Origin of the sequence: Streptomyces sp. NPDC092045, from assembly GCF_044756005.1 — a bacterium.
Lineage (GTDB): Bacteria > Actinomycetota > Actinomycetes > Streptomycetales > Streptomycetaceae > Streptomyces.
On sequence record NZ_JBIVSC010000007.1, the window covers coordinates 108802 to 222865 of the forward strand.

General features: G+C 74.6%; 96 protein-coding genes and 1 riboswitch (2 of these 97 running past the window's edge). Of the genes, 65 read left to right on the top strand and 31 right to left on the bottom strand.

Annotation, left to right across the window (positions count from 1 at the left end):
• From ACIQKA_RS19760 to ACIQKA_RS19790, 7 genes are all read left to right on the top strand, one after another.
• On the top strand, window positions 1-271 hold the 3' end of the coding sequence (locus ACIQKA_RS19760; RefSeq protein ID WP_402541727.1) for a nitroreductase family protein. The gene continues 1370 nt to the left of window position 1, outside the view; only the last 271 of its 1641 coding nucleotides appear in the window; the start codon falls outside the window, past its left edge; its stop codon occupies window positions 269-271.
• Window positions 272-289: 18 nt separating this feature from the next.
• A complete protein-coding gene (locus tag ACIQKA_RS19765) occupies window positions 290-3124 on the top strand; it encodes a lantibiotic dehydratase (protein WP_402541729.1) in 2835 nt (944 codons plus the stop codon).
• A complete protein-coding gene (locus ACIQKA_RS19770) occupies window positions 3112-4245 on the top strand; it encodes a lantibiotic dehydratase C-terminal domain-containing protein (protein WP_383158043.1) in 1134 nt (377 codons plus the stop codon). Before ACIQKA_RS19765 ends, ACIQKA_RS19770 begins: the two co-directional genes overlap by 13 nt.
• Window positions 4242-5366 carry a metalloprotease gene (locus ACIQKA_RS19775; RefSeq protein WP_383158044.1) on the top strand — a complete coding sequence of 375 codons (1125 nt, stop codon included), beginning with the start codon at window positions 4242-4244 and terminating at the stop codon, window positions 5364-5366. The genes ACIQKA_RS19770 and ACIQKA_RS19775 overlap by 4 nt, the downstream gene beginning before the upstream one ends.
• Before the next feature lie 129 nt (window positions 5367-5495).
• The gene (locus ACIQKA_RS19780; RefSeq protein ID WP_383158047.1) at window positions 5496-6461 is read left to right on the top strand and encodes an ATP-binding cassette domain-containing protein; all 966 of its coding nucleotides are present in this window, start codon (window positions 5496-5498) and stop codon (window positions 6459-6461) included.
• Window positions 6458-7213 (top strand): ABC transporter permease, encoded by a 756-nt coding sequence (locus ACIQKA_RS19785; protein ID WP_383158049.1) that lies wholly within the window; start codon window positions 6458-6460, stop codon window positions 7211-7213. Before ACIQKA_RS19780 ends, ACIQKA_RS19785 begins: the two co-directional genes overlap by 4 nt.
• Window positions 7210-9144, top strand: a complete 1935-nt coding sequence (locus ACIQKA_RS19790) for a TOMM precursor leader peptide-binding protein (RefSeq protein WP_402541733.1) — start codon at window positions 7210-7212, stop codon at window positions 9142-9144. Before ACIQKA_RS19785 ends, ACIQKA_RS19790 begins: the two co-directional genes overlap by 4 nt.
• An 85-nt stretch (window positions 9145-9229) precedes the next feature.
• On the opposite strand, the gene ACIQKA_RS19795 is transcribed toward ACIQKA_RS19790, so the two are convergent.
• Window positions 9230-10183 (bottom strand): endonuclease/exonuclease/phosphatase family protein, encoded by a 954-nt coding sequence (locus ACIQKA_RS19795; protein WP_402541735.1) that lies wholly within the window; start codon window positions 10181-10183, stop codon window positions 9230-9232.
• A 190-nt stretch (window positions 10184-10373) separates the two neighbouring features.
• Between ACIQKA_RS19795 and ACIQKA_RS19800 the strand changes: the two genes are divergently transcribed.
• The 5 genes from ACIQKA_RS19800 to crcB (ACIQKA_RS19820) all read left to right on the top strand — a co-directional run bounded on the left by ACIQKA_RS19800 (window position 10374) and on the right by crcB (ACIQKA_RS19820) (window position 14925).
• The gene (locus ACIQKA_RS19800) at window positions 10374-11315 is read left to right on the top strand and encodes a CBS domain-containing protein (protein ID WP_402541737.1); all 942 of its coding nucleotides are present in this window, start codon (window positions 10374-10376) and stop codon (window positions 11313-11315) included.
• A gap of 165 nt (window positions 11316-11480) precedes the next feature.
• Window positions 11481-12230, top strand: coding sequence for an SDR family oxidoreductase (locus ACIQKA_RS19805; RefSeq protein WP_402541738.1), 750 nt, complete (start codon window positions 11481-11483; stop codon window positions 12228-12230).
• Between the two features lie 326 nt (window positions 12231-12556).
• Window positions 12557-13708 carry a S1 family peptidase gene (locus ACIQKA_RS19810; protein WP_383437755.1) on the top strand — a complete coding sequence of 384 codons (1152 nt, stop codon included), beginning with the start codon at window positions 12557-12559 and terminating at the stop codon, window positions 13706-13708.
• 271 nt (window positions 13709-13979) lie between these two features.
• Window positions 13980-14483: a fluoride efflux transporter CrcB gene (gene crcB / locus ACIQKA_RS19815; protein ID WP_383443691.1), complete on the top strand. Its 504-nt coding sequence runs from the start codon at window positions 13980-13982 to the stop codon at window positions 14481-14483.
• Window positions 14484-14547: 64 nt separating this feature from the next.
• Window positions 14548-14925, top strand: a complete 378-nt coding sequence (gene crcB, locus ACIQKA_RS19820; protein WP_383437758.1) for a fluoride efflux transporter CrcB — start codon at window positions 14548-14550, stop codon at window positions 14923-14925.
• 103 nt (window positions 14926-15028) lie between these two features.
• Here crcB (ACIQKA_RS19820) and ACIQKA_RS19825 read toward each other — a convergent pair whose 3' ends face one another.
• A complete protein-coding gene (locus tag ACIQKA_RS19825; RefSeq protein ID WP_383156097.1) occupies window positions 15029-16135 on the bottom strand; it encodes a chitinase in 1107 nt (368 codons plus the stop codon).
• Window positions 16136-16448: 313 nt separating this feature from the next.
• On the opposite strand from ACIQKA_RS19825, the gene ACIQKA_RS19830 reads away from it, so the two are divergent.
• The 14 genes from ACIQKA_RS19830 (at window position 16449) to ACIQKA_RS19895 (ending at window position 34368) form a co-directional block, all read left to right on the top strand.
• Window positions 16449-18686, top strand: coding sequence for an alpha-N-acetylglucosaminidase (locus tag ACIQKA_RS19830; RefSeq protein WP_402541741.1), 2238 nt, complete (start codon window positions 16449-16451; stop codon window positions 18684-18686).
• Between the two features lie 79 nt (window positions 18687-18765).
• Window positions 18766-20847, top strand: a complete 2082-nt coding sequence (locus tag ACIQKA_RS19835) for a DUF4139 domain-containing protein (RefSeq protein WP_402541743.1) — start codon at window positions 18766-18768, stop codon at window positions 20845-20847.
• Between the two features lie 7 nt (window positions 20848-20854).
• Window positions 20855-22417 (top strand): mucoidy inhibitor MuiA family protein, encoded by a 1563-nt coding sequence (locus ACIQKA_RS19840; RefSeq protein ID WP_402541745.1) that lies wholly within the window; start codon window positions 20855-20857, stop codon window positions 22415-22417.
• A 166-nt stretch (window positions 22418-22583) separates the two neighbouring features.
• On the top strand, window positions 22584-24428 hold the full coding sequence (locus tag ACIQKA_RS19845) for a SpoIIE family protein phosphatase (protein ID WP_383156103.1): 1845 nt from the start codon (window positions 22584-22586) through the stop codon (window positions 24426-24428).
• A 106-nt stretch (window positions 24429-24534) separates the two neighbouring features.
• Window positions 24535-25731 carry a nitric oxide synthase oxygenase gene (locus ACIQKA_RS19850; protein ID WP_402541747.1) on the top strand — a complete coding sequence of 399 codons (1197 nt, stop codon included), beginning with the start codon at window positions 24535-24537 and terminating at the stop codon, window positions 25729-25731.
• Window positions 25732-25811: 80 nt separating this feature from the next.
• On the top strand, window positions 25812-26477 hold the full coding sequence (locus ACIQKA_RS19855) for a hypothetical protein (RefSeq protein ID WP_402541749.1): 666 nt from the start codon (window positions 25812-25814) through the stop codon (window positions 26475-26477).
• A gap of 217 nt (window positions 26478-26694) precedes the next feature.
• A complete protein-coding gene (locus tag ACIQKA_RS19860; RefSeq protein ID WP_383156110.1) occupies window positions 26695-28344 on the top strand; it encodes a sensor histidine kinase in 1650 nt (549 codons plus the stop codon).
• The gene (locus tag ACIQKA_RS19865; RefSeq protein WP_030690508.1) at window positions 28345-28746 is read left to right on the top strand and encodes a roadblock/LC7 domain-containing protein; all 402 of its coding nucleotides are present in this window, start codon (window positions 28345-28347) and stop codon (window positions 28744-28746) included.
• Complete coding sequence (locus ACIQKA_RS19870) at window positions 28743-29096, top strand: DUF742 domain-containing protein (RefSeq protein WP_383156113.1); 354 nt, start codon at window positions 28743-28745, stop codon at window positions 29094-29096. The genes ACIQKA_RS19865 and ACIQKA_RS19870 overlap by 4 nt, the downstream gene beginning before the upstream one ends.
• A complete protein-coding gene (locus ACIQKA_RS19875) occupies window positions 29077-29700 on the top strand; it encodes an ATP/GTP-binding protein (RefSeq protein WP_053647516.1) in 624 nt (207 codons plus the stop codon). Before ACIQKA_RS19870 ends, ACIQKA_RS19875 begins: the two co-directional genes overlap by 20 nt.
• On the top strand, window positions 29697-30938 hold the full coding sequence (locus tag ACIQKA_RS19880; RefSeq protein WP_383156115.1) for a cytochrome P450: 1242 nt from the start codon (window positions 29697-29699) through the stop codon (window positions 30936-30938). Before ACIQKA_RS19875 ends, ACIQKA_RS19880 begins: the two co-directional genes overlap by 4 nt.
• A complete protein-coding gene (locus ACIQKA_RS19885; protein WP_383434074.1) occupies window positions 30935-32179 on the top strand; it encodes a cytochrome P450 in 1245 nt (414 codons plus the stop codon). Before ACIQKA_RS19880 ends, ACIQKA_RS19885 begins: the two co-directional genes overlap by 4 nt.
• A 217-nt stretch (window positions 32180-32396) precedes the next feature.
• A complete protein-coding gene (gene trpS, locus ACIQKA_RS19890; protein WP_383443718.1) occupies window positions 32397-33476 on the top strand; it encodes a tryptophan--tRNA ligase in 1080 nt (359 codons plus the stop codon).
• 121 nt (window positions 33477-33597) lie between these two features.
• Window positions 33598-34368, top strand: a complete 771-nt coding sequence (locus tag ACIQKA_RS19895; protein WP_402541752.1) for a hypothetical protein — start codon at window positions 33598-33600, stop codon at window positions 34366-34368.
• A gap of 110 nt (window positions 34369-34478) precedes the next feature.
• Here the strand turns inward: ACIQKA_RS19895 and ACIQKA_RS19900 are convergent, their stop codons facing one another.
• Window positions 34479-36146 (bottom strand): BCCT family transporter, encoded by a 1668-nt coding sequence (locus ACIQKA_RS19900; protein ID WP_402541830.1) that lies wholly within the window; start codon window positions 36144-36146, stop codon window positions 34479-34481.
• Between the two features lie 213 nt (window positions 36147-36359).
• A complete protein-coding gene (locus ACIQKA_RS19905; protein ID WP_383443720.1) occupies window positions 36360-37382 on the bottom strand; it encodes an aminoglycoside phosphotransferase family protein in 1023 nt (340 codons plus the stop codon).
• Between the two features lie 141 nt (window positions 37383-37523).
• Here ACIQKA_RS19905 and ACIQKA_RS19910 point away from each other — a divergent pair, with 141 nt between their 5' ends.
• Together ACIQKA_RS19910 and ACIQKA_RS19915 are read left to right on the top strand one after the other, a co-directional pair.
• Entirely contained in the window at window positions 37524-38237 is a 714-nt protein-coding gene (locus tag ACIQKA_RS19910; RefSeq protein WP_402541755.1) for a GntR family transcriptional regulator, read from the top strand.
• Between the two features lie 157 nt (window positions 38238-38394).
• A complete protein-coding gene (locus tag ACIQKA_RS19915) occupies window positions 38395-39741 on the top strand; it encodes an amidohydrolase (RefSeq protein WP_402541757.1) in 1347 nt (448 codons plus the stop codon).
• Here the strand turns inward: ACIQKA_RS19915 and ACIQKA_RS19920 are convergent.
• Window positions 39722-40096: a VOC family protein gene (locus ACIQKA_RS19920; protein ID WP_383156132.1), complete on the bottom strand. Its 375-nt coding sequence runs from the start codon at window positions 40094-40096 to the stop codon at window positions 39722-39724. The genes ACIQKA_RS19915 and ACIQKA_RS19920 overlap by 20 nt on opposite strands.
• Window positions 40097-40689: 593 nt before the next feature.
• On the opposite strand from ACIQKA_RS19920, the gene ACIQKA_RS19925 reads away from it, so the two are divergent.
• Window positions 40690-40986: a hypothetical protein gene (locus ACIQKA_RS19925; RefSeq protein WP_390108725.1), complete on the top strand. Its 297-nt coding sequence runs from the start codon at window positions 40690-40692 to the stop codon at window positions 40984-40986.
• 56 nt (window positions 40987-41042) lie between these two features.
• Here ACIQKA_RS19925 and ACIQKA_RS19930 read toward each other — a convergent pair whose 3' ends face one another.
• The gene (locus ACIQKA_RS19930; protein WP_402541759.1) at window positions 41043-42083 is read right to left on the bottom strand and encodes an NAD(P)-dependent alcohol dehydrogenase; all 1041 of its coding nucleotides are present in this window, start codon (window positions 42081-42083) and stop codon (window positions 41043-41045) included.
• Window positions 42084-42564: 481 nt separating this feature from the next.
• On the opposite strand from ACIQKA_RS19930, the gene ACIQKA_RS19935 reads away from it, so the two are divergent.
• Together ACIQKA_RS19935 and ACIQKA_RS19940 are read left to right on the top strand one after the other, a co-directional pair.
• A complete protein-coding gene (locus tag ACIQKA_RS19935; RefSeq protein WP_383156160.1) occupies window positions 42565-43236 on the top strand; it encodes a beta-glucanase in 672 nt (223 codons plus the stop codon).
• 201 nt (window positions 43237-43437) lie between these two features.
• Complete coding sequence (locus tag ACIQKA_RS19940; RefSeq protein WP_383434092.1) at window positions 43438-44169, top strand: hypothetical protein; 732 nt, start codon at window positions 43438-43440, stop codon at window positions 44167-44169.
• A 287-nt stretch (window positions 44170-44456) separates the two neighbouring features.
• Here the strand turns inward: ACIQKA_RS19940 and ACIQKA_RS19945 are convergent, their stop codons facing one another.
• Window positions 44457-46454: a SpoIIE family protein phosphatase gene (locus ACIQKA_RS19945; protein ID WP_402541762.1), complete on the bottom strand. Its 1998-nt coding sequence runs from the start codon at window positions 46452-46454 to the stop codon at window positions 44457-44459.
• A 400-nt stretch (window positions 46455-46854) separates the two neighbouring features.
• Between ACIQKA_RS19945 and ACIQKA_RS19950 the strand changes: the two genes are divergently transcribed.
• The 3 genes from ACIQKA_RS19950 to ACIQKA_RS19960 are packed head-to-tail and all read left to right on the top strand — an operon-like array spanning window position 46855 to window position 50044.
• The gene (locus ACIQKA_RS19950) at window positions 46855-47907 is read left to right on the top strand and encodes an iron-siderophore ABC transporter substrate-binding protein (protein ID WP_383156144.1); all 1053 of its coding nucleotides are present in this window, start codon (window positions 46855-46857) and stop codon (window positions 47905-47907) included.
• A gap of 14 nt (window positions 47908-47921) precedes the next feature.
• Entirely contained in the window at window positions 47922-48956 is a 1035-nt protein-coding gene (locus tag ACIQKA_RS19955; RefSeq protein ID WP_383156147.1) for a FecCD family ABC transporter permease, read from the top strand.
• On the top strand, window positions 48953-50044 hold the full coding sequence (locus tag ACIQKA_RS19960; protein ID WP_383443736.1) for a FecCD family ABC transporter permease: 1092 nt from the start codon (window positions 48953-48955) through the stop codon (window positions 50042-50044). The genes ACIQKA_RS19955 and ACIQKA_RS19960 overlap by 4 nt, the downstream gene beginning before the upstream one ends.
• Before the next feature lie 68 nt (window positions 50045-50112).
• On the opposite strand, the gene ACIQKA_RS19965 is transcribed toward ACIQKA_RS19960, so the two are convergent.
• Window positions 50113-50682, bottom strand: a complete 570-nt coding sequence (locus ACIQKA_RS19965) for a histidine phosphatase family protein (protein ID WP_383156152.1) — start codon at window positions 50680-50682, stop codon at window positions 50113-50115.
• A 184-nt stretch (window positions 50683-50866) separates the two neighbouring features.
• Window positions 50867-50946: riboswitch (cobalamin riboswitch) on the top strand.
• 59 nt (window positions 50947-51005) lie between these two features.
• Here ACIQKA_RS19965 and ACIQKA_RS19970 point away from each other — a divergent pair.
• The 3 genes from ACIQKA_RS19970 (at window position 51006) to ACIQKA_RS19980 (ending at window position 53347) form a co-directional block, all read left to right on the top strand.
• Window positions 51006-51233 (top strand): CbtB-domain containing protein, encoded by a 228-nt coding sequence (locus ACIQKA_RS19970; RefSeq protein WP_053640609.1) that lies wholly within the window; start codon window positions 51006-51008, stop codon window positions 51231-51233.
• 14 nt (window positions 51234-51247) lie between these two features.
• Window positions 51248-52054 carry a CbtA family protein gene (locus ACIQKA_RS19975; RefSeq protein ID WP_402541765.1) on the top strand — a complete coding sequence of 269 codons (807 nt, stop codon included), beginning with the start codon at window positions 51248-51250 and terminating at the stop codon, window positions 52052-52054.
• A 267-nt stretch (window positions 52055-52321) separates the two neighbouring features.
• A complete protein-coding gene (locus ACIQKA_RS19980) occupies window positions 52322-53347 on the top strand; it encodes a substrate-binding domain-containing protein (RefSeq protein WP_391094993.1) in 1026 nt (341 codons plus the stop codon).
• A gap of 71 nt (window positions 53348-53418) precedes the next feature.
• On the opposite strand, the gene ACIQKA_RS19985 is transcribed toward ACIQKA_RS19980, so the two are convergent.
• Complete coding sequence (locus tag ACIQKA_RS19985) at window positions 53419-56196, bottom strand: glycosyl hydrolase (RefSeq protein ID WP_390108708.1); 2778 nt, start codon at window positions 56194-56196, stop codon at window positions 53419-53421.
• Window positions 56197-56600: 404 nt separating this feature from the next.
• Here ACIQKA_RS19985 and ACIQKA_RS19990 point away from each other — a divergent pair, with 404 nt between their 5' ends.
• The 4 genes from ACIQKA_RS19990 (at window position 56601) to ACIQKA_RS20005 (ending at window position 61344) form a co-directional block, all read left to right on the top strand.
• A complete protein-coding gene (locus tag ACIQKA_RS19990; RefSeq protein WP_402541768.1) occupies window positions 56601-57905 on the top strand; it encodes an ABC transporter substrate-binding protein in 1305 nt (434 codons plus the stop codon).
• An 86-nt stretch (window positions 57906-57991) separates the two neighbouring features.
• The gene (locus ACIQKA_RS19995; protein ID WP_402541770.1) at window positions 57992-58957 is read left to right on the top strand and encodes a carbohydrate ABC transporter permease; all 966 of its coding nucleotides are present in this window, start codon (window positions 57992-57994) and stop codon (window positions 58955-58957) included.
• Window positions 58954-59874, top strand: coding sequence for a carbohydrate ABC transporter permease (locus tag ACIQKA_RS20000; protein WP_383434112.1), 921 nt, complete (start codon window positions 58954-58956; stop codon window positions 59872-59874). The genes ACIQKA_RS19995 and ACIQKA_RS20000 overlap by 4 nt, the downstream gene beginning before the upstream one ends.
• 66 nt (window positions 59875-59940) lie before the next feature.
• Window positions 59941-61344, top strand: a complete 1404-nt coding sequence (locus ACIQKA_RS20005) for a GH1 family beta-glucosidase (protein ID WP_383156537.1) — start codon at window positions 59941-59943, stop codon at window positions 61342-61344.
• Window positions 61345-61429: 85 nt separating this feature from the next.
• Here ACIQKA_RS20005 and ACIQKA_RS20010 read toward each other — a convergent pair whose 3' ends face one another.
• Together ACIQKA_RS20010 and ACIQKA_RS20015 are read right to left on the bottom strand one after the other, a co-directional pair.
• Entirely contained in the window at window positions 61430-62797 is a 1368-nt protein-coding gene (locus ACIQKA_RS20010; protein ID WP_383156539.1) for a carbohydrate-binding protein, read from the bottom strand.
• A 198-nt stretch (window positions 62798-62995) separates the two neighbouring features.
• Window positions 62996-63943: a LysR family transcriptional regulator gene (locus ACIQKA_RS20015; RefSeq protein WP_383156542.1), complete on the bottom strand. Its 948-nt coding sequence runs from the start codon at window positions 63941-63943 to the stop codon at window positions 62996-62998.
• 153 nt (window positions 63944-64096) lie between these two features.
• On the opposite strand from ACIQKA_RS20015, the gene ACIQKA_RS20020 reads away from it, so the two are divergent.
• Window positions 64097-64762, top strand: coding sequence for a GPP34 family phosphoprotein (locus tag ACIQKA_RS20020; RefSeq protein WP_402541773.1), 666 nt, complete (start codon window positions 64097-64099; stop codon window positions 64760-64762).
• Between the two features lie 717 nt (window positions 64763-65479).
• On the opposite strand, the gene ACIQKA_RS20025 is transcribed toward ACIQKA_RS20020, so the two are convergent.
• On the bottom strand, window positions 65480-66445 hold the full coding sequence (locus ACIQKA_RS20025) for a DUF4232 domain-containing protein (RefSeq protein WP_391094998.1): 966 nt from the start codon (window positions 66443-66445) through the stop codon (window positions 65480-65482).
• 136 nt (window positions 66446-66581) lie between these two features.
• Complete coding sequence (locus ACIQKA_RS20030) at window positions 66582-67772, bottom strand: aromatic acid exporter family protein (protein ID WP_391095000.1); 1191 nt, start codon at window positions 67770-67772, stop codon at window positions 66582-66584.
• Window positions 67773-68037: 265 nt separating this feature from the next.
• Between ACIQKA_RS20030 and ACIQKA_RS20035 the strand changes: the two genes are divergently transcribed.
• Window positions 68038-69243 carry an amidohydrolase gene (locus ACIQKA_RS20035; protein ID WP_391095052.1) on the top strand — a complete coding sequence of 402 codons (1206 nt, stop codon included), beginning with the start codon at window positions 68038-68040 and terminating at the stop codon, window positions 69241-69243.
• Window positions 69244-69336: 93 nt separating this feature from the next.
• Here the strand turns inward: ACIQKA_RS20035 and ACIQKA_RS20040 are convergent, their stop codons facing one another.
• Window positions 69337-70803, bottom strand: a complete 1467-nt coding sequence (locus ACIQKA_RS20040; RefSeq protein ID WP_402541776.1) for an aminotransferase class I/II-fold pyridoxal phosphate-dependent enzyme — start codon at window positions 70801-70803, stop codon at window positions 69337-69339.
• 269 nt (window positions 70804-71072) lie between these two features.
• Between ACIQKA_RS20040 and ACIQKA_RS20045 the strand changes: the two genes are divergently transcribed.
• The 3 genes from ACIQKA_RS20045 (at window position 71073) to ACIQKA_RS20055 (ending at window position 76189) form a co-directional block, all read left to right on the top strand.
• Window positions 71073-72857 carry an N-acetylglutaminylglutamine amidotransferase gene (locus tag ACIQKA_RS20045; RefSeq protein WP_383156553.1) on the top strand — a complete coding sequence of 595 codons (1785 nt, stop codon included), beginning with the start codon at window positions 71073-71075 and terminating at the stop codon, window positions 72855-72857.
• The gene (locus tag ACIQKA_RS20050; RefSeq protein ID WP_391095006.1) at window positions 72830-74980 is read left to right on the top strand and encodes a prolyl oligopeptidase family serine peptidase; all 2151 of its coding nucleotides are present in this window, start codon (window positions 72830-72832) and stop codon (window positions 74978-74980) included. The genes ACIQKA_RS20045 and ACIQKA_RS20050 overlap by 28 nt, the downstream gene beginning before the upstream one ends.
• A gap of 114 nt (window positions 74981-75094) precedes the next feature.
• A complete protein-coding gene (locus ACIQKA_RS20055; RefSeq protein ID WP_383156557.1) occupies window positions 75095-76189 on the top strand; it encodes a glutamate--cysteine ligase in 1095 nt (364 codons plus the stop codon).
• 47 nt (window positions 76190-76236) lie between these two features.
• Here ACIQKA_RS20055 and ACIQKA_RS20060 read toward each other — a convergent pair whose 3' ends face one another.
• Entirely contained in the window at window positions 76237-76782 is a 546-nt protein-coding gene (locus ACIQKA_RS20060) for a hypothetical protein (protein WP_402541779.1), read from the bottom strand.
• A 125-nt stretch (window positions 76783-76907) separates the two neighbouring features.
• Between ACIQKA_RS20060 and ACIQKA_RS20065 the strand changes: the two genes are divergently transcribed.
• Window positions 76908-77387: a hypothetical protein gene (locus ACIQKA_RS20065; RefSeq protein ID WP_383434133.1), complete on the top strand. Its 480-nt coding sequence runs from the start codon at window positions 76908-76910 to the stop codon at window positions 77385-77387.
• Between the two features lie 13 nt (window positions 77388-77400).
• Here ACIQKA_RS20065 and ACIQKA_RS20070 read toward each other — a convergent pair whose 3' ends face one another.
• Entirely contained in the window at window positions 77401-78885 is a 1485-nt protein-coding gene (locus tag ACIQKA_RS20070; protein ID WP_402541782.1) for an alpha/beta hydrolase, read from the bottom strand.
• Window positions 78886-79058: 173 nt separating this feature from the next.
• Between ACIQKA_RS20070 and ACIQKA_RS20075 the strand changes: the two genes are divergently transcribed.
• The 8 genes from ACIQKA_RS20075 to ACIQKA_RS20110 all read left to right on the top strand — a co-directional run bounded on the left by ACIQKA_RS20075 (window position 79059) and on the right by ACIQKA_RS20110 (window position 88174).
• Window positions 79059-79988 (top strand): MerR family transcriptional regulator, encoded by a 930-nt coding sequence (locus ACIQKA_RS20075; RefSeq protein ID WP_402541784.1) that lies wholly within the window; start codon window positions 79059-79061, stop codon window positions 79986-79988.
• 316 nt (window positions 79989-80304) lie between these two features.
• Window positions 80305-81072, top strand: a complete 768-nt coding sequence (locus ACIQKA_RS20080) for a GntR family transcriptional regulator (RefSeq protein ID WP_383156568.1) — start codon at window positions 80305-80307, stop codon at window positions 81070-81072.
• A 37-nt stretch (window positions 81073-81109) separates the two neighbouring features.
• The gene (locus ACIQKA_RS20085) at window positions 81110-81337 is read left to right on the top strand and encodes a ferredoxin family protein (protein WP_383156570.1); all 228 of its coding nucleotides are present in this window, start codon (window positions 81110-81112) and stop codon (window positions 81335-81337) included.
• Between the two features lie 14 nt (window positions 81338-81351).
• Complete coding sequence (locus ACIQKA_RS20090; protein ID WP_391095014.1) at window positions 81352-82698, top strand: ABC transporter substrate-binding protein; 1347 nt, start codon at window positions 81352-81354, stop codon at window positions 82696-82698.
• Window positions 82699-82739: 41 nt separating this feature from the next.
• Complete coding sequence (locus ACIQKA_RS20095; protein ID WP_386370837.1) at window positions 82740-83606, top strand: ABC transporter permease; 867 nt, start codon at window positions 82740-82742, stop codon at window positions 83604-83606.
• Window positions 83603-84349 carry an ABC transporter ATP-binding protein gene (locus tag ACIQKA_RS20100; RefSeq protein WP_402541785.1) on the top strand — a complete coding sequence of 249 codons (747 nt, stop codon included), beginning with the start codon at window positions 83603-83605 and terminating at the stop codon, window positions 84347-84349. The genes ACIQKA_RS20095 and ACIQKA_RS20100 overlap by 4 nt, the downstream gene beginning before the upstream one ends.
• A gap of 75 nt (window positions 84350-84424) precedes the next feature.
• Complete coding sequence (locus tag ACIQKA_RS20105; protein WP_383156579.1) at window positions 84425-87184, top strand: fumarate reductase/succinate dehydrogenase flavoprotein subunit; 2760 nt, start codon at window positions 84425-84427, stop codon at window positions 87182-87184.
• Between the two features lie 177 nt (window positions 87185-87361).
• Window positions 87362-88174, top strand: coding sequence for a VOC family protein (locus tag ACIQKA_RS20110; RefSeq protein ID WP_383156582.1), 813 nt, complete (start codon window positions 87362-87364; stop codon window positions 88172-88174).
• Window positions 88175-88267: 93 nt separating this feature from the next.
• On the opposite strand, the gene ACIQKA_RS20115 is transcribed toward ACIQKA_RS20110, so the two are convergent.
• The gene (locus ACIQKA_RS20115; RefSeq protein ID WP_391095019.1) at window positions 88268-89728 is read right to left on the bottom strand and encodes an MFS transporter; all 1461 of its coding nucleotides are present in this window, start codon (window positions 89726-89728) and stop codon (window positions 88268-88270) included.
• Window positions 89729-89838: 110 nt separating this feature from the next.
• Here ACIQKA_RS20115 and ACIQKA_RS20120 point away from each other — a divergent pair, with 110 nt between their 5' ends.
• Both ACIQKA_RS20120 and ACIQKA_RS20125 read left to right on the top strand, forming a co-directional pair.
• Complete coding sequence (locus ACIQKA_RS20120) at window positions 89839-90306, top strand: MarR family winged helix-turn-helix transcriptional regulator (RefSeq protein WP_402541786.1); 468 nt, start codon at window positions 89839-89841, stop codon at window positions 90304-90306.
• Between the two features lie 290 nt (window positions 90307-90596).
• A complete protein-coding gene (locus tag ACIQKA_RS20125) occupies window positions 90597-93572 on the top strand; it encodes a carbohydrate binding domain-containing protein (RefSeq protein WP_402541788.1) in 2976 nt (991 codons plus the stop codon).
• 67 nt (window positions 93573-93639) lie between these two features.
• Here the strand turns inward: ACIQKA_RS20125 and ACIQKA_RS20130 are convergent, their stop codons facing one another.
• Together ACIQKA_RS20130 and ACIQKA_RS20135 are read right to left on the bottom strand one after the other, a co-directional pair.
• Window positions 93640-94206 (bottom strand): TetR/AcrR family transcriptional regulator, encoded by a 567-nt coding sequence (locus ACIQKA_RS20130; protein WP_383436002.1) that lies wholly within the window; start codon window positions 94204-94206, stop codon window positions 93640-93642.
• The gene (locus ACIQKA_RS20135; RefSeq protein WP_383436005.1) at window positions 94203-94565 is read right to left on the bottom strand and encodes a DUF1304 domain-containing protein; all 363 of its coding nucleotides are present in this window, start codon (window positions 94563-94565) and stop codon (window positions 94203-94205) included. Before ACIQKA_RS20135 ends, ACIQKA_RS20130 begins: the two co-directional genes overlap by 4 nt.
• Window positions 94566-94792: 227 nt before the next feature.
• Here ACIQKA_RS20135 and ACIQKA_RS20140 point away from each other — a divergent pair, with 227 nt between their 5' ends.
• From ACIQKA_RS20140 to ACIQKA_RS20150, 3 genes are all read left to right on the top strand, one after another.
• Complete coding sequence (locus ACIQKA_RS20140; RefSeq protein ID WP_402541789.1) at window positions 94793-96649, top strand: S8 family peptidase; 1857 nt, start codon at window positions 94793-94795, stop codon at window positions 96647-96649.
• 228 nt (window positions 96650-96877) lie between these two features.
• Complete coding sequence (locus ACIQKA_RS20145; RefSeq protein ID WP_383155694.1) at window positions 96878-97807, top strand: diiron oxygenase; 930 nt, start codon at window positions 96878-96880, stop codon at window positions 97805-97807.
• A gap of 60 nt (window positions 97808-97867) precedes the next feature.
• Window positions 97868-99526 (top strand): FAD-dependent oxidoreductase, encoded by a 1659-nt coding sequence (locus tag ACIQKA_RS20150; protein ID WP_383443776.1) that lies wholly within the window; start codon window positions 97868-97870, stop codon window positions 99524-99526.
• A gap of 135 nt (window positions 99527-99661) precedes the next feature.
• Here the strand turns inward: ACIQKA_RS20150 and ACIQKA_RS20155 are convergent, their stop codons facing one another.
• Together ACIQKA_RS20155 and ACIQKA_RS20160 are read right to left on the bottom strand one after the other, a co-directional pair.
• The gene (locus tag ACIQKA_RS20155) at window positions 99662-100240 is read right to left on the bottom strand and encodes a Type-2Aa cytolytic delta-endotoxin (protein WP_402541792.1); all 579 of its coding nucleotides are present in this window, start codon (window positions 100238-100240) and stop codon (window positions 99662-99664) included.
• A 109-nt stretch (window positions 100241-100349) separates the two neighbouring features.
• Window positions 100350-101192, bottom strand: a complete 843-nt coding sequence (locus ACIQKA_RS20160) for a LysR family transcriptional regulator substrate-binding protein (RefSeq protein ID WP_402541793.1) — start codon at window positions 101190-101192, stop codon at window positions 100350-100352.
• Window positions 101193-101255: 63 nt separating this feature from the next.
• On the opposite strand from ACIQKA_RS20160, the gene ACIQKA_RS20165 reads away from it, so the two are divergent.
• From ACIQKA_RS20165 to ACIQKA_RS20180, 4 genes are all read left to right on the top strand, one after another.
• Window positions 101256-101654: a DUF5997 family protein gene (locus tag ACIQKA_RS20165; protein WP_383155687.1), complete on the top strand. Its 399-nt coding sequence runs from the start codon at window positions 101256-101258 to the stop codon at window positions 101652-101654.
• Window positions 101655-101767: 113 nt separating this feature from the next.
• Window positions 101768-102727, top strand: a complete 960-nt coding sequence (locus ACIQKA_RS20170; protein ID WP_391095027.1) for a universal stress protein — start codon at window positions 101768-101770, stop codon at window positions 102725-102727.
• Between the two features lie 24 nt (window positions 102728-102751).
• A complete protein-coding gene (locus ACIQKA_RS20175; RefSeq protein WP_391095028.1) occupies window positions 102752-103258 on the top strand; it encodes an NUDIX domain-containing protein in 507 nt (168 codons plus the stop codon).
• Between the two features lie 100 nt (window positions 103259-103358).
• Entirely contained in the window at window positions 103359-104153 is a 795-nt protein-coding gene (locus ACIQKA_RS20180; protein ID WP_383155681.1) for a VOC family protein, read from the top strand.
• Window positions 104154-104172: 19 nt separating this feature from the next.
• Here ACIQKA_RS20180 and ACIQKA_RS20185 read toward each other — a convergent pair whose 3' ends face one another.
• The 10 genes from ACIQKA_RS20185 to ACIQKA_RS20230 all read right to left on the bottom strand — a co-directional run bounded on the left by ACIQKA_RS20185 (window position 104173) and on the right by ACIQKA_RS20230 (window position 113727).
• Window positions 104173-104367 (bottom strand): hypothetical protein, encoded by a 195-nt coding sequence (locus tag ACIQKA_RS20185; RefSeq protein ID WP_030212092.1) that lies wholly within the window; start codon window positions 104365-104367, stop codon window positions 104173-104175.
• Between the two features lie 133 nt (window positions 104368-104500).
• Complete coding sequence (locus ACIQKA_RS20190; RefSeq protein WP_383155678.1) at window positions 104501-105166, bottom strand: ABC transporter ATP-binding protein; 666 nt, start codon at window positions 105164-105166, stop codon at window positions 104501-104503.
• Window positions 105159-106154, bottom strand: a complete 996-nt coding sequence (locus ACIQKA_RS20195) for an ABC transporter ATP-binding protein (RefSeq protein WP_386368320.1) — start codon at window positions 106152-106154, stop codon at window positions 105159-105161. The genes ACIQKA_RS20190 and ACIQKA_RS20195 overlap by 8 nt, the downstream gene beginning before the upstream one ends.
• 56 nt (window positions 106155-106210) lie before the next feature.
• Complete coding sequence (locus ACIQKA_RS20200; RefSeq protein WP_383155676.1) at window positions 106211-107047, bottom strand: ABC transporter permease; 837 nt, start codon at window positions 107045-107047, stop codon at window positions 106211-106213.
• Window positions 107040-108032, bottom strand: a complete 993-nt coding sequence (locus tag ACIQKA_RS20205; protein ID WP_402541798.1) for an ABC transporter permease — start codon at window positions 108030-108032, stop codon at window positions 107040-107042. The genes ACIQKA_RS20200 and ACIQKA_RS20205 overlap by 8 nt, the downstream gene beginning before the upstream one ends.
• Complete coding sequence (locus ACIQKA_RS20210; RefSeq protein ID WP_383436032.1) at window positions 108029-109645, bottom strand: ABC transporter substrate-binding protein; 1617 nt, start codon at window positions 109643-109645, stop codon at window positions 108029-108031. The genes ACIQKA_RS20205 and ACIQKA_RS20210 overlap by 4 nt, the downstream gene beginning before the upstream one ends.
• A gap of 88 nt (window positions 109646-109733) precedes the next feature.
• Window positions 109734-110819: an acyl-CoA dehydrogenase family protein gene (locus tag ACIQKA_RS20215; protein WP_383443788.1), complete on the bottom strand. Its 1086-nt coding sequence runs from the start codon at window positions 110817-110819 to the stop codon at window positions 109734-109736.
• The gene (locus ACIQKA_RS20220; RefSeq protein WP_402541800.1) at window positions 110816-112018 is read right to left on the bottom strand and encodes an acyl-CoA dehydrogenase family protein; all 1203 of its coding nucleotides are present in this window, start codon (window positions 112016-112018) and stop codon (window positions 110816-110818) included. The genes ACIQKA_RS20215 and ACIQKA_RS20220 overlap by 4 nt, the downstream gene beginning before the upstream one ends.
• Window positions 112015-112983: an NADPH:quinone oxidoreductase family protein gene (locus ACIQKA_RS20225; protein WP_402541802.1), complete on the bottom strand. Its 969-nt coding sequence runs from the start codon at window positions 112981-112983 to the stop codon at window positions 112015-112017. The genes ACIQKA_RS20220 and ACIQKA_RS20225 overlap by 4 nt, the downstream gene beginning before the upstream one ends.
• A 156-nt stretch (window positions 112984-113139) precedes the next feature.
• Window positions 113140-113727, bottom strand: coding sequence for a helix-turn-helix domain-containing protein (locus tag ACIQKA_RS20230; RefSeq protein WP_402541804.1), 588 nt, complete (start codon window positions 113725-113727; stop codon window positions 113140-113142).
• A 68-nt stretch (window positions 113728-113795) separates the two neighbouring features.
• Between ACIQKA_RS20230 and ACIQKA_RS20235 the strand changes: the two genes are divergently transcribed.
• A protein-coding gene (locus tag ACIQKA_RS20235) for an NAD(P)/FAD-dependent oxidoreductase (RefSeq protein WP_383155660.1) crosses the window boundary here: on the top strand, window positions 113796-114064 show its 5' end (the start). 685 nt of this gene lie beyond the right edge of the window; the window shows 269 of its 954 coding nt (coding positions 1-269); the start codon lies at window positions 113796-113798; the stop codon falls past the right edge of the window.

Sequence of the window (114064 nt, forward strand, 5' to 3'; positions counted from 1 at the left end):
CCTGGTGCCCACCGTGCGGACCACGGCCGTCCTGGACGCCGTCGGCGACCGCGGCTACCGGCTCGCCGTCGCCACCGCCGGGGCCGTGGCCCAGGGCTTCTACCTGGCGGCCTCGGCCCTGGGTCTGGGCGCGGGCGTGGCGCTGGGCTTCGACAACGTCTCGTACGCCGAGCGGCTCGGACTCACGGGCGGCGACGAGGCCCCGCTGCTCGTCATGGCCCTCGGTCACGAACGGCCCGGGCCCGCCGACTTCCGCCACGAGATCGCCTGACGGCCCCGGAGGATTCCCATGACACGCACAGAGTCCGGCGCCACGGAGGCCCGGGACGGGACCGGGGCCCACTGGGAGCCGGGCAGGCGCTTCGTGCTCCGCGCGGCCGGCCTTCCGGTCGAGACGGTCCACGGGCTGCGCTGCCCCGGCACGCGCCGCTGGGCCGACGCCGTCCTGGACGAGGAGGAGCGCCTCGCCGCCGAGGGGGCGCGGCTCGGCGACCTCCTGCACGCCCTGGTCGGGTCGACCGCCGCGCCCGGGGACGGGGACGCCGGAGTGCGTCGCGCCCTGCTCGCCCTGCGGCGGCGGATCTTCAACAACCGGCTGCCGGCCGACCCGGACTCCGCCGCGCGCCTGGTGGCGGGGCTCGACCCGGAGGCCGGGGAGCGGACCGCGCGGTGGCTGCGGGACCGGACGCGGCTCGCGGAGCTGACGGCCGGCGGCGCGGAGCTGCTCGACGGCGAACTCCGGGAGAGCCGGGGCGCGTTGCGGCGCGCGCTGTCCGAGGAGCGGCTGCGCCGCGGTCTGCTGCTCGCCTCGCCCGCCCTCGACGCGCGCCTCGACGCCTATCTGCGCGACACGGACCCCGTGCCGGGCAACCGGCTGCGCAAGATCGAGCGTTCCGCGCTCGCCTACCTCTACCGCACGGCCTGCAAGACCAGCCCCTTCAGCACCTTCACCGGCGTCGGCCTCGCCTCCTTCTCGGGCGATCCGGCGGACGACCGGGCCGATCTGCGCGTGGACGGGGAGTGGACGGGCCGCGTGCGGCTCAACGTGGTCGTGCTGACCCGGCTGACCGAGCTGATCACCGGCGATCCGGAGCGCCGCCGGGACCTGCCGGTGGTCCTCTCGCAGGGCTGGGAGCGGGACGCCGACCGCATCCGGTACGTGCGCCACGTGACGACGGCGGGCGACGACGGGGCCGCCGTCACCTTCGACGCGGTCCGGGACCGGCTGTTCTTCCTGCGCGGCAGCGGCACCCTGGACCGGCTCCTGGAGTGGCTCGGCGGGCAGGACGGGAAGGTGCGCCACCGGGACCTGGTGGACTGGCTGGAGGCCGAGCACGGGGCCGGCCGCGAGGAGTGCGAGCGGTACGCGTCGGCCCTGCTGAACGTCGGCATGGTGCAGGTCCCGGTGCTCCGCACGGACGTGCACGGCGGCGATCCGCTGCGCTCCTACCAGGACGCCCTGCGCTCCCTCGGCGTGCCGTGGGCCGACCGGCTGGCGGATCTCCTGGACGGCCCGGCCGACTGCCTCGCCCGCTGTCCGGGGGCGGACGCCGACGAACGGCGCGCCCTGCTGGGCACGTTGCGGAGCCGCCTCCAGGAGGTGCAGGGGGAACTGGGGGCCGCCGAACCGTCCCTGCCGCAGACGCTGGTGTACGAGGACGTCGACACGGGCGGCGGTCCGGTCTGCGGGTCCGGCGTGCTGGGCGGGGAGACCGGCCGGGCACTGCGGGCCGTCGAGGGCGTGCTGCCGCTCTTCGACCTGACGCTCCCGCAGCGGATCACCCTGCTGGGCTTCTTCGTCGCCCGCCACGGGCGCGGCGGCCGCTGCACCGATCTGCTCGGCCTGGTCCACGACTTCCACGAGGACTTCTTCGACCAGTACGTGTCCTTCACCTCCCGGCGGGTCGCCTTCGACGGGGACGGCGCGTACCGGCCCGAGGAGAACTGGCTCGGGCAGGAGGAGATGCGGACCCTCGACCGGGCCCGCCGCCGCTTCCACGACGGCGTGTGCGCCCTGTGGGAGCGGGAGGTGGACCGGGACACCGAGGAGGTCGAGCTGCCGGGCGGACTGCTGGCGGAGACGGCCGGGGAACTCGCTCCGCTCACCGGGCACTTCGTCCCGCAGAGCCACCACCTCCAGCTCTCGCGGCCCGCCGGGGGCCGGCCCCTCGTCGTGCTCAACAAGTCGTACGGCGGCCTCTCCTTCCCCTTCAGCCGGTTCACCCACCTGTACGACGGGCCCGGGACGTCCGGCCCGGGGCTCTCCGACGCGCTGCGTGCGGAGACGGCGGAGCGGCGGCCGGAGGGGGCGGTGTTCGCTGAGGTCACCGGAGGGCCGGTCAGCAGCAACCTGAACCTGCACGGGCGGCTGACCGACCACCAGATCGTCTGTCCGGGCGAGACCAGCACCGTGCCCGAGGAGGCCCGGATCCACCTGGACGACCTGTACGTCGAGCACGACGAGGCGGCCGGGCGGCTGGTGCTCCGGTCCTGGCGCCTCGGCCGCGAGGTCGTGCCGGTCTACCTCGGCTACCTGGTGCCGATCGCGCTCCCCGACATCTCCCGCACCCTGCTCCTGCTCTCCCCCAGCACCATGGCCCCCTTCGACGTGTGGGCGGGGGTGCCGGAGGGCGCGGTCGTGGACGGGGTCACCCGCAGGCCCCGGATCCGGCACGGGGACGTGGTGGTGGGCCGGCGGAGCTGGACCGCGCTCGCGGAGGTCCTGCCGGTCCGGCGCCCGGGACCGGGCGAGGAGGAGCACTATCTGGACTGGCAGCGGTGGCGGCGGGCCCACGGGCTGCCCGACCGCTGCTTCGCCACGGTCTCCCGGGCGGACCGGGGGCCGGTCGGGGCCAAGCCCGCGTACGTGGACTTCGACAGCCCCCTCTCCCTGGCCGCGCTCGACGCCCTGGTGGAGCGGAAGCCCGGTGTCCGGGTGGTGTTCCAGGAGATGCTGCCCGCCGAGGACGGGCTCCACGTCACCTCGGAGCGCGGCCGGCACGTGGCCGAGCTCGCCGTGGAGACCTTCACCACCCGCCGGGCCCCCGAAGGCCGTTCCGCCCCCCGATCCCTTCCCGTTCCGTCCCCGTCCGGCCCGGAGGTCGCCCCGTCATGCCCGAACTGACCGAGCCCGCGGCCTTCCGTCCGGCCCCGGGGGACGGCGGCCCCTCCCCCTGGCTGGCGCTGCACGTCTTCTACGCCGCCAACCCCCGTCCCCTCCTCGTCGACTGCGTCCGCCCGCTGGTCGACGGGCTCACCGAGGACGGTCTGCTGGCCGGGCACTTCTTCATCACCTACTGGCTGGAGGGGCCGCACGTGCGGCTGCGGCTCCGCCCGAGCGGCCCCGGTGCCGAGGCGGAGGTGCGCCGGCGGGCCGAGGAGGCGATCCAGGCCTTCCTGACGTCCCGCCCCGCCCTCTACGAGGTCGACTCCGGCTTCCTCAGGGACTTCTACAACTCGCTCTTCGACATCGAGTTCCCGGGCGGGGACCGGGCCCGGTACATGGGCCCGGACGGGCGGATGAACCTGCGGCCGAACAACTCCTTCTCGTACGAGGCGTACGCCCCCGAGTACGCCAAGTACGGCGGCCCCGCCGGGGTGGAGCTCGCCGAGTGGCACTTCCGGCACTCCAGCGACCTGGTCCTGGAGGCGTACCGGAGCATGAACCTGCACCTGCGGACGGTGCTGCTGGGGACGTCCGCGCAGCTCATGATGGTGATGGCGAGCTGCTTCCTGCCCGAGGAGGAGCGGCTCGCGGACTACCTCGACTCGTACTACGCCTTCTGGCACCGGCTGTTCCCGGGCACCGGCTTCATCGGGTCCACCGAGTACGAGCGCACGTACGAGCGGATGGCGCCCTCCCTCGGGGCCCGGTTCGCGCGGATCAGGGAGGCCGTGGCGGGCGGCGACCCGTCCGGGCTCCCGGTGTTCCTGCGCCGCTGGGCCGAGCACTGCCTGGAGCTGCGCGAGCGGGTGGCGGACCTCACCGGGCGCGGCGAGCTCGCCTTCCCGGCGTGGGAGGGTCCGGTCCGCGAGGACACCGGACAGGAGCGCGCCGAGGACCCGGACGCGGCTCCCCTCGTGCCCGTCACGCACGTCCCGGCGGTGCTGCCCCGGCTCCTCTCGCCGTACATGCACATGACGAACAACCGGCTGCACGTGACGATCCGGGACGAGGCGTACCTGTCGTTCGTCCTGGGCAGGGTCCTGCGGGAGGCCGACCACGGGAAGCGGGGCGTCTCTTGAGCACCGTCGACCGGGCGAGCGGCGACCGCTCCGCCGCGCGCGCCCACCGGCCCGCGATGCGGCCGGGCGTACTGATCGGCCCGGCCGTGCTGCGCGGCCCGCGCACCGTCCACCTCGTCAAGCACCCGGTGAGCGGCGCCGCGTTCGAGGTCGGGCCCAGGGAGCACTTCGTCATCGGACTGCTGGACGGCACCCGGGACGTGGACGACGTCGTGGCCGCGTACGCCGAGCGGTTCCGCCGCCGGCTCCCCGAGGAGCAGTGGACGCGGCTGCTCGGGCTGCTCGGGGCCCGGGGGCTGCTGGCCGGGGCCCCGGACCCGGCCCCGCCGGAGCCGCCGCCCGCCCGCACCGGCACCTTCTGGAAGGGCAGCCGGCGGACCGTGGCCGATGCGCACGCGACCGCCGGGCGCCTGCACCGGCTGCTGTCGCCGCTGCTGCGGCCGTGGGTCCAGCTCCCCCTGGCGGCGGCGTCCCTGCTGATGACCTTCGCCGTGCTCGCGGATCCGGCGGCGCTCCTCGACGGCCTCGCGGCCCTGCTCGCCCGGCCCCCGGTCCTCGTCCCGTTCGCCGTCCTGCTCTGGTTCGGCCTCTGCCTGCACGAACTCGCGCACGGCGTCGCGGCCCGGCACTACGGCGGGGTGGTCACCGAGATCGGGCTGCGCTGGCGGTTCCCGGCGATGATGATGTACTGCACGGTCGACAACTACCCGTTCCTGCCCGGTCGCCGGGCGAAACTGGTGGTCGCGGCGGCCGGCGCCCACGTCAACCTGCTCCTCCTGCTGCCCCTCGCGCTCTGGTGGGCGCTCCTGGACGCGGCGGACCCGGCGCGGCCGGTGCTCACCGGGATGCTCTTCGTGGGGATCGTGCAGGCGCTGGGCAATCTGGTCCCGCTGCCGCCGCTCGACGGCTACCGGATCCTCAGCCACCTCCTGGGCACCACGCACCTCGCCCCGGAGACCCGCACCTACCTGGCGCTGCGCCGGCGGGGACGGGAGGCGGTCGCCGCCTATCCGCCGCGCGCCCGCCGCATCCACACCTCCTACGCGGTCGCGTCGGTCGTCCTGGTGCTGCTCGCCGCCGGCGGCGCCTGCGCGGTCGTCGTCCTGCTGCTGCTCCGATGACACGCCCGCCCCTCCCCGGCCCACCCGTCCCCTCCCCCGACACGCCCGCCCCTCCCCGGCCCACCCGTCCCCTCCCCCGACACGCCCGCCCCCGCGGAAGACCACGAGATCCACGAATGAGGTACTTGGATGAGCTCCTCCTCCCCCACTCCCGACCCCGCCGGGGCGCCCCCGGCCGTCGAGGTCACCGGCGTGACCAAGAGCTACGGCGGCCGGAAGGCCGTCGACGGGGTGTCCCTGAGCATCCGGCGCGGTGAGTTCTTCGGGCTGCTCGGGCCCAACGGGGCGGGCAAGTCCACCCTGGTGGAGATCATGGAAGGGCTGCGCAGGGCCGACTCCGGCACGGTCTCGGTGTTCGGCGAGCCGCCCTGGCCGCGCAACACCGCCCTGCTGCCGCGCATGGGCGTGCAGACCCAGTCCTCCGCGTTCTTCGTGCGGCAGACCGTCCACGAGCACCTGCGGACCGTCGCCGCGCTGTTCGGGGCGGACCGCGCGGCCGTCGACGCCACCCTGGAGGCCGTGGGGCTCGGCGGGCGGCACGGCGTCCGGGTGGACGACCTGTCCGGCGGGCAGCGGCAGCGGCTCGCCATCGCCTCGGCACTGGTCCACGGCCCCGAGCTGATCTTCCTGGACGAACCGACGGCGGCGCTCGACCCGGAGGGCCGGCGCGACCTGTGGGAGGTCCTGCGGGGCCTCAAGGCGGCGGGCCGGACCATCGTCTACACCACGCACCACCTGGACGAGGCGGAGGCGCTCTGCGACCGCGTCGGCATCCTGGTGGCCGGGCGGCTCGTGGTCACCGACGCGCCGCAGCACCTGATCGGCACCTCCGGCGCGAGCAGCCGGCTGCTCGTGCCGCTCGGCCGGATCGACGAGGAGCGGGCCAGGGCCCTGCCGGGCGTGGACGGCGTCGCCGTGCAGGGCGGGCACCTCGTCCTGGAGACCCGCTCGACCGGCAAGGTGCTCTCCGCCCTCGACGCCGTGACGGGCCTCGACGGGGTGCAGACCCGTACGCCCAGTCTCGAGGACGTCTACCTCGAACTCACCGCCCGGCGGGACACCCCCGCCCCGAACACCCAGGAGCAGCAGGCATGAGCGCCTACTCCGCGCTGACCGCGGCGGGCTACCGCGCCCAGGTCAGGGACAAGACGACGGTCTTCTTCACCTTCGCCTTCCCGCTGCTCTTCCTCGTCGTCTTCGGGCTCGTCTTCCGGGGGAGGGCCGTCGAGGAGAGCGGTTTCTCGTACCTGTCGTACACCGCTTCCGGGGTCCTCTCCTGGGGCGTCGCGAACGCCGCCGTGTTCGGCATCGCGTTCACCCTGATGCAGTGGCGCGCGGACGACATCCTGCGGATGATCCGGATGTCGCCCGCGCCGCTGTCCTCCGTCATCGGCTCCCGCTACGTCCTCGCGCTCGGCGTGGGGCTCGTGCAGTCGGTGCTGTTCGTCGGGGTGGCGATGCTGCCGGGGTTCGGGCTCGTGCCCGCCTCGCGGTGGCCGCTGCTGATTCCGGTCCTGGTCCTGGGCGTCACGACCTTCCTGCTGCTCGGGGTGATCATCGGCAGCGTCGCCGACACCCCGGAGTCGGTCGCGGGCATCGCCAACTTCCTGATCCTGCCGATGGCGTTCCTCTCCGGTTCGTTCTTCCCGCTCGACTCCATGCCGGAGTGGTTGCAGAACGTCTCGCGGGTGCTGCCGCTGCGCTACCTCAACGACGCGGTGTCGGCCGCCCTGACGGGCCGCGGCGACCTCTCCGACATCGGGGTGGGGTGCGCGGGGCTCGTGGTGTTCGGCGTGCTCTTCGGGGCCGTCGCGACGCGCTTCTTCCGCTGGACGAAGAGCTCGTGACCGCCGTCGCGCTCCCGCAGCCGCTGGCGGAGGCCCGCGACGCCCTCCAGACCTTCCTGGACGGGCACTTCGGCTCCGGCGCGCCCCGGGTCGTGCCGGTCGGGGCCGTCGGCGCCGGGGGCGGGCGGGCCCCGGACCCGTGGGCCGCCGAACGGCCGGCGGCGCTCGTCCACCTCAGCGCCTCGGCGGTGCTGCTCGGCCCCTGGGGCGGCGACGGGAGCGCGCCCGCCTGCGGCAGCTGCCTGGCCCTGCGGTGGCAGCGGCTGCGCAGCCGGAGCGAGCGGGACGCCCTGGAGACCGGCGGCCCGGACGGGCCCCGCCCGGCCGCCGCCTGGCCGCCGCTGACCGGGCACGCGCACGACACGGTGGCCGCGCTGTGCGAGGCGCTGCTGCGCGGGCCGCGCCCGGCGCCGCCCGCCGCGCTCGCGGCGGACCGCGCCCTGCCGCAGGTGACCCGGGTCGACCTCGCGAACCTGCTGGTCAGGACGTATCCGCTGCTCGCGGACCCGCTCTGCCCGCACTGCGGGCCGGGAGGAGGGGACGGCGTCCCTCCGCTCGACCTCGTACCGCGTCCCAAACCGGATCCGGACGGCTACCGGCTGCGGTCGGCCTTCTCGTACCCGCTCCCGGTCGACGCCCTGGCCAATCCGGTCTGCGGCGCTCTCGGGGCCGGGACCTGGGCGGACGTCACCTCGTCCACGACCGCGCCGGTGGCCGGGAGCGTGTTCGTCCGGGGCTACGCGGGGCTCCACGACGTGACCTGGAGCGGGCAGGAGAACTCCTTCGCCACCAGCCGCCGGCTCGCGTTCCTGGAGGGGTTGGAGCGGTACGCGGGCACCCGCAGGCGCACCGGCCGGGCGCCGGTCGTCGCCGCGTACGACGCGCTGGGGGACGAGGCGGTCGATCCGGCGGTGTGCGGTCTGTACGCCCCGGAGACGTACCGGGACGACCCCATGGTCAGGCCCTTCGACCCCGGCCGGCCCATCCCCTGGGAGCGGGGCCGGTCGCTGCGGGACGGGCGCCCGGTCCTGGTGCCGTCGCGGCTGGTGTACTACAGCATCCCGACGGCCGACGACGACTTCGTCTTCGAGTGCTCCAACGGCTGCGCCATCGGCGGCTGCCCGGAGGAGGCGGTCCTGGGCGGCCTGCTCGAACTCGTCGAGCGGGACTCGTTCCTGAACGGCTGGTACGGGGCGGCCCGGCTGCCCCGGATCGACCTGGCGACGGTCGGCGGCCCCACGGTCGCCGCCATGGTGGAGCGGGCCGCGCTCCAGGGCTACGACGTGCGCGCCTTCGACAACCGGATCGACCTCGCGGTCCCGGCGGTCACGGTGGTGGGCGTGCGCCGGGACGGCGGTCCGGGCACGCTGTCCTTCGCGGCGGCGGCCTCGCTGGACCCCCGGTCGGCCGTCGAGGGCGCCCTGTCGGAGGTGCTGAGCTACATCCCGCACCTGGCCCGGCAGACGGCCGAGCGCCGGTCGGAGCTGGAGGCGATGGCCGACGACTTCTCCCTCGTACGGCACCTCAAGGACCATCCGCAGCTCTACGGGCTGCCCCGGATGGCCGCGTACGCGCGCGCGTACCTGGAGCCGTCGGAGGCGCGTCCGTTCGACGAGGTGTACGGGGAGTGGGAGAGCGGCGGGCGGCCCCGCACCGGGGACCTGCGGGACGACGTGGCCGTGGTCGTGGACGAGCTGGTGGGGGCGGGCCACGACGTCGTGGTCGTCGACCAGACCACCCCCGAGCAGGAGCGGGCGGGGCTGCGGACGGTCGCCACGGTGGTGCCGGGGCTGCTGCCGATCGACTTCGGCTGGAACCGGCAGCGGGCCCTGCTGATGCCCCGGCTGCGCACGGCCCTCCACCGGGGCGGCCACCGGCCCCACGACCTCACGGACGCGGAGCTCCTGCGGGCTCCGCACCCGTTTCCCTGACCCGGCCGCCGCTCCGGCCCCGGTCCGGCTCCCACCGGGGGTCGGAGCGCTCCGCCCGGTCGTTTCGGGCCCGCGAGCCGTACGGCTACTTCACGGTGGCGGTGCCGACGAGGATGCGGTGGTCCGAGCAGCGTCCGTCCGGGGACGTCTTCGTGCGGGCGCAGTCGGTGGAGATCGCCAGCGAGTCGGCGCTGTAGCTGTTCGGGGCGGCGAGCGCGGCCTCGGGGACGAAGATCAGGTCGATCTTCCGCATGGTCCCGCACGGCGACGGGCCGACGGTCGCGTCGTCGGCCGTCCACTCTCCGTATCCGGGGCAGTGGGCGGAGTCGTTGTCGTCCAGTTCCCGGAACAGTCCCGTGTTGCCGCCGTTGACCGAGGTGTTCAGGGTGGCGGAGTAGAACGTGTTCAGCGAGGGGTAGTGGGGCTGGACGTTGAAGTCCCCCGCGATCATGACCGTCTGTCCGCTCCTGGCCCATGCGTCGATCCGCGTCTGGACGGCCGCCAGCTGCTTCAGCTTGTCGGCGTCCGACGCCACCGTGATGTGCGTCGTGCAGAACCGCGTGGCCGGGTCGGCGAGGAGCGGCGCGCAGAGCATGTTCCGCTTCTCGGCGGTGCCGTCGTCCGGGAGCTTGATCCGGTCGGCGGTGCCGAGCGGACGCTTGCTGAAGATCGCGTTGCCGAACTCCTCGCCGTTGCAGACGCCCGTGTCGGCCGCCCTGCTGGGTTCGAAGCGGCCGAAGTTGTCCGGGTCCTCGGGCCAGTTCGCCGCTCGCAGCTGCGTGACGAGTTCACGCCACTGGCTCGCGCAGAGTTCGTTGAAGGCCGCGAAGTCCGCGCCGCGGTTCACGATCGAGCCGACCGCCCCCCGCACCATGCCCGTGGTGGGCGAACCGGCGTTGAGCTTCTGTCCGGCCACGTTCCACTGCCAGACGGTGTACGTCGTCGTGCTCGTCGTCCCGGCCTGAGCCGCGGTCGCGGGCAGCAGCGCGGCGCACAGCGCGCCCGCGAAAGCCATGCGCATCCGACGGAACCGTCCCATGTCTTTTCCTCCCCTGAGGTTCCGGCCCTCGCCGGGCCGGCCCCGCACACCGCGGAAAAGGATCTTAAGGCCTTTCACCGGGGAAGCCGGCGGCGGGCATCGGGGCCCCGGCCGGGGCGGCGCCGGGGGCAGGCGCCTGCCTGTCAGGACTTCTGCCGGGACTTCCACGGAACGGACCGGGGCGATTCCCATGACCACGGCACGCGAGACGATGACACCGGACGCGACCTGCGTGAAGGCGAGCGAGACCGTGCGCGACGCCGCGCGGAGGATGGCCGAGCTCGGGGCCGGCGCGCTGCCGGTCTGCGGCGCCGACGAGAAGCCCAAGGGCATGCCGACGGACCGCGACATCGTGCTGGAGGTGGTGGCCGAGGGCCTCGACCCGGCGGAGTGCCGGGTGGGCGGCCTCGCCCGGGACGAGATCGTCCGCGTGCGGACGGACGCCGAGGCCGAGGAGGTCCTCGACGTCATGAAAGAGCACAAGGCCCGCCGCGTGCCCGTCATCGACGGCCACGTCCTCGTCGGCGTCATCGCCCAGGCCGACGTGGCCCGTGCCCTGCCGGACCGCGAGGTCGGCGACCTGGTCGGGGCCGTCTCGGCGGACCGACCCGCGCCCGGTCCGTGTCCGGCCTCCGCGGGGGCCCTGTGGCAGGCTGGCCGCGTGACGTCGGAGACCGCGCAGCCCCTCGCCCCGGACGACGGCGCCGCCGACGCCCCGGCCGCCGAGTTCACCGCCCACCGGCCCAGGATGTTCGGCCCGGCCCACCGGATGCTCGGCTCCGCCGAGGAGGCGGAGGACACCGTGCAGGACGCGTACCTCCGCTGGAGCGGGGCCGACCGCGCGTCCATCGCCCACCCCGCCGCCCGGCTCGCCACGGTCGTCACCCGCCTCGGCCCCAACCGGCTCGCCTCGGCCCGCGCGAAGCGCGAGGAGTACGCGGGACCGTGGCTGCCCGAACCCGTCTTCACCCGCGACGGCACGCTCGGCCCCCTGGAGTCCGCCGAGCGGCGCGACGCCGTCTCGACGGCCCTGCTCGTGCTCCTCGAACGGCTCACCCCGACGGAGCGGGCCGTCTACGTGCTACCGCCTTCGAGGTGCGCGACGGCGCCATCAGCCGTGTGGAGGTCGTGATGAACCCGGACAAGCTGGCCTTCGCGGGCCGGCAGCTCGCCCGGGGAGGCGTCCTGGGATGAGGCCGGACGGCGCCGGTTGTCACATTTCCGGGGGCTCGCCGGTTCTCGGCTGACGAAGCGCGTTCCACCGGGGAGCGCGCACCCTGCGGAGGGAAGAGACACGATGACCACGATCCTGGTGACCGGGGGTACGGGAACGCTCGGACGGCTCGTCGCCGAGCGTCTGCGCGAGGACGGCGCCGAGGTGCGGGTGCTGAGCCGCCACGCGCGGCCGTACGCGGTGGACCTGCGCGAGGGGGGCACGGGCCTGGACGCGGCCGTCGAGGGTGTGGACAGGGTGGTGCACTGCGCGACCACGCTGCGCGGCGGCGACGACCGGGCGGCGCGGCATCTGGTCGGGGCCTCGCGCCGGGCCGGGGTCCGGCACCTGGTCCACATCTCGATCGTCGGCGTCGACCGCGTGCCGCTCGGCTACTACCGGACGAAGCTGGCCGTCGAGAAGACGATCGAGGGGTCCGGGCTCGGGTGGACCGTGCTGCGGACCACGCAGTTCCACGACCTGGTGGTGGAGTTCCTGCGCAACGCGGCCAGGGTGCCGGTCGTGCCGCTCCCCGCCGGCGTCTCGGACCAGCCGATCGAGGTGGCGGAGGTCGCCGCCCGCCTCGCCGAACTCGCGGCCGGGGAGCCCGCGGGCCGGGTGCCGGACATGGGCGGCCCCGAGGTGCGTCCGCTGGCGGAGCTGGCCCGGGCGTACCTGGAGGCGATCGGCCAGCACCGCCGCCTGGTGAACGTGCCGCTGGCCGGAAAGGCCTACCGGGGGTTCCGGGCGGGCGGGCACCTGACGCCGGAGCGGGCCGTGGGCCGGGTGACGTTCGAGGAGTTCCTCGCGAAGCGCCTTCCCCGGCGCGGCTGAGGCACGCCGGGGGCGCGCTCGGCCCGCACGCACCAGGCCCCGCGCTCACCCGACCTCGCACACACCCGACCTCGTACGCCGGCCGGGCCCGGCCGGCCGGGCCCACCGGGCTCCGGTCGTACGCCCCCGGGGGAACGGGCCGCCGGACGACCGGCGGCCCGTTCGCGCGTCCGGATGCCCGAGGGGGCGGACGCGGACGTCCCGCGAGACCGACGACCGCTGTCGTGTTTTTGGTATGGACCTGCCAAGTCAATGCCGCTAGCGTAACGGCCGACGCTCCGTGAGAGCGCTCTCAAGCGTTCGACACCCCCACACCAGGAGGCTTCGTGAAACGCACCACCCCCCTGGGCTCCGCCATCGCGGCCCTGTTGCTGACGCTCGGTCTCGGCGCCACCGGCCTCGGAGCCGCGAACGCCGCCCCGCTCCCCGAGCCGCCCGCCGCCCCCTCCGCCTCGGCCGGACTGCTCGACGCCCTCCAGCAGGACCTCGGCCTGACCCGGACCCAGGCCGAGGAGCGGCTGCGCGCCGAGAAGACCGCGACGGAGGTCGAGAAGGCCGCCCGGCAGACGGCCGGAGGCGCGTACGGAGGCTCGTGGTTCGACTCCTCCTCGGGGCGGCTCGTCGTCGCCCTCACCGACCGGGCCGAGGAGGCCGGGGTGCGGGCGCTCGGCGCCGACACCCGGGTGGTCCGCCACAGCGCCGCCGCCCTCGACCGGGCCAAGGCCCGCCTCGACGGGCTCTCCGCGCCGAAGGGCGTGGCCGGCTGGCACGTCGACCCGAGGACGAACAGCGTCGCCGTCACGGTCGTCCGCGCCGAGCGGGACGCCCCCTCGGTGCGCGCCTTCGTCGAGAAGGCCCGGGCGAACGGGCCGGTCACCGTCACCGAGACGGCCGCCGCACCCCGCACCTACGCGGCGGGGACCGTCGGCGGCGACCCGTACTACACCGGCAACGTGCGCTGTTCGATCGGCTTCTCCGTGCACGGCGGGTTCGTGACGGCCGGTCACTGCGGCCGGGCCGGAGCGGCGGTGCGCGGCTGGGACGGCTCGGCCATGGGCACCTTCCAGGGCTCCTCGTTCCCCGGTGACGACTACGCGTACGTGAGCATCCACAGCGGCTGGTGGACCGTGCCCGTCGTCCTCGGCTGGGGCGTCACCTCGGACCGGCTGGTGCGCGGCTCCGCCGAGGCGCCCGTGGGCGCGTCGATCTGCCGTTCGGGCTCCACCACGAAGTGGCACTGCGGCACGGTCCTCGGCAAGAACCAGACGGTCAACTACAGCCAGGGCGCCGTGCACCAGATGACGAAGACCAGCGTCTGCGCGGAGGGCGGCGACTCCGGCGGCGCGTTCATCAGCGGCGACCAGGCCCAGGGCGTCACCTCCGGAGGCTGGGGCAACTGCTCCTCCGGCGGCGAGACATGGTTCCAGCCCGTGAACGAGATCCTCGGCCGCTACGGCCTCACCCTGCACACCGCCTGACGGGAGCCGGTGCGCGGCCGTTCCCGGCGGCCGCGCACCGGCGCTCCCGCGTGTCCCCCCACCCCTCCTCACCTGCCCCGCCCCGTCCCGTGCCGGGCGGCGGTGTCCCGGTGCCGCCCGTTATCCTGGAGACGCGACCGTCCCCGGGCCGTCGCGCGGCGGTGGGGCCCGCCGTACCCGAACCGCGGCACGCGCTGTCGCCGACGGTCCCTACTCGTGACCCGTCCCCGCCCGCATCCGCGCGAGCGGGGGACCACGCGTAGGGAGAGGCATGCGTTCCGAAGAACCCCCACCGACCACGGCCTCCGAGCCGGTCGACCCCGACGTCACTCCCGCGGACGTCCGCCGGCGCCGGGGGTCCCGGCGCGCGGGCCACGGCACCCCGGCGGTGGTCGCGGTCGTCGCGGCGGGCGGCTCGCTCGGCGCCCTGGCCCGTTTCGGGGCGTCGCTGCTGTGGCCCACGCCCGCGGCCGCCTTCCCCTGGACGACGCTGACGGTGAACGCCGCCGGGTGCCTGGCGATCGGCGTCCTCCTGGTCGCCGTCACCGAGGCCTTCACGGCCCACCCCCTCCTGCGCCCGTTCTTCGGGACCGGGTTCCTGGGCGGGTTCACCACCTTCTCCACGTACTGCGTGGACGTCGAACGCCTCGTCGACGCGGGCCGCGCCGGCACGGCGCTCACGTACCTCGTGGCGACCGTCGCCGCCGCGACGGCGGCGGTGGCCGCCGGCGCGTTCGGCACGCGCCGCCTCCTGTCCCACCGGAGCGCGTCGTGATCCGGCGTACGGATCCGGCGGTCCGTCCGACCGCCCTCGTCGACGGGGCCGGGGAGGGCCCGCGGTGAACGACTTCCTCCTGGTGGCCGCCGGTGGCGCCGTCGGCGCGCCCCTGCGCTATCTGACCGACCGCGCCGTCCAGGCCCGACACGACACCGTCTTCCCGTGGGGCACCTTCACCGTGAACGTCGTGGGCTCCCTGCTCCTCGGCCTGCTCACGGGGGCCGCGCTGTCCGGCGCGGCCGGGCACACCGCGCAGCTGCTCCTCGGGACCGGGCTGTGCGGCGCGCTGACGACGTACTCGACGTTCTCCTACGAGACGCTGCGGCTGGCCGAGTCCGGCGCGCGGTTCCTCGCCGTGGCGAACGTCGCCGCCTCCGTCGTCGCCGGGCTCGGCGCCGTCTTCGTCGGCCTCGCCCTGGCCCGGGTCCTCTTCCCCTGAGCCGCCGGACGGGCCCGGGCCCGTCCGGCGGTTCGGGTCCTGGGGCGTGTGTCGAAAGTAGCGCCGTCTACCCGGAGGGCAGGCGGGACTTTCGACACACGCCCTAGCGGCCCTGGAGCGCCTTGACGTTGTCGCCGAAGGTCCAGCCCTTCGCGCCGTCCCAGTTCGCCGACCAGGTCATCAGGCCCTTGAGGGCGCCCTTGTAGTGGTTCCACGCCTGGGCCACGGCCGACGGGGCCATGTGGCCGCCGCCCGCGCCGGGCTGGGCGGGCAGGCCGGGCACCTGCTTGTCGTACGGGACCTTGATCGTGGTGCCCTGGATCACCAGGCCCTTGTTCAGGCAGTCGGTCTGGGCGACGAACCCGGCGACGGTGCCGGCGGAGTAGGAGTCGCCCGAGCAGCCGTACATGCTGCCGTTGTAGTACTGCATGTTGAGCCACCACAGGCGCCCGTTGTCGGCGTACTTCTTGATGACCGGCAGGTAGGCGCCCCAGATCGAGCCGTAGACCACGCTGCCGCCGGTGACGTACGCGGTCTCCGGCGCCATCGTCAGGCCGAAGCCGGCGGGCATCCGGGCGAGGACGCCGTCGATGATGCGGATCAGGTTGGCCTGGGAGGCGGAGAGGGTGGTGATGGAGCCGCTGCCGACCAGGCCGGTCTCGATGTCGATGTCGATGCCGTCGAAGTTGTACTTCTTCAGGATGGGCACGATGGTGTCGACGAACCGGTCGGCGACGGCCGCGGAGTTCAGGTCGATGCCCGCCGTGGCCCCGCCGATCGACATCAGGACGGTCGCCCCGGCCGCCTTGGCGCGACACATCTCGGCGGGGGTGGCGACGCGGACGGTGCTGTCCATGCCGTCCTCCCACAGCACCGTGCCGTCCGAACGGATCACGGGGAAGGCGGCGTTGATGACGTTGTAGCCGTGGGCGGCGAAGCGCGGGTCGTCGATGGGGGCCCAGCCGAAGGGCGGGTGGACGCCGTTGGCCGCGCCGTCCCAGTTCTCCCAGTACCCCTGGAGGACCTTTCCGGCGGGCTTGGGCTTGAGGGCGCAGGTGTCGGCGGCCGCTCCGGTTCCGGAGGCGGGGGCGGACACGGCGGTCCGTTCGGGCTTCGCGCCTTCGGCGGCGGCGGGCGCGGCGAGGGCGGCGGCCGTGAGCAGGGCGGTGAGACCCGCTCCGAGGACGCGGGTGATCCTGGGGCCTGGCATGCGTGCTCCTTGGGACGTGGGGGGATGGGTCCTGGGGGTGGCGCGCGCTCCAGCCGACCGTAGGTTGGTCCAGACCATTCGTCAACCACTCGTGCGGACAGGGGACTTGGCTCCCCTGCCACCGGAGCACCGCGCGACGGGCGACCTCGTGCGCCTCCGGCCTTCCGCACCGGCGGCTTCGCGCGCCGGCGGGTGCCGTGTACACCCGTATGAATGAGACCCCGCCGGGCCCCGCTCCGCTTCCGCCCGGCGCGAGGGGGCGCGTAGGAAAGTGGGCGGACGATCCGCCGGCCTCTTTCGAGCAGGGAAGCACATGGGCAGTCGTCCGATCCTCCGATGCCGTCACGTCCTCGTCCTCGTGGTGCTCGTCGTCGCGACGGCGGTGACGCCCGGCGCGCTGTCCGACCGGGGCGGGACCGCCTCCTCCGCCGCCGCGCCCGTCTTCGACCCGGCGCCCGCGCGGGCGAGCCTGGAGCGCCTGCTGTCCTCGCGGGCACGGCAGTTCACCCTGATCCCCGTCGAGCGGCCGGAGTCCGGCGACTACTTCGCGGTCTCCGGCGGAGCGGGCAGGATCCAGGTGCGGGGCACCTCGCCGGCGACGCTGCTCGCCGGGGCGGGCCGGTACCTGGAACGGGTCGCCGGGGTCGACATCGGCTGGCCGGGCGACAGCCTCGGCCGGCTGCCCGCCGTGCTCCCCGCGGTCCCCGGGACCCTCACCCGGTCGGCGAACGTGCCCCACCGCTACGCCCTGAACGACACCGACGAGGGCTACTCGGGCGCCTACCGGGACTTCGAGACGTACCGCCGCGACATCGACCTGATGGCCCTGCACGGCGTGAACGAGGTCTTCGTGCCGACCGGGGCCGAGTACCCGTACTACCGGGCCCTCCAGGAGTTCGGCTACGGCGCCGAGGAGCTGCGGAGCTGGATCCCCGCCCCCGGCCACCAGGCCTGGTGGCTGCTGCAGAACATGTCCGGTTTCGCGGGCCCGGTCTCCGAACAGCTGATCGAGGCCCGCGCGGCGCTCGGCGCCCGGATCGCGCGGCAGCTCCGCTCCCTCGGCATGGCCCCCGTCCTGCCGGGCTACTTCGGCACGGTGCCGCCGGGCTTCGCCGAGCGGAACCCGGGCGCGGTCACCGTGCCGCAGGGCAAGTGGGTGGGGTTCGACCGGCCCGACTGGCTGGACCCGACCGGCCTGGTCTTCGACCGGCTCGCCGCCGCCTACTACCGGGTCCAGCGGGAGCGGTTCGGCGACGGCGACGGCGACATGTTCAAGATGGACCTGCTGCACGAGGGCGGCACGGCGGGCGGGGTCGACGTCGCCGCGGCCGCCGGGGCCGTCCAGCGGGCCCTGGACACCGCCCGCCCCGGCGCCACCTGGGTCATGCTCGGCTGGCAGAAGAACCCGACCGCCGCGTTCCTCAGCGGGGTGGACCGCGACCGGGTCCTGATCGTCGACGGCCTCTCCGACCGCTACGACGGCCTCGACCGCGAGACCGAGTGGGGCGGCACGCCCTACGCCTTCGGCTCGATCGCCAACTTCGGCGGCCACACCAGTCTCGGCGCCAACACCGGCGCGTGGGGCGGGCGCTTCCACTCCTGGCGGACCACGCCGGGCTCCGCGCTGCGCGGCATCGCCTACCTGCCGGAGGCCACCGGCGGGAACCCCGCCGGGTTCGACCTGTTCACCGAACTCGCCTGGGAGCCGGGGCCCGTCGACCAGCGGGCCTGGTTCGCCGACTACGCCGCCCGCCGCTACGGCGGGGCCGACCCGCACGCGGCCGCCGCCTGGGAGGAGCTGCGCCGGGGCCCGTACGGCATGGCGCCGGGGACGTGGAGCGAGCCGCAGGACAGCCTCTTCACCGCGCGGCCGAGCCTCACCGCGACCGGGTCCGCGCGCTGGAGCCCGGCCTTCTCCCGGTACGACGCCACCACGGTGGAGCGGGCGCTGGCGGAACTGCTCCGGGTCGCGCCCGCGCTGCGGACCACGGACGCGTACCGCCACGACCTGGTGGACGTGGCGCGCCAGGCGCTCACCAACCGCGGCCGGGTGCTGCTGCCGGGGATCAGGGCCGCGTACGACGCCAAGGACCTGGAACGCTTCCGGACGCTGGTGCGCGAGTGGAACTCCCACACGGAGCTGCTCGGCCGGCTCGTCGGCTCCGACCGGCGGTTCCTGCTCGGCCCCTGGCTGGAGAGCGCCCGCTCCTGGGGCGCCGACCCGGCCGAGCGCGACCGCCTGGAGTACGACGCCCGCTCGATCCTGACCACCTGGGGCGGCCGGGGGCCGAGCGAGGCGGGGCTGCGCGACTACGCCAACCGCGAGTGGGACGGGCTGGTCCGCGACCTCTACGCGCCGCGCTGGGCCGCGTACTTCGCGAGCCTCGACACCGCCCTGGCGACCGGCCGGGCGCCGGTCGCCGTCGACTGGTTCGCGAAGGACGACGCCTGGGCCCGCGACCACCGGAGCTACCCCACCGCGCCGACCGGCGACTTCCTCGCGCTGGCGGAGGAGGTGCGGACGGTCCTGGCGAAGGCGCCCGAGGCCTGAGGGACGCCTCCGGGCCCGGGGCGCGGCCCGTCCGCGTAGGCTTCGACCGGTACGACGGACGGGGCAGGGGGCGAGGCGCATGTCGGAGGAGACGGCCCGGAGCTGGGGGTCGACCCTCGATTCGGTCGTGGTGTACGCGCAGGGGGCGGTCTGCCGCCGTCTGGCCCGGGGCGTCGTGCCCCGGGACGGGCGGGTGCGGGTCGCGGGACTGCCCCGCACCCTGGACCCGGGGTCGCTGCGGGCCCGCGTCCTGGGCCCCTCCGGCGTGCGGGTCACCGAGGCACGGGTGGAGGTCGCGTCCGAGCCGCTCGACGGCGGCCCGCCCGACGAACTGCGGCGCGAGGTCGAACGGCTGCGCGACGCGCACGCTGCGGCCGAGGGGCGCCGGGACCGGCAGCGGACCCTGATCGCCGAGGTCGAGGGCCTGCATCCGGTCCCTCCGGCCCGCAAGCGCGAGGATCCGCACCGCCGCACCGCGGTCGACGCCTGGCTGGACCTCGCCGACTTCGTCGACGAGCGGCTGGCCCGGCTGCACGCGGGTCTCGCCGGGTTCGAGGAGGAGCTGCGCCGCGTCGGGCACGCGCTCTCCGTCGCCCTCGACCGGCTCGACCGGGCCTCCACCGACGCCCCCGCCGAGCACGTCGGGACCGGCGTCCGCGCCGTCCTGACCCTCGACGGCGCGGCCGGCGGGGAGGCTCCGGCGGAAGTGGAACTGGAGTACGGGGTGCCGGGCGCCGTCTGGGTGCCGGCCTACCGGCTCTCCCACCGCCGGGACGAGGACGGCGGGCGGCTGGTGCTGCGCGCCTCGGTCGCCCAGCGGACCGGCGAGGACTGGACCGGGGTGCGCCTCGCGCTGGCCACCGCGGACCTGCGGCGCCGCACCGACCTGCCGCGCCTGCGCTCGGTGCGGATCGGACGCCGGCAGGCGGCCCCCGCGCCGTCCGGCTGGCGCGAGCCCCCGGCGGGCCTCGCCGACCTCTTCGGCGGGTACGAGGCGGCCGGCCCCCGGCCCGTCCCGGCCTCCTCCCCGCTCGGCGGCGCCGTGGCGGGCTCCGCGGCCGTACCGGTCGCGGCCGCTCCCGTACCGGCGCCGCCCCCGGCCCCGGCGCCGCCGGGCTTCGCCGGACCGCCCGCCCTCACCGGAGCGCCCCCGCCGCCCGGCGCCGCGTACGGCTTCGCCCCCGAGGCCTTCGGCGGGGCACCCGGACCCGCGCCGCAGGGCTACGGCGCCGCGCCGGGCTCCGCGCCGAAGGCCGCCCGGCGCTCCATGGCGCCCGCGGCTCCCGGCGCGCCCGCCCCGGCCGCGCCGCCGCCCCCGGCGCCGTCGGGTCCGCCGCGCCCGGACGGCGACGAGCTGGACTACGCCTCCCTGGTCCTGTCCGGACCCGAGGACCGGGAGGCGCGCCGGGGAAGGCTGTTCCCCGGCTCCTCCTTCGACGCCGTGGCGACCGAGCACCGCCGCCGCGCCGAGGGGGCGGCCGCGCTGCCGCTGCCCCGGTACGCCGTGCGTCCCCGCGAGTCGGCGGGTTCGTTCGACCACCGCTTCGACGCGGACGCCCGCGCCGACGTGCCGTCGGACGGCACCTGGCACACCGTCGCCGTCGGCGAGATCCCGGTCGGCCTGCGCACCGAACACCTCTGCGTGCCGTCCGTGGAGGAGACCGTGTACGCGACGCTCGTGGTCTCCAACGCGACCGGCCGGGCCCTCCTCGCCGGGCCGGTGGAGGTCACCGTCGACGGCGAGTTCCTGCTGACGGCCGCGCTCCCCACGCTCGCCCCCGGCGGTGTCGGGCGGCTGGGCCTGGGCCCGGCCGAGGCGGTCCGCGTGACCCGCCGCACCCATCTGCGGGAGTCGACCGCGGGCCTGCGCAACAACGTCACCGTGCTCGACCACCAGGTGCGCGTGGAGCTGGTGAACCGGCTCGCGGCGCCCGCCGTCGTGGAGGTCCGCGAACGGGTGCCGGTCACCTCCGAGCCCGACGTGCGGATCGAGGAGCGGGACGGCTGGGCGGTGCCCGAGGACGGGCCCGAGGAGCACGCGGCGGGCACCCGCGTCCGGCGGGTCGAACTCCCCGCCGGTGGCACCGCCGTCCTCGAAGGCGGCTACGAGATCCGCGTCCCGGCCGGCAAGGCCCTGGTCGACGGCAACCGCAGGAGCTGACCCCACCATGACCACGGAAACCCGACCGATCGCCCTTCCCGTCACCGCCGTCACCTGCCTGGAGGACCGCGCCCACGTCGAGCGGACCGCCGACCTCGACCTGACGGCCGGTGTCCAGCGGCTGCGCCTCGGCCCGGTCAGCGCGCTCGCCGTCGACCGCACCCTCCACGCCGAGCTGGTCTCCGACCGCCCGGCGACCGTGCTGGGCGCGCGGATCGTCCGCACCTGGACGCCGCGCGGCCCGGTCCCCTCGCCCGACGGCGACTCCGCCCTCCGTCTGCGCGCGCACGCCCTCGAAGAGGAGCGGCGCACCGCGGAGCGGGAGCGCGACCGGCTGCGCGTCCGGCTCGACCTGCTGGGCGGGCTCGCCGCCGACCTGCTGCGGGAGATCCGCGAGGGCGCCGGCGCCGGGGAGAGCGAGGGGGAGCGCTGGGGCCGGGAACTGGACCGCGTGGACGCCGAGCGCGACACGTACGCCGAACGGCTCCGCGCCGTCGAGGCCCGGCTGACCGACCTCGCCGCCGAGCACGGCGCGACCCTGCGGGCCCTGGAGGAGGCCGAGCGGGAGCCGGCCGAGCTGGTCGCCCACGTGGAGCTGACGGTGGAGGCGGCGGAGCCGGGCCCGGCCCGGCTGCGGCTCGGCCACCTCACCCCGTGCGCGCTGTGGCGGCCCGCCTACCGGGCCGTGCTCGACGGCGGCTCGCTGACCCTGGAGACCGAGGCCGTGGTCTGGCAGCGGACCGGCGAGGACTGGTCGGACGTGCGGCTGACGCTGTCGACGGCCCGCTCGGCGCTCGCCACCGAGCCGCCGCGCCTGGCCGAGGACCGGCTGACGCTCAGGGACCGCTCCGCCGCCGAGCGCCGCACGGTCGACGTCGAGGTGCGCGAGGAGCTGATCGGGGACCTCGGACCGGCGCCGGTGCTCGGGCTGCCGGGGGTCGACGACGGCGGCGAGGCGCGCGTCCTGAACGCCCCGGCGCCGGTCTCCGTGCCGGGCGACGGCCGTGCGCACCGGGTGCCGCTCTCCGCCTTCACCACGGACGCGGGCGGCGAGTACGCCTGCTCCCCCGAGCTGTCGCCGCTGGTCACCCAGGTGGTGCGGTTCGACAACCGGTCCGGCCACGCCCTGCTCGCGGGACCGGTGGACCTGGTACGCGGCAGCGGCTTCGCCGGTCGCGGCACGCTGGACTTCACCGCTCCCGGCGCCCGCGCGGAGCTGGCCTGCGGCAGCCGCGACGACATCCGGGTCGTCCGGTACGCCGAGGAGTCCCACGACACGACCGGGCTGACCCAGCGGGCCGTGACCACCCGCACGGTCCGGCTGCACCTGTCCCGGTTCTCCGCGCCCGGCGAGGACGGCGAGCGGGTGGTGGTCGTGCGGGAGCGGATCCCCGTCTCCGAGGTCTCGGCGGTGGAGGTGCGCCTGCGCGAGGAGTCCTGCTCCCCCGCGCCCGCCCCGGTCGACGCGGAGGGCATCGTCCGCTGGGACGTCTCCCTGCCGCCGGGGGGCCGCCGCACGGTCACCCTGGTGTACGAGGTGTCGGCGGCGGCCAAGGTCGTGGGGATCTGAGGACGGGGCCTCCGGTACGGGCGGCCCGCCCGGAGGCCCCGTGCCCCGGTCCGGCGTCGCGGACGGTCGCGCCCGGGTGACTCAGCGTGGCCGCGGGCATACTTGCGCAGGTTGCTTCCGCATGCCTGATGCACTGTGGCCTCTTCCGGTGCAGACTGTGCAACAGATGGCGTCACATTCCTGTCTGGAGGCCGAAAGAGTGAACGGCGGGAGCGACAGGCGGCGCCTGACCAGCCGCGCCTCGGCCGGGAGCAGTCCGTCGGCCCACCACTCGGCCGGTGCGGGCGCGCGGTTCCGCAGGAGCAGGGGTCTGCTGCCGCCCGACCGGTTCACCACCCGCAGCCAGCTCGCATGGCTGAATTCCGCCACCTCCAGGATCGGCACGACCCTGGATCTGGAGCGCACCGCGCAGGAACTGGCCGAGTTCACCGTGCCCCGGTTCGCCGACGGCGCCGCCGTGGACGTCCTGGAGAGCGTCCTGCGCGGCGAGGAGGGGGCCCGGTGGACCGGGGAGGGCATTCCGCTGCTGCGGGCCACGGCGCTGTGCGCCATCGAGGAGCTCTCCTCCCTGGAGCCGACCCCGGTGGGCGAGACCTACGTCCAGACCGAGGAGCGGCACGAGACGCTGCTGCACAGGTACTGCCTCCGGCAGGGCAAGCCGGTCCTGCTGAGCCGGATGCGGGGCGACGACTTCTCCCGCGTCGCGCCGACGGCGAGCGCGGCGGCGCAGATGCGCGCCGCCGGGGTGCACAGCTACCTGGCCGTGCCCCTGATCGCCCGCGGACTGCTGCTCGGGAGCGCGGACTTCGTGCGCGGGCGCGGAACGCCGCCGTTCTCCTCCACGGACCTGGCCCTGGCGGAGCAGCTCGCCTCGAAGGCGGCCGTCTTCATCGACAACGCGCGCCTCTACGGGCGCGAGCGCGAGCACGTGGTCTCGTTGCAGCGCAGTCTGCTGCCGCGCGCGACGCCGGTGACGCCGGGGCTGCGGCTGCACTCGGAGTACGCGCCCTCGACGGCCGGCCACGGGGTGGGCGGGGACTGGTACGACGTGATGGCGCTGCCCGGAGGGCGGACGGCCCTGGTGGTGGGGGACGTGATGGGGCACGGGCTGCCCGCGGCCGCCACGATGGGCCGGCTGCGGGCCGTCGCCCGCACCCTGATGACCCTGGACATGGCCCCGGAGCGGGTCCTGGCGCGGCTCGACCTGGCCACCCGCGACCTGGAGGACGAGCAGGTCGCCACGTGTCTGTGCGCGGTCTACGACCCGGCGGACTCCAGCTACACGCTGGCCAGTGCCGGGCACCTGCCGCCGCTGCTCCTCGACGGGCGGGGCGCGGCGGACTTCGCGGACGTGCCGGCCGGCGCGCCCCTGGGCGCGGGGGTGATCCCGTACGACCCGATCCGGCTGAAGGTCCCCGACGGCGGGCACCTGGTGATGTACACGGACGGGCTCATCAAGACCCGGACCGAGGACCTGGACGAGCAGTTGGAGCGGCTGCGGTCGGCCGCGCTGGGCCTGACCCCCGGGTCGCTGGAGGCGGGCGGTCTGGTGGAGCGCGCTCCGGCCGGGGCCGAGCGGTTCGACGAGGCGGTGCTCCTGGTCGCGACGGACTCGCCGTCCCCGCGCGACGACCTGCGGGTGTGGGAGCTGCCGAAGGACGGGCGGGCGGCCTCGGTCGCGCGGAACCTGGTGACCGGTCAGCTCTCCGAGTGGGGCCTCGACGAGCTCGCGGACGTCTGCGAGCTGGTGGTCTCCGAGCTCGTGGGCAACGCGCTGCGGTACGGCAACGGGCCGGGCGAGCTGCGCCTCTGGCGCGGCGAGCGGCTGGTCGTGGAGGTCTCGGACACGGGGCCCGACCTGCCGCAGATCCAGCACGCGGACCTCAGCGACGAGGGCGGGCGAGGGCTCCAGCTCATCAACATGCTCTGTCGCCGCTGGGGTTCGTGCCGCACGGTCACCGGCAAGGTGGTCTGGGCGGAGCAGAACGTGCCGGGTGCCCAGGAGTCGTAGCGAACCGGACACGGTACCAGCGCGGTGCCGTTCCCGTACGACGTACGCACACTCTCCACACGCGCGCGAACACATCGGGTAGTCATGGAGGCCGGGAGGGAACACCTTGGTCTTCAGTCTGCGCCGCCGGCGGAAGTCGGCCCCCGTCGACGTCTGTCCGTTCACGTCCGACGTCACCCCCGGCCCCCAGGGGCCCCCACGACCGCGCGAGGCGGAGCCGCACGCCACCGACCGGCGGGAGGCGGAGCGCTTCGTCCGGCAGTTCCACCGGGAGGAGCCGCGGGCGGGTGACGCGGAGTCCCGGGTCCGCGCGGTGCTCGCCGAGATCGACCGGACCGGCACGTACGCGCACACCCAGGACGAGCTGGCGTTCGGCGCCCGCGTCGCGTGGCGCAACGCGGCCCGCTGCATCGGCAGGCTCTACTGGCGCAGTCTCGTGGTGCGCGACCTGCGGCACGTCTCCTCGGCCGACGGGATCGCCGAGGCCTGCTTCGAGCACCTGAGGCTGGCCGGCAACGGCGGGCGGATCCGGCCGGTGATCTCGGTCTTCGCGCCGGACCGGCCCGGCCGCCCCGGGCCCCGGATCGTCAACGACCAGCTGGTGCGCTACGCGGGGCACCGCACCCCGGAGGGGCGCTGGCTCGGCGATCCGCGCGGCGCGGAGCCGACCGCGCGCGCCCGCGAGCTGGGGTGGAAGCGGACCGAGGACCCCTTCCAGATACTGCCGTTGATGGTGCGGGAGCGTCCGGACGCCCGGCCGGAGTGGTACGAGCTGCCGGACGGCTGCGTCCTGGAGGTGCCGCTGCGGCATCCGGACCACCCGTGGTTCGCGGAGCTCGGGCTCCGCTGGTACGCGGTGCCGGCGATCAGCGGCATGCCGCTGGAGATCGGCGGGGTGCGCTACGCGGCGGCGCCGTTCAACGGCTGGTACATGGGGGTGGAGATCGGCGCGCGGAACCTCGGCGACACCGACCGCTACAACCTGCTGCCGGTGGTCGCCGACCGTCTGGGTCTGGACCGCTCGTCGGAGCGGACGCTGTGGCGGGACCGGGCGCTGGTCGAGCTGAACGTGGCGGTGCTGCACTCCTTCGAGGAGGCCGGGGTGACGATGGCGGACCACCACACGGAGTCCGAGCGGTTCCTCCGGCACATCGACCGCGAGACCCGCCACGGCAGGCCGACCCCCGCCGACTGGAGCTGGATCGTCCCGCCCGTCTCCGGCTCGGCCACTCCGGTGTTCCACCGCTACTACGACCCGGTCGACGACTCCCTGCGCCCCGCGTTCGTCGAGCGCGAGCGGTAGGGCGGGCGCCGGTCGTCAATCGGGGGGCGCGATCCGGCGGTTCCGCTTAGGGTGCGACGACGGCGAGCCGGAGGGAAGACGTGGAACAGCGGGTGCGGGTGCACAGGGTCGGTCTGGACGGGCGCGAGCTCCGGGTGGTGCGGTCGGTCCCCGGGCCGGACGCGACGGGGCCGGCGCTGCGCGACGACGGGCACTGGCTGTCGATGTACGCCGACCGGGACGGCGCCGACCGGCTCGCCACCCTGTGGGCGCTGGCCGCCCGGTCCGCCCGGTCACTGGTGTACCTGCCGCTCCGGGGCAATCCGGCGCCCCACGACGACGCCGGCGGGACCGAGCCGGTCGCGCTCGACCTGGTGCTGGTCCATCACAGCCTCCAGTTCCCGGCCTCGGCCTGGAAGGGCGTCAGGGCGCGGCTCGGCGCGGGCGTGCCCGGCACCGTGTCCCTGCCCGACGACGACCTTCCGGACGAGGACGCCGTCGACCACGAGCGGCGGCACCACCGGACGTACCGCGACCACCTCGCCTTCGACGTCGCCGCGCACACGCTGTTCGTCGTCGGCAGCTCCACCGCGTTCCGCGAACAGGGTGCCGCGCTGCGCCGGTTCGTCGAGGAGGCGCCTTCCCACGCGCGGCGCCACCCGGAGGCGGGGCACTTCTGCGTGGAGTTCGCCCCGGGCGCGTGGGGCCGGGGGCGGACGCGCCGGCACGTGCCCGGCAGTCTGCACGTCGAGTACCTCAACGCGTGACGGCCGACGGCCTGAGCGCCCGACAGGGAGCGGACGAGGACCGGCACTTCGGTGAACTGTGAGTAAATTCGATCACTCTTGATTGCATAAATGGGACAGTTGAATCTTTACCTGCCTACCGATCCGATCACGTGAGTTCCTAACTGATCAATCTCGCCTCTATAGTGCCGTCGTTGCGACTCCCTTCCCCGCGTGCCCGTTTCTGAGAGTCTGGTTGATGTCGGCGCCGTCCACCCCCTTCCGCCCTGCCCTGCTCGCCTCGTTGCTGACAGCCGCCGCAGGTGGTGCGCTCGCCGCGGCGGCGACCGCCGCGGCGCCGGCCGGGGTCCGTCCCGCGCTCGCCTGGTTCGCCGTCTGCTGCGTCCTGCTGCTCGCCGCCTCGGCCTTCGCCGTCACCTGGTACGGGCGCTCCTCGCGCGCCCTCGGCCGCCGGGTCGAGACGCTCACCGCCGAACTCACCTCCCGCGACGCGTACGCCTCGGCGGCCGCGGCCTCGGCCGAGCGGGAGACCGCGGCCCTGAGGGAGCGGTACGCGGCGGACACCGCGGCCGCCGAGGCCGCCCGCGCCGCTCGGACCGAGGAACTGGTCCGCGCCCACGCGGCCGAGACGGCGGAGCTGGCCCGGGCCCGGGCCGCCGACGTCGCGCGCCTGGAGGAGCGGCTGCGCCGCGCCGAGTCCGGCCGGTCCGCCGCCATGGCCGCCGCCGCCAACGCGGCCGGCCGCATGCAGGCGCTCGCCACGAGCATGCTGGCCGACCTGCGGGAGATGGAGCACCGGCACGCCGACGAGAACGTCCTGACCGACCTCCTGCACCTCGACCACCGCACCGCCCAGGCGGGCCGGCTCGCCGACTCCATCGCCGTGCTGACCGGAGCGCGGTCCGGCCGCCGCTGGGCCCGCCCGATCGTCATGGAGTCGATCCTGCGCGGCGCCATGGGCCGGATCGGCGGCTACCAGCGGGTGCGGCTGCACTCCAGCAGCGACGCGGCCGTGGCGGGCCACGCCGCCGAGGGCGTCATGCACGCCCTGGCCGAACTCATGGACAACGCCGCGAACTTCTCGCCGCCCACCGCCGAGGTCCACGTGTACGTGGAGGAGGTCCCCGCCGGCGTCATCATCGCGGTGGAGGACAGCGGCCTGGTGATGAGCGACGTGCAGCTCCGGCGCGCCGAGACCGCCGTGAGCGCGGAGAACCAGGACCTGGCCGGTCTGTCCGGCACCCGGCTCGGCCTGGCCGTCGTCGGCCGGCTGGCGCGCAAGCACGGTCTGACCGTGTCGTTCCGCCCCTCGGCCCGCGGCGGCACCGGCGCCCTGCTGATGCTGCCGCAGGAGCTGATCAGCCACGTGCCCGCCGAGACGCCGGCCGCGCCCGGCGCCGCGCTGCCCCCCGTGTCCGGCCGCGGCCTGACCGCGCCCGTTCCCGACCGGGCGCCGGCCGACGCCCCGTCGCCCTCCCCCGCCGGCGCGCGGGTCCGGGAGCCCGAGACCGTGCACGAGCCCGACACCGCCCCGGACACCGCGGGTGAGGGCACCGGCGAGCACCCGCAGTTCGGCGAGAGCGGCCTGCCGCGCCGCCGTCGCGGCCGCGCGCTCGCCGCCGCCCACCCCGAGGGGCCCGACGCCGCCGCGAAGCCCCGCGCGGCCGGCCCGCGCAGCGGCGCGGCGGCCGGGGCGGCGTCCCGCTTCGGCACCTTCCGCCGGGCGGTCCGCGACGCCGCCGACCGGCCCGACGCCGGCCCCGAGACCTCCCCGGCGGCGGACGGCTCCCCGGCCGACCCGCCCGTCCCGTCCGACCAGGCCGGCCGGACGTCCGCCCCCCGGACGTCGCCGTCCTCGAACTCCCCGCACCCGGAAGGCACCCCGTAAATGACCGGCACCACCACCGACGAGAAGCTGAGCTGGCTCCTGGAGGGCCTGCTGGAACGCACCCCGGGCACCCGACACGCCCTGGTGCTCTCCCGTGACGGCCTCAAGCTCTGCCGTACCCCCGAGCTCTCCGTCGACCAGGCGGACCAGCTCGCCGCGATCGCCGCCGGCATCCAGAGCCTGTCGCACGGTGCGTCCGTGGAGTTCGGCGACGGCACGGGCGGCGTCCGTTCCGCGATGGCCGAGTTCTACGGCGGCATCCTGTTCATCGTGGAGGCCGGCGAGGGCGCCCACCTCGCGCTCGTCGCCGACGAGGACGCCGACGCCGGACTGGTCGGCCACAACATGTCCGAACTGGTCGAACAGCTCGGCGAGTACCTGGTCGCGAGGCCCCGGGGATGAGCCGACCCAGGCCGGGCAGGGACGATTCCCCGGACCGGCTCTACACCCTGACCGGCGGCCGCAGCCGCGCCGGGTCCGACGCCTTCGACCTGGTGACCCTCGTGGTCGCCGAGAGCGACCCGGCCCCCGGCATGCAGTCCGAGCACGCCGTGATCCTGCGCATGTGCCGCTTCCCGACGGCGGTGGTGGAGGTGGCGGCCGGGCTCGGCCTGCCGGTGTCGATCACCCGGATCCTGCTGGCCGACCTCCACGACACCGGCCGGATCAGCGCACGGCACCCCCGCGCGTCGTACCGCCTTCCCGATCACGACATCCTGGAGCAGGTGCTCGTTGGACTCCGTAACCTCTGAACAGCGCCAGACCCTGCACAGCACCGCCGACAACGGACTGAAGATCGTCGTCGTCGGCGGTTTCGGCGTCGGCAAGACCACCCTGGTGCGCTCGGTCAGCGAGATCCGTCCGCTGAACACCGAGGAGACCATGACGCAGGCGGGCGAGGGCGTCGACGACACCGTCGGCGTCGCCGCGAAGACGGCCACCACCGTGGCCTTCGACTTCGGCCGGATCTCGCTGGACGCCCACAACATCCTCTACCTGTTCGGGGCGCCCGGACAGGAGCGGTTCTGGTTCCTCTGGGACCGGCTGTTCTCCGGGACGCTCGGCGCCGTCGTGCTCGTCGACACGCGCCGGCTCGCCGACTCCTGGTACGCGATCGACCGCCTGGAGCACCACGGCACGCCGTTCGTCGTCGCCTGCAACGACTTCGGCGGCCCCGCCCACACCGCCGGGCAGATCCGCGAGGCCCTCGACCTCTCCGACGGGGTCCCGCTGGTCTTCTGCGACGCCCGGTCGCGCGAGTCCAGCAAGCAGGTCCTGATCACGCTCGTCGAGCACCTGCAGTCCGTCGTCGCCCAGGACCCGACGCCGCAGCCCATTCCGGAGCCCGCCCCGTGACCTGCCCCGTGCCCCACTCCGCGCCCCGGCCCGTCCCCCTGGGCGGGCCCCGGTTCCAGACCGACCCCACCGAGCTGTACCGGCAGATGCGCCGCGAGCACGGGGCGGTCGCCCCGGTCGTCCTGGACGGGGGCGTGCCCGCCTGGCTGGTCCTCGGCTACCGCGAGCTGCACCAGGTCACCAGCGACCCGGTGCTCTTCTCGCGCGACTCCGACCTGTGGAACCAGTGGGACCGCATCCCGGCGGACTGGCCCCTGCTGCCCATGATCGGGCGCAAGCAGCCGTCCATCCTCTACACCGTCGGCGAGCGGCACCGCGAGCGCGCGGACGTCGTCTCGGGCGCCCTGGAGGCGATCGACCCGTTCGTCCTCAGGCAGCGCGCCGAGCGGTTCGCCGACGAGCTGATCGACACGCTGTGCGGCAAGGGCTCCTGCGACATCATCGCCGAGTACGCGATGCTGCTGCCGGTCCGGGTCCTCGCCAGCGTCTACGGCTTCGCCGACGAGCAGGGCCCCGGGCTCGTCAAGGCCATGAACGACATGATCAACGGCCAGGAGGGCGCCCTGGAGGGCCAGCGCCACCTGGGCGAGTCCATGTTCGGGCTGCTCACCGCCAAGGCGGAGGCCCCGGGCGACGACGTCGCCTCGCGGATGCTCGGCAACACGGCCGGCTTCACGGTCGAGGAGGTCGCGCAGGACCTCATGGTGATGATGGCCGCCGGCCACCAGCCCACCGCCGACTGGATCGGCAACTCGCTGCGCCTGATGCTCACCGACGACCGGTTCGCGGCCTCGCTGTCCGGCGGCCGGCACAGCGTCGGCGAGGCGATGAACGAGGTCCTCTGGGAGGACACGCCCACCCAGAACGTCGCCGGACGGTGGGCCTCGCGCGACACCCACCTCGGCGGGCGCCGGATCGGCGGCGGCGACCTGCTGCTGCTCGGCCTGGCCGCCGCCAACTCCGACCCGCACGTACGGGCCGACTCCGGCGCGCTCACCGGCGGCAACAACGCCTACCTGTCCTTCGGGCACGGCGAGCACCGCTGCCCGTTCCCCGCGCAGGAGGTCGCCGAGACCATCGCCCGGACGGGCATCGAGGTGCTGCTCGACCGGCTGCCGGACGTGGACCTCGCGGTGGCCCCGGAGGCCCTCGCCCGCCGCCCCTCCCCCTGGCTGCGCGGGCTGACCGCGCTCCCCGTGACCTACACCCCGACCCCCGCCCTTGGAGCCCTCGGATGAGCTGCCCGTACGACCACACCGCCGCGTCCGGCACCGACGTCATCGAGCTCGACCCGTTCGTCACCGACCTCGACGGCGAGAGCGCCCGGCTGCGCGCCGCCGGACCGCTCGCCCGGGTCGTCCTGCCGGGCGGGGTGCCCTGCTTCGCCGTCACCCGCCACGCCGAGGCCCGGAAGCTGCTCACCGACCCCCGGCTGGTCAAGGACATCGATGTCTGGGGCGCCTGGCAGCGCGGCGAGATACCCCTGGACTGGCCGCTGATCGGCCTGGCCAACCCCGGCAGGTCGATGCTGACCGTGGACGGCGAGGAGCACCGGCGGCTGCGCACCCTGGTCGCGCAGGCGCTGACCGCGCGCCGGGTGGAGCGGCTGCGCGCCGGCATCGAGGCCCTGACCACGGAGATGCTGGACCGGCTCGCCGAGCGCCCGGCGGGCGGGACGGTGGACCTGAAGGCGGAGTTCGCGTACCCGCTGCCGATGAACGTGGTCTGCGAGCTGATGGGCGTGGACCGGGCCGACCAGCCGCGCATGAAGGAGCTGTTCGACAAGTTCTTCTCGACGCAGACCCCGCCCGAGGAGGTGCCGCAGATGATGGCGGACCTGGGCGCCCTGTTCTCGGGGATCGTGGCGGGCAAGAAGGAGGCGCCCGGCGACGACCTCACCAGCGCGCTGATCGAGGCGTCGGAGGACGGCGACCGGCTCACCACGGAGGAGATCACCAACACCCTCCAGCTCATGGTGGCCGCCGGTCACGAGACGACCATCAGCCTGATCGTGAACGCCGTGGTCGCCCTGAGCACCCACCCCGAGCAGCGCGACCTGGTGCTCAGGGGCGAGGTGCCGTGGGAGAACGTGATCGAGGAGACCCTGCGCTGGTCGACGCCCACCTCGCACGTCCTGATCCGGTTCGCCACCGAGGACATCGAGGTCGGCGACCGGGTCCTGCCCAAGGGCGAGGGGCTGATCGTGTCGTTCGGCGCACTCGGCCGGGACGAGGCCCAGTTCGGTCCGACGGCGGGCGACTTCGACGTGACCCGCGCGCCGAACCGGCACATCTCCTTCGGCCACGGCCCGCACGTCTGCCCGGGCGCGGCGCTGTCCCGCCTGGAGGCGTCGGTGGCGCTGCCCGCGCTGTACGGGCGCTTCCCGGAGCTGCGGCTCGCCGTGCCGCGCGAGGAGCTGCGCAACAAGCCGGTCGTCACCCAGAACGACCTCTTCGAGCTCCCGGTCGTCCTGGCCTGAGGGCCGCCGGTGCACCCGCGGGCCTCCGCCGGTGCACCGGCGGAGGCCTGTAAGGTTCACCCATGCGTTCTTCGTCGTGTCCGAGCTGGCGGCGCTCCTCCTAGGAGCGGCCGTTCCTCGCGCATGACCCAAGGGCCGTTCGGACGAACGGCCCTTTCGCGTTTCCCTGAACGGGGTCCTGTCGTTCGGCGGCGTCCACGACCCACCAGGAGACCCCGTGAACACCACCGTCCCTCCCGCCCCCGTCCCTCCCTCCGTCACGGCCGACGCACGGGTCCGCAGCGCCGCCCTGGAGGAGGAGGTCCGCCGGAGTCCGGGGCGGTTCCGCGTCCTCACCGGGGACCGGCCCACCGGACGGCTGCACCTGGGGCACTACTTCGGCACGCTCCGCAACCGGGTCCGGCTCCAGGACCTCGGGGTGGAACTGTTCGTGATCGTCGCGGACTACCAGGTCCTGACCGACCGGGACGTGGCGGACGACCTGCCCGGACACGTCGAGGAGCTGGTCCTCGACCACCTCGCGATCGGGGTGGACCCGGCGCGGAGCACGGTCTTCGCCCACAGCGCCGTCCCCGCCCTCAACCAGCTCATGCTGCCCTTCCTCAGCCTGGTGTCCGTGGCCGAGCTGAACCGCAACCCCACCGTCAAGGACGAGATCGCCCATTCCCGGCAGTCCGCCGTCAGCGGCCTGATGTTCACCTACCCCGTCCACCAGGCCGCCGACATCCTCTTCTGCAAGGCGAACCTGGTCCCGGTCGGCCAGGACCAGCTGCCGCACCTGGAGGTCACCCGGACCATCGCCCGCCGCTTCAACGCCCGTTACGGGGACGGGGTGTTCCCCGAGCCCGAGGCGCTGCTCTCCGACGCGCCGCTGCTGCTCGGCACCGACGGGACCAAGATGAGCAAGAGCCGGGGCAACGCCGTCGCCCTGGCGGCGAGCGCGGACGAGACCGCCCGGCTGCTGCGGGGCGCGAAGACCGACTCCGAGCGCCGCATCGCGTACGACCCGGTCCACCGCCCCGAGGTGTCCTCCCTGCTCCTCCTGGCCTCCCTCTGCCAGGGCGGCACCCCCGAGGAGATCGCCGCCGGCATCGGCTCGGGCGGGGCCGCCGCGCTGAAGAGGACCGTGACGGAGGCGGTCAACGAGCACCTGGCGCCGGTCCGGGCGCGCCGCGCGGCGTACGCGGAGGACCGGGCCCACCTCCGCGCGGTGCTGCGGGAGGGGAACGAGCGCGCCCGCGCGGTGGCCGACGCCACGCTCGCGGAGGTGCGGGCGGCCATGAACGGCCTCTATTGAAGGGCGGGTTCGGGAACGGTCCCGTTTCTGAGTAGCCGTACTCATGCCGGGGGCAGGTTTCGACGGAACCATGACCGCAGGCGTGCGCGGGTCCCCGCGCACCGGTCCGGAGGGGGACGGCATGAGCAGGGTCGTGGGCGCGTTCGTGGTGGCGGGCCTCGCGGTCGGGGCGCTGGTCCTGGCGTACGCGGTGGGGGCGCCGCCCGGGACGGTGCTCGCCGTCGGGGCGGGCGTCCTCGGGCTGCTCTGGCTCCTGCTGCTCCTGACCGCGCCGTGGAACCTGTACTTCCGGGCGCACGCGGTCCTCGCCGAGATCGCGGTCAGCCGCGAGAAGGGCCTCGAAGTCTCCGGGGAGCGGGACGCCGAGGCGGGGCGGATCGCGCGCGTGATGCTGCGGGTCGCCGTCGCCGGGCACGTGGCGACGGCCGCCGCCGTGCTCGCGGTCGCCGCCGCGACCGGCCGGGAGGCGGGCTACTGGTGCGCCGGGTTCTTCCTGCTGAGCACGGTGTTCCGGCCGGCCGGGGCGTACTTCGGCCGACTGCGCGGCCGGCTGGGCACGCTGCTCCGGGAGGTGACGTACCCCCGGGACGACGTGGTGGCGCTGCGGGAGCGGGTCGCCGCCCTCGAAGCGGGCGGCACGGTGCTCCAGGACAAGGCGGAGGAGCAGTACCGGGCCCTGGCAGAGCTGCGCAGGACCGTGGAAGCGGTCGGCCTCTCCGCGCACGAGCGCGCCGAGCGGACCGACCGGAGCGTGGCGGCCCTGGCCCGCGAGTTCGAGGCGACGGTGAACCGGCTCACCGACAACGAGGAGATCATCGCCGGTCTGAAGGCGTTCCTGCGGCTGCTGCGCTCCACCGACCTCACCGCCGGCCCCGCCGACTCCCCCGCCTGACCGCCGGGCGGGCGGTTCCCGCGGGCGTCCCGGCCGCCGTGGGGGCCGCCCGCGGGAAGGCCGGCCCCCACCGGGCGCGGGCCGCCCCGGTCCCCGCCCCCCGTCCTCCGTCAGCGGCCGTCCTGGCCCGACTCGCCCTCTCCGGGCCCGATCCGCAGCTCGAAGTCCCCGGAGTACTTCTCGTGTCCGGCGATCACGGCGAGTTCGACGGCCTCCTCCCCCATCTCGCCGCGGACGATGAGCGGGTCCCTGCGCAGGTCCCGCATGAGCGCCACGCACATCCCGATCATGACGAGCACGAACGGCGCCGCGACCAGGATGGTGAGGTTCTGCAGGCCCGCGAGCGCGTCTCCCTCGCCGTCGCCGATGAGGAGCATGATCGCGGCGACCGCGCCGGTCACCACGCCCCAGAAGACCACCACGGGCTGGGTGGGCTCGAAGGAGCCGCGCTGCGAGAGCGTCCCCATGACGATCGAGGCGGCGTCCGCGCCGGACACGAAGAAGATGCCGACGAGGATCATCACGAGCAGGCTCATGGTGCCGGCGATCGGGAACTCCTGGAGGACGCCGAAGAGCTGTCCCTCGGGGGTGCTCTCCCCGGCCAGTTCGCCCTGCTCCCGGAGCTTCATCGCCGTGCCGCCGAAGATGGCGAACCAGATCAGGCTGACGGTGCTGGGGACGAGGATGACCCCGCCGACGAACTGGCGGATGGTCCGGCCCCGGCTGATGCGGGCGATGAACATGCCGACGAAGGGCGTCCAGGAGATCCACCACGCCCAGTAGAAGACGGTCCAGCTGCCCAGCCAGTCGTGGATGTTCTCGCCGCTGGTCGCCTCGGTGCGGCCGGCCAGCTGCGGCAGGTCGCCGATGTAGGCGGCGATCGAGGTGGGCAGCAGGTCGAGCACGATGATGGTGGGGCCCGCCACGAAGACGAAGACGGCGAGGATCGCCGCGAGCACCATGTTGATGTTGGAGAGCCACTGGATGCCGCGCTCCACGCCGGAGACGGCGGAGAGGACGAAGGCCACGGTGAGGACCGCGATGATGGCGACGAGCAGCCCCGTGCCGGTCTTCTCCATCCAGTTCAGCTCCTCGAAGCCGCTGCCGATCTGGAGCGCGCCGAGGCCGAGGGAGGCGGCGGAGCCGAAGAGGGTGGCGAAGATGGCCAGGATGTCGATGACCCGGCCGGGACCGCCGTACGCCCGCTTCTCGCCCATCAGCGGGACGAAGACGGCGCTGATGGTCTGGCGGCGTCCGCGCCGGAAGCTGGAGTAGGCGATGGCGAGGCCGACGACGGCGTAGATCGCCCACGGGTGGAGCGTCCAGTGGAAGAGCGTGGTGGCCATGGCGGTCTGCATCCGCTCGGCCGAGTCGACGGGGTGGGTGCCGGGCGGCGGGGTGCCGTAGTGGGCGAGCGGTTCGCTCACGCCGTAGAACATCAGGCCGATGCCCATGCCGGCGCTGAACATCATGGCGATCCACGACACGGTCCGGAACTCGGGGCCCTCCTCCTCCCGGCCGAGGGTGATCCGGCCGTAGCGGCTGATGGCGAGCCACAGCGCGAAGACGACGAACCCGGAGGCGGCGAGCATGAACGCCCAGCCGCCGTCGCGGATCAGCCCGTCGAGGAGGGAGCTGGAGACGTCCTGAAGGCTCTCGGTGGCCGTGGCTCCCCAGACGACGAAGGCCAGGGTGAGGACGGCGGCGACCCCGAACACGATCCGGTCGGTACGGGCGTGGTGGCGCCGGTCGGAGCGGGTGAGGAGGGTCGGCAGCACCGGCAGCCCCCGGCTCCTCGCCCGTTCGGCGCCCTTCCGACGGCCTTCCGGCCTCTCTTCTTCCTGCGACACGGGCGGCACCTTTCACGGCATTGCGCGGCATTACGGGGCAAATATCACATTGCTTCCGTAAGGCAGTACCACAGGCGCGGTCCGTCCCGGCGGACCAACAGGCCCTCGCGCCTCCTCCTTCCCCCGGGCCGGCGCCCTCCCTCAGCCCGCCGCGTCCTCGAACACCGTGGTCGCGCCGAAGAGTTCCCCCACCCAGTGGGCGCTGGCCTCGTCGCAGCCGGTGGTCGGGGTGCCGGGGAAGAGCCGGAACCAGGAGGCGGCCCGGCCGAGGGCGGCGAGGCGGGTGGCGAGCCCCGCGGCGCGGCGCAGCTCCGGGAGGGAGGGGCCCAGGTCGGTCCAGGGCTCCAGATAGGCGTCGCGCAGCCGCCCCACGTGCTCGGGGCCGTACCGTTCGAGGACGGCGCGGGCGGGGACGAGGAGGCTGCCGAAGGGGTGGCCGACGGCCGCGTCGCCCCAGTCGAAGAAGGTGAAGCGGCCGGGGGCGGGAGCCAGCACCTGCCCGTCGTGCAGGTCGCAGTGGTCGAGCGAGTCCGGGACGCCGTACGCGTCGAGCTCCGCGCACCAGTCGACCAGGCGGGGCCGCCCGGCCAGGAGGGCGCGGCGGGCCGCCGGGTCCAGGACGGGGTTGTCCGCGACGAGGCCGTCGAAGAGGGCGGGCAGCCGGGCGGTGCGGGCGTCGGGCACGCCGAGGGCGGTCATCCGGTCCGCGTACGGGGTCAGCGCCCGCTGCATGCGCGCGTACTGGGCGAGGGCCCCCACCCAGGAGTCCGGTCCCGCGTCGCCCGCGTCCAGGACGTTCCGGAAGAGGGGTCCGCCGTCGGGGAGCAGGGACCACGCCCGCCCGGCGTCGACCGCCAGCGGGGTCACGACGTGGCCGGGCGCCCACCGCGCGAGGGCGTCGCCGAGGGGCGCCTCGAAGGCGTTGTCGGGCGCTCCCGCCTTGAACCAGACGGCGTCGCGCTCCCCGGGTCCGGTGCGGAAGCGCACGAGGATCGACCAGGGGCGGAGCCTGACCTCGCGGGTCCCGGTCTCGACCAGTCCGTGCCGGTCGAGCGCCCGCTCCGCCCACGCGAGGGCGGCCGCGCGCCAGTCCTCGTCCTCCCAGGGGGTGACCGCGTCCTCGAACCGCCCCCGGTCGACGGTCATCGGCTTCGTGGACGTCATGGGTGTCTCCTGTCGCATCGACCGATCCCATCACCGGGCCGGACCGGATGCACACGAATATCCGGAGGCGTCCGGGGCCCGGCGTATCCTCGCCCCGGACGCACCCGACGGGGGGCCGCGGAGAGGGAAGGGGCGGACAGGGTGACGGCGGACAAGGCGGCGGGTCCGAGCGGGACGGGTTCGGGCGGGGCGGGTCCGGGCGGGGCGGGTCCGGGCGGGGCGGGCCCGGGCCCCCTCAGCGCGCGGGCGCGGGAGGCCGTCCTCCAGCGGATCGTCGACCGGCGGTACGCGCAGGGCGCCCGGCTGGTGGAGCGGGAGGTCGCCGAGGAGCTCGGCATGTCCCGCGTACCGGTGCGCGAGGCGCTGCGCGCCCTGGTGGCCGAAGGGCTCCTGGAACTGCTCCCGCACAGCGGCGTCCGCGTGCGCCGGCTCGAACGCGCCGACGTGGAGCACCTGTACGAGGTGTGGGAGCCGCTCGCGGTCCAGGCGTCGCGGCTCGCGGCGCGGGCGGTGGCGGCGGACGGGAGCCCCGCCGCCCTGGAGGCGGCCCTCCGCCGGGCCGAGTCGGCGGCGGCGGCCGACGAGGGAGCCGGCGAGGTGGCGGCGCACACGGCGTTCCACGAGGAGGTCGTGGCGCTGTCGGGCAATCCCCTGCTCGCCCGCACGATGGAGCAGCTGGGCTGGCAGCTGCGGCTGCTGTTCGGGCTGCGCGAGGAGCCCGCGCACATGCGGGCCCAGCACGCCGAGATGTACCGGCGCATCGCCGCGGGCGACCCGGAGGCGGCGGCGGCGAGCACGCTGCTGCACGTGCGCGACAGCAGGGCCGTCGCGCTGCGCTCGCTCTTCGGCGCCTGAAGTATTCGTATACCAAAACATCAGGCCTCTTTCTTGCTCCCTTCTCGCACGCTTCAAGAACCCGGCTTTTCTGGAGCTTCTCCTTGCGTGACTTGTCACTCCTATGCACTTGGTATACCAAGTAGGGAGCCGATGCCCCGCGCCGAAGGAGTCCCCCATGCAGTCGTCCCCGCCTTCCCCCGGCGCGCTCTCCCGCCGCACGATGCCGGCCGGGGGCGCGACCGAGGCGGTCGGAGCGGTCGGAGCGGTCGATGCCCCGGTGTCCCCCGCGGCGGAGCACCGCGCCGAGGCCCTGGTCTTCCGCGACGTGCGCCCGTTCGGCGCGAAGAGGGCCACGGACCTGGTGGTCGTCGACGGCCGGATCTCGGCCGGTCCGGCGCCGCGCGGCGCGAAGGTCGTCGAGGGCGGCGGCCGCATCGCCCTCCCGTCCCTCGTCGACGCGCACGTCCACCCCGACAAGACGACCTGGGGCGGCTCCTGGGTGTCGCGGAAGCCGGCGAGCGGCATCGCCGACCACGTCGCCCAGGACGTGGAGCTGTTCCGTTCCCAGCGCCGCTCCGTCGCGGAGCGCGCGTACGGGCTGATGAGCCACGCCGTCGCCCGGGGCACCCGGGCGATGCGCGCCCACGCCGACGTGGCCCCGGCCTACGGTCTGGAGGGGGCGGAGGGCGTCGCGGAGGCCCGCGAGCAGCTGCGCCACGCCCTCGACGTCCAGATCGTGGCCTTCCCGCAGCACGGCGTCGTCCGTACGCCGGGCACGGCGGCGCTCCTGGAGCGCGCGGCGCGCGAGGGCCTGGTGGACATGATCGGCGGCATCGACCCGATCGGTTTCGACCGCGCCCTCGACGAGCAGCTCGACCTGGTCTTCGGCATCGCGGACCGGCACGGCGTGGGCGTGGACATCCACCTCCACGACCGGGGCGAGACGGGCCTGAAGGCCCTGCGCGGCATCATCGACCGCACCCGCGCCCTCTCCCTCGCCGGCAAGGTGACCGTCAGCCACGTCTTCTGCCTGCCCGGCCTGCCGGACCGCGAACTCGGTTCCGTAGCGGCCGACCTGGGCGAGCAGGACATCGCCCTCACCACGGTCGCGCCGTCCGACTCCCTGGTCCTCCCGATCGCCCGGCTGCGCGAGCACGGGGTGCGGGTCGGCCTCGGCTCGGACGGCGTGCGCGACTCCTGGAGCCCGTTCGGCAACGCCGACATGCTGCACCGCGCGCACGTCCTCGGCTGGGTGACGGACGTGCGGCTCGACGACGAACTGGCGGAGTGCCACCGGGTCGCGGCCCACGGCGGCGCGGACGTCATGGGCCTCGCGCACGCCGACCTGGAGCCGGGCGCCCCGGCCGACTTCGTCCTCGTGCGGGGCGAGTGCCTGCCGCAGGTGGTCGTCGACGTGCCCCGCCGGGACGTCGTCGTCCACGGCGGGGCGGTCGTGGCGCGGGACGGGGAGTTCCTCGACCGATCCCGGCGGCGCCCGGTTCCTACAGGTACGGGCGGGTGATCAGTTCCATCGCGTGGCCCGCGGGGTCCTTGAAGTAGACCCCGCGGCCGCCGTGCTCGGTGTTGGTCTCGCCGGGCCGCCGCATCTGCGGGTCGGCCCAGTGCTCGATGCCCCGCTCGCGCAGGCGCCCGTAGGCCCGCTCGAACAGCTCGTCGTCGACGAGGAACGCGTAGTGCTGCATCTGGATCTCCACCGGGGGCTCGGCGAACTGGATCAGTACGCCGTCGGGGAGCTGGACGTTGACGAACGGGCCCCAGGAGGGCGCTTCGGGGAGTTCGAGCAGCTCCCGGAGGAAACGCGCCGACTCGTGCCGGTCCTCGGCCGCGATGATGGTGTGGTTGAACGTGACTGACATGGGGACGACCTCGCTCTTGTTCGACAGGGGAAGGAACGTGCAGTGCTCGTGCACTGGGGGGTCCTCGTGTCGAACGGCGGTGGTACGTCCCGCGCACCCGCCGGGCGGTCAGTCGTCCACCGGGTCGCCCGTCCGTGTGTGGCGCATCGCCGGTCCGGTGTTCACGTCGCAGGACGTTACGTGATCGGCGCGGGTCGCGGCAAGGGCGTTCGAGGGGATCGGGCGTTCGCACTCAGGGGAGTCGAGTACGCGTGCTCATCCTCCGCCGCCCCGGCCGCTCCTACCGTTTCCACCGGGGCCGCACGGCGTGCGCCGACGCGGAGCGGAAGGGAACGGTACGGACGATGGGCTTCCACGAGCGGGGCGCGAGCGGGCGGGGCACGCCCGGGTGGGGCACGCCCGGGCAGGAGGTGTCCGGGCAGGGCCGCCACGGCTGGTGGCCCTACGGTCGGGACGTGCCGGGACGGGGCGCCCACGGGGCGGGACCCCACGGTCCGTGGGCCCACGGACCGGGCCGCCCCCACGGTCGAGGGGCGCCCGGGCAGGGCGGTCCCGCCGACGACGGGCGGGGAAGGGCCCCCACGGGATACCTGGTGACGGTCGGGCTGCCGGCCTCGCTGGGGTCCGTGGTCGACGGGCTCGCCTTCTACCTCTCGATCTTCGCCACCGACAGCTGCGGTCCCCGCAACCCGGCGCTCGTGTGCACCACCTTCGGGCTGCTGTCGGTGTGGGCCCTGCCCTGGATCGGGCTCGGGCTCGGGGTGGCGGTCTCGACGGGCTTCGGCCTGTGGGCCCGGCGGCGCGGACGCACCCCGTGGATCCACCTGCCGGTCGGCGTCCTGCTGTACGCGGCGTCGCTCTTCGGCGCCTGGACCGTCATGATCTCGTGAGCGCGCGGGCCCGGGGCCGCCCGCTCGCGCGCGTCGGCCCGGGCCCCGCGGGGCGGTCAGCCGTTCGGCAGGATGACCGCGCGTCCGGCGACGCGCCCTTCGTGCAGCCGCTCGTAGGCCTTCGGGGCCTCGTCCAGGGTGTACGTCTCCACGTGGACGTCGACGGAGCCGGCGCGGGCCAGGTCGAGCACCTCGATCAGCTCGGCGCGGGTGCCCCAGTACGGGGAGGCCACGGAGACCTCGTACGCCGGGGAGCCGAAGCCGACGGGCAGGGCGCCGCCACCGAGGCCGACGATCGTGACGTCGCCCTCGACCGCGGCCATCGCGCCCGCCGAGGTCACCGTGGGAGCGGCTCCCACGAAGTCGAGGACGACCTCGGCGCCGCGCCCGCCGGTCAGTTCGCGGACCTTCGCGGCCGCCGACGCGTCGGAGATCACGGCCTCGTGGGCGCCGACGGCGCGGGCGAGGGCGAGCTTCTCCTCGGTGACGTCCAGGGCGACGACCCGGGCCGCGGTCATGGCGCGCAGGAGCTGGACGGCGACGTGGCCGAGCCCGCCCGTGCCGATGACGACGGCGGTGCTGCCGGGGACGAGCTTCGGCAGGGAGCGCTTGACGGCGTGGTACGGGGTGAGGCCCGCGTCCGTGAGCGGCGCGGCCCGCACGGGGTCGAGGCCGCCGAGCGGGACCAGGTGGCGGGGGCTGTCGACCACCATGTACTCGGCGATGGCGCCGGGGGCGCCGAGACCGGGCGGCCTGATGCCCAGCTCCTCGGCCCGCAGGCAGTAGTTCTCCTTGCCCTGCGCGCACATGAAGCAGGCACCGCAGCCCCAGGGTCCGTAGACGGCGACCGGGTCGCCGACGGCGAACCCCGCGACGCCCGCGCCGAGCACCTCGACGGTGCCGACGCCCTCGTGCCCGAGGGTCAGGGGCAGCGGGAAGGGCAGCTGGTCGGCGGGCCGGCTCATGACCGCGATGTCGGAGTGGCAGACGCCGGCGGCGGTGACCTTGAGGAGGACCTGCCCGGGGCCGGGCTCCGGGTCGGGGACGGTGACGACCTCGGGCGGGGAGCCCACCGCGCGGTACTGGAGTGCCTTCATGACGGTGTGTCCTTCGCTTTCTCGCGGTTTCCGGGGTTCGGCGGGCCGGCGGGGGCGCCGGACGCCTCCCGGCCGGATCCGGCGAGGAGCGGGCGGGGTGCGGCCGGTGCCGACGGCGTTGATACGTACCCCCGGGGAGGCGCGTGCGAGTGCCGCCGTCCCGGTGAGACCGGTGGGGACGGTGAAGGCGATGAGGCCTGTGAAGCCTGTGAAGCCTGTGATGGTGACGGTCACGGAGGCTGGGGCCGGGAGCCGGTGACGGGGTGCGGTGACGGCGCCAGGCGACAGGTTTGGTGACGAGTTGTCGCCAAGTGGTGACACACTGTGGTTACTCCGGACGGAACGGGGCAGATCGTCCACGGGCCGACGCGTGCCCGTGCGAGAGGAGTGAGCCGTGCTCTCCGACTTCTTCGACAGACTGCTGCGCCGCGGTTCCGGTTCCGGCACGGGACCACCCGCCGACTCCGGAGCCGCGCCGGGGGTGCCCGGCCAGGCGCGACCGCCCCGGAACCTCGTCCTCGACGCCGACTTCTCCTCCGCCGAGCAGTGGGTCGCCGGCCGCTCCTGGGCCTATCCCCACGGCGGCCCGACCAACCCCGGCGACAACAAGCTCGACCACCTCACGGACGATCCCGCGTACAGCAGGAGCGGGGTCTTCCGGGCGACCCCCCGGCCCGATGGCCGCTGGACCGCCGGACTGCTCACCACCGAGGGCAGCGCCGAGGGGTTCCTCGTGCGGACGGGCGACGTCCTGGAGGCCAGGGTGCGGCTGCCCTCGGAGATCGGCGCCTGGCCGGCGATCTGGACCTGGCGCGACGGCGGCCAGGAGATCGACGTCTTCGAGTACCACCCCGACAACCCGGACCTCCTGGAGCTGTCGAACCGGGTCCGGGGCCGCCACCACTACTTCCGGGACCCGGCCGTCCGTCCGGGGGCGTGGATCGACTTCCGGGTCGAGTTCGGCGCGCGCTCGGTGGTGTGGTGGGTGAACGGCGCGCGGGCCTTCGACGACCGCCGCGGGGTGGGCCGCTCCTGGCGGGCCCACCTCATCGTGAACCTCTCGGTGTGCGCGGGCCGCTACCACCCGGCGCCCGCGCCCGGCACGGCGGAGATGTCGTACGAGGTGACGGAGCTGCGCGTGTACCGCGGCTGACCCGGGCGGGCGCCGTGCGCCGCTCCGCCCGCCCCCTCCGTACGGCCGTCTCCGCACCGGCCTTCCCCGTACGGCGGGAAGCGGGGTGCCGACGCGCGCGACGTCGGGGGAAGCGTCGTGGGGGCAACGGGTGTTGCGTAGGCTCGAACAGAGCGTTCCGCGCACCCGCACCGTGCCGCCCGTACGACGAGGAGGACCTCCATGACCACCGCCGAAGAGGGACGGCAGCGGCTCGACGCGGCCAGTGTGCTCAACGCGAAGAGGACGCTGCTCCAGCTCCTCGCCCGGGCCGGCGTCTGGTCCGGGGACGCGGAGGAGCTGATCGGGTTCGTCGAGGCGGGCGCCCTGGCCCTCGCGTACGAGGAGGTCGGCGGGGCCGGGCGGAGCGCCCCGGACGGGAAGGGCGAGGCCTATGCCGCCGGCTGGCTCGACGGGGCCCGGGCCGTGGCCGACGAGCTCGGCGGCGTCGCCGAACGGTCCCTGCGCCGGGCCCTCGCCGCCGATCCCACGGCCGACTCCCCCGACGACCGCCCTCCCGTCGGGCGCACGGAGATGGAGCGGACCAAGGTGGCGGTCACCCCGATCTACCTCTCGTTCACCGACGTCTCCGACCTCGATCCGGAGGTCACCGAGCAGGTGCTCGGCGCCGTCCTGCGCACGATGAACTCCCGTCAGCGCTCCCGGTACGCCGGGCGGTTGGCGGAGTTCGCCACGACCCACCGGGAGCGTCTGGAGCGGCTGTACGCGGAGTACGGGCCGGGCAGTGCCATCGCGATCCACGGCCGCTACACCCTCGTGCACTCCCCCACCAGCGTCGCCGTCCTGGAGCGGCTCGCGGCGGCGCCCTCCGCCCTCTACGAGGAGTGGGACGCCGCCGAGCTGCCTCCCGCGTGGCTGGACGGTCTGACGAAGGCCTGGGGCGCACCGGCCTGATCCGCCCTCCGCCGCCGGAGGACACACGCCGGAGCACACGCGCCGGAGGACCCGCGAAGGGGAAGAGTGAACGTTTCTTCCCGGGTCGTCACCGGCTTCGCCGGCTGTCGCTCATCGCGGAAGGGGTCCGGGTACGAGGCGGGGAAAGGCTCCTCCGAGCGGTCGGAGCGTCCGTCCGGTCCCCGGCGGGCGTCGGTCCAGATGACCTCGATGCCGAGGGGCCGGGACATCTCGTCGGACCGCCAGGAGGGCGGGAAGAACCGGTCCTTCGCAGATCGGAGGCGTTTTCACCCTCCCCGGACGACCGGTTCCGCGCGGAAGGCGATCATGGCGGTGTCGTCGCGGTGGTCGGAGAGGTCCTGGAGGAGACGGAGCAGGTCGGGCAGATCCTCGTCCCGGTGGAGCGCGGCCGCCCGCAGGAGGCGGCTCTGCCCGGTGTCGAGGGAGGTGCCGGGGGTCTCGATCAGCCCGTCGGTGTACTGCAGGAGCGTGTCGCCGGGGGCGAGGGCGTGCGCGTGGGTGGTCCTGGGGAGTTCGGGGGCGACGCAGAGCGGCAGGTCCTCGCCGCCGCCTTCGAGGAAGCGGGGCTCTCCGCGCGCGGGGATCAGCAGGGGCGGCGGGTGTCCGGCGTTGGACCAGGTCATCCGCCAGGTGCCGTCGGGGCACCGGTGCAGGTGGGTGTGGACGACGGTGGTGAAGGAGCCGACGTCGAGCCCTTCGGCGGCGTCGTCGAGCATGGCGAGGACGGCCGCCGGCGTGCACTCGGGCCCCTTGTTCCAGGCGAGGCCGCGGAGCATGCTGCGCATCTGGCCCATGACGGTGGCGGCACCGAGGTCGTGCCCCGCGACGTCCCCGATGTCGAGGACGACGGTGCCGTCGGGGAGCGTGATGGCGTCGTACCAGTCGCCGCCGATCTCGTTGGCCGGGCTGGCCGGCTGGTAGCGGGCGGCCAGGACCGTCCCGGGCACCTCGGGCGGGCGGGTGAGCTGGGCGCGCTGGAGGCGCAGCGCGGTGCGGCGGGCCTGCTGGAGGTCGAGGACCTTGCGGATGGGCCGCTGCGCGTGGTGCAGGACCTCGCGCAGCAGCTCGACGTCGGCGGGCTCGGGGACGGGGGTGTCCCCGCTGGTGGCGGCGGTGGCGTATCCGAGGACGATGTCGTCGACGACCAGGGGGACGAGGGTCATGCTCGTGGCGCCGGACGCGGCGAGCCACCGTTCGGTGACCTCCGGCACCAGGCCGGGCGGGATCCGGCCGTCCACCGGCAGCCGGAACGTCCTCGGCTCGCGGCTCTCCAGCACCTCCCGCATGGCCGGGGTGACCGTGACGCTCTGCCCCATCGGCGCGGGCGCGGGCGGGAGTCCGGGGCGGGTGGCGGAGGCGACCCGCCGGGCCGTGACCGTCGCGTGCTCCGGGAGCGGCCACTCCTCGTGGGAGAGGAGCAGGATCACGCAGGCGTCGGTGAGGTCGGGGACGACCGAGTCCGCCACCGCGGCGAACGCGGCGTCCAGGCCGCCGCCCGACGTCTGTGCCACCCGGGCGAGGAGGTGCTCGCGCAGCTCCGCGCCCCAGGTGTCCTCGATGTCGACGGTGGCGGCGATCCACTCGTCGGCGCGCCCGTCCCGCACGATGGGGACGCAGCGCGTGGCCATGTGGCGGTAGGAGCCGTCGACCGTCCGGAGCCGGAAGGTGTTCTGGTAGATCTCGGGGGGCCGCCGGGCGAGCGCGCTCCGCCAGGCGTCGACGAGCGCCTGCCGGTCCCGGGGGTGGATGTGGGCGTACATGTCCTCGCCCTCCCGGTCGGGGAGGGGGGTGCCGGTCAGCTTCTCCCAGCCGGGGACGATCTCCTCGACGTGCCCGTTCGCGCGCACCACCCACACCATCTGGGAGACGGCCGTCACCAGGGCCTCGAAGCGCTGGAGCGCGCGGGTCTCGGCGGTGGTCTCCAGGGTCACGACCAGGACCCCGTCGCCGATCGGGGTGGCGACGGGGGTGCAGGAGGAGACGAAGTAGCGGACCTCCTCCGGGCCGCCGGGTGCCGGCAGGAGGGATTCGGTGAGCTGGCGGGGTCGTCCGGTGGTGAGGACGTCGTCCAGGACGGACAGGAACCGCTCGGCGGCCGGTTCCGGATAGGCCTCCCGGGCGGGCCGGCGGAGGGGGCGGGCGCCGAGCATCCTCTTGTAGGCCGCGTTGACGTAGAACAGCAGGTGGTCGGGGCCCGCGAAGAGCGCAACCGCCGCCACGGTCGCGTCGAACAGCTTCGGATCGAGGGCCCTCGCCGGGCTCATCGCCCGTCCGCCCCTGTCCGGGCCGGCGGGAGGCCCGGCCGTCCGCCGTGCAGGTGGCGATCAGGTGCGATCATCCTGTGAGCCTTTCGTCCTACCGACACGTGAGCCCCTGCATCCTCCAGGGGACCGTGCCGCGGGGGCCCGCGCCACACGGGCGGCTACCCCGTTCGTGTGCGCCCCGAACGTCACTCGTGCCGCTTCCGGCCCTTCCCGTTCTCACCCCTCCGGTGCCCCTTGCGGACCCCCCGCCGAAGATCGACCCCCCTGGCGTTCGAGCACGAGAACGAATAGGTTAGGCTCACCTAACAAGCGTTCGCGACGGCCGCCGCCTCTACGTGATCACGTCCGGAGAGGCGTGGGCGCGGCCTCGCACACCTCTGCCCGGAGACAAGGAACCGTCATGCCTTCTGTGTTCACCCCTCTTCGCCGCCGCGCCCTCGTGGCGGGGGCCGCCGCGGTCTCGCTCGGCCTCATGGTGACCGGATGCGGTTCGGACGAGAAAAAGGACGACGCGGCGGGCCCGGCGTCCAAGGCTCCGGCGGGCGCGTTCCCCGTCACCATCAAGAGCGCCCTCGGCGAGGCGGTCATCAAGGAGAAGCCCAAGCGCGTCGTCACCCTCGGCCAGGGCTCCGCCGAGACCGCGATCGCCCTCGGCAACGTCCCGGTCGGCATCGAGGAGTACCCCTGGGGCAGTGACAAGACCGGCTACCTCCCCTGGATCCACGAGGCCGTGACGAAGTCCGGCGCCACGCTCCCCAAGCAGTTCAAGGGCGGCGAGGAGCTCGACATCGAGGCCATCACCGAGCTGGAGCCCGACGTCATCCTCGCCCCGTGGTCCGGCCTCACCCAGAAGCAGTACGACGTCCTCAAGGACATCGCGCCGACCGTCGCCTACCCCGAGAAGGCGTGGAGCACGAACTGGGACCAGCAGATCGAGATCGTCGCCAAGGCGCTCGGTCAGCCGGAGAAGGCCGAGGAGCTGGAGTCGAAGATCGACAAGCAGCTCGCCGACGCGGCCGCCTCCCGCCCGAACTACAAGAACGTCACGTTCTCGTACATCTACAACACCGGCCCCGGCACCCTCGGCGTCTTCAAGCCCGAGGAGCAGCGCGTCGCGATGGTCTCCAAGCTGGGCCTCAAGGTCGACCCGGTGGTGAACACCTTCAAGGAGACCGAAGGCACCGACTCCGCCCTGATCGGCCTGGAGAACGCCAACAAGCTGTCGAACAGCGACATTGCCTTCACCTTCTACATGGACGAGAAGTCCCGCAAGACGGTCGAGGCCCAGCCGCTGTACGCGGCCATCCCGGCCGTGAAGAAGAACGCGCTCGTCTACAGCCACGACACCCCGTTCGTCACCGCCTCCTCGATGATCAACCCGCTGACGGTGCCGTACAGCATCGAGCGCTACCTGCCGATGATCGACAAGGCCGTCGCCAAGGCCGGGAAGTAACAACGGATTCCGGCGTGACCACACTCTCCCGGACCGTCCAGGGCCCCGCCGACGTACGGCGGGGCCCTGCCCGGTACCTAGCAGCAGCCGTCCTGTGCCTGGTCCTGCTCGCGCTGGCCCTGCTCGCCAGCGTGATGTTCGGCAGCAAGCCGACCTCCCTCCCCGACGTCCTGCGGGTCGTCACCGGCGGCGGGGACGACTACCTCCGCACCGTCGTCGAGAGCCGCTACCCGCGCACCGCCCTCGGCGTGCTCGCGGGCCTCTGCCTCGGGATCGCCGGCACGCTGATGCAGGGCATCACCCGCAACCCGCTCGCCGAGCCGGGACTCCTCGGCATCAACGCGGGCGCGTCGGCGAGCATCGTCGCCGCCACCGCGTTCCTCGGCGCGTCCGGGCAGCGGGAGACCATCTGGTGGGCCCTCGCCGGCGCCCTGGCGACCGGCGTCCTCGTCCATGTCGTCGGCACGGCCGGCGGGGGCGGCAGTCCGGTGCGGCTCGTGCTGGCCGGCGCGGTGCTCTCCGCGATCCTCGCCGCGTTCATCCAGGCCGTCGCGCTGTCCCGGCCGAAGGTCTTCGACACGTACCGCTACTGGGTGGTGGGGTCGCTCGGCGGGCGCGGTTTCGACGTCCTGTGGGACGTGCTGCCGTTCGCCGCGGCCGGGCTGCTCCTCGCCCTCGTCCTCGCCCCCGGGCTCAACGCCATGGCGATGGGCGACGACAAGGCCGCCTCGCTCGGCATCAGCCCCGCCCGCGTCAAGGGCGCCGGGCTGCTCGCCGCGACGCTGCTCAGCGCGGCGGCCACGGCGGCGGTCGGCCCCATCGCCTTCGTCGGTCTCGCCGTCCCGCACCTGGTCCGGGCCCTGGTGGGCGCCGACTTCCGGATGCAGATCCTGTTCACCGCGCTCGCGGGCCCCACGCTGCTGCTCCTCGCGGACGTCGTCGGCCGGGTCCTGCTGCGCCCCGAGGAGCTGATGGTCGGCGTCGTCACCGCGTTCGTGGGCGCGCCCGCGCTGCTCTTCGCCGTCCGTCGCATGAGGGGAGCGGCATGAAGACCGCCGACCGGACCGAGATCCGGACCGGGGCTCCGGCCCCGGCGCCGTCGCGTCCCGCGGGGCGCGTCCTCGTGCGGATCGGCCCCCGGGTCGCGATCCCCGTGCGCCGCTCCTCCCTGACCGCCGCCGTGCTGTCGGTGCTGCTCCTCCTGGGGGCGGGCGTGGCGACGCTCACGATGGGCAGGCTGGGCATCGACCTCGCCGATCTGCCGTCGGCGCTCATGGGCGAGGCGACGGGCAAGAACGCCTTCGTCCTGAACCGGCTGCGCGGCCCCCGGCTCGTGGTGGCCATCGCCACCGGCGCGGCCCTCGGCCTGTCCGGGGCCCTGTTCCAGTCGGTCACCCGCAACCCGCTGGGCAGCCCCGACGTGATCGGGCTCAGCGCCGGTTCCGGCGCGGGGGCCGCGGCCGCCGCGCTGTTCTTCCCCGACACCGTCCCGGTCTCCGTCGGCTCCCTGGTCGGCGCGGTCGCCGCCATGGGGCTCGTGTACGTCTCCACCGGGACCGGGTTCCGCAACCCGGGACGCCTGGTCGTGGCGGGCATCGGCGTGGCCGCCATGTCGACGGCCCTGACCCAGTACGTGGTCTACGCCGTGGAGCGCGACAAGGCGAGCGCCCTGACCGCGTACATCAACGGCAGCCTCTCCGCCCGCTCCTGGGACGACGCGACGGTCATCTGGGTGGTGCTGCTCGTCTGTCTGCCGCTCGCGGCGCTGCTCTCGCGGCCGCTGAACATCGGCGAGATGGGCGACGACCTCTCCACCGGTCTGGGCGCCCGCCCGGACCGGACCGCGACGGCGGCGGTCGCCCTGTCGATCGTGCTGTCCGCGGGCGCGGTCAGCGTGGCCGGCCCGATCGCCTTCATCTCCCTGACGGCGCCGCAGATCGCCAAGCGGGTCACCCGCGGCGGCGGGCCGCAGCTCGTCATGTCGACCGTGCTGGGCGCCCTGCTCCTGGTGCTCGCCGACCTCGCGGCCCAGCAGCTTCCGCTCTTCGACGACCTGCCGGTCGGCCTCTACACGATGGCCGTCGGAGGGGCGTACCTGGGCTACCTGCTGCTGAGGGAGTGGAGGCGGACCGTCTGAGGCGCGCGGACGACGGGAAGGGGAGGGAACCTCAGGTGGTTCTCTCCCCTTCCCGTCGTCCCGTTCCGTCACCCGGTGAGCGGCTCGCCGACGCGCAGGTTCCAGCGGCCGCCGCGCCCGCTGAGGTGAACGGCCGTCAGGGGGCGGACGTCCAGGCGGCGGGCGGTCCCGTCCGGGACCCCGAGGGCGTGGACCGCGGCGGCGCGGACGACGTCCGGTTCGACGACGGCCGTGACGCGCCCCGATCCCTCCTGGAGCGCGTCCAGCCAGGCCCCGACCCGGACGCGCAGGTCGCGGAGGGACTCCCCGCCGTGCGGGGCGGCCTCCGGGTCGGACAGCCAGGCGCCGAGGGCGGCCTCCTCGGTGGCGGCGACGTCCTCCAGGGTCCTCCCCCGCCACCGCCCCATGGCGCAGCCGGCCAGACCGGCCGCCGGCTCGGCGCGCAGGCCGAGGGCCCGGGCGGTGCCGAGGCAGCGTGCGGACGGCGAGGCGTACGCGCGCGCGGCGGGGCCGAAGGCGGTCGCGAGGGCCTCGGCGCGGGCGAGCCCCACCGGATCGAGGGGGCCGTCGTCGTCGAACCGGACCTCGCGCAGCGCGTCGCTCGCGGCGGGCGGGACGAGCGTCAGCCGGACCGTCATCGGAATCCTTCCCGGTCGGCGCCCGCGCGGGCGGCGGGCCGGTCCCCCGTACGGTACGGGCCGCGGGGAGGCGGGCGCTCCGGCCGGGGGCGCACGGAACGTGATCCGGGCCTCACGCCCTTAACAATGTCCACGTCACGCGGTACGGTCGGGCGACATCTGAACAGCGTGACGACGGCGAGACGGAAGTCCGGTGGGAACCCGGCACGGTCGCGCCACTGTGTGCCGAGGCGTCCCGGGTGAGGGGGCCGCGGCGAGTCAGACCCGTGGACCGTCGTCCTGCACCACCGTTCGGGACGCGTGTTCCCGCAGGAGGTTTCATCATGGCCGAGGCTGCCGTTTCCGCTGCCGTTTCCACCCCGTCCGTGGCCGTACCGGCTCCGCTGCCGGTACGGGCCGTACTGCCCTGGGCCTTCTTCGTCGGCCTTCTCGCGCTGATCGCGCTGTACTTCGTGGGCGCGGAGCAGGGTGCCACCTCCCTCTTCGCGGGCTCCGACGTGCACGAGTGGGTGCACGACGGGCGCCACCTGCTCGGCTTCCCGTGCCACTGAGAGGCGACGAACACATGCACGCCTCGACCGTGAGAACCCTGCTGATCCGCGGCATGCTCGCGGGTCTGATGGCAGGTCTGTTCGCCTTCGCCGTGGCCTACGTGGGCGGTGAGCCCTCCGTGGACGGCTCCATCGCCGTGGAGGAGGCCCAGGCCGCCCAGGAGGCGGCCCACGCCGGACACGGCGGCGGCGCCGGCGAGGAGGCCGAAGAGGAGGAGGTGGTCAGCCGCTCCGTGCAGTCCACCTTCGGCCTGGCCACCGGCGTCCTGGTCTACGGGGTGGCGCTGGGCGGCATCGCCGCGCTCGCCTTCTCGTTCGCGCTCGGCCGTATCGGCCGGTTCAGCCCGCGGGCCACCGCGGCGCTGACCGCGGCGGCGGCCTTCACCACCGTCTGTCTGGTGCCGTTCCTGAAGTACCCGGCGACCCCGCCGGCCGTCGGCAACCCCGACACCATCGGGAAGCGCACCACCCTGTTCTTCCTGATGATCCTGCTCAGCGTGCTGCTCGGCGTCGCCGCGGTGGTCCTCGGCCGTCGTCTGGCGCCGCGCCTGGGCAACTGGAACGCGAGCCTGGTGGCGGGCTTCGGCTTCGTCGCCGTGACGGCCCTCGCCTTCGCGGTCCTGCCGGCGAACGACGACGCGGTCAAGGCGGGCTTCCCGGCGAAGCTGTTGTGGGAGTTCCGCCTGGCCTCGCTCGGCGTCCAGGTCGTGCTGTGGGTGGTGTTCGCCGTCGTCTTCGGCCTCCTCGCCCAGAAGGCGCTGGCCGCCCGTACGTCCGACGCGGAGGCTCCGGCCCGGGCCGAGGTCCCGGCCGCGAGCTGACCGGCTTCCCGTCCGACCGCACGGAACCGCCCCGCGTGCCCCGGCACGCGGGGCGGTTCCGCGTCGCGGGCGGCTCTCCCCGTTCCCGGGGCGCCCCGCCGTCACGCGGGGGCGAGCGGCCGGAAGCCGGACGCGTTCGCCTTGGGAGCGCTCTCAGAAGGTGGGGGTTACAGATATCCTGGACCGGACGAGAACGCGCACCGTACCCGTGCGCGCCCCGTACGACCCGGTACACCGCCCAGCCGACGCAGTCGAGGAGCGCCCGCCTTGTCCGAGCAGACCACGGGGTCCCGCCCCACGCTGGAAGCCGTCGCCGCGCGGGCCGGCGTCTCCCGCGCCACGGCCTCCCGGGTCGTCAACGGGGGCGCCGGCGTGCGCGCCCCCCTGGTCGAGAAGGTGCGCAGGGCCGTCGACGAGCTCGGTTACGTCCCCAACCACGCGGCCCGCACCCTGGTGACCCGGCGCAACGGAGCCGTGGCCGTGATCATCGCGGAGCCCGAGTTCAGGATCTTCTCGGACCCGTTCTTCGAGCAGCAGGTGCGCGGCATCAGCCGGGAACTGACGGCGCACGACTCGCAGTTGGTGCTGCTGTGGGTGGAGGGCCCGGGGGACCACGAGCGGATCGCCCGCTATCTCGGCGGGGGCCACGTCGACGGCGCGCTCGCGTTCTCGCTGCACAGCGACGACGCCCTGCCGGCGGTGATCGAGGGGGCGCGGATCCCGGTGGTCGTCGGCGGGCGGCCCGCTCCCGGCACCGATCCGGCCGTGCCCTTCGTCGACTGCGACAACCGGGGCGGCGCCCGGGAGGCGGTGCGGCACCTGGTGGGCCTCGGGCGCCGGAGCATCGCCCACATCTCCGGCCCCGCCGACCAGACCTCGGCGATCGACCGGCTGCGCGGCTACCGGGACGTCCTCCTCGACGCCGATCCGGAGCTGCTGTGCGCGGGCGCCTTCACCGAGGAGAGCGGTGCGCGGGCCATGGCGGAGCTGCTCGACCGGCGGCCGGACGTGGACGGGGTGTTCGTCGCCAACGACCTGATGGCGTCGGGCGCGCTGCGCACCCTGCGGGAGCGCGGGGTGCGGGTGCCGGAGGACGTGGCGGTCGTCGGCTTCGACGACATGGCCTCGGTGGTCGACCGGACCTCGCCCGCCCTGACCACCGTGCACCAGGACGTCGAGGGCATGGGCCGGCTGATGGTGAAGCTGCTGATGCGGCTGCTGGACGGGACCGGGCCCGAGATCCCGGGCTCCGTGATCACCCCGACCTCGCTGGTCCGCCGCGCCTCCGCCTGACGCGCGGGAAGGGGCGGCGGGCCCGGGTGACGCACCCGGGCCCGCCGCCCCGTTCCCCGCTACCCGCGGGGTCAGTCGTACGGGATGACCACCACGGAGCGGTCCGTGCCCGTCTGGAGCCGCGCGTCGCCGTTGCCGATCGCGCCCCAGACCTCCAGGCGGACCGTTCCGCCGCGCAGGTTGCCGAGCGTGCCGGTGGCGGACTTCAGGCCGCGGGACTGGGCGTACTCCTCCCAGCCCGTCACCGGGTCGGTCGCGAAGTAGTGGTACGTCTCCGTGCGGTCGAAGGTGCCGTCGCCGGTGAGGTCGTAGCTGATCCGGGCCTGCTGGCCGAGGCCGACCGACGTGCCGGCGTCGACCTGGAGCCGGAAGGCGGTCGAACCGCCCGCCCGGAGCGTGCCGTTGACGTTCTTGGCGACGTAGACGAGCGGCTTGTTCGGGGTGCCGTCGTGGTTGCCGCCCTGCGCCGAGGCGAGGGTGTCGCTGCCCGCCGCGGCGCCGGTGGCCGTGGTGAGCGTGCCGCCGGTGCGGAGCTGGAAGGTGTTGCCGGTGCCCGGCTCCGGGTCGGGGTCGGGACCGGGGCCCGCCGTGCCGTTGCCGGAGGCGGTGGAACGGGCCGGGACGGAGAGGGACTTGCCGTCGGAGAAGGTGACCGTGCGGGCGGTCGAGCCGTGGTTGTGGGCCACGTAGGTGCGCGTGGTGCCCTTGGTGAAGACGGCGGAGGTGGGGATCGATCCGGTGACGGTGGCGTCGGGGGCGCCGAGCGTGTCGAGCGCGGTGAGCCAGTGGTAGGTGTGGGCCTTGGACTCGCCGGCCTCCGGGGTGTATCCGGCGTGCCCGGCGTCCCACTTGGCCTTGGCGGCGCCGGGGTCGGCGAGGGACTGGAACTCCCAGAGGATGTCGCGCCACTCGACGGCGGGGCCGCCGTTCTCGCGCTCCATCTCGGCGATGTTGCGCCGGATCGCGTCCTTGCGGCCGCCGAGGTGGAGCGAGCCGCCGCTGGTCACGGGCAGGACGTTGATGCCGTGGATCTCCTCCGGGTTGGCGGTCCACCAGGTGGAGTAGGCGCCGCCGCTGCCCCAGACCATGCCGACGGTGTCGTGCTGGAAGGAGCCGGGGAAGACCTGCTGGTCGGCGTCGAACCAGTACTGGGCGATGGCCTCGCCCTCGGTGGTCAGGAGGTACGTGCCGAGGTCGCGCAGGGAGGTGTCGCCGGTGGCCGCGCCCCAGAGGACGAGGGCGGCGCTGAGGTTGGTCGACTCGGAGGACGACTCCTGGTTGTTGCCGGCGGCGAAGCCCTGGTGGCCGCTGGCCCAGCTGTGTCCGGCGTAGACGTCGAAGCCGCGCAGGAAGGGGAAGGCGCTGTCGGTGCGGCTGGGGTTGGCGGTGTCGCGGACCAGGGTCTTGACCATGGTCCCCCAGGCGGAGTCGGCGGCCCAGTTCGGGTCGTACTGGGCGACGATCGCGGCGGCGTACACGTAGTAGCCGTAGTGGAAGTGGTGGTCGTTGAGCTCGGTGTCGCTGCCGTAGGAGGCCGGGTAGCCGGTGAGGGTCTTCCAGGCCCTGTCGTACGAGAACTCGGTGGCGCCGCCGGCCGTGAACCACTCCTGGAGGCGGCCCTTGACCAGGCCGAGGAGCTTGTCGCGGATCGCGCCCTCGCCGATCTGGTCGGCGAGCGGCACGAGCTGGGCGAGCTTGCCGAGGGCCTTGCCGGTCCAGTAGGTGTCGACGGCCCCGGAGAACGGGTCGGAGGAGTTCGCGACCTCGTTCAGGTGGCCGCGCAGGCGGGCCGTGTCGACGCCGGCGCCGGGCAGGCCGGGCAGGGTGGCGGCGGCCTTCTGGGTGGTGGTGAAGGAGGCCGCCTCGCGGACCTTCATGGTGCCCCGGGGCGAGACGTAGGTGTACGGGGTCAGCGGGTCGGTGGTGTGCAGCCACTGGTGGCGGTAGAGCGCCTGGAGGGTGCCGCGCTCGGTGCCCTCCCTGGCCTCGGTGGTGAGGCCGTAGGTGGCGCGGACGGTGCCGGCGTCGTAGCTCCAGTTCACCGTGGAGCCGGTGACGAAGCTGTAGGCGTACTTGCGGTACGTGGCGAGCGCGTCGGTGGAGGGCAGCACGGCGACGGAGAAGTAGTCCTTGCCGCCGAGTCCGGCGGTGATGGTGGAGCCGGAGACGTTCCAGTCCGTGCCGCTCGGCGAGAAGAGGGCGTAGTGGTGGCCGCCGACGGTGATGCCGAGGACGTTGCCCTGGTCGGAGAAGACGGTCGGCGCGGTGGCGGTGGTGACGCGGGCGTCGCCGCCGGTGCCCCTGGCGTACACGAAGGGCAGGCCGTGGCCGATGGTGGTGCGCAGGGTGCGGGCGCCGTCGGACCAGTAGGGGGTGACGGTCCAGTCGGACCAGGCGTCGGCCTTGGTGTCGGGCGAGTTCAGACCGGTGAGGCCGAGGGTGAGGTCGCGCTTGTGGGCGAACTCGTACTGGCGCCCGTCGCCGACGATCGCGGGGCTGGTGGGGTAGCCGACCTCCAGGCCGCCGGAGACGGCCTGGTAGGTGAGCGGGTGGCCGTACATGGGGGTGGAGTACGGGTTGTCCCCGTAGCGCTGGAAGGCGAGGGAGGACCACCAGTCGTTGGTGGGGACGGGCTTGCCCTGGGCGGCGGCGGTGACCTTGGGGGTCACGGGGGCGCCGGTGTTGGTGGTGGGTCCGGAGGTACCGGCGGGGCGGGTGTCGGAGTAGCTTCCGGCGCCCGCCGGGACGGTGGCCGCGGCCGCCGGGGCGGCGGCCGGGCCGAGTCCCACGGCGGCGAGGGCGGAGACCAGGACCAGCGCTGCGGCGGGCCGGGTGCGGGGGGATGGCATGAAGGGGCACCTCATGTCGTCTGCGGCGGATGGAGCTCGGGGAGCTCCGAGGGGGTTGAGCTCGGGGAGCTCCGAGGGGGTGGAGCTCGGGGAGGGACGGACGGAGCCGCCCGGACGGTGGCGGATGGAGCTCGGACGGGGGTGCGCGGAGCGGGGAGGTCCGTGTTCGAGAGTCCGGAAGCCCGGCCTCCAGAATGGCTGAGAGCGCTCTCAGAGTGACGGAAACGTAAAACCCTGGAAACGAGCGTGTCAAGAGGTTGAACACGGGCGGGAGTTGGCGCCTCTTCTCGTCCGTTACGCCTTCGAGCCTTGACGGATGCACCGTGACACGGGCACGCTCCCCACGCACGCTTGAGAGCGCTCTCAACCGCTCTCGCTCGTTCCGGAGCCAAGGGAGGCTTCCCATGCCCATCGCCCGAGCCGCCAAGAGAGCCGTCGTCCGCCTGGGTGCGGTCACGCTCGCCGGGGCCCTGCTCGCCGCCTGCGGCGGGTCGTCGGACGACTCGTCCTCGGACAGCGCGGGAGGGAAGGTCACGATCACCGTCGATCTCTTCGGCTCCTTCGGATACAAGGAGGCCGGGCTCTACGCCGAGTACGAGAAGCTCCACCCCGGAGTCACGATCAAGCAGACCGACACCGAGGACGAGGCCGACTACTGGAAGTCCCTCCAGACCCGGCTCGCGGGCGGCGCCGGCCTCGCCGACGTGCAGGGCATCGAGGTGGGCCGCATCGCCTCCGTCACCCAGCAGCAGGCCGACCGCTTCGAGGACCTGAAGAAGTACGGCGCGGACTCCCTGAAGGACCAGTTCGCCCCGGCCAAGTGGGCCGCCGCCACCGGCAAGGGCGGCGAGGTCCTCGGCCTCGGCACGGACGTCGGCCCGGAGGCCATGTGCTACCGCACCGACCTCTTCGAGCAGGCCGGGCTGCCCACCGACCGCGAGGAGCTCGCGAAGAAGTGGGACACCTGGGACGGCTACCTGGAGCTCGGCAAGCGGTACAAGGCGAAGGCCCCCGCCAAGAGCGCCTGGCTCGACAGCGTCGGCAGCCTCTACTCGATCATGATCGGCCAGGAGAAGGAGCGCTACTACGACGCCTCCGGGAAGCTGATCTGGGAGCAGAACCCCGCCCTGCGCTCCGCCTGGGACCACGCCGTCCAGGCCGCGGACGCCGGTCTGAGCGCCAAGCTCGACCAGTGGTCCCCGCAGTGGAACCAGGCCTTCTCCGCCGGTTCCTTCGCCACCATGCCGTGCCCCGCCTGGATGCTCGGCTACATCAAGGGCCAGGCCGGAGAGGCCGGCAAGGGCAAGTGGGACGTCGCCGAGCTGCCCGGCGGCGCCGGCAACTGGGGCGGCTCCTACCTGGCGGTGCCGAAGGCCGCGAAGCACAAGAAGGAGGCGTACGAGCTGATCAAGTGGCTCACCGCCCCCGAGCAGCAGACCAAGCTCTTCCAGAAGCAGGGCAACTTCCCCTCCGCCACCGGCGCCATCGAGAAGGTCGCCGACGCGAAGGACGCGTTCTTCTCGGACGCCCCCATCGGCAAGATCTTCGGCGAGGCGGCGAAGGAGGCCCCGGTCCAGGTCCTCGGCGTTCACGACCAGAACATCGCCCAGCAGATCACCAACGCGCTGAGCGAGGTCGAGCGCAAGGGCGTCTCGCCCGAGAAGGCCTGGTCGAACGCCAAGAAGGGCGTCGAGAACACCATCGGCTGACCCGCGCCGCCGGACGGACGCCCCCGGGAACGGGGGGTCCGTCCGCCCCGCCTCCCCCGCTCCGACACCCACCGAAGGGCCGCACCGTGACCCTCACCGCACCCGAGACGCCGGCCCGGCCGAAGCCGGTCGTGCCGCCCCGGCGCCCCGGACCCGCCCGGCGGACCTGGCAGAAGGTCTCCCCGTACGCCTACCTCGCCCCGTTCTTCACCCTGTTCGCCGCCTTCGGCCTCTTCCCGCTGATCTACACGGCCTTCGTCTCGCTCTACCGGGTGGAGCTCCAGACACCCGGCGACATGGAGTGGCGCGGGCTCGGCAACTACACCGCGCTCTTCGGTGACGAGTACTTCTGGACCGCGCTGCGCAACACCTTCACCATCGGCGTGCTCTCCACCGTGCCGCAGCTCGTCATGGCCCTCGGCCTGGCGCACCTGCTGAACTACCGGATGCGCGGCCGGACCTTCCTGCGCACGGCGGTGCTGCTGCCGTACGCCACCTCGGTCGCCGCCGCCACCCTCGTCTTCGCCCAGCTCTTCGGGCGGGACTTCGGCCTGATCAACTACGCGCTCGGACTCGTCGGCGTCGACCCCGTCGACTGGCAGAACGGCACGGTGGCCTCGCAGATCGCCGTGTCGACGGTCGTCGTCTGGCGCTGGACCGGCTACAACGCCCTGATCTACCTGGCCGGCATGCAGTCGATCCCGGACGAGCTGTACGAGGCGGCCGCGATGGACGGGGCGTCGCGGTGGCGCCAGTTCTTCCACGTCACGCTGCCCGGGCTGCGGCCCACCATCCTCTTCACCGTCATCGTCTCCACGATCGGCGCGACCCAGCTGTTCGGCGAGCCCCTGCTGCTCGAAGGGTCGATCTCGGGCGGCATCTCGCACCAGTACCAGACGCTCGGGCTCTACATGTACGAGCAGGGCTGGGGCTTCTTCCACCTGGGCCGGGCCGCGGCCATCGCCTGGGTGATGTTCCTGCTCATCGTGGCGCTGGTCGGGCTGAACGCCCTGATCGCGCGCCGCCGTTCCCGCAAGGAGGCCGGCCGATGACCGCGCCGATCGCCCCGGCGGCGCCCGCCGCTCCCCCGGCCGCCCCCTCCGCCCCGGAGCCCGGCCGGGCGCCGCGCCGGGGGGCCTCCCGGGCGGGCCGCACCCTGCACGCCGGCCCCCTCGCGTACGGCATCCTGATCGTCGCCGTGCTGTTCTCCGCGTTCCCGTTCTACTGGACGATCGTCGCCGCGAGCCGCTCCAACGCCGATCTGGCGAAGGTCCCGCCGGCGCTCCTCCCGGGACCGAACCTGATCAAGAACTTCGAGGCGGTCCTCGAAGAGGCCGACATCGGCAAGGCGCTGCTCAACTCGTTCGTCGTCTCCGGGTCGGTCACCCTCGGCACCGTGCTGTGCTGCACCCTGGCCGGCTTCGCCTTCGCCAAGCTGCGCTTCAGGGGCCGGGGCGCGCTGCTCGCGGTCACCGTCGGCACCATGATGATCCCGCCGCAGCTCGGCGTGATCCCGCTGTTCATGCTGATCGCCGAACTCGGCTGGGTGAACCAGCTCCAGTCGGTGATCCTGCCGGGCCTGGTCTCCGCGTTCGGGGTGTTCTTCATGCGCCAGTACCTGGTGCAGTCGCTGCCGGACGAGCTGATCGAGGCGGCCCGGGTCGACGGCGCGTCCACCGCCAGGATCTTCTGGTCGATCGTCGTGCCGATCGCCCGGCCCGGCATGGCCGTGCTCGGCCTGCTGACCTTCATGGCCTCGTGGAACGACTTCTTCTGGCCCGTCGTCGCCCTGTCCTCCTCCGAGCCCACCGTCCAGGTCGCCCTGCGCCAGCTCGGCGGCGGCTACGTCCACGACCAGTCCGTGATCATGGCGGGCACGCTGCTCGGCACCCTGCCGGTGCTGCTCGTCTTCGGCCTGCTCGGCCGGCAGATCGTCGGCGGCATCATGCAGGGCGCGGTCAAGGGCTGACCGCCCCCGCCGCCCCTCCCCCTCCCCCTCCCCACAGAACGTCTCACCCCAGGGAGTTCCCACCCCATGACCGCGCTCGACGCCCGCACCGACCCGGCGACCACGCTCCGCTTCCCCGAGGGCTTCCGCTGGGGCACCGCCACCGCCGCCTACCAGATCGAGGGGGCGGCGGCCGAGGACGGCCGCACGCCGTCCATCTGGGACACCTTCAGCCGTACGCCGGGCAAGGTCCGCAACGGCGACACCGGCGACATCGCCGCCGACCACTACCACCGGCTCGACGAGGACGTCGCCCTGATGCGCCGGCTCGGCGTGACCGACTACCGCTTCTCGATCGCCTGGCCCCGGGTCCAGCCCACCGGGCGCGGCCCGGCCGTGCGCAAGGGCCTGGACTTCTACCGGCGCCTGGCCGACTCCCTCCTGGAGGCCGGCATCCGGCCCGTGGCGACGCTCTACCACTGGGACCTGCCGCAGGAGCTGGAGGACGCGGGCGGCTGGCCGCACCGGGAGACCGCGCACCGCTTCGCCGAGTACGCCGGGATCATGGCGGACGCGCTCGGCGACCGGGTGGCGACCTGGACCACGCTCAACGAGCCGTGGTGCGCCGCCTTCCTCGGCTACGGCAACGGCGTGCACGCGCCGGGCCGCACCGACGACCTGGCCGCGCTGCGCGCCGCCCACCACCTCAACCTGGCGCACGGCCTGGGGGCGCGGGCGCTGCGCGGCGCGCTGCCCGCGTCCGCCGAGGTGTCCCTGACCCTCAACCTGCACGCCGTACGGGCCCTCACGCAGTCCCCCGAGGACCTGGACGCGGCGCGCCGGATCGACGCCGTCGGCAACCGGATCTTCCTGGACCCGGTCTTCCACGGGCGGCTCCCGGAGGACCTGGTCCGCGACACCGCGTCGGTCACGGACTGGTCGTTCGTCCGGGACGGGGACCTGGCGGCGGCGGCCGCGCCGATCGACTCCCTCGGCATCAACTACTACTCCCCGTCGGTCGTCGCGGCGGGCTCCTCGGAGTCGCCGGCGCCGTGGGCGGGCGCGGAGCGGCACGTGCGGTTCGTGCCGGCGCCGGGACCGCGCACGGCCATGGACTGGCCGGTGGACGCGAACGGGCTGCACGAGCTGCTCGTCCGGCTGCGGGACGAACTGCCGGGCGTGCCGCTGGTGATCACGGAGAACGGCGCGGCGTACGACGACTACGCCGACCCGTCGGGGAACGTGAAGGACCCGGAGCGGGTGGCCTATCTGCACGCGCACCTGGCGGCGGTGCACCGGGCCCTGGCGGACGGGGCGGACGTGCGCGGCTACTTCCTGTGGTCGCTCCTGGACAACTTCGAGTGGGCGTACGGCTACAGCAAGCGCTTCGGCATCGTCCACGTGGACTTCGCGACGCAGCGGCGCACGCTGAAGGACAGCGCCCGCTGGTACGCGGAGGTGATCGCCCGGGGCGGCCTCGCGGAGGAGTGAGGGATCCGGACACGGCGAGGAGGGGGTGCCGCGGCACCCCCTCGGAGCCGCGGCACCCCCGGTCACCGCGGGGACGGACCTGGTGTCACACGCGCTGCCACAGGGCCGGGACGTTGGACGGCTCCCAGCCGGTCTGGGCCTGGTGGCCCTGGAGGCAGCGGTAGGTGCCGCCGCCGTAGGTGACGGTGTCACCGGCCTTGTAGACCTTGCCGACCGCCCAGGTGCCGCCCGGCTCGGGCTCGCCCGGACCGGGGCCCGGGCCCGGGTCGGTGGTGGTCTTCAGGGTCAGGCCGTAGTTCTGGAGGATCGGGTTCAGCGGCTGGAAGAAGGTCGTGCCGCCGCTGGAGCAGTTGCCGGAACCGCCCGAGGTCACGCCCTGGGCCTGGCTGCCGGAGATGTACGAGCCGCCGGAGTCGCCGGGCTCGGCGCAGACCGTCGTGCGGGTGACGCCCGAGATGGTGCCCTCGGGGTAGGTGACGCTGGTGTTGTGCTGCTGCACGGTGCCGCAGTGCCAGCCGGTGGTCGAGCCGGAACGGCACACGGAGGAGCCGACGGGCTGGAGGACCGAGCCGGTCACCTGGACGTTGGCGCCGCCCGAGCCCTTCACGTACGGGGTGGCGGTCCAGTTGGAGTTGGCGGCGACCCAGGCCATGTCGTTGCCGGGGAAGACCGAGGCCTGGAAGCTGCCCTGGGCGACCTGGTTGTAGCCGCTGGTGGAGGTGCCGGCGCGGCCGCAGTGGCCGGCCGTCGCGAAGCCCTGGGTGGTGCCCTTGGTGATCGGGAAGCCGACGGAGCAGCGCCCGCTGCCGTTCATGTAGTACGCGTCGCCGCCCCGGAGGTCGTACAGCGGGCGGGGCGCCTCGGCGGTGCGGACCACCTTCACCAGGCCGCGGGGGACGCCGGTGGCCGCGACGAGCCGCGCGCCGGCCCCGGCCCGTGCCTCCTCGACGACGAGGACGTTGGCGCGGACGTCGACGTACCGGACGGGCGCCTCGGCGGTGGCGGCCCGGTCCAGGGCCTCCTTGGCCCGCTCCAGGGCGGTCAGGCCGTGCGTCACGACCTCGGCGCGGGCGCCCGCGGCACGGATCGCGGCGGCGTCGGCGGCGCGGGTGGTGGCCACGGTCAGGGTGCCGGACTCGGCGCCGTCCACCCAGGCGCCGGCGAAGGCGCCGCCCAGGTCCAGGCGGAGTCCGGCGGCCCTGGCCCCGGCCTCGGCCTCGTTGGCGAGCCGGTTCTCGGCCTGGGCGCGGGTGAGGCCCAGGTCGCGCTGCATGGCCCGGAGGAGCTCGGGCTGCGCGGAGGCGGCGCCGAGGGCGTCGGCGGCCGTTCTCACGGTGGGGGCGCGGTCCTTGTCGTGCGGCGCCGCGGTGGCGGAACCGGCCTGGAGGCCGGCCAGTGCGAGACCGGCGGCGGCCAGCACGGTACACGCCGTGCGGGCGTGTCGTCGGAGCATGGGGAGTCTCCTCGGTTGGCGGTGGGGGATCTGCTGAAACCGTAGGGATCCCGCCGGGGAGACGGCAGTTGCCAGTCGGCCCCTGCCACGGCGTTATGCCCGGGGCGAAGGGCTTCGGATGCGGAGGGGGCACACGGGAGGGCGGTCGCGGGGCTTCGGGTACGGGGGCTTCGGCGGGCACGAGGGTGTTCGGGCGGGTCAGCGCGGGGTGCCCTCGCGGGGTGCCGGGGCCGCCGTGCGACCGGCGCTGCGGGCGAGTGCCTCCTCGTGGGCGGCCCTGGTGTGGTTCAGGACGGCGGCGGCCCGGCCGGCGGCGCGGCCCTCCGGGTGCCAGCCGAGCAGGTGGCGCCAGACCAGGGGCGCGCCCGCGAGGGGCCGGGTCACGAGGCCGGGGGTGAGGGGGAAGGTGGCCCGGCACAGGCCGACGGCCCGGCCGACCTGGACCAGGTGCACGCAGGAGGCGGTGTCCGTCTCGTACACGCAGGCCGGGGTGAACCCGGCCCGTACGCACGCGGCGGCGAAGCAGTCGCCGAAACAGCCGTCGCCGGGCACGTCGGTCCAGGCCTCCGCCGCCAGTTCGGCCAGGTCGATCTCGGTGCGGGGCGCCAGTGGGTGGTCGGCGGCCAGCATCACGTACACCGGGTCGCGGGCCACCTCCGTCCAGGCGAGCCGGCCCGCCTCGGGCGGGCCGCTCTCGCCGCAGACCCCGACGAGCGCGAAGTCGAGCCGGCCCGCGACCACCCCGCCCGCGATCTCCCGCTCCGACCAGGAGGTGTGCGTGGTGACGGGCGTCCCGGGATCGGTGCGGGCGATCCGGTCGACGAGGCCGCCGAGCAGCGGACCGTGCGTGCCGCCGAGCCGGTAGCCCTCCGCCCCGTCCCGGGCGAACCGCACCGCCTCCTCCTGGAGTTCGCACACGGCGGGCAGCACCACGCGGGCGCGTTCCAGGACGAGGTCGCCGAGCGCCGTGGTCCGCACCCCCTCCCGGCCCCGCTCGAACAGTTCGCCGCCCAGGGCGCGTTCGATCCGCTTGAGCTGGGCGCTGAGGGCGGGCTGCGCGAGGCCGAGCGCGGTGGCGGCCCTGGTGAGGCTCCCCGCGTCCGCGATGGCCCGGATCGTCTTGAGGTGCCTCAACTCCAAGTCCATACGGAGAGCTTGGCGTCCCGCGACCGGGAGGTCCAGACCAACGACGGCCCTCCACCGGGGGAACCAGGGGAAACGTCCTGTCGTCCATCTGCACGAAAGGACGGTCGACCGGAAGAACGGTCGCCGGGAACGCACGACAGCAGGAGGTACTGAGTGACGGTCACGCTCGCGGAGGAGATCATGCTGCTGTCCCTCGACGACGAGTCGGGGGCGGCGAAGGAGAAGCAGTCCGCCGCGTGGGCCGTCGCCGGCGCCATCCTGCTCGACCTCGTCCTGGCCGGGCGCGTGGCGGTCGACGGGGGACGCCTCCGGGTGGCGGACACGACGCCCACCGGCGTCCCGCTCCTCGACGAGCGGCTGCGGCAGATCGCCGAGTGGGCGGGGCGGAAGAGCCGGGTCCCGAAGGTCACCGAGTGGCTGACGAAGGACTACCACAAGGCCGTGAAGGCCGCGACCGACAGCCTGCACGGGCGGGGGCTCGTCCGCGCCGAGCAGCGCAGGGTCCTGGGGATCCTCCCCGTCACCCGCTACCCGGAGGCGGACGGCTCCGTGGAGCGCGAGCTGCGGGACAGGCTGCGGGCCGTGGTCCTCGGCGGCGCCGTGCCCGACACCCGCACGGCGGGCCTCGTCGCGCTCCTCCACGGCGCGAAGCTGCACCGCGTCGCCTTCCCCGACGTGCCGCGCAAGGAGATCACTCCGCGCCTGGAGGCGATCGCGGCCGGCCAGTGGGCGGCCGAGGACGTGCGCCGCGCGATCCACGACATGCAGGCGGCGATGGTCGTGGTCATGGCGGCCACGGTGGTCACGGTCGCGAGCTGAGCGCCTGGTCCGGGCCGACCGGGGCCCGGTGCGGGCCGGAGATTCGTCGCGGGTCGGAGATTCGTCGCAGCTCGGGGTCCGGCACAGCTCGGGGACCCGTCACGGGCCGGGGGCCCGGCACAGGCCGGAGTCCGGCGACCGGGCGTCGACGGTCGGGCGACCCGACCGTTCACGGCCAGGGTCCCGTCGCGGCCCCGACCGGACGGGGCCCGGGGCAGGCCGGAGATTCGTCGCAGCTCGGGGTCCGGCACAGCTCGGGAACCCGTCACGGGCCGGGGGCCCGGCACAGGCCGGAGCCCGACGGCCGAGCGTCCGACGGTCGGGCGACCCGACCGTTCACGGCCAGGGCCCCGTCGCGGCCCCGACCGGACGGGGCCCGGGGCGAGCCCCCACGGCTCGCCCCGGGTCCGGCCCGGTCGGAGTCCCTCACTCACGCGTCCGGGCGGAGACCGTCCTCCACACGTCGGGGCGGAGTCCGTCCCCCGGGCGTCCGGGCGGGCCCGGAACGACGCGCACCGGGGACCGCTCCGGGCTCCGCCCCCGCCGGGGCGCCCGCCGCGACGGCGGCGGCCCCGGCCCTTCGGTCCGGTCCGGCCCTCCGGTACGCGTCGACAGCCGGGCCGGAGCGGTCGGTCGCACCGTCCCGGCCTGCTGACGCGCACCACCCTGCCGGTCGCCGCTCACGTCCCGCTGTCGTTCCGCTAACGCCCGCGGGGGTCACCGCCCCTTCTCCTTCTTCCAGGGGCCGACGCCGAGCTTCCCCGTCGTGCCCAGGTCGAATTCGGGGATCACCGTGACCGGGGCGGCGCCGGGCTTCGCCCACACGCGCGCGTAGGGGGCGTTCACGGGGCCCTCGGTCACGCTGTCGACGGTGTTGCGCCAGACCAGACCCGCGTGGGCGCGCTCCCCCGGCGCGAGGACGAGCTGCTCGGGCGGGCCGTCGGCCCCGGTGGCGCTCGCGATCGCGCCGCCGCCCTCCAGGACCGATACGCCGTCGGGCCGGACGTGGTCCTCGTCGAGGGGTTCGACGCGGGGATAGCCCTTGAGCCGGTACGGCCGGGTGCCGCAGTTCTCCAGGTGGAGGCCGACGACGCGCAGCCCCATCGCGGCGTCGCCCTCGTCGGCGTACACGCGCACGCCCGTGGGCGGGCAGGCGCCCCCTCGGGAGGACTCCTCGGCCGCCGGGACGCTCCTCACCGTGAGGACCTCGGCGCGCACCGGCCCCGACGCCGCGTCCGGGGAGATGCCCTCGGGGGTGACGGTGCGGCGCACGGTCCGGCCGGGGGCGACGTCCCGGACGGTCTCCTCCGGGTTCACCAGCCCCCTGCCCGTCCGCGCCGACAGGAACCGGAACGTGACGGTGTAGGTGAAGGGCTCGGTCCCCCGGTTGGTGACGGAGTACGTGGCGCAGGGGCGGGTCCGGTCGGCGCCGGGGGCCGTGCCCGTACCGATGACGACGACCTCGTCACCGCCCGGCGACGCGCCTCCGGCGGGCGCCCCGGAACCGGTGGACGCCTCCGCGCCGGCGGGCGGTCCCGAACCGGTGGCCGCTCCGGCTCCGCAGTCCTGGGCGGCGGAGGGGGCCGCGGACGCGGCGGTTCCCGGTCGTTCGGTTCCGCAGGCCGTGAGCACCAGGAGACAGGCGGCGGGAAGGGCGAGAGCGGGGAGGGGGGTGCGGCGCATGGGGAGAGTCGATCAGTCCCGGACCGCCCCGACCGTGACGGAAGCCACCCCTCCGGTAACAGGCCTGTCACAGCGCGCCGCCGCCGGGGGCTTCGCGGGGCGGCGGCGCGAGGCGGCCCGGAGCGCGCGACGGCTTTCAGCCGCGCGTGTCGGCGGCGAGGTCCGCCGTGTGCTTGATCTCCTCCAGGATGCGCGCCGCCTCCACGAGGACCGTGCCGTGCACGGACCACTCGCCCTCCCGGCCGGGGCGGTCGGCCCGGGCCGTGGCCGCCGCCACCTCCTCGTAGCGGCGCTCGGCCTCCTCCAGGCCTCGGTGGAGGCGGGCGGGGTCGCCCGGCCCCTGGGGCGGGGCGAGGCTTTCGAGCGTCTCGGCGGTGGCGTGCAGCAGTTCGGCGTAGGAGGCGGCGAAGTCCGCCGAGACGGACGCCTCGAAGGAGCGCCGGGGCCCACCGGAGGGGCGCCGGGGCTCGTAGGTCAGGGCGCGGGCGACGGACCGGACGTGCGTGCCGATGCGCTCGACCATGCCGATGGTCTCGTGGCAGCGCCGGAGCGAGGCCTGGGCGCTGTTCCAGGGGCGGCGGGGGTTGAGCCTGGTGTTCTCCTGCTCCCTCTCGAGCACCGTGCGCGCGTGCGCCGCCCGGGCGGCCAGCTCCTCGCAGCGGCGCGGCCAGTCCTCCTCGCGCGCCCCCTCGCCGTCGGTCTTGGCGGCGGCGGTCCGGGCCAGGTCGCGCAGGAGGGTGTGCGTGCGGGCGGCCAGCTCCTCGACCCGGCGCCGCGCCGTGTCCGTGTGCGGCGAGGGGGCGAAGGCGAAGTGGGCGGCGAGGCCGCAGCACACCCCGATGGCGGCGGACGCGACCAGGGGGCCGATGTAGTCGATCCGCCCGCCGCCGCCCGCGAACGCGAAGAGGGCCACCACCGGGACCTGGGCCCCCTGTCCTCCGAGGAGGTGGAGGCGGGCCGCCGCGAGGGCGACGAAGACCAGGACGCAGAGGGTCCAGGCGTGGACGCCGACGGTGCTGCCGAAGCCCGCCGCCACCGCCGTGCCGATCGCCATGGCCGCCAGGTACTGGGCCGAGTCCCACATCGAACGGTAGACCGTGGCCTGGAGGGCGAGGAGCGCCGTGAACGGGGCGAACGCCGTGACGTTCGTGGGCAGCAGCCACGAGGAGAGGCTCCAGGCGACGGTCGCGGCGGCCGCGCCCTTGGCCTGGAGCAGCAGCCCGTCGCGCGCCTCGCCCGGTCCCCGTACCGCGTCCCCGAGGGTCGCGCGGGCGGTGCGCCACCGGCTCCGGCACCAGTCACCCGCCCGGATCTTCGTTGCGGACACGCCTCTCCCGTCCTCCGTCGGTGCTCGTGTCCGCCGCGCCTACCCGCCGCGAGGGGATGTACGTGTGCGTCCCGCGTCCGGAGAGGCGCCGGCGGTCGCCCGGCGGTCGGAGAAGAAGCGGCCGTTCCGGGCATCGTGCGCGCCGGACGTGGAAGACGCGGGGGTGTCGGAGACCGTTCGCACCGGAGGAGACGCCGTGTCCCGCACCCCGGAAGACCGCACCCCGGAATCCCGTGTCCCGGAGGAGTCCCGTACCCCGGAAGCCGTGTACGCCCGCGTCGGGAAGGAGGTGGCCGCCCGGGCGGACCGCCTCTGGGACGTGGGCCTCGCGCTGCACCGCGAGCCCGAGACGGCCTACGAGGAGCACGGGGCGTCCCGGCTCCTCGCGGACGAGCTCGAACGGGAGGGCTTCCGGGTGGAGCGCGGCGTGGCGGGGCTGCCGACCGCCTTCGCCGCGCGGGCGGGCGGGGAGGGCGGACGGGGCACGGCGGGCGGGAGGCCGTGCGTCGCCCTGCTGATGGAGTACGACGCGCTGCCACTGCTCGGCCACGCCTGCGGGCACAACCTGATCGCGGCGGCCGGCCTCGGCGCGGCGCTCGCCGTACGGGCGGCGCTCGACGGGGACGGGGACGGGATCGGCGGGACGCTGCTCGCCGTCGGCGCCCCGGCGGAGGAGCGCGGCGGCGGGAAGGTCGCGGAGGTGGAGGCGGGCCTGTTCGAGGGGGTGGACGCGGCCCTGATGTTCCATCCCGGCGTGTACGACTGGAGGTGGGCCCCGCTGACGGCCAGCGCGCAGATCAGGGTGGGGTTCCACGGCCGGGCCGCGCATCCGACGGGCAGCCCCACGGAGGGGATCGACGCGCTGGGGGCCCTGATCCAGCTGTTCAACGCGCTGGGCGTCCTGCACAAGCGCCTGCCCTCCGGGTCGCACGTCCAGGGGATCGTGACGGACGGGGGCCGGGCCACGAACATCGTCCCCGAGTACGCGGAGGGCCTCTTCGGGCTGCGCGGCGGGACCACGACCGCCCTGGAGGAGCTGGTGGAGGAGCTGCGCACCTGCGCCCGGGGCGTGGCGCTGGCCACCGGCACGACGGTGGAGGTGACCGACGTGGGCGGCCGGTACGAGCACTTCCGCGACAACGACGTGCTGTCCGGTCTCTTCGCCGGGCACCTGGAGCGGGCGGGCGTCCGGCTGACGGAGCCCGAGGCGGGCGTCTACCTGGGGTCGTCGGACATCGGGAACGTCAGCACGCGCGTACCGGCGATCCATCCGTTCCTCGCGATCATGGGCGCGGACGGCTCGGACCACACGCCGGAGTTCGCGGAGGCGGCCGCCGGGCCGCGGGCGCGGCGGGCGATGCTCGCGGCGGCCGGGGCGCTCGCCTGCACGGCGGTGGACGTCCTGCTGCGGGCGGACGTGCCGGAGCGGGCCTGGGACCGCTTCCGGGAGAAGGCCGCGGCGGGGCTGTGACGCGGACCGGTCTCCCCTCGGTTCCGGGGCGGGCGGGCACGGCCGCCCCCGGCCCCGAAAGGGCGGGGGCCGGGCCCCGGGGAGACCGGAACGTCAGTCCTCGGCGGTCACGCGTACGGTCTTCACCTGCGTGTCGGCGGCGTCCGGGACGACCATCCCGGCCTCGACGCCGCTGCGCAGGTACCGCAGGACCTCGGCGTTGAGCCGCTCGCCGGGCAGGGCGGCGGGAATGCCGGGCGGGTAGGGCGTGAGCATCTCGGCGGCCACCCGGCCGGCGGCCTTGTCCAGGGGCACCTGCTCGACCCGTCCGAAGAAGGCGTCGCGCGGGAGCATCGCCTGCTCCAGGCGCAGGTCGGCCGGGTCGGGCACCTCCACCCGGGGCGCGGGCCGCAGCTCGTCGGCGTGCGCGACGGCGTCGCGCAGGGCGTCCAGCAGGAGCTGGGCGCTGTGGATGTCGTCCGCGTGGGTGAGCTGGGCGCTGGTGCGGCGGTGGTCGGACAGGTGCAGGTTGACGTGGTGGCGCTCGCGGATCCAGTCGGCGACGCGGTAGCCGGTGGTGTCGAGTCCGGTGATGTCGACGATGACCTGGAGGGGGTCGAGGTCGGCCGCGCGGCCGGGGCCGCAGAAGTCGTCGCGGCCGTGGACGCGCAGGCCGGCGATGCCGTCGATCCGGGTCCGCACCGTCTTGGCCAGGGAGAGCGCGTCGTCGTAGAGGGCGTGACCGTGCTGGACCATCTGGCGGCGCCAGCCGTCGAGGGCCGCGTACACCAGGACGGAGGGGCTGGTGGTGCCGAGCAGGTCCTCGCGGTTCTTGAGGACCTCGGGGTCGATCAGGTCGCCCTGGAGGTGGAAGACCGAGCCCTGTTCGAGGCCGGAGCCCATCTTGTGCACGGAGGTCACGCACACGTCCGCGCCGGCGTCCATCGCCCAGGTCGGCAGGTCCGGGTGGAACGGCAGGTGGGCGCCCCACGCCTCGTCGACGACGAGCGGTACGCCGTGCTCGTGGCAGACGTCGGCGATGGCCCTCAGATCGGAGCAGGTGCCGTACGGGGTCGGCGTCGTGACCAGGGCGCCCCGGGCGTCCGGGTGCTCGGCGAAGGCGGCGCGGAAGGCGTCGGCGGACGGCGGATGGGCGAGGTGGAGATCGGCGTCCCACTGGGGGTCCACCCAGACCGGCACGATCCCGGCGAGCACGAGGCCGGACACCACGGACTTGTGGGCGTCCCGCCCCACGAGCAGCTTCTCGTGGGGCCCCGCGACGGACAGCATGGCGGCCTTGACCGAGAGCGAGCTGCCGCAGGTCGAGAAGAACGTGTGCTCCGCGCCGACGGCGTCGGCCATCAGCTCCTGCGCCCCGGCGAGGACGCCCCTGGACGACGTGCGGTCGTCGAGACCGCTGGTGGCCAGGACGTCGGACCGGAAGACTGCGTCCCCGAGGACCGCGCGCACGCGGGCGTCCGCGCCGCGGCCCTGCTTGTGGCCGGGCGGGGTGAAGGGGGTCTGGTTCTCCGCGTGGTAGGCGGCCAGGGCGTCGAGCACGGGTGCTTGTGAGTGGTCCATGCTGTCTCGACTTCCCCGCCGAAACGGACAAAAACCCAGGTGGACGGCACGGAGAGTGTGTGCGGCGTGACGCTCCGGAAGGAATGATCCCCGGCCGGACGGGCACTCGCCCTACGGAGCGGGTCGCCGCGCGCCCCGTACCGAGGGGCGCCCGGGCGCCTGCTCCCTGTCTTCGAGGAGTCTGCAGTGAGTGATGCACATGAGGTCGAGGAGGGCTGCGAGGCCCCGGACGCGCCGGGGGCGGCGGAGGCACGACGGACGGGTGCGACATGTGCGGTCTGAGTGGTGAGATACGTTTCGACGACCGCAGGCCCGACGTGGCCGCGGTCGAGCGCATGACCGACCGTCTGGCGGCCCGCGGTCCCGACGGCCGGGGCGTCTGGTCGCAGGGCCCGGTGGCCCTGGGGCACCGCCGGCTGAAGATCATCGACCTGTCCGAGCGCGGCGCCCAGCCGATGGCGGACGCCGAGGCCCGGCTCACGGGCGTGTTCAACGGGTGCGTGTACAACTACCGGGAGCTCCGGCGGGAGCTGGAGACCCTGGGGCACCGGTTCTTCTCCACCTCGGACACCGAGGTGGTCCTCAAGGCGTACCAGCAGTGGGGCGTCGACTGCGTCGACCGCTTCATGGGCATGTTCGCGTTCGCCGTCGTGGAGAACGACACCGGCAGGCTCGTCCTGGCCCGCGACCGGCTGGGCATCAAGCCGCTGTACCTGTCCCACGCCCCCGGCCGGCTGCGGTTCGCCTCCACCCTGCCCGCGCTGCTCGCGGGCGGCGGCGTCGACACGTCCCTGGACCCGGTCGCCCTGCACCAGTACCTGAGCTGGCACGCCACGGTGGCGGCCCCGCGGACCGTCCTCAACGGGGTGCGCAAGCTGCCGCCCGCCACGGTGCGCGTGGTGGAGCCCGACGGCACGTACCGCGACCGGGTCTACTGGCAGCCGTCGTACACCCGCCGCGACGAGCACGCGGGCATGGACGCGGCCGACTGGCGCGACGCCGTCCTGGACGCGCTGCGGACGGCGGTGCGCCGCCGGATGGTCGCCGACGTGCCGGTGGGCGTGCTGCTCTCCGGCGGGCTCGACTCGTCCCTGATCGTGGCGCTGCTCGCCGAGGAGGGGCAGCGGGACCTGGCGACGTTCAGCGTCGGATTCGAGTCGGAGGGCGGCGAGGAGGGCGACGAGTTCGCGTACTCCGACCTGATCGCCCGGCGCTACGACACCGAGCACCACCAGCTGATGGTCCCCTCGGACCGGGTCTCGACCGCCCTGGAGAGCGCGGTCCTGGCCATGAGCGAGCCCATGATCAGCCATGACGTGGTCGCTTTCCACCTCCTGTCGGAGCTGGTCTCCAAGGAGGTGAGCGTCGTCCAGAGCGGCCAGGGCGCCGACGAGGTGTTCGCCGGCTACCACTGGTACCCGGACCTGGCCTCGGTGGCGCGCGAGCGGGAGCCGGAGAGATACGCGGAGGTGTACTTCGACCGTCCGCACTCCGACTTCGCCCGGATCCTCCAGCCGCACCTGCTGACCGGGCGGGACGAGTCCGGCCTGTTCGTCCGCGAGCACATGGCCGCGCCGGGGGCCGAGACCGCGCTCGACGCGGCGCTGCGGCTCGACACCCACGTGATGCTCGTCGACGACCCGGTCAAGCGCGTGGACAACATGACCATGGACTGGGGCCTGGAGGCCCGGGTGCCGTTCCTGGACCACGAGCTGGTCGAGCTGGCGGCGGCCTGCCCGCCGGAGCTGAAGCTGGCCCAGGGCGGCAAGGGCGTCCTGAAGGACGCGGGCCGGAAGCTGCTGCCGCGCGAGGTCGTGGACCGGCCCAAGGGCTACTTCCCGGTGCCGGCCATCCGCCACATGGCGGGGCCCGTCCTCGAACGGGTGCGTCAGGCGATGTCCGCGCCGGAGGCGCGCGCGCGGGGCGTCTTCCGGGACGAGTACGTCGCCGAGCTGCTCGCCGCCCCCGACCACCACCGGACGAAGCGAGGAGCGAACGCCCTGTGGCACGTAGCGTTGCTGGAGATATGGCTGCAGACGCACGGGATCGACTGATCGGAGCGATGTCGGCGGCGCCCGTGCCGGTGCCGCTGGCCGACGCGGCGGGAACCCGCGACACGCCCCGGCCGCTGGTCTCGCACGGCTGCTGGTACCCGTCGGCGGACCCCACGGGCGAGTGGGTGGCGTTCATCTGCGACCGGACGGGCGTCCCCCAGCTGTGGACCGGGCTGACGAACGGCTCGGAGATCCACCTCCTCGACGCGGACCCCGATCCGGTCACGGAGGTGTCCTGGTCCCCCGACGGCCGGTGGATCGCCTACACGGTCGCCCCGGGGGGCGGCGAGCACACCCGTGTCCTGTGCGTACGGCCGGACGGCACCGGCCGCCGGATCGTGGCGGGCGCGGACGCGGGCAGCTCCGCCTACCTGGGCTGCTGGACGCGCGACGGCTCGGCCGTGGCGGTCACGGTGGCCGAGCCGCCGCCTCCCACGGGCCGTGCGGCGGCCCTCCGGGAGCCGGCCGCCCCGGACCACGAGACGGCGTTCGGCGACCTGGCCGCGGGCTGGGCGGAGCGGGACGGCCCGGCCACGCTGCTGGGCGGCGCCGGGCACGGGCAGGTGGGCCGCAGGGACGGCGGGCCGGATCACGGAACGGGCGGACCGGGTCACCCGGCGGACGGCCCGGTCCACGGGGCCGACGGCCCGGACGGCGGTGGGAGCGGGCTCGGCGGCGGGGCGCCGGACCGGCTCACCGCGTACCTGATCGACCCCTCCGGGATCGGGTCGCCCGTGCTCGTCGCCGCCGAGTCGGGGGCGGCGACGCTGCGGGTGTGCGACGTCGGCCAGGACGGGCGGTTCGCCCTGGTGCGCCGGGGCCCGCGCGGACGGCGGGAGGCGGTGGTGGTCCGCACGGCCGACCTCACGACCCGTTTCGTCCTGCGGGTCGGCGACGGGGACCCCTGGATCGGGCGGTTCTCGCAGGACGGCCGCACCCTGTGGCTGCGGAGCGACCACGAGCGGCAGTTCGCGGCGCTCCTCGCGGCGGCGCTCGACGAGGACGGCGGGTGCCTCGGCCTGTCCGTGGTGGCCGAGCGCGAGGGCGGCGACCTGGAGCTCCTCGCGTTCGCCGAGGACGGGCGCACGGCCGCGCTCGCGTGGAACGTGCGGGGCGCCACCGAGCTGGAGACCCTGAGCCTGTCCACGGCGGCCAGGCCCCGGCGGGTGCCGCTGCCGCACGAGGTGGTCACCCGGATCGCCCGGGCCGGGCCGGCCGGGACGGTCCTCGCCGTGTCGGGCTCGCAGCGCCGTCCGGGCGTGTGGTGGGCGCCGCCGGGGGCGCGGTCGGCGCGCACGCCCTGGTCCTCCCGGGACGAGGACGCCGTGCCTCCGGGCCGGCCGCCCGTACGGCCCGTACCGCTGCGCCCGGTGGCCCGCGACGGGATGCACCTGGGCGGCTGGTACTACCGGGCCCCCGGGCGCGACGCCGGACGCCCCGCCCCGTGCGTGATCCACCTGCACGGCGGACCGGAGGAGCAGGAACGGCCGGTGTTCGACCCGCTGTACCACGAGCTGCTCGGCCGGGGCCTGGACGTCTTCGCGCCCGACGTGCGCGGTTCGTCCGGCTGGGGGCGGTCCTTCGTGGACGCCGACCTCGGTACGGGGCGGTTCGCGGCGATCGACGACGTGGCCGACTGTGCGGCGCACGTGGTCCTGGACGGCCTGGCCGATCCGACGCGCCTCGCGGTGATGGGGCGCTCGTACGGCGGCTATCTGACGATGGCGTCCCTCGTGTGGCACCCGGAGCTGTTCCGCACCGGGGTCGCGGTGTGCGGGATGTCGGACCTCGCCACGTTCTTCGCGGGGACGGAGCCGTGGATCGCGGAGTCGGCGGCGCACAAGTACGGGCATCCGGTGCGCGACCGGGAGCTGCTGCGGTCCCTGTCCCCCATGAGCCGGGTCGACGAGCTGCGCGTCCCGCTGCTCGCGGTGCACGGGGAGCACGACACGAACGTCCCGCCGGGCGAGTCCGAGCAGATGGTGCGGGCCGCGCGGGAGCGGGGCCTGCCGGCCGAGATGCTCACGCTGCGTGACGAGGGGCACGAGTTCCGGCGTGCGGACAACCGGCGGCTGTTCCGCCGGGCCGCCGCCGACTGGATGCAGCGGTACCTCGGCGACTGAGGGACGGCGCTCCTCCTCACCGTCCGCAGCCGGGCGGTGCCATCCGCGTGACCTGCGGAAAAGCGATGACCGCCGGACCGATTTCCGCCGCCGATCGGGGGTAGTCGGAAGGGCATGATCACTATTGGGGTCGAGGAAGAGTACTTGCTGCTCGATCCGGACACATGCCTTCCGGTGCCGCTCGGTGACCAGGTGCGCGCGTCCGCCGGACTGCAGCCGCTCGTGGAGGGCTCCGAGGTCCAGTCGGAACTGCTCCAGGCGCAGGTGGAGGTCGCCACACCGGTGTGCACGGACCTGGAGGAGGTCGGCGGCCACCTGCTGCGCCTGCGGCACGCGCTGGGCATGGCGGCGGAGAGGAACGGCTGCCTGCTGGCCGCCTGCGCGACCGCTCCCTACCGGGAGACGGCGCCCGTGCCGGTCACCCGGAAGGCCCGCTACCTGGCGATGTCTTCCCAGGCCCCGCAGCTCGTGGCCGAACAGCTGGTCAACGGAATGCACGTGCACGCGGCCGTGCCGGACCGCGAGATGGGCGTCGCCGTCCTGAGCCGCATCCGCGTCTGGCTGCCGGTCCTGGTGGCCATGTCGGCGAACTCGCCCCTGTGGGACGGCGGCGACACCGGGTTCGCGAGCTGGCGCACGGTGGTCTTCGGCCGGTGGCCGGTCAGCGGTCCCCCGCCGCGCTTCACCTCGCTCGCGGACCACGAGGAGCGCGTGCGGTCGCTGCTCGACACCGGCATCATCACCGACACCGGCCAGCTGTACTGGCAGGCCCGCCTGTCCGACCGGTACCCCACGGTCGAGGTGCGCTGCGCCGACGTCCAGCTCCGCGCCGACGAGGCGGTCATGTTCGCCGGGATCGTACGGGCCCTTGTCGCCACCGCGATCGACGAGGAGAAGGCCGGGGTGCCGCTCCCCGACTGCTCGCCCGAACTCCTCCAGGCGTCCAACTGGCACGCCGCCCGGCACGGCCTGAGCGGCCTCCTCGTCGACCCGGAGGGGCGCTCGCGCCGGGCGGGCGACGTGATGTGCTCGCTCCTCGAACACATCACGCCCGCCCTCGACGAGGCCGGCGACACCCGTGAGGTGACCTCCCTGCTCCACCGGCTGCTCCGGGAGGGCACGTCGGCCGACCGCCAGCGCCGCGCCCTGGCCGAGGGCGGCCTGCCGGGTCTCGTCGAGCTGATCACCACGGAGACGGTCGCCCCCTGACCCCCTGACCCCGCCCTCGCGCCGCCGGGCGGACCGGCGGCGCGCCGTCAGACCTTCCCCGAGAGCAGACGGGTGCGGTGGCCGAGGACGCGGGTCAGCTCGGCGACGAACTCCGGCCGCAGCGGCGGGCCGTTCCAGTGCTCGATGCCCAGGTACGCGAAGGCGAAGCAGTCGTTCTCCCACTCCCACGCGGGCAGCGGGACCGCCCGCCGGCACCCCGGACACCGCACGGCGGCCCCGCCCGTGGCGTACCAGTCGTCCATGGCCCCGGAGAAGGAGAGCCGTTCGTCCTCGCCGGACGCGGTCTCCGCGCAGTGGGGGCAGACGGGCGAGCCGCCGGTGCTCGGCGATCCGAAGAACACCGTGCGTCCGGTGACGACCGCCAGGCCGTCGGTCGACGGCCGGCGGCGTTCGTCCGTCACGCACGACCAGCGCGGTCCGGGCGTCAGCACCGGCCGGTCGTGGTGCGAGAACCCCTCCCCCGCGACCGCGATCCCCTCCTCGACCAGCCATGCCGTCACCCGGGCCCCGAGCGCCTCCACCTCCTCGGGCGTGGCGTCGAGGTCGACGATCGTCTGGTAGTGGCTGCCCACCGGCGTCCCCCTGTTCGGTCCGTGCCCCCGCGACGGTACGGCAGGGGTCCGACAACGGGCCCGGCTCGCGGCGCCCCGGGGAAAACGGCTGTCGGCGCGGGCGGCGGGCGCCCTACCGTGACCCCATGCACCGACACCACGGGCGCGGCCGGCGCCCCGCCCGCCGGACCCGGGGAACGGGCGCCCCCGCGGACGCCCCGCCCTTCGACGTCGCGGGCGCCGACGTCGTGCTCGTCGGGTACTTCCCCGCCGGGCAGCGGGACTTCGCCGCCCTGATGGACGCGGCGGCGGCAGGTCTGGCGGACCGGGGCGCCCGGGTCGTGGCGCGTGCCGTGCAGCGGCGCGGGGTCTCGCACGGGGGGGCGCGGAAGACGTCCCTTCCGTTCTCCTCGCGGACGCTCCTGAGCCGCGGGAAGGTCCACGAGGTGGCGGAGGTCCGCGAGCGGACGGGGGCGGACGCGGTGGTCTTCCTCAACGGGCTGACCGGGCATCAGCGGCTCTCCCTGACGGGTATCTTCGGCTGCCCGGTCGTCGGTCTCGCGGAGATCCCGGCGTCGGTGCGGACCGACCGGGTCCGCGGGCGCGCACGGTCGCCCCGGCCGTAAGCACGTACGGTCGTCACTCCTCGAGGAGCGCGAGCACCGCCGCCATCGCCCGCTCCACCGCCTCCGCCGACTCCTCGGTGGGGTCGAGCAGTTCGAAGCCGTGGCGGCCGTGGGGCACGTCGACGGTCTCGACCCGGGCCCCGTGCTTCCCGGCGGCGGTCAGGAACTCCTCGACCGTCGCCGCGATCGCCGGGTGCTCCAGCCCGGCCCGGGTCAGGACCACCGGCGGCCCGTCCGCCGTGCCCACCGCGTCGACCGGGCGGAAGCGGGACTCCACCGCCTCCCAGCCGGGCAGCGGCGCGAGCATCGGACAGGTGACGGCCACGCACCGCAGCCACGGCGGGGGCGCGGCGAGCCAGTCCGCCGCGAGGAGCCCGCCGCCGGAGAAGAACCAGAGCGCGATGCGCTCCCGGTCGACGCGCGGGTCGGCGCGGACGAGCGCGACGGCCCCGGCGAGGTCCTCGGCGGCGAGGGCGTAGTCGGCGAGGCCGTGGAGCCGGTGGTCCGGGGTGGCGCCGACGGCTCCGGCGCCCGCCGCGAGGCGTCCGTACCCCCGGAGCAACGGCGTGTCGCGCGGGGTGGGCCGCTGGTCGGGGTCGACCGGACCACCGTGGACGAAGACGATCGCCGGCCGGGGCCCCTGGGCGTCCGGGAGGTGGAGGTCGACCCGGCCGTGCCGTTCGCGCGGGACCTCGGGGACGTCCCGTACGCCTTCGAGGAAGGGCCGGAGGTGCGTCGGCCGCTCGTCCGCGGGCGCGGTCACCCGGTGGCCCCCGCCCGCCGCCGCGCGGAGCAGGGTCTCCGCGAGCGCGGCGGGCGCGGAGAGCATCGGCCAGTGTCCGGTGGCGAGTTCGAGGAAGCGGATCCGGTCGTCGGCCAGCGCGCGGAACCGGGGCGGGCCCGACTCCACGAGCATCTCGACCATGGCGACGGTCGACCCGGCGGCCGTGCACAGGACGCCGGTGACCGGCAGGGCGGAGGCCGCCCCGGTCAGGCGGAGCGGTGCGGTGAGCGTGGCGGCCGGCTGGGGCGCGGCGAGGCGCTCCAGGCGTACGAGGGCTTCCTCGGGGACGCCCTGGAGGTCGCCCCAGCGGGACCGGGTCTCCCGCGTCGGCGGCGGGGCCCGGCCGTCCGCGCCGGGCCGGCCCCCGGGGTCGGGCACGGAGCGCGCGGCCGGCTCCCCGTCCTGCGGGAGGAGCGTGTCCAGGGCGACGATCCGGGCGGTCCGTCCGGGCCGCCGGTCGGCCGCGCCGAGCACCGGGTGGAGCCCGTACCCGTGGCCCACGAGGACCACCTCGGTCGCCGTGAGGCCGTCGATCAGCCGCACCAGGTCCTCGACGTGCGTCTCCAGTCCGACCCCGGCCGCTTCGTGCCGGTCGTCCATGCCCGTCAGGGTCACCGGGTGCGCCTCGGCGCCCGCCCTCCGGAGCAGGGCCGCCGTCTCCTCCCACACCCAGCCGCCGGTGAAACTGCCCGCCACCAGTACGAACGTCGTCATGCGCGTCTCCTCGCCTCTTCTTCCGGGGCCGTGTCGCCGTCTCCGACGCTAGGAGCTCCCCCTGCGGGAGGTTCAAGGGCCGCCACCGGCGCCCCCGGCGGAGCGGCGGGCCGGGCCCGGCGTCAGAATGGGGTGCTCGTGGAAGGTCGGTCTCCTCCGGGGAGGTGCGTGTCGTGGTGTCCGACGGCCTGTGGAGCATCGGGGAGTTGGCGGCCCGCGCGGGCGTGACCGTCAAGACCGTGCGCTACTACTCCGACCGCGGCCTGCTGCCCGAGGCGGCCCGCAGCTCCGGCGGACACCGCAGGTACGGGCCGGGGGCGCTCGACCGGCTCCGGCTGATCCGTTCGCTGCGCGCGCTCGACCTGCCGGTGCCCGAGGTGGAACGGGTCCTCGACCGGGACGGGGTGCCCGCGGAGGTCCTCGCGGACCGGCTGCGGGACGTGGGCTCCCGGCTGGCCGCGCTGCGCTGGCAGGAGGCCGCCCTGCGGTCGCTCCAGGAGTGCCCCGCCGGGGAGCGCGCGGACCGGGCGCGGCTGCTCGGCGCCGTGCCCGCGCCGCCCGGCACGGACGCCCTGGTCCGGTTCTGGCGCCGGATCCTGCCCGTGCGCCTTCCGGGGCGGGTGGTGTCCCTGGTCCTGGACGCGGTGGTGCCGCCGCCCCCGGCGGAGCCGAGTCCCGCGCGCGTCCTGGACTTCGCCCGGCTGCACGCGCTCGTCTCCGGTCCGCTCCCCGGCGGCGCCGAGTGCCGGCGGGCGCAGCCGCTGCCGGAGGGCGCGTACCGGCCGGACGTGCTGTACGAGGGCCTGGCCGAGGCGTACGCGCTCGCCGAGGCGGAACGGCGGACCGGGCGGACCGGCGGGGCCCTGGAGTGCTTCGTCTCGGCGTACGCCGGCGCGCAGGGCGTCCGGGACACCCCCGACTTCCGGCGCGGCCTCGTCCCGGTGCTGGCCCGGAGCGACAGCGCCCTGATCCGGCGCTACTGGAAGCTCGCCGACGGCCTGTTCGGGCCGGGCGAGCCGGTCCTCGGCATCCTCCACCACCGGCTCTCCGTCGCCCTGAGCCACGAAGTCGACGGGCACGCGGTCGACGGACACGCGGTCTGACGGACACGCGGTCTGACGGGCAAGCGGTCTGGCGGACACACGGCATGACGGCCCCGCGTCCGGCCCCACCGGCCGGGCACGGACCCGGGGCCCCCACGCGGGCCCGGCGCGGGCCCCACGCGGGCCCACCACCCGTAAGCGGCCCCGCCTCCGATCCGCATCGTGGGCCGCCGGGCGTCCACCTGTTGGGCGGCCGGGTGGCGGAACTCTCCGCCCCTCCCGCGTATCCGCTGGTCAGAGAGGTGTGGAGGGGGCGTCAGGTGGCGCAATGTTGTGGCAACACCACCGGGGCCGGTCCGCCGCTACGTTCCGTGTCATGCCCGCCGAACCCGCTCCCGCCGCCCGCCCCGTCGCCGCCGCCCGCCGCCGGCGCCTCCGGGCGGACCGGGCGCGGCAGCTCGCCGACCTGCTGCGCCACCAGATCCTGGCGGGCGCCTTCCCCGGCGGGGTCCTGCCCCTGGAGGACGTCATCGCGGCCGACTACCGGGCCAGCCGGAACACCGTGCGGCAGGCCCTGGACCTGCTGCGCGGCGAGCAGCTGGTCGACCGGCAGCCGGGGGTCGGGACGGTGGTGGTCTGCGAGAAGTACCCGCACGGCCTGGACCGGCTCCAGGGGCTCGCCGAGACCCTGCGCGAGCACGGGCGGGTCACCAACGAGGTGCGGACCGTGGGGCCGGTCGGGGCGCCCGGCCCGGTGGCCCACCGGCTCGGCCTTCCCGACCACTCCGACGTGCTGTGCGTCGAGCGGCTGCGACGGCTCGACGGCCTGCCGCTCTCGCTGGACCTGTCCTATCTGCCGATGGACATCGGGGCCGAACTCCTCGGCTGCGACCTGGAGAACACGGACGTCTTCCGGCTCCTGGAGCAGCTGACCGGGTCCCCGCTCGGGCACGCGGAGATCACCCTGGAGGCCGTCAACGCCGACGCGCACTCCGCCGCCGTGCTCCAGGCCCCGCGCGGGGCGGCCGTCCTGATGCTGGAGCGGCTGACGTGCCTGCCCGACGGACGGCCGGTGGACCTGGAGTTCATCCGCTTCCGCGGCGACCGCATCACCATGAGCGGCGTCCTGCGCCGCGCCCTCTGAACCCTGACGACACACCACCCGTTCCCCGGAGACAGCCATGCCCCTGGTTCCCCAGCGCGCCGACGTGCCCGTGACCATCGACGAGTCGAAGTGCATCGACGGCTGCACGCTCTGCGTCGACGTGTGTCCGCTCGACTCGCTCGCGATCCGCGAGGAGGACGGCAAGGCGTACATGCACGTCGACGAGTGCTGGTACTGCGGCCCGTGCGCGGCGCGCTGCCCCACCGGCGCGGTCACCGTCAACATGCCCTACCTGCTCCGGTGAAAGGCCGAACCACCATGTCAACGAAGAGAGTCGCCCTTCCGCTCGCGCTGCTCCTGCTGCCGCTCGCCACCGCCTGCGGGTCGGGCACCGGCGGCGGGGCGGGGGCGAAGTCGGTCACGGTGACCGTCGGCTACCAGTCGAAGACCATCAACACCGTCACCGCCGGCACCCTGCTGCGCTCCCTCGGCCACTTCGAGGAGGAGCTCGCGGCGCAGGGCCGGAAGGACGGCGTCACCTACCGGGTGAACTGGCAGGACTACGCGACCGGGGCGCCGATCACCGCGCAGATGACGGCGGGGAAGATCGACATCGGTTCGATGGGCGACTTCCCGCTGCTCCTCAACGCGGCGCGCGGCAAGCAGCTCAAGCAGCCGACGCGGCTGGTGTCGGTGACCGGCTACAACCTGCGCGGCGGCCTCAACACCGTGGTGACCGCGCCCGGTTCGCCGCTGCGGTCGCTGACGGACCTGAAGGGCCGCAAGGTGTCCACCAGCGTCGGTTCGGCCGCCGACGGCACCCTGGTCCGGGCGCTCCAGCGGGCCGGGATCGACCCGGCGAAGGACGTGCGGAAGCTCAACCAGCAGCCGAGCGTGGGCGCTTCGGCCCTGGCGGCGGGCAGCGTCGACGCACTGTCCCAGTTCGTCGCCTGGCCCGGACTGCTCGCCTTCCAGGGCCGGGCGACGGCGCTGTACGACGGGGCCGAACTGGACCTGCCGACCTTCCACGGCGTCGCCGTGCGCGAGAGGTTCGCGAAGGAGCGGCCGGCGGTGCTCGACGCGTTCCTGCGTGCGCAGCGGCGGGCCACGGACGAGCTGCGCGCCCGGCCGGTCGCGTCCGCCGAGGCGGTGGCGAAGGAGACCGGGCTGCCCGCCGAGGTGGTCTACCTCTACAACGGCGCCCGGGGCATCGCCACCTTCGACCCGGCGCTCCGCCCCGAGCTGGTGGCCGCGCTCAAGGAGGACGTGCCGGTCCTGGCGGCGGCCGGCCTGGTGAAGGAGGTCGACGTGGACGCGTTCGTCGACCCGGCCCCGCTGGAGCGGGCGGTACCGGGCGCCGCGTATCCGGAGGCGGGGGCGCCCAAGGCGGAGCTGTGGCTGAAGGGGCAGGGCTCGACCCGTGTGTTCGACGGTCCCGGCGCCCTCCTGAAGGCGGTCCGGGAGGCCGGGGCGGGCCGGGTGCGGGCCGCGTACGTGCCGGACGCGGTGACCGGGACGCCCTGGTTCGCGGACCGGGCGGTGTGGGTGCGGGACGGCGGCGAGTGGCGCGCCTTCGTGACCCGGGCGGGCGCGGAGCGGTACGTCGCCGGTCACCCCGGTTCCCGGATCACCGGATACGCAGAGGCCGTGGGGGCGGCGTCGTGAGCGCGGGGAGGACCGCGTCCGCGCGCACGGCCCCGTCGCCCGTGGCGCGCCGGCTGGTCCGGATCGCCTCGCCGCTCGCGGCCCTCGGCCTGTGGCAGCTCCTGACCTCCCTGGACGTCAACCTGTGGCTGCGGTTCGAGCAGTTCCCCACGGTCGTGGAGGTCGCCTCCGCGTTCGCCGACCGGGTCGGCACCGGGGCGTACTGGCAGGACCTCGGCCACAGCCTGCGCCGGATCACGGTCGGGTTCCTCCTGGCGGCCGTCCTCGGGGTGGCGGCCGGGACGGCCGTGGCCCGGTCCCGGTGGGCCGCCGACGTCCTGGGCCCGCTGGTGGAGGCCGTGCGGCCCGTCCCGGCCATCGCCCTGGTCCCGGTCGCGATCCTGCTGCTGCCCACGAACGAGCAGGGCATCGTCTTCATCACCTGCGCCGCCGCCCTCTTCCCGGTGCTCGTGTCGACCCGGCACGCGGTGCGGGCCCTGAGCCCGGTGTGGGAGGAGGCGGTGCTGACCATGGGCGGGAGCCGGGCCCGGGTGCTGTTCTCGGTGGTCCTGCCGGGCGCCCTGCCGGGGATCTTCGGCGGTCTGTCCGTGGGGATCGGCGTCTCGTGGATCTGTGTGATCTCGGCGGAGATGATCTCCGGCGAGTACGGGGTGGGCTACCGCACCTGGCAGGACTACACGGTCGTCGACTACCCCGGGGTCTTCGTCGGCATGGCCACCATCGGCGCGCTCGGCTGGCTCACCTCCACCGCCGTGGAGACGCTCGGCCGCCGAGTCACCTCCTGGCTGCCGCGCCCGGCCGAACGGGGCGCCGGGCCGGGCCGTACGGCGGTCGCCCCGGCTCCCGCCGCTCCCGCCCGCACGCCCTCCCGTTCCGTACCCCTGCCCGAGAAGGAGCCGGTGCCATGAGCGCCACGAGCACGGTGAACGCCACGGGCGCGGAACTCGCCCTGCACGGGGCCCGGTTGGGGCATCCGGACGGATCCCCCGTGTCCGGCCCCGTGGAGCTGCGGATCGCGCCCGGCGAACTCCTCGCCGTCGTCGGCCCCTCCGGCTGCGGCAAGACGACCCTGCTGCGCACGCTCGCCGGGCTGCTGCCGCCCCTGGAGGGGCGGGTCGCGCAGGACGGGGAGCCGGTGCGCGGGCCCGGCGCCGACCGGGCGCTCGTCTTCCAGCACGACGCCCTGCTGCCGTGGCGGACGGTCCGCGCCAACGTGGAGCTGCCGCTGGCGATCCGCCGGGTCCCCCGGGCCGAGCGGCGCCGTTCGGCGGAGGAGTGGCTGGAGCGGGTCGGGCTCGCCGGGCACGCCGCCAGGCTGCCGCACCAGCTGTCCGGCGGGCAGCGGCAGCGGGTCCAGCTCGCCCGCGCCCTGGCCGGCCGGCCCCGGGCGGTCCTGATGGACGAGCCGTTCGGCGCGCTGGACGCGCACACCCGGGCCGGGATGCAGGACCTCCTGGTGGAGATCCTGCGCGGGACGGGCGCGACCGTCGTCTTCGTCACGCACGACGTGGACGAGGCGCTCCACCTCGGTGACCGGGTCGCCCTGTTCGCGTCCGGCGAGGTCCTGGACGTCCCGCACCCCCGTGCGCGGGACGCCCTGCACGCGCCCGCGACGGCCGCGCTGCGCCGCCGCGTCCTCGACTCCCTCTGACGGACGCCCCCGGCCGGACCCGCCCCGCCCCCTCCACAACCCTCCGCACCCCTCCGCACCCCGAAAGGCTCCTCCGTGGACACCCCCCTGACCGTCCCCGACCCCGCCGGCGCGACCGAGCTCTCCTGCGACGTGCTCGTGGTCGGCGGCGGGACCGCCGGCACGATGGCCGCGCTGACCGCCGCCGGACGCGGGGCGAACGTGCTGCTCCTGGAGAAGGCGCACGTCCGGCACTCCGGTGCCCTCGCCATGGGGATGGACGGCGTCAACAACGCGGTCGTGCCGGGCCGGGCCGAACCGGACGACTACGTCGCCGAGATCACCCGCGCCAACGACGGCCTCGTGGACCAGTCCACCGTCCGGCAGACGGCGACCCGGGGCTTCGCGATGGTGCGGCGCCTGGAGTCGTACGGGGTGAAGTTCGAGAAGGACGAGCACGGCGAGTACGCGGTCCGGCAGGTGCACCGGTCCGGTTCGTACGTGCTGCCGATGCCGGAGGGCAAGGACGTCAAGAAGGTCCTCTACCGGCAGCTGCGGCGGCGCGAGATGCGGGAGCGGATCCGGATCGAGAACCGGGTGATGCCGGTCCGGGTGCTCACCCACCCGGACGACGGGCGGGCCGTCGGCGTCGCCGGGTTCCACACCCGCACGGGCGAGTTCGTCCTCGTGCGGGCCGGGGCCGTGATCCTGGCGACGGGCGCCTGCGGGCGGCTCGGGCTGCCCGCGTCGGGCTATCTGTACGGCACGTACGAGAACCCGACGAACGCGGGCGACGGCTACGCGATGGCGTACCACGCGGGCGCGGCGCTCACCGGGATCGAGTGCTTCCAGGTCAATCCGCTGATCAAGGACTACAACGGGCCGGCGTGCGCCTACGTCGCCAACCCGTTCGGCGGGTACCAGGTGAACCGGCACGGCGAGCGGTTCGTGGAGTCGGACTACTGGTCGGGTCAGATGATGGCCGAGTTCGCGGCCGAACTCGCCTCGGACCGGGGGCCGGTGTACCTGAAGCTGAGCCACCTCCCCGAGGAGACCGTCGGCGCGGTCGAGTCGATCCTGCACACCACGGAGCGCCCCACCCGGGGGACGTTCCACGAGGGGCGGGGCCACGACTACCGGACGCACGACATCGAGATGCACATCTCCGAGATCGGTCTGTGCGGGGGCCATTCGGCCTCGGGGGTACGGGTGGACGCGCACGCCCGGACGACCGTGCCCCGGCTGTACGCGGCCGGCGACCTCGCCTCCGTGCCGCACAACTACATGATCGGCGCGTTCGTCTTCGGCGACCTGGCGGGCGAGGACGCGGCGCGGTACACGGCGTACGAGGGGGAGCTCGACCGGCGGCAGGTCCTGGACGCGCACGAGTTGATCTACCGGCCGCTGCGGAATCCGTCCGGTCCTCCGCAGCCGCAGGTCGAGTACAAGCTGCGGCGGTTCGTCAACGACTACGTGGCGCCGCCGAAGACGGGCGCGAAGCTGTCCCTCGCGGTGGAGGCGTTCGACCGGATGTCGCGGGAGATCGCCGGGATGGGGGCGCGCACGGCCCACGAGCTGATGCGGTGCGCGGAGGTGTCGTTCATCCGGGACTGCGCGGAGATGGCGGCGCGGGCCTCGCTGGCCCGGACGGAGTCGCGGTGGGGGCTCTACCACGAGCGGCTCGACCACCCGGAGCGGGACGACGCGGACTGGCTGCACCACCTGGACCTGCGCAAGTCCCCTTCGGGGGCGATGGAGTTCACGGCGCGGCCGGTGGAGCCGTACCTGGTGCCGGTGCCGGAGTTCGCGCCGCCGGGCGGCCCCGAGCGGCACCTGGGCGAGGTGGAGCTCGTGCCGGTGGCCACGGCGGGGCCCCGGGAGGCGGTCCCGGCGGCGCGTCCGGCCGCGGACGGGGCCGTCACGGCGGCGGAGGGCCCAGTGCCGGACCCGGCGGAGGGCCCCGCCGCGGCGCCCTCTCCCCGGCTCCTCGAACTGCTCGGGCTCGTCGAGGACTCCCCCGGTCTCGACGTGCTCGGCCCGTACCTGGAGGACGCCGATCCGGCGGTGCGGGCCGCCGCCGTCACCGCCCTCGGGGAGACCGCTCCGGCCGGGACCGGTCCGGCGCTCGCCGCGCGGCTGCGGGACGGCTCGCCCCGGGTGCGGGCCGCCGCCTCGGCCGCCCTGCGCGAGCTGGTCGAGGTGCTGCCGGCGGAGCCGGTGCTCGGGGACGGCCTGCGGGAGGCCCTCGGCGTGCCCGATCCGGGCGTGCGGACCGCCGCGCTCGACGTCCTGCGGGCGCTGCGGCTCGGGGACGCCCCGCTGTACGCGGCGGCGCTCGCCGACCCGGAGGTGGACGTACGGGTCGGGGCCGTCCGGGCCCTGGTCTCGGTGGACGCGGTCGCGGAGCTGGCGCGGGCGGCGGCCGACCCGGCGCGCGAGGTGCGGGTCGCGGTGGCCCGGGGCCTCGCGGCCGTGCGGGACCCCCGGCCCGGTCCGCTCGCGCCGCTGCTCGACGACGCCGATCCGCTGGTCGGGGGCGCGGCCCTGGCCGCCCTGGCCGGCACCGGCTGCCCGCCCGAGTACGCGGCGCGGGCCGCCGCCGCGCTCGGCGCCCCCGCCTGGCAGGTGCGGGCCGGGGCGGCGACCGCGCTCCGGGCGGCCCCGGCGGGCCTGGCCGTGCCGGTCCTGGCACCGGTGCTCGCGGACCCGAACGCGGACGTGCGGAAGGCGGCCGTCCTCTCGCTCCTCGCGCACCGGGACGACCCGGCGGCCCGGACCGCCCTGGCCGGGGCGGCCGACGACCCCGACGCGGACGTCCGCGCCTACGCGGCCCGGGCGGCGCACGCGGTCCACTGAGCGCGCCGGGTCCGTTCCGTCACCGCCCCGTCTCCCCCTCGGCCGGGTGGTGATCGGCGGCACGCGGGTGAATCCGCGCATGAGGACCGGCGGGGCCGGGAAGGGGCGCACGGCGCACTCTGGACGCAGGGGGCACTCTGGTGGACGGACACGCTCTGGACGCAGGACGACGAGGAGGTGGCGCCGGTGGCGGGGCCGACGACCGGAGAGGCGATGGGGGCTCCCTGCTGGCTGAACCTGTCCGCACGGGACCTGGGTACGGCGGAGCGGTTCTACGGGGCCGTGCTGGGCTGGACGTTCCGGCGCGGAGCCCTCGGCGAGGCGTACGTGGTGGGCGAGCGGGACGGGGTGCCGGTGGCCGGGATCGCGGCCGTGGCGGCGGAGATGCAGGTGCCGGTGGCCTGGACGGTCTTCTTCGCCGTCGACGACGCCGACGCGGCGGTCGCGCGGATCCGGGAGCGCGGCGGCACGGTCGGCGTGGGGCCGGTCGCGTTTCCGCCCCGGGGCCGCGCGGCGCTCGCCACCGATCCTGAGGGCGCGGCGTTCGGGGTGTGGGAGGGACGGCTGGTGTCGCGCTGGCACGTGGGCGAGCGGCAGTCGCCGGCCTGGCTGGAGCTGCACACCCGCAACGCGTTCGACGCGGCCGTCTTCTACGGCGGGGTGCTCCGGTGGGCGGACGCCGTCCCGGGCTCCTGCGAGGTGTCGTACGAGGACGACCGGGTGGTCCTGCGACGCGACGGCGAGGCCGTCGCCCGGCTGAACAGCGGCCCGGTCGAGTCCGCCTCCCCCAGACCGCAGCTGCGGCCGCGCTGGCTCGTGCGCTTCCGGGTGCCGGATCTGGAGGCGGCGGAGGCGGCGGTCCCGAAGCACGGCGGCTCGGTGGTGCCGGGCGGTGAGTGGGGCGGGGTGCGCGAGCCGGACGGCGGTGCCCGGCGCGCGGTGGTGCGGGACCCGGAAGGGGCGCTGTTCACGCTGGAGGCGGAGGACTGAGGGGCGCGCTCCCCCGGTCTTCCCGACGGGCCCCGGCGGCCGTGTGGTCCACGGCCGCCGGGGCCCGTCGGCGTCGCCCGGTCGGGGCGCGGGTCAGGCGGGGGCTTCGGCCCCGGAGGGGGCGCGTACGGCCGCCGTCCCGTCCTTCTCGGCGGGGTCGGCGGCGAACCGGGCCGGGATGAGGGCGGCGACGACCGCCGCCGCGAGGCCGACCCCGCAGCCGATGAGCATGGCGACGCGGAAGCCGTCCTCCGAGGGCAGCGCATGGCCGCCGAGGGTGGTGGTCATCTGGGCGAGGACGACGCCGATGACGGCGGCGGAGACGGAGGTGCCGATGGAGCGCATCAGGGTGTTGAAGCTGTTGGCCGAGGCGGTCTCCTCCTGCGGCACCGCGCCCATGATGAGCGCCGGCATGGCCCCGTAGGCGAGTCCGACGCCGGTGTTGCAGACGAGGGTGACGGCGAGCAGGCCCCAGGTGGAGCCCATCAGGGCGAGGGAGGAGCCGTAGCCGGCGGAGATGACGAGGGCGCCGACGGAGAGCGTGACCTTGGGGCCGCGGGCGGCCGAGAGCTTGGCGCCGAGCGGGGCCAGGACCATCATCATCAGGCCGGCCGGGGCCATCCACAGGCCCATGGCCATCATCGACTGGCCGAGGCCGTAGCCGGTGGCCTCGGGCAGCTGGAAGAGCTGGGGGACGACCAGGGACTGCGCGTACATGGCGAAGCCGACCAGGACCGAGGCGGCGTTGGTCATGAGGACGACCGGGCGGGCGGTGACCCGCAGGTCGACGAGGGGGTCGGGGGTGCGGAGCTCCCACGCGCCCCAGGCGAGCAGGACGACGACCGCGACGGCGAGGAGGCCGAGGGTGGTGGCGCTGCCCCAGCCCCAGCTCGCGCCCTTGGAGACGGCGAGCAGCAGGGCGACGAGTCCGGTGCCGAGGCCGAGCGCGCCGGGCAGGTCGAAGCGGCCGGGGGCGGCGGCGCGGCGGCCCGCGGGGGCGACGCGCCAGATCAGGGCGCCGACGAGGACGCTGAGGCCGGCGGCGACCCAGAAGAGGACGCGCCAGCTGGCGTTCTCGGCGACGGCGGCGGAGAAGGGCAGGCCGAGGGCGCCGCCGACGCCCATGGAGGCGCTCATGAGGGCGATGGACCCGCCCAGCCTCTCCGGCGGCATGATGTCGCGCAGCAGGCTGATGCCGAGGGGCACGACGCCCATGCCGAGGCCCTGGAGGCCGCGTCCGACGATCATCGGGACGACGGAGGAGGAGAGGGCGCAGACGACAGAGCCGGCGACGAGCGGGACCACGGAGACGAGCAGGACCCGCCGCTTGCCGAGGGTGTCGCCGAGCCGGCCGGCGACGGGGGTGGCGACGGCGCCCGCGAGGAGGGTGGCGGTGATCACCCAGGAGGCGTTGGAGGGGGTGGTGCCGAGCAGCCGGGGGAGGTCGCCGATGAGCGGCACCACCAGGGTCTGCATCAGTGCGGCCACGATGCCGGCGAGGGCGAGGACGCCGACGACGCCTCCTGGTCGGGCGTCGGGCTTGGAGCCGTCCACGTGTTTCTCCCTGGGTCTTCACGACGATGCGTATGCATCATGCACATTGCATGCTGAATACACAAACCATGCATGATGCACATAGGATCGCCGCAGGAGAGAATGCCCCCATGGACAAGCCCGTAAACAAGCCCACCGACCTGGTCGAGTTCGAGACCATGCTGCTCGGCCGGCACGCGCACCTGTACGCGCCCCGCTCCCGCGCGGGCGGCGACCGGCTCGACCGCAGCGCGTACGTCCTGCTGAGCCGCATCCGCATGCACGGTCCGATGTCCATCGGGCAGCTCGGCGAGGCCTTCGGCCTCGATGCGTCCACCCTCAACCGGCAGACCGCCGCGATGCTGCGCGCCGGCGTCGTGGAGCGCATCCCCGACCCCGACGGCGGCATCGCCCGCAAGTTCCGCATCACGGAGGAGGGCGAACGGCGCCTGGAGGCCGACCGCGCCTCGAACGTCGCGGGCCTGGAACGCGTGATGGAGCACTGGTCCCCCGAGGACGTCTCCCGCTTCGCCGCCTTCCTGGAACGCTTCAACCGCGACATCGAACGCCTGGAGGGCCGGCCCTGGCCGCGCCCCTGAAGAGGGTCCGGCCACTGTCGGCCGCCCCTTCCGTCGAGTAGGCGCAGGAGGGCGGAAAGTCCCGTCGGGGCCCTCGACGGTCGCGGGCATCGCGGCCGTCGAGGGCCCCGCAGGCATGCCCGCCGAGGCAGAACCCGCCGCGTCGAAACCCTTTACGCACGGGACGACCGGCGGTAACTTCCGGCCAGCGCAAGATGTTTCTGCAACTTTCCGACTGCGTTTCCATCAGGCTTCGCCCCCCTTCCCGGGCAGAGGTCTGCCCGGACGCGCGGCCCCGTCTGGAGATTCAGATGACACGCACCCGCACCCGGCCACCGGCGCGCGCCGTCGCCGCCCTGGCCGTCGCCGCCGGCCTCCTCGGCCTCGTCGCCGCACCCCCCGACGCCCCCTCCCCGCACACCGCCCCCGTCGCCGCCGCCGTCGAGGGCACGACGACGGTCTACTACTGGACGAAGACGAAGAACTGGGCCCGGTACAACCTCCACTACGCGCCCGACGGCGGCTCCTGGACCACCGTCCCCGGCACCGCCATGGAGGCCGCCTGCACCGGCTGGGTGAAGAAGACCGTCACCCTGGGAACGGCCGCCGGCCTCCGGGCCGCCTTCAACGACGGCAACGGCACCTGGGACAACAACGGCGGCAAGGACTACGCCCTGGGCACGGGCGCCGTCACCGTCAGGGACGGGGCCGTCGCCCACTCCGACCCCTGCGCCGACACCCCGCCCGCCGAGTCCCGCAAGGCCACCGTCTACTACTCCACCGCCTCCCTCGGCTGGTCCACCGCCAACGTCCACTACCAGCCGACGGGCGGCGCCTGGACCGCCGCCCCCGGCGTCGGCATGCAGGCCGCCTGCGCCGGCTGGTGGAAGCGGGAGATCGACCTCGGGACGGCCACCGGCCTCAAGGCCGCCTTCAACAACGGCAACGGCACCTGGGACAACAACGGCGGCTCCGACTACGCCCTCGGCGCGGGCGTCTCCACCGTCCTGAACCGGGCGGTGACGGCGAACGCCGCCGACCCCTGCGCCGCCACCCCGCCCGACACCCGGGCCCCCACCGCCCCCGCCGGCCTCACCGCGACGGCCGACGGCACCTCCGTCCTGCTCGCCTGGAACCCGTCCACCGACGACCGGGGCGTCACCGGGTACCAGGTCACCCGCACCGGGGGCGGCGGCACGGTCGTCACCGACGTCGGCTCCACGGTCCTCTCCGACACCGGTCTGGCCGAACGGACCGCGTACACCTACACGGTGCGGGCCGTGGACGCCGCCGGGAACGTCTCCGCCGCCTCCTCCCCCGCCACCGCGACCACGGGCGACAGGCCCACCGCCCCGGCGAACGGCAAGCCGCTGGGCACCGACCCGCGCAAGGACCCGATCTACTTCGTCCTCACCGCCCGCTTCAACGACGGCGACCCGTCGAACAACCGGGGCGGGAGCCAGCACGTCAAGTCGGGCAACGCGGCCAACGACGACCCCATGTTCCGGGGCGACTTCAAGGGCCTGATCCAGAAGCTCGACTACGTCAAGGGCCTCGGCTTCTCGGCGATCTGGGTCACCCCGGTCGTCCTCAACCGCTCGGACTACGACTACCACGGCTACCACGGCTGGGACTTCTACCAGGTCGACCCGCGCCTGGAGTCGGCCGGCGCCTCCTACCAGGACCTGATCGACGCCGCCCACGCCAAGGGCATGAAGATCTACCAGGACGTCGTCTACAACCACTCCTCCCGCTGGGGCGCCAAGGGCCTGTTCACGCCCACCGTGTACGGAGTGCGGGACGGCCAGTGGAGCTGGTACTACGACGAGAGGCAGCCCGGCTTCGAGTACGACGGCCTGACGGTCGACCCGAAGAGCGGCAAGTCGTACTACAACGGCGACCTGTGGTCGACGGCCGAGCCGACCGGCAACACCTGTGTGAACTGGGGGAAGCCGACCGGCGGGAAGAGCGCCGAGGGCTACACGGTCTACAACTGCCAGTGGCCGAGCCCCACGTCCGGCATGTTCCCGAAGGCGCTCTACCACCAGTGTTGGATCGGCAACTGGGAGGGCGAGGACTCCCGTTCCTGCTGGCTCCACGAGGACCTGGCGGACTTGAACACCGAGAACCCGGCCGTGCAGAACTACCTGATCGGCGCGTACGACAAGTACATCGACATGGGCGTCGACGGCTTCCGCGTCGACACCGCCGTGCACATCCCGCGCACCACCTGGAACCGCCGCTTCCTGCCCGCGATCCAGGAACGGGTGGCCCGGCGCCACGGCGCGGAGGCCGCGAAGAACTTCTTCGTCTTCGGCGAGGTCGCCGCCTTCGTCAACGACAAGTGGAACCGCGGCTCGGTGAACCACTCGGCGCAGTTCTACACCTGGAAGGAGCGGAAGGAGTACGACCTCGACGACGGCAGGGCCGCCCTGGAGATGTACGAGTACGAACAGCAGCAGGGCACGGGGAACCAGCCCACGTCCACCAACGCCTTCCTGAACGGCAACAGCTACCACGCGCCCGACCACAGCCGCTCCTCCGGCATGAACGTCATCGACATGCGCATGCACATGAACTTCGGCGACGCGCAGAACGCCTTCTCCAACGGCAAGGACTCCGACGACAGCTACAACGACGCCACCTACAACGTCGTCTACGTCGACAGCCACGACTACGGCCCCAACAAGTCGAGCGAGCGGTACGCGGGCGGCACCGACGCCTGGGCCGAGAACATGTCCCTGATGTGGACCTTCCGCGGCATCCCGACGCTGTACTACGGCTCCGAGATCGAGTTCCAGAAGGGGAAGAAGATCGACTGCGGGCCGTCCTGCCCGCTCGCCGGCACCGGCCGCGCCTACTTCGGCGCGCACCTCGCCGGCTCCGTCACCGCCTCCGACTTCTCCACGGTCGCGTCGGCGTCCGGCACCGTCGCCACCACCCTCCAGCAGCCCCTGGTCCGGCACGTGCAGCGGCTCAACCAGATCCGCCGCGCGGTCCCCGCGCTCCAGACGGGCCAGTACTCGACGGAGGGCGTCTCGGGCGGCATGGCGTTCAAGCGCCGCTACACCGACGCGGGCACGGACAGCTTCGCGCTCGTCACGGTCTCGGGCGGCGCCACCTACACCGGCGTCCCCAACGGCACGTACACCGACGCCGTCACCGGCGACGTCCGGACCGTCACGAACGGGACCCTCACGGTCGCGGCACCCGGCAAGGGCAACCTGCGGGTGTACGTCCTGAACGGCCCCGGCCGGATCGGCACCGCCGGACCGTACCTCAAGTAGCGGCACCCGGACCGCCGGCCGGGGCCCGTACGGGGTTCCGGCCGGCGGTCCCGGTCTGCGGTCACGGCTACGGCAACGGCGTCCGGTGCAGGGCGATCAGGAGGCGCCAGACCCGGTGGGCGATCTCCCCGGGAGCGCCCTCCACGAGGCCGTGCAGCCAGTCGGCGAGCACCCCGGCGAAGGCCGCGGCCACGGCCGACGCGACGAGGCCGGGCTCCGGGGCGCCGACCAGGGTCCGTTCGGCGAGGCTGCGGGCGCGCAGGTCCTCGTGGAGGACGCGGCCGAGCGGCCCGCCGCCGCCCGGGCGCAGCAGCTCCCGGTAGAGCCCGGCGTGCGGGGCGAGTCCGGCGAAGAAGTCGAGCAGCGCGGGCGGCGGGGCCTCCGGATCGGGCGCGCCGCGCCAGGCGTGCAGGGCGTCGACCGCGTCGCGGACCACGTCGGCGCAGGCGTCGACGGCCAGCGCCTCCAGGTCCGCGTAGTGGAGGTAGAAGGTGGCGCGGCCGATCCCCGCCCGGCGCACCAGCGCGGCGACGGTGACCTCGGTCAGCGGGCGTTCCGCGCAGGCGTCGAGGAGGGAGCGGCGGAGCCGGGCCCGGGTCCGGGCGGCCCGGGGGTCCTCGGCGGCCGGGGTCATCCGGCGGCCAGGACGGCGCCGAGGGCCAGCGCGCCCGGCAGTGCCTGGGCGACCAGGATGCGGCGGTTCGCGGTGAGGCCGCCGTACAGGCCGGCGACGAGGACGCAGGAGAGGAAGAAGACCTGGACCCGGTGGCCCGTGGGGTCCCCGGCGATCAGGCCCCAGACGAGGCCGGCGGCCAGGAAGCCGTTGTAGAGGCCCTGGTTCGCGGCGAGCGGGGCGGTCGCGCGGGCCAACTCGGCGTCGAAGCCGGACAGTCCGCGTCCCGGTCCCTTCTCCCACAGGAACATCTCCAGAACCAGGATGTACACGTGCAGGGCGGCCACCAGGCCCACCAGCACGTTCGCCGTCGTCTCCATCGCCGTCTCCCACCGCTCACACTTGCTGGACAGGTGTCCAGCATACATGGACAGGTGTCCGGGAAATTTCGTCGTCTTGACGCTGTTCGATCAAAAGTGCGTAACGCGAACGGGCTTCTCGGACAGAACACTTCCTTCCGGGGGGCGATTCTGGGATCTTGCGTCCACCCCACACATCACAGGGCCCGGCGGGCGTCCCAGACGCCACCGGGCCATCGGAGGACGCAATGTTTTCCCTCATATCCGGCCGGACGGCCGGCCGGTCGAGAACCTCGGCCATATCCGTCGCGGCCCTCGGCACGATCATGGCGCTCGCCACCCCCGCCGGACTCGCCCACGCAGCAACGTCGGACACCGCGCCCGTCGCGGCCCGTTCGACGGGGGCGAGCACGGCCACCACCCCGAGCACGGCCACCGCGAAGGCGGCCCCCGCCGCCGCCCCGGCCGCCTGGGCCGCGGGCACGCGCGCGTACCTGGTGATCACGGCCCCCGGCGGCACCGCCGCCGTGAGCGGCTCCGTGGCGACCAAGGGCGGCTCGGTCTTCGCCACCTACGACGCGATCGGCGTGATCGTGGCGCACTCGACGTCCGCGTCGTTCGCCTCCTCGATGCGCACGGTCTCCGGCGTCCAGCAGGTCGGCGCGACCCGGACGTCCGACGTCCCGGCCGACGCCTACAACCCGGCGCTCCCGGCCAACCCGTCGCAGTCGGCGACGACGCTCACCGAGTCCAACCGCTGGGACATGACGCAGATCAAGGCCGACCAGGCCTGGGCCGTCACCACCGGTTCGGCGTCGGTGAAGGTCGGCGTCCTGGACACCGGCGTGGACGACCAGCACCAGGACATCGCGCCCAACTTCAATGCCGCCGACTCGGCCTCCTGCGCCTACGGCAAGGCGGACGCCCGCGCGGGCGCCTGGCGCGACGTCGACACCCACGGCACGCACGTGGCCGGCACGATCGCCGCCGCCAAGAACGGCAAGGGCGTCATCGGCGTCGCGCCGGGCGTGAAGGTCTCCTCGGTCCGCATCGCGGAGCCGGGCAGCACGCTGTTCTTCGCGGAGAACACGATCTGCGGCTTCGTCTGGGCCGGCGACCACGGCTTCAAGGTCACCAACAACAGCTACTACACGGATCCGTGGCAGTTCAACTGCCCGGACGACCTGGACCAGGCCGCCATCATCGAGGGCGTCCGCCGGGCGCAGGAGTACGCCGAGGGCAAGGGCTCGCTCCAGGTCGCCGCCGCGGGCAACTCCAACTACGACCTGGCGAACAAGACGACCGACACGGCGAGCCCCAACGACTCGACCCCGGTCACCCGCACCATCACCAACGCCTGCATCGACATCCCGACCGAGCTGCCGGGCGTCGTGACCGTCGCCGCGCAGGGCAACGGCGGCGCCAAGGCCTCGTACTCGAACTTCGGCAACGGCGTGATCGACATCGCGGCCCCGGGCGGCGACGGCTCCTCGGGCGTCTACTCGACGCTCCCGGGCGGCAAGTACGGCAACATGAACGGCACCTCGATGGCCTCCCCGCACGTGGCCGGCGTCGCGGCGCTGATCGCGAGCGCGAACCCGTCCTTCACCCCGGCGCAGATCCGGGACCAGCTGGGCGTCCAGGCGACCGACAGGGCCTGCCCGTCGGACACCCGCTGCAAGGGCACCGCGACCAAGAACGGCTTCTTCGGCGAGGGCTCGGTCGACGCCCTGAAGGCCGTCGGCGGCTCGACCCCGCCGCCCGGGAAGTACTTCGAGAACCTGACGGACGTGACGGTCCCCGACAACACCACGGTCGAGAGCCCCCTCACCGTCAGCGGCGTGACGGGCAACGCGCCGGCCGCCCTCAAGGTGGGCGTGGACATCAAGCACACCTACATCGGTGACCTGAAGGTCGACCTGGTGGCCCCGGACGGCAGCGTCTACACGCTGCACAACCGGACCGGCGGCAGCGCGGACGACATCGTCCAGACCTACACCGTCAACGCCTCGTCCGAGGTGGCGAACGGGGTCTGGAAGCTGCGCGTGAACGACAACGCGAGCCAGGACTCGGGCAGGATCGACGCCTGGAACCTGACCTTCTGACACCGCGCGACCCCCTGACGGGGCCGGAGCAGCCGCCCAGGCGCTCCGGCCCCGTTCGCGTGCGCCCGGAAAGGGGCTCGCGCGCGTGCGCGGGGAGAGGTTTCGGAAACAAGTCCTTACCGAGGGGTAGGCCTACCCGGGCCCCTTGCTATACGTTCCGTCCAACAAGCTTGCTAGACGGGGTGTCTAACAAGCCTCCGAGTCGATCGCGACCCAAGGAGCCGCACCATGGCAAGCAGCACCGTTCGTCCGGACAGCCACGACGGAGCCGAGGACGGGAACGTCTCGGAAGCGGACGTGGCCGAACGCCTGCTCCGGTCCGCGGCCAAGCTCTCGTACGACCCCGCCACCGAGGTGGACTGGGACACCCCCCTCGACAAGGACTTCCACGGCCAGAGCCCCGAGTGGAACAGCCTCTACGGCACGGCCTACTGGAACGAGATGACCGAGGAGCAGCGCAAGGAGCTGACCCGGCAGGAGGCCGCCTCGGTCGCCAGCACCGGCATCTGGTTCGAGATGATCCTCCAGCAGATGGTGCTGCGGGACATGTACGCGAAGGACCCCACCGACCCCCGGTTCCAGTGGGCGCTGACCGAGATCGCGGACGAGTGCCGCCACTCGATCATGTTCGGCCGCGGCTCCGCGAAGCTCGGCGCCCCCGCCTACCGCCCGCGCCGCGCGGTGCTCGAACTGGGCCGCGCCTTCAAGACGGTGGGCTTCGGCGAGGCCGCGTACGCCGCGATCCTCGTCGCCGAGGAGGTCCTCGACGTCATGCAGCGCGACTGGATGCGCGACGAGCGGGTCGCCCCCTTCGTGCGCACCATCAGCAACATCCACGTGGTCGAGGAGTCCCGGCACATGAAGTTCGCCCGGGACGAGACGCGCCGCCGCCTCGCGCGGGCGAGCACGGCCCGCCGCCACTTCCACGCCCTGGTCGTCGCCATCGCCTCGTACTACATCGTCACCAGCATGGTCAGCCCCGACGTGTACGCGCAGGCCGGACTCGACCCGGAGCGGGCGCGCCGCGAGGCCGCGGCCAACGAGCACTACAAGTCCCAGCTCCGCTCCAGCTGCGCCGGGCTCATGGAGTTCCTCGCCTCGGCCCGGCTGCTCACCCGGCCCGCGCTCCTCATCTACAGGCGCGCCAGCCTGATCTGAGCCCGCGTCCGCTCCCGCCCCGTCCGTCCCCCTGCCCCGCACCCGAACCGAGTCGACGAGATGACCTACGCGATCACCCAGACCTGCTGCAACGACGCGACCTGCGTCGCCGTCTGCCCGGTCAACTGCATCCATCCGACGCCCGGGGAACCGGACTTCGGCACCACGGAGATGCTGTACATCGACCCCAAGGCCTGCATCGACTGCGGCGCCTGCGCCGACGCCTGCCCGGTCGACGCCATCTTCCCGGCCGACCGCCTCACCGGCCGGCTGCGGGAGTACGAGGCGATCAACGCGGAGTACTACGCGGAGCGCACGCCCGGCCCGGCCGTGGCCTCGCCCAACTTCCACACCTGGGGCGAGCCCGCCTTCCCGCGCTCGCTCCCGTCCGACTTCGCCCCGCTGCGGATCGCGGTCGTCGGCACGGGACCGGCCGGCATGTACGCCGCCGAGGACCTGCTCCTGCACACCAACGCCGAGGTGACCCTGATCGACCGGCTGCCGGTGGCCGGCGGTCTGGTCCGCTACGGCGTGGCGCCCGACCACCCGGCGACCAGGGGCGCCGGGGAGACCTTCGCCCGCTTCCACTCCCACCCCCGCGTCCGGATGCGGCTCGGCGTGGAGATCGGCCGGGACGTCACCGCCGAGGAGCTGGCCGCCCACCACGACGCGGTGGTCTACGCGGTGGGCGCGCCCTCCGACCGGCGGCTCGGCATCCCCGGCGAGGACCTGCCGGGCAGCGTCTCCGCGGCCTCCGTCGTCTCCTGGTACAACGCGCACCCGGAGACCGGCGCGGACGCCGTCCCGCTCTCCGCCGAGCGGGTCGTGGTGGTCGGCAACGGCAACGTGGCGCTCGACGTGGCCCGCGTCCTCGTCATGGACCCGGCCGACCTCGCCGGCACCGACATCGCCGACCACGCCCTCGCCGCCCTGAACGGCGCCCGGGTCCGCGAGGTGGTGCTGCTCGGCCGCCGGGGGCCCGGGGACGCCGCGTACACGGCCTCCGAACTGCTCGCCCTCAAGCACCTCCCGGGCGTGGACCTGGTCGTCGACGACCGGGACCCGCGCACCGGCGCCGCGATCGACGCGGCGGCGGCCGGGGAGAAGGCGGCGCTGCTCCGGGGCGTGGCCCGGGAGGCGGTGGACTGGACGCGGTCGCCCGCGCCGGACCGGCGCCGGATCGTCCTGCGCTTCCACTCCGCGCCGGTCGAGGCGCTCGGCACCGACGCGGTGCGTGCGGTCCGGGTGACCGGGGACGGCGCGGAGCCCGTTGCGGAGATCGGGGCGGGACTGCTGGTCAGGGCCGTCGGCTACCGGGGCGTGCCGCTGCCGGGGCTGCCGTTCGACGAGGCCACCGGCACGGTGCCGCACGAGGCGGGCCGGGTCGGCGGCGTGGCCGGCGCCTACGTCGTCGGCTGGATCAAGCGCGGGCCGTCCGGCGGCATCGGGGCCAACCGGGCGTGCGCGGAGGAGACCGTCGGGACGCTGCTGGCGGACGCGGTCGCGGGGACGCTGCCGAAGCCGACGGGCACGTCGGCGGAGTTCCGCAGGCTGGCCAGGAGCCGCAGCGAGGGCCTCGTCGACGCGCGCGGCCTCGCGGCCATCGACCGGACCGAGCGGGCGCGGGGGCGGGACGCGGGCCGTCCCAGGGTCAAGCTGGCGACGGTGCCGGAGCTGGTCGCGGCGGCGCGGGGCGGCCGCTGGCGCCGGCCGGTCTGAGCGGCGGCCGGTCTGAGCGGCGGGCGGTCCGGGCTCCGGGCGGTCCCTACCGCGGGGCGTCTTCCCGGGCGGTACGGGGGTCCGGCCCGGGACGGCGGGCCGGCGGTGCGGTGCGGTGCGTGACCGGGCGGGCCGTCAGGCCACGAGGTCCAGGGTCTGGCGGATCACGATCGCGTTCAGCCGCACCGCGAAGGGCACGACGTCCGTCAGGTCGAGCGCGACGGCCTCCGCCTTCGGCAGCTCGACGGTCACGTCCACGCAGAAGGCCAGGGCGTACATGTGCTCCCCGGTCTCCTCGTCCTGGAGGGCGAAGAACAGGTCCCGGTAGAAGCGGGTGCGCTCCCCGGACTCCTCGTAGAAGGAGAGTCCGGGCTGCCCCTCCTGGGCGGCGAGCCCCGTGAAGGCGGCGACGAGCTCCCGCTCGACGGTGGCCCAGAAGCCGGCGTCCGCGCACTCGGGCGGGAGCGCCTGCCGGACGGCCTCCTTGAGGGAGAGGACCATGACGAGGACGGGGGCGTGCTCCTGGAGCCCCCAGCCCCTGATCATCCGCACCACGGTGCTGTCCGGGACGGCGGCGGCCGCCTCCCGTATCGCCTCGAAGTCGAAGTTGACGGTCGCCGGGGCGATCGCCTCCTGGAACAACCGGTCGATGGACCGGGCCTGGTCGAGGTGGTCAGGGCCCACCTCGACGACGGTCCTGAAACTGGCGGCCAAAGCTCCTCCTGTGTGATCAGTGCGATCCCTGTGATCGGGAGGGGCCAGTATGGCGAGGGCCCGTACGGCGGGCGGGGCGTGTCCGGCGGGCGGACACCCGGGCCGGGGCTCAGGACCTGCGGCGGGGCTTCCCGCTCCGGCCGCCGCGCGCGGAGCCCCCGGTGCCGCCCTTGCGGGCCGAGGGCCGCCCGGAGGTGGAGGTCCGGGAACCGGCCGCCGGCTTCCCGGACTTGGCGGGCTTCCCGGACGTGGCGGGCTTCTGCTCCTTCCGGCCCTTGCGCTCCTCCGCGCGGCGGCCCCGGGTGCTGTTCACCGTCCGGCCGCGCACGATGCCGATGAACTCCTCCACCAGGTCGGGCGCCTCGTCGGCGGCCGGCCAGGACAGGGCGACGCGCGACTGCGGGACGCCGTCGAGCGTCCGGTAGGTGAGGTCCTTGCGGTGGTGCAGCCGGGCGAGGGACTGCGGGACGGCGAGCACGCCGACCCCGGCCGCGACGAGCTCGATCGCGTCGGCGGTGGTCGCGGGGCGCTCGAACGCCGGGCGGCCCGGCGGGCGCTCCCAGCCGAGGGTGTCGTCGAGGGGGTGCAGGACGAGCTCCTCGGCGAGGTCGTCCGCCGAGACCTCCTCGACCGCCGCGAACAGGTGGTCCTTGGGGACGACGACGACCGTCGTCTCGGTGTAGAGCGGGATCGCGCTGAGGTCGTCCCCGTCGACGGGGAGCCGCACGAGGCCGGCGTCCGCCGCGCCCTCCCGGAGCACGCCGAACGCCTCGGCCGGGGTCACGGCGTGGAGGGTCAGCGGCACGTCGGGCAGGCGCTCCTTCCAGATCCCCACCCACTTCGAGGGGGTCACGCCCGGCACGTACGCGAGCCGGAACGAAGGGGTCTCCGGGGAGGAGCCGGAGGAAGGGTCCGGGGTGGGGTCCGAGGAGGAAGCGTCCGTGCCTGTCACTCCGCCAGGTTACCGGTAGCCGCCGTGGTCGGAGTCCGTCCACATGCTCGATACCCTGGTCGCATGACGTCGCACCAGAACACCCAGACGATGAAGCCCGCGACCGCGGCGAAGAAGCTGGGTGTGTACCTCGAGGCCACCCCCGCGGAGTTCCAGGAGGGTGTCGTCTCGCGCACCGAGCTGAACGAGCTCCAGGCGAACCCGCCCGCCTGGCTCCAGGAACTCCGGAAGAACGGTCCGCACCCCCGCCCGGTGGTCGCGTCGAAGCTGGGCGTCTCCATCGCCGGTCTCGCGCGCGGCGGCATCACCGAGCCCCTCACCACGGAGCAGATCGACGCGCTCAAGCAGGAGTCGCCCGAGTGGCTGCGGAAGGAGCGGGCCACGCAGGCAGAGGTCCGCAAGGAGACCGCCCGCATCAAGGAGCGCGACGAGGAGCGGGCGCGCCGCGCGCAGGAGGCCTGACCCCCCGCTCGGGAAGCGCGGTCCCCTCCCCCGCGTCCGCCGTCCTCCTCCGGCCCGGTCACGACCGGGCCGGACCGGTGTGGCGCGGGGGCCGGTGAGGGAGTCATCCCCTCATGAGTGATCACCCCCTCGCGAGGGACGCGAGCACCGCACACCGGCCGCCGGTCGTCGTCGGCGTGGACGGGTCCGAGCACGGGCTCCGGGCCCTGGAGTGGGCCCTGGGCACCGCGGAGGGCTCCGGCTCCCCGCTGGTCGTGGTCCACGTCCGCCCCGAGGAGCTCCAGCTCGGCACGGCCCGCATCGAGTCCCTGGGCGGAGCGCCGGAGCTTCCCGACACGGTGCTGAACGGCGTGGCGGCCGGAATGGAGCGGCGCGGGCCCCGCGTCCCCGTGCGGTACGAGTCCCTCGACGGGTCCGTGACCGACGCCCTGGCGGCGGTGGCCCGGGGCGCCCGCCTCCTGGTGACCGGCTCCCGGGGCCGCGGCGGTTTCGCGAGCGCGCTGCTCGGCTCGACGAGCCGCACCCTGGCCGCGAGCGCCCCCTGTCCGCTCGTCGTCGTCCCGCACGAGGCCCGGACGGCCGTCCCGGAGGGCGGGCCGGGGGCGGGGCGGGTGCTTCTGGGGCTGCATCCCGAGGAGTCCCCGGACCAGGTGCCGGCCTTCGCGTTCGAGGAGGCGCACCACCGGGGCGTGCCGCTGGAGGCCGTGACCGCGTTCCGGCTGCCCCCGCCGCAGGGCGCCCTGCTCGCCGCGCCGTCCCCGGCGCTCCAGGTGCCGCCCCCGCTGCCCCTCGCGGACGACGCCGAGGAGCTCGTACGGGGGGCGGAGCGGGAGCAGGAGGAGCGGCTGCGGCCCTTCGTCGCGCGGTGGCCGGACGTGGAGCTGCGCCCGGTGGTGGTGCCGGGGGACGCGGCGGGGCGGCTCGTGGAGGGCTCGCGGGACGCGGGTCTGCTGGTCGTGGGGCGGCACCACCGGCACCGCCTCGGCTCGCTGCTCGTCGGTTCCGTCGCCCACGCGGTGCTGCACGGGGCCCACTGCCCGGTGGCGGTGGTGCCCCCGGCGCCCGCGGACTGAGGCGGGACTGGTAGAAGGGGTGCCATGACCGCCTCCGACCGGGCGTCCGCGGCTTCGGCCCGGCGCAACGTCCAGCCGCCGACCGCCCACGCCTCCCTCGGGGCGGGGGTCGTCGTGACCGACGCCTCCGGCCGGGTCCTGCTCGGGCTCCACCGCTCCGGGGTGTGGGAGCTGCCGGGCGGCAAGGTCGAGCCGGGCGAGTCCGTGGAGGCCGCGGCGGTCCGCGAGCTGGCCGAGGAGACGGCGCTCGTCGCGGACGCGGCCGACGTGGAGGTCCTGGGGCTGATCCTGGACTCGGTCACCTCCGACCGCGTGACCCGGATGACCGTGGCCACGGCGGTGGGCGCCTTCCGCGGGACGCCGGCCGCGACCGAGCCCGACAAGGTCGGGCACTGGGAGTGGACGGCCCCGGACCGGCTTCCGGAGGCGCTGTTCCTGCCCTCGGCGCAGGTGCTGCGGATGTGGCGCCCGGACCTGCCGATCCCCGGCGGTCCGTTCCACCGGTACGCGATGGGGCGGCTGCCCGGCTGACGTCCGGTCCGGCGGCGCTCCGCGTCGCCGCGCGGGGTGCGGCGGCCCTGACTAGCGTGGCTCACAGGAAGACCCCGTCGACCGGAGGAGAGTCACCGTCATGGCCGCACGACCTGAAGGCACGCCGGTCTGGACCGACGCGATGTTCACCGACGCCGAGGCCGCCAAGACGTTCTACGAGGACGTGCTCGGCTGGACCTTCGCCGAGGCGTCCACGGAGTTCGGCGACTACACGGAGGCGTACAGGAACGGGAAGGCGGTCGCGGCAGTCGTCCCGCCGATGCCGGGGCAGGACACCCCGCCGCAGTCGGCCTGGTGTCTCTACTTCTCCTCGCCGGACGCCGCCGCCGCCGCGGAGCGGATCCGGACCGCGGGCGGCACCGTCCTGATGGAGCCGATGCGGATCGGGGACTCCGGGACGATGTGCCTCGCGCGGGACCCGGCGGGCGTCGTGTTCGGCGTCTGGCAGCCGGGGAAGCACCGGGGCTTCGAGCTGGAGGGCGAGACCGGCTCGTACGCCTGGGCGGAGGTGTTCACCCGGGAGCCGGAGAAGTCCGACGCCTTCTTCACCTCCGTCTTCGGCTACGGCTCGAAGACGATGAAGGACCAGGAGGTCGACTACCGGGTCTTCGACCTGGGGGGCGACCCGGTCCTCGGGCGGATGACGATGACCGACGACTTCCCGCCGGAGGTCCCCTCGTACATCCAGATCTACTTCGCCGTCGACAACTGCGACAAGGCCGTGGAGGCGGCGGAGCGGCTCTCCGGGCGGAAGGTCTTCGGGCCGATGGACAGCCCGTTCGGCCGGTTCGCGGCGATCCTGGACCCGCAGGGGGCCGCCTTCGCCGTGATCGACATGAGGACCACGGTGGGCGAGATGCCCGAGATGGAATGACCCGCCCCGCGCCCGGGGGTCACGGCTTGAGGCTGGAGACCACGTCGGCGGTGGCGGCGACGCCCTCGTGGATGGTGGGCGCCATGCTGGTGCCCGCGAGGAAGAAGCCGAGCAGGGCGCAGACGATCGCGTGCGAGAGCTTGAGACCGCCGTTCCGCAGGAAGATCACGGCCAGGATCAGCAGGAGCAGCACCACGGAAATGGAAACGGCCATCGCGTTCACGTCCCTCCGACACCGCACCGGAATTGCGGCTTTCGGCGGACAGTGTGGCGGAATGAGCGCTCCGTCCGGGCGTATGGCGGGGCGGCCATCCGGGTGAGATCCGGGCCGGGGGCCTCCGGGGCGGTCACCTCCCGGCCGGCAGGCAGTCCTTCCACTCCACCGTGCGGTCGCACCAGCGGTTCAGGAGGACGCGGTCGTGGCCGACGGCGAGGAGGCCCGCGCCGGTCTCCGCGCGGTAGGCCTCGACGGCGGCGACCAGGGCCGCCGTGGTGGAGGCGTCGAGCATGGCGGTCATCTCGTCGCAGATCAGCCAGCGGGGGCGCAGGGTCAGGGCGCGGGCGAGGCAGGCGCGCTGGAGCTGTCCGTCGCTGACCTCGTGGGGGCGGCGGACGAGCAGGTCGGGGGTGAGGCCGACGGCCGGGGCCAGCTCGGCCAGGCGCGCGGCGGCCTCGGCGCGGCGGCCGGTGGCGCGCAGCGGTTCGACGACGAGGTCGGCGAGGGTGAGCCGGGGGTCGGCGGCGGTGCGGGGCTGCTGGAAGACGACGCCGACGGCGGTGCGCAGCTCGCGCGGGGCGCGGTGGCGCCAGGCCCGTACCTCGGTGCCGTCCAGGACGAGCCGGCCCGCCTCGGGGCGGTGGAGGAGCGCGGCGACCCGGGCGAGGGTGGACTTGCCGCAGCCGCTGGGGCCGAGGAGGCCGACGGACTCGCCGGGGGCGACGGAGAGGGAGGCGCCCCGGAAGACGGGGGCGCGGCGGTCGTAGCCGGCGGTGACGGCGTCGAGTTCAAGCACGGGGGTGCTCCGGGTGGTGGCAGGCCACCCCGGCCGTGGGCTCGGGACGGGTGGCGCAGAGGTCGGTGGCGCGCGGGCAGCGCGGGGCGAAGGCACAGCCGCCGGGCAGGTCGGTGAGTTCCGGGGGCATGCCGGGGATGGGGGCGAAGGCCCGGTCGGGCAGGGCGTCGAGCAGGCCCCGGGCGTAGGGGTGGCGGGGGCCGACGGGGCCGAAGAAGCGGTGGGCGGGGGCGATCTCGACGATCCGGCCCGCGTACATGACGGCGACGCGGTCCGCGACGCGTTCGGCGGCGGCGAGGTCGTGGGTGATGAGGAGGAGGGCGCGGCCGTCGTCGGCGTGGCGGCGCAGTTCGTCGGCGGTGCGGTCGACGAGGTCGCGGTCGAGGCCGGTGGTGGGTTCGTCGGCGAGCAGCAGCCGGGCGTCGCCGATGAGGGCGAGGGCGGTGGCGGCCCGCTGGGCGAGGCCGCCGGAGAGCTCGTGCGGGTAGCGGTCGAGGTGGTCGGCGGGGAAGGCGGTCCGCTCCGCGGCGGCCTCGGCGGCCGCGCGCCGGGCGCGGCGGGAGGCGCCGGTGAGGGCGCGGACGGTCTCCTCCAGCTGGGACCGCACGGTGCGGACGGGGGTGAGGTGGGCGGCGGGGCTCTGCGGTACGAGGCCGGCGCGGCGGCCCCGTACGGTGCGGGCGAGGGTCTTCTCGTCGGCGGCGAGCAGGTCGGTGCCGTCCCGGCCGTCGGGGCTCGCGAGCAGGGCCGTGCCGGAGGTCTCGGCGTTGCCCGGGAGGAGGCCGAGGAGGGCGGAGGCGAGGACGGACTTGCCGCAGCCGCTCTCGCCGACCAGGGCGAGGCACTCCCCCGCCGCGAGGTCGAAGTCGGCGTCGCTGACGGCGTCGACGGTGCGGCCGCCACGCAGCCGGAAGCGGACGGTGAGGCCGCGGACGCTGAGGACGGCGTCCTCGGCCCGCTCGGCGGTGACGGCGTCGAGCGCGCGCAGGAGCGCGCGCTCCGGGGCGTCGGGGGTGTTCGGGGCTTTCGGGGCGCGGGGCGCGTTCACAGCATCAGCTCCGATCGGCGGCGCGGGTTGAGCCGGTCGCGCCACACGCCCGCGAGTCCGGCGATGGCGAGGGTCGGCACGATGAGGAGGAGGCCGGGGAAGAGGGTGGGCCACCAGTACCCGGCGAGGAGCGAGGAGCGCGCGTTCTGCACCAGGTTGCCCAGGCTGGCCTGGTGGCTGGGGAGGCCGAGGCCGAGGAAGGAGAGCGCGGACTCGTGCCACATGGCGTGCGGGACCATCAGGACGGCGGCGAGCCCGGCCTGCGGCAGGACGGCGGGCAGCAGGTGCCGGACGGCGACGCGCCACCGGCCGGCGCCGCCGGAGACGGCGGCGTCCACGAAGGGCCGGGTGCGCAGCGAGAGGACCTCGGAGCGCACGATCCGGGCGGTGGAGAGCCAGTGGGTGACGGCGACGGAGACGATGACGGGCCAGACGCCGGGCCGGAAGAGGGCGACGACGAAGATGCCGAGGAGCAGGTGCGGCACGGAGGAGAAGGCGTCGACGAGCCGCATGAGGGTGCGGTCGGTCCAGCCGCCGAGCGCGCCGGCGGCGGCTCCGACGGCGGTGCCGATGACGGTGGCGACGAGTGCGGCGACGAGTCCGACGAGGAGCGAGACCCGCAGGCCGTAGACGCAGCGCAGGAGGAGGTCGCGGCCGAGGTCGTCGGTGCCGAAGGGGTGGTCCCAGGACGGCGGCAGGAGCTTGCGGGAGAGGTCGACGGCCTGCTCGTCGAGCTGGACGAGCGGCGGCACGAGCAGGACGGCGAGGAGGACGACCGCGACGGTGACGGCGGAGGTCCACAGGCGCGTGCGGTGGGTGCGCGGGTCAGCCATCGAAGCCCACCCTCGGGTCGGCCAGGCCGTACAGCAGGTCGGAGAGGAGGTTGCCGAGGAGGACGGCGGCGGTGGCGAGGACGGTGAGCGCGGCGAGCAGCGGGAAGTCCACGGAGGTGGCGGCCGTGACGGTGGCGGCGGCGATGCCGGGCCAGCTGAAGACGGTCTCCACGAGCAGGGCGCCGGTGATCAGCTCGGGGACGCGGGAGCCGACGAGGGTGAGCATGGGGAGCATTCCGGAGCGGAGGGCGTGGCCGGTGAGGACGGTCCGCTCGCCGAGGCCGCGGGCGCGGGCGCCGCGCACGGGGTCCTCGTCGAGGGCGTCGCCGACGCCCTGGCGGACGTACAGGAAGAACCACGGGAGCTGGGAGATCCCGAGGACGAGGGCGGGCAGCACGAGGTGGCGGGCGACCTGGTCGAAGGTGACGGTGTCGCTCGCGGTGTCGGTGAGGCCGCCGGCGGGCAGGAGGCCCAGCTTCAGGGCGAAGAACCAGATGGCGAGGAGGCCGAGCCAGAAGGCGGGGGCGGCTTCCAGGGTGTACGCGGCGGAGCTGACGGCCCGGTCGAGGAGGCCGCCGCGGCGGCGTCCGGCGAGGACGCCGAGGAGGGTGCCGAGCGCGATGGCCACGGCGAAGGCGGTGGCGGCGAGCAGGACGGACCAGCCGACGCGTTCGGTGATGACCTCGGCGACGGGCCGGCGCATGACGGCGGAGTCGCCGAGGTCGCCGGTGAGGGCGGCGGTGAGCCAGTCCCACCAGCGGGTGAGGAGGGGCCGGTCGACGCCGAGGTTGGCGCGGAGCTGGTCGAGGTTCTCCTGCGAGGAGGTGAGTCCGGCGGTGCCGGCGTAGGCCTTGACGGGATCGAAGGGGGAGGCCTCGGCGACGGCGAAGACCGCGAGGGTGACGCCGAGGAGGACGGGGACGGCGGCCAGGGCGCGCCGTCCCGTCATCCGCGCCATGGCCCCCCAGGGGAGGCGGCGCTTCACTTCTGCGCCGCTCCGGCGTTCTTGGGCTTCCAGGTCTCGACGTTCCACCAGGGGCCGGCGGCGAGGCCGTGGTCGTGCGGCTCGGTCTGGGTGCTCGGGCCGTCCCAGGAGTCGTTCACGACGTAGAGGTGGTCGATGTGGGTGAGGAAGGTGTAGCCGGGGTTCTTCACCAGTTCGCGCTGGACGGTGTCGTAGGCGGCGTGCCGCTTGGCGGGGTCGTCGGTGCGGCGGCCGTCCTCCAGGGCCTTGTCGACGGTCTTGTTGTCGTACCAGGCCATGTTGTTGAAGCCGTCGCCGCCGAGGGAGGACTTCAGGAGGAGGTACTGGTCGAAGTCGGGGTCGCCGGGCGAGCCGCCGCCGGCGAGGACCGCGTCGGTCTTCATCCGGGGCTCGATGACCTCCCAGGTGCCGGCCTGGGTGGTGATGTCGATGCCGGCCTTCTTGGCGTCGGAGGCGTAGGCGAGGGCGTGGTCCTGGCGGAGCTTGTCGCCGGAGAGGTACCAGAGCGGGAAGGCGGCGCGGACGCCGTCCTTGACGCGGACGCCGTCGGGGCCGGGCTTCCAGCCGGCCTCGTCGAGGATCTTCTGCGCCCCGGCGAGGTCGTGGCGGCGCTCGGTGCCCTTGGTGAACCAGGGGCTGTCGGTGGGGACGGGCCCGTAGGCGGGCTTCCCGGCGCCTTCGAGGATCTTGTCGACCATGGCCTGCCGGTCGACGGCGAGGTCGAGGGCGCGGCGGACGGCGGTGTCGCCGGTCACCTCGTGGTGGGTGGGGAGGGTGACCGTGCGGTAGTCGTAGGTCTTCGCCGTCCAGGTCTTCCTGCCCTTGTCGGCCTCGAAGCCGGCGGCGAGGTTGGGCGGCAGGATGGCGCCGTCGAGGTCGCCGGCGCGCAGCCGGGTGGCGCGGACGTCGTCGTCCTTGATGATCGCCATGGTGAACTTCTTCACCTGCGGCGCGCCGTTCCAGTAGGTGGGGTTGGCCTTGAAGCTGAGCTTCTCGCCCTTGGACCAGCCGGTGAGGACGTACGGTCCGGTGCCGATCGGCCTGGTGGTGAAGGGGCCGGTGTTGACGTCCTGCCGCGCGGCGACGTGCTCGGGGGCGATGGCGTGGACGGTGCGCTCGGCGAAGGGCGCGTAGGGGTACTTGAGCCGGAAGACGACGGTGTCGTCGCCGACCGCCTCGACGCTCTTCAGGGCGTCGAGTTCGGTGCGGGAGGGGTTGTTCGTCTTCGGGTCGAGGATGGTGCGGTACGTGAAGACGACGTCCTTGGCGGTGAAGCGGGCGCCGTCGCTGAAGGTCACGCCGTCGCGGAGGTTGTAGGTGTAGGTGAGGCCGCCGTCGCCGACGTGGGGCAGTTCGCGGGCGAGGGCGGGCTTCAGCTTCATGTCGGCGTCGAAGGCGAGGAGGCCGTCGAATATCTTCGAGTTGCCGTCCTTGCCGTAGCCGAGGAGGGGGCTGAGGCTGTCGGGCTCGTAGGCGATGCCGACGACCGCGGAATCCTTGGGCCCGCCGGTGCCGCCGGTGGCGGGGCCGGGGTTCGTGCAGGCCGCGGCGGTGAGGGCGAGGGAGCCCGCCAGCACCGTGGCCGCCGCGTTGCGGATGGATCGGGCGGTCATCGTGTCCGTACCCCTTTTGAAGATCAACTGTTTTTGCCAACAGCATGCAATTAAACAGTATGTATAAGGGGCACGGACAGACAGCCCCTTACACGGGCGCCGGGAGGTCCACCAGGGCGGCGATCACGTCCTGGTGGCGGCCCGCCGGACCCAGCGCGACCTGGTCGGCCTTGGCCCGCTTGAGGGCCAGGTGCGCGGGGTGCTCCCAGGTCATCCCGATCCCGCCGTGCAGCTGGACGCACTCCTCGGCGGCGCGGACCGCGACCTTGGAGCAGTACGCCTGGGCGACGGCCACGGTGAGCGGGGCGTCCGGGGCGTCCTTGGCGAGGGCGTCGGCGGCGGCGCGGGCGGCCGCCCTGGCCCCGACGACGTCCAGCCACAGCTGGGCCATGCGGTGCTTCAGGGCCTGGAAGGAGCCGACGGGCCGGTTGAACTGGTGGCGCTCGCGGGTGTACCGGACGGTGTCCTCCAGGCACCGTTCCGCGAGGCCGAGCTGTTCGGAGGCGAGCAGTCCGGCGCCCGCGCGCAGTCCGCGCCGGACGGCCGCGCGGGCCGCGTCCGGTCCGGCGAGCCGGGTGCCGGTGCCAGGTTCCGTGGTGACCCGGGCGAGCGGGCGGGTGAGGTCGAGCGGGGTCCGCGGCTCGATCGTCGCCCCGCCCGCCGGTACGGCGTACAGGCCGTCGGCGCGCGGGACGAGGAGGACGTCGGCGGCGGCGGCGTCGGCGACGGCCGCCGCGGAGGGCGCGGTCGGCGGGTCCGCGTCCGGCGCCGTCGACAGGGGGACGGCGAGGACCGCGACCGTGCCGCCGCCCGCGACGGCGGCGAGGAGTTCGGCGGCCGGGGCGCTCTGCGCCGCGAGGGCGAGCAGGGTCTCGGTGGCCACCACCGCGCTCGTGAGGTAGGGCAGCGGGGTGACCGCGCGGCCCAGTTCCTCCAGGACGACGGCGGCCTCGCGGTGGCTCGCGCCCTGGCCGCCGAACTCCTCGGGGACGAGCAGTCCGGCGGCGCCGATGCCGGTCGCGAGGGACGTCCAGAGGCCGGGGACGTACGGGGTGTCCGTCTCGATCCGGTCGAGGAGGACCGCGTGGCCGGCCCGGTCGGCGAGCAGGGCGCGGACGGCGGCCCGCAGGTCGTCCTCGGTCTCGGAGTAGAGGAGGTCGGGCTGGTCCGTCATCGGGCGAGGTCCTTCCAGGGGACGTCCTTGTCGTTGCGGGGCTCGGAGGGCAGGCCGAGGACCCGCTCGGCGACGATGTTGAGGAGCACCTCGCTGGTGCCGCCCTCGATCGAGTTGCCCTTGGAGCGCAGGTAGCGGTAGCCGGCGTCGCGGCCGGTGAAGTCGACCAGTTCGGGGCGGGTCATGGTCCAGTCCCCGTACAGCAGGCCCTCGTCGCCGAGGAGTTCGACCTCCAGGCCGCTGATGGCCTGGTTGAGCCGGGCGAAGCCGAGCTTCGTGGCGCTGCCCTCGGGGCCGGGCCGGCCCGCGACGAGCTGCTGGCGGAGGCGTTCGCCGGTGAGCCGGGCGACCTCGGCGTCGACCCAGAGGTCGAGGAGGCGCCGGTGCAGCTCGTGGGTGCGCAGCTCGGGGCGCTCGCGCCAGGTGGCGGCGGCCTTCCCGATCATGCCGCCCTCGCGGGGGACGCGGGCTCCGCCGATGGAGACCCGCTCGTTCATCAGGGTCGTCTGCGCCACCCGCCAGCCGTCCCCGGCCTCGCCGAGGCGGTGGGCGTCGGGGATGCGGACGCCGGTGAGGAAGACCTCGTTGAACTCGGCCTCGCCGGTGATCTGGCGCAGCGGCCGGACCTCCACGCCGGGGTCGGTCATGTCGCAGACGAAGTAGGTGATGCCCCGGTGCTTGGGGGCGTCCGGGTCGGTGCGGGCGACGAGGATGGCCCAGCGGGCGAGGTGGGCGCTGGAGGTCCACACCTTCTGCCCGTCGACCACCCAGTGGTCGCCGTCCCGGACGGCCCGGGTGCCGAGGGCGGCGAGGTCGGATCCCGCGCCGGGCTCGCTGAAGAGCTGGCACCACACCTCCTCGCCGACCCACAGCGGCTTCAGGAAGCGGTGCCTGACCTCGTCGGAGCCGTACGCGAGGAGGGTGGGGGCGGCCATGCCGAGGCCGATGCCGATCCGGCGCGGGTCGTTGTCGGGGGCGCCCGCGGCGGCGAGTTCGGCGTCGACGACCGCCTGGAGGGCGCGGGGCGCGTCGAGCCCGCCGAGGCCGACGGGGTGGTGGACCCAGGCGAGTCCGGCGTCGAAGCGGGCGCGCAGGAAGTCGGTGCGGTCGGTGGTGGCGGGCGGATGCGCGTCGAGGAGGGCGCGGGTACGGGCCCGGAGGCCGTCGGCGTCGATCGCGCCCGGGGCCGTGGCGGTCATGCCCGGACTCCTTCCGGGAGGACCACCAGGCGGCCGGTGGTGGTGCCGTCGGCGACGCGCCGGACGGCGTCGGCCGCGCCCGCGAAGGGGACGCGTTCCGCGACGAGCGGCTTGATCAGGCCCTTGGCGGCGTAGGCGGTGAGGGTCTCGTGGCAGCGGACGATCGAGGCGGGGTCCTTCGCCGCGTACAGGCCCCAGTGGAGGCCGAGGACCGAGTAGTTCTTGACCAGGGCGTGGTTGAGGGCGGGTTCGGGGACGGTGCCGCTCGCGAAGCCGACGACCACGATCCGGCCCTCGAAGGCGACGCACTTCGCGGACTGCCGGTAGGCGTCGCCGCCGACCGGGTCGTAGATCACGTCGGCGCCCCGGCCGCCGGTGGCGGCCTTGACGGCGGCGACGACGTCCTCGGCGCGCCGGTCGATCACCAGGTCGCAGCCGAGGGCGCGGGCGACGGCGGCCTTCTCGGGTCCGCCGACGACGCCGACGACGGTGGCGCCGGCCGCCTTGCCGAGCTGGACGGCCGCGCTGCCGACGCCGCCGGCCGCCGCGTGGACGAGGAGGGTCTCGCCCTCCTTCAGGGCGGCGCGGCGGTGCAGGCCGAACCAGCCGGTCTGGTAGCCGATGTGGAGCGCGGCGGCCTCGGCGTCGTCGAGCGACTCGGGGGCCGGGAGCAGTCCGGCGGCGTCGGCGAGGGCGTGGTCGGCGAAGCCGCCGTGCGGGAGGGCGGTGGTGGCGATGACCCGGCGCCCGTCCTCGGTCTCGGCGCAGATCTCGACGCCGGGGGTGAAGGGCAGCGGTGGGCGGACCTGGTAGTGGCCGCGGCAGAGCAGCGCGTCGGGGAAGTTGACGTTCGCGGCGCGGACCCTCAGGAGGACCTGCCCCTCGCCGGGGACGGGCGGTTCCACCTCTTCGCGGCGCATCACCGCGTCCGGTTCGCCGTTCTCGTACACACGCCATGCCTGCATCCGGGAGCCTCCTCCGTACCGTGCGGTCGGTTGCATACTAAGCGGTCGCTTGCGTCCGGGGAACAGGCCGGCCCCACTTCCCGGGAACGGCGACGGGAGCGGGCCGACTTCCCGGAGGACGGGCCGGTCACGCCTCCCGGCCCCCCGGGGAGCCGGTCAGCGGGACTTCTCGGGCCGGGCCCTGACGTGCATCCGCTCCCCCTGCGGCCCGAACAGGCTCAGGAACTCCACCGGCCCCTCGGTGGTGGGCCCGAACCAGTGCGGGACGCGCGTGTCGAACTCGGCCGCCTCCCCCGCCGTCAGGACGACCTCGCGCCCACCGAGGTGGAGCCGGAGCCTGCCCGAGAGGACGTACAGCCACTCGTACCCCTCGTGCACCCGGGGCTCCGGGGACTCGTACGGCTTCTCCTGGATCACCTTGTACGCCTGGAGGCCGCCGGGCTGCCGGGTCAGCGGGTACATCGTGCGCCCGTGCCGCACGATCGGTCTGGCCTTGACCCGGGGGTCGCCCACGGGCGGCGCGCCGACCAGCTCGTCCAGCGGGACCTGGTGGGCGCGGGCGAGCGGCAGGAGCAGTTCGAGGCTGGGCCTGCGCTGCCCGGATTCGAGGCGGGAGAGGGTGCTCACGGAGACGCCGGTGGCGGCGGAGAGCTCGGCCAGGGTCACGCCCCGGTCGTGGCGGAGGCGGCGGAGGCGGGGGCCGACCTCGTTCAGGACGGCGTCGATGCGGTCGTCTTCGGTCATGGGTCCAGTGTTGCAGGAACGGCAAGTTCATTTGCGGTCCCGGCAGAACCGGAGCGAACCTCGGTCCCATGAACGCACACACGGAGCAGTACGAGGTGGTGGTCGTCGGCGGCGGCGCGGCCGGGCTCAGCGCGGCCCTGGTCCTGGGCCGGTCGCGGCGGCGGACCCTGGTCGTCGACGCGGGCGAGCCCCGCAACGCCCCCACGGCCCACATGCAGGGCGTCCTCTCCCGGGACGGCATGAGCCCCGCCGCGTACCTGGCGGCGGGCCGGGAGGAGATCGCCGCGTACGGGGTGGAGTGGCGGGCCGGACGGGTCACCGGCGCGGCGCCGGACGG

Excerpts from the sequence above, each read along its gene's own strand:
- ACIQKA_RS19765 (WP_402541729.1), top strand. The coding sequence starts at position 290 with ATGACACGCACAGAGTCCGGCGCCACGGAGGCCCGGGACGGGACCGGG.
- ACIQKA_RS19770 (WP_383158043.1), top strand. The coding sequence starts at position 3,112 with ATGCCCGAACTGACCGAGCCCGCGGCCTTCCGTCCGGCCCCGGGGGAC.
- ACIQKA_RS19780 (WP_383158047.1), top strand. The coding sequence starts at position 5,496 with ATGAGCTCCTCCTCCCCCACTCCCGACCCCGCCGGGGCGCCCCCGGCC.
- ACIQKA_RS19785 (WP_383158049.1), top strand. The coding sequence starts at position 6,458 with ATGAGCGCCTACTCCGCGCTGACCGCGGCGGGCTACCGCGCCCAGGTC.
- ACIQKA_RS19795 (WP_402541735.1), bottom strand. The coding sequence starts at position 10,183 with ATGGGACGGTTCCGTCGGATGCGCATGGCTTTCGCGGGCGCGCTGTGC.
- ACIQKA_RS19800 (WP_402541737.1), top strand. The coding sequence starts at position 10,374 with ATGACCACGGCACGCGAGACGATGACACCGGACGCGACCTGCGTGAAG.
- ACIQKA_RS19805 (WP_402541738.1), top strand. The coding sequence starts at position 11,481 with ATGACCACGATCCTGGTGACCGGGGGTACGGGAACGCTCGGACGGCTC.
- crcB (WP_383443691.1), top strand. The coding sequence starts at position 13,980 with ATGCGTTCCGAAGAACCCCCACCGACCACGGCCTCCGAGCCGGTCGAC.
- ACIQKA_RS19825 (WP_383156097.1), bottom strand. The coding sequence starts at position 16,135 with ATGCCAGGCCCCAGGATCACCCGCGTCCTCGGAGCGGGTCTCACCGCC.
- ACIQKA_RS19830 (WP_402541741.1), top strand. The coding sequence starts at position 16,449 with ATGGGCAGTCGTCCGATCCTCCGATGCCGTCACGTCCTCGTCCTCGTG.
- ACIQKA_RS19835 (WP_402541743.1), top strand. The coding sequence starts at position 18,766 with ATGTCGGAGGAGACGGCCCGGAGCTGGGGGTCGACCCTCGATTCGGTC.
- ACIQKA_RS19840 (WP_402541745.1), top strand. The coding sequence starts at position 20,855 with ATGACCACGGAAACCCGACCGATCGCCCTTCCCGTCACCGCCGTCACC.
- ACIQKA_RS19845 (WP_383156103.1), top strand. The coding sequence starts at position 22,584 with ATGGCGTCACATTCCTGTCTGGAGGCCGAAAGAGTGAACGGCGGGAGC.
- ACIQKA_RS19860 (WP_383156110.1), top strand. The coding sequence starts at position 26,695 with ATGTCGGCGCCGTCCACCCCCTTCCGCCCTGCCCTGCTCGCCTCGTTG.
- ACIQKA_RS19865 (WP_030690508.1), top strand. The coding sequence starts at position 28,345 with ATGACCGGCACCACCACCGACGAGAAGCTGAGCTGGCTCCTGGAGGGC.
- ACIQKA_RS19870 (WP_383156113.1), top strand. The coding sequence starts at position 28,743 with ATGAGCCGACCCAGGCCGGGCAGGGACGATTCCCCGGACCGGCTCTAC.
- ACIQKA_RS19885 (WP_383434074.1), top strand. The coding sequence starts at position 30,935 with ATGAGCTGCCCGTACGACCACACCGCCGCGTCCGGCACCGACGTCATC.
- ACIQKA_RS19895 (WP_402541752.1), top strand. The coding sequence starts at position 33,598 with ATGAGCAGGGTCGTGGGCGCGTTCGTGGTGGCGGGCCTCGCGGTCGGG.
- ACIQKA_RS19905 (WP_383443720.1), bottom strand. The coding sequence starts at position 37,382 with ATGACGTCCACGAAGCCGATGACCGTCGACCGGGGGCGGTTCGAGGAC.
- ACIQKA_RS19915 (WP_402541757.1), top strand. The coding sequence starts at position 38,395 with ATGCAGTCGTCCCCGCCTTCCCCCGGCGCGCTCTCCCGCCGCACGATG.
- ACIQKA_RS19920 (WP_383156132.1), bottom strand. The coding sequence starts at position 40,096 with ATGTCAGTCACGTTCAACCACACCATCATCGCGGCCGAGGACCGGCAC.
- ACIQKA_RS19930 (WP_402541759.1), bottom strand. The coding sequence starts at position 42,083 with ATGAAGGCACTCCAGTACCGCGCGGTGGGCTCCCCGCCCGAGGTCGTC.
- ACIQKA_RS19940 (WP_383434092.1), top strand. The coding sequence starts at position 43,438 with ATGACCACCGCCGAAGAGGGACGGCAGCGGCTCGACGCGGCCAGTGTG.
- ACIQKA_RS19945 (WP_402541762.1), bottom strand. The coding sequence starts at position 46,454 with ATGAGCCCGGCGAGGGCCCTCGATCCGAAGCTGTTCGACGCGACCGTG.
- ACIQKA_RS19950 (WP_383156144.1), top strand. The coding sequence starts at position 46,855 with ATGCCTTCTGTGTTCACCCCTCTTCGCCGCCGCGCCCTCGTGGCGGGG.
- ACIQKA_RS19960 (WP_383443736.1), top strand. The coding sequence starts at position 48,953 with ATGAAGACCGCCGACCGGACCGAGATCCGGACCGGGGCTCCGGCCCCG.
- ACIQKA_RS19965 (WP_383156152.1), bottom strand. The coding sequence starts at position 50,682 with ATGACGGTCCGGCTGACGCTCGTCCCGCCCGCCGCGAGCGACGCGCTG.
- ACIQKA_RS19970 (WP_053640609.1), top strand. The coding sequence starts at position 51,006 with ATGGCCGAGGCTGCCGTTTCCGCTGCCGTTTCCACCCCGTCCGTGGCC.
- ACIQKA_RS19975 (WP_402541765.1), top strand. The coding sequence starts at position 51,248 with ATGCACGCCTCGACCGTGAGAACCCTGCTGATCCGCGGCATGCTCGCG.
- ACIQKA_RS19985 (WP_390108708.1), bottom strand. The coding sequence starts at position 56,196 with ATGCCATCCCCCCGCACCCGGCCCGCCGCAGCGCTGGTCCTGGTCTCC.
- ACIQKA_RS19990 (WP_402541768.1), top strand. The coding sequence starts at position 56,601 with ATGCCCATCGCCCGAGCCGCCAAGAGAGCCGTCGTCCGCCTGGGTGCG.
- ACIQKA_RS20000 (WP_383434112.1), top strand. The coding sequence starts at position 58,954 with ATGACCGCGCCGATCGCCCCGGCGGCGCCCGCCGCTCCCCCGGCCGCC.
- ACIQKA_RS20005 (WP_383156537.1), top strand. The coding sequence starts at position 59,941 with ATGACCGCGCTCGACGCCCGCACCGACCCGGCGACCACGCTCCGCTTC.
- ACIQKA_RS20010 (WP_383156539.1), bottom strand. The coding sequence starts at position 62,797 with ATGCTCCGACGACACGCCCGCACGGCGTGTACCGTGCTGGCCGCCGCC.
- ACIQKA_RS20015 (WP_383156542.1), bottom strand. The coding sequence starts at position 63,943 with ATGGACTTGGAGTTGAGGCACCTCAAGACGATCCGGGCCATCGCGGAC.
- ACIQKA_RS20025 (WP_391094998.1), bottom strand. The coding sequence starts at position 66,445 with ATGCGCCGCACCCCCCTCCCCGCTCTCGCCCTTCCCGCCGCCTGTCTC.
- ACIQKA_RS20040 (WP_402541776.1), bottom strand. The coding sequence starts at position 70,803 with ATGGACCACTCACAAGCACCCGTGCTCGACGCCCTGGCCGCCTACCAC.
- ACIQKA_RS20045 (WP_383156553.1), top strand. The coding sequence starts at position 71,073 with ATGTGCGGTCTGAGTGGTGAGATACGTTTCGACGACCGCAGGCCCGAC.
- ACIQKA_RS20050 (WP_391095006.1), top strand. The coding sequence starts at position 72,830 with ATGGCTGCAGACGCACGGGATCGACTGATCGGAGCGATGTCGGCGGCG.
- ACIQKA_RS20055 (WP_383156557.1), top strand. The coding sequence starts at position 75,095 with ATGATCACTATTGGGGTCGAGGAAGAGTACTTGCTGCTCGATCCGGAC.
- ACIQKA_RS20065 (WP_383434133.1), top strand. The coding sequence starts at position 76,908 with ATGCACCGACACCACGGGCGCGGCCGGCGCCCCGCCCGCCGGACCCGG.
- ACIQKA_RS20070 (WP_402541782.1), bottom strand. The coding sequence starts at position 78,885 with ATGACGACGTTCGTACTGGTGGCGGGCAGTTTCACCGGCGGCTGGGTG.
- ACIQKA_RS20080 (WP_383156568.1), top strand. The coding sequence starts at position 80,305 with ATGCCCGCCGAACCCGCTCCCGCCGCCCGCCCCGTCGCCGCCGCCCGC.
- ACIQKA_RS20085 (WP_383156570.1), top strand. The coding sequence starts at position 81,110 with ATGCCCCTGGTTCCCCAGCGCGCCGACGTGCCCGTGACCATCGACGAG.
- ACIQKA_RS20090 (WP_391095014.1), top strand. The coding sequence starts at position 81,352 with ATGTCAACGAAGAGAGTCGCCCTTCCGCTCGCGCTGCTCCTGCTGCCG.
- ACIQKA_RS20100 (WP_402541785.1), top strand. The coding sequence starts at position 83,603 with ATGAGCGCCACGAGCACGGTGAACGCCACGGGCGCGGAACTCGCCCTG.
- ACIQKA_RS20120 (WP_402541786.1), top strand. The coding sequence starts at position 89,839 with ATGGACAAGCCCGTAAACAAGCCCACCGACCTGGTCGAGTTCGAGACC.
- ACIQKA_RS20125 (WP_402541788.1), top strand. The coding sequence starts at position 90,597 with ATGACACGCACCCGCACCCGGCCACCGGCGCGCGCCGTCGCCGCCCTG.
- ACIQKA_RS20130 (WP_383436002.1), bottom strand. The coding sequence starts at position 94,206 with ATGACCCCGGCCGCCGAGGACCCCCGGGCCGCCCGGACCCGGGCCCGG.
- ACIQKA_RS20135 (WP_383436005.1), bottom strand. The coding sequence starts at position 94,565 with ATGGAGACGACGGCGAACGTGCTGGTGGGCCTGGTGGCCGCCCTGCAC.
- ACIQKA_RS20140 (WP_402541789.1), top strand. The coding sequence starts at position 94,793 with ATGTTTTCCCTCATATCCGGCCGGACGGCCGGCCGGTCGAGAACCTCG.
- ACIQKA_RS20145 (WP_383155694.1), top strand. The coding sequence starts at position 96,878 with ATGGCAAGCAGCACCGTTCGTCCGGACAGCCACGACGGAGCCGAGGAC.
- ACIQKA_RS20150 (WP_383443776.1), top strand. The coding sequence starts at position 97,868 with ATGACCTACGCGATCACCCAGACCTGCTGCAACGACGCGACCTGCGTC.
- ACIQKA_RS20165 (WP_383155687.1), top strand. The coding sequence starts at position 101,256 with ATGACGTCGCACCAGAACACCCAGACGATGAAGCCCGCGACCGCGGCG.
- ACIQKA_RS20170 (WP_391095027.1), top strand. The coding sequence starts at position 101,768 with ATGAGTGATCACCCCCTCGCGAGGGACGCGAGCACCGCACACCGGCCG.
- ACIQKA_RS20175 (WP_391095028.1), top strand. The coding sequence starts at position 102,752 with ATGACCGCCTCCGACCGGGCGTCCGCGGCTTCGGCCCGGCGCAACGTC.
- ACIQKA_RS20180 (WP_383155681.1), top strand. The coding sequence starts at position 103,359 with ATGGCCGCACGACCTGAAGGCACGCCGGTCTGGACCGACGCGATGTTC.
- ACIQKA_RS20185 (WP_030212092.1), bottom strand. The coding sequence starts at position 104,367 with ATGGCCGTTTCCATTTCCGTGGTGCTGCTCCTGCTGATCCTGGCCGTG.
- ACIQKA_RS20200 (WP_383155676.1), bottom strand. The coding sequence starts at position 107,047 with ATGGCTGACCCGCGCACCCACCGCACGCGCCTGTGGACCTCCGCCGTC.
- ACIQKA_RS20210 (WP_383436032.1), bottom strand. The coding sequence starts at position 109,645 with ATGACCGCCCGATCCATCCGCAACGCGGCGGCCACGGTGCTGGCGGGC.
- ACIQKA_RS20215 (WP_383443788.1), bottom strand. The coding sequence starts at position 110,819 with ATGACGGACCAGCCCGACCTCCTCTACTCCGAGACCGAGGACGACCTG.
- ACIQKA_RS20220 (WP_402541800.1), bottom strand. The coding sequence starts at position 112,018 with ATGACCGCCACGGCCCCGGGCGCGATCGACGCCGACGGCCTCCGGGCC.
- ACIQKA_RS20225 (WP_402541802.1), bottom strand. The coding sequence starts at position 112,983 with ATGCAGGCATGGCGTGTGTACGAGAACGGCGAACCGGACGCGGTGATG.
- ACIQKA_RS20230 (WP_402541804.1), bottom strand. The coding sequence starts at position 113,727 with ATGACCGAAGACGACCGCATCGACGCCGTCCTGAACGAGGTCGGCCCC.